At 39.6% G+C, this 115,343-nt stretch carries 106 protein-coding genes, 6 tRNA genes and 3 pseudogenes (2 of these 115 cut by a window edge); 43 read left to right on the forward strand and 72 right to left on the reverse strand.

The features are described from left to right. A protein-coding gene (gss, locus tag ACXVWB_RS04995; protein ID WP_289901550.1) for a bifunctional glutathionylspermidine amidase/synthase crosses the window boundary here: on the forward strand, positions 1–1,740 show its 3' portion. 150 nt of this gene lie to the left of the window's left edge; only the last 1,740 of its 1,890 coding nucleotides appear in the window; its start codon lies off the left edge, out of view; the stop codon is at positions 1,738–1,740. Between the two features lie 51 nt (positions 1,741–1,791). Here the strand turns inward: gss and ACXVWB_RS05000 are convergent, their stop codons facing one another. The 9 genes from ACXVWB_RS05000 to trmB all read right to left on the reverse strand — a co-directional run bounded on the left by ACXVWB_RS05000 (position 1,792) and on the right by trmB (position 9,508). Further along, complete coding sequence (locus ACXVWB_RS05000) at positions 1,792–2,430, reverse strand: NapC/NirT family cytochrome c (RefSeq protein ID WP_289901551.1); 639 nt, start codon at positions 2,428–2,430, stop codon at positions 1,792–1,794. A gap of 11 nt (positions 2,431–2,441) precedes the next feature. Further along, complete coding sequence (locus ACXVWB_RS05005) at positions 2,442–2,870, reverse strand: nitrate reductase cytochrome c-type subunit (RefSeq protein WP_049356295.1); 429 nt, start codon at positions 2,868–2,870, stop codon at positions 2,442–2,444. A gap of 21 nt (positions 2,871–2,891) precedes the next feature. Next, positions 2,892–3,782, reverse strand: a complete 891-nt coding sequence (napH, locus tag ACXVWB_RS05010) for a quinol dehydrogenase ferredoxin subunit NapH (protein ID WP_126470602.1) — start codon at positions 3,780–3,782, stop codon at positions 2,892–2,894. Continuing rightward, positions 3,782–4,687: a ferredoxin-type protein NapG gene (napG, locus tag ACXVWB_RS05015; protein ID WP_289901552.1), complete on the reverse strand. Its 906-nt coding sequence runs from the start codon at positions 4,685–4,687 to the stop codon at positions 3,782–3,784. The genes napH and napG overlap by 1 nt, the downstream gene beginning before the upstream one ends. Before the next feature lie 116 nt (positions 4,688–4,803). Next, positions 4,804–7,290 carry a nitrate reductase catalytic subunit NapA gene (gene napA, locus ACXVWB_RS05020; protein ID WP_289901553.1) on the reverse strand — a complete coding sequence of 829 codons (2,487 nt, stop codon included), beginning with the start codon at positions 7,288–7,290 and terminating at the stop codon, positions 4,804–4,806. Positions 7,291–7,353: 63 nt separating this feature from the next. After that, on the reverse strand, positions 7,354–7,617 hold the full coding sequence (locus ACXVWB_RS05025; protein WP_049367905.1) for a chaperone NapD: 264 nt from the start codon (positions 7,615–7,617) through the stop codon (positions 7,354–7,356). Continuing rightward, a complete protein-coding gene (gene napF, locus ACXVWB_RS05030; RefSeq protein WP_289901554.1) occupies positions 7,604–8,146 on the reverse strand; it encodes a ferredoxin-type protein NapF in 543 nt (180 codons plus the stop codon). The genes ACXVWB_RS05025 and napF overlap by 14 nt, the downstream gene beginning before the upstream one ends. Before the next feature lie 223 nt (positions 8,147–8,369). Further along, the gene (locus tag ACXVWB_RS05035) at positions 8,370–8,711 is read right to left on the reverse strand and encodes a YggL family protein (protein ID WP_049356286.1); all 342 of its coding nucleotides are present in this window, start codon (positions 8,709–8,711) and stop codon (positions 8,370–8,372) included. Positions 8,712–8,761: 50 nt separating this feature from the next. Further along, on the reverse strand, positions 8,762–9,508 hold the full coding sequence (gene trmB / locus ACXVWB_RS05040) for a tRNA (guanosine(46)-N7)-methyltransferase TrmB (RefSeq protein ID WP_289901555.1): 747 nt from the start codon (positions 9,506–9,508) through the stop codon (positions 8,762–8,764). 113 nt (positions 9,509–9,621) lie between these two features. Here trmB and priA point away from each other — a divergent pair, with 113 nt between their 5' ends. Together priA and ftsN are read left to right on the forward strand one after the other, a co-directional pair. Beyond that, a complete protein-coding gene (gene priA / locus ACXVWB_RS05045) occupies positions 9,622–11,811 on the forward strand; it encodes a primosomal protein N' (protein ID WP_289901556.1) in 2,190 nt (729 codons plus the stop codon). 92 nt (positions 11,812–11,903) lie between these two features. Further along, complete coding sequence (gene ftsN / locus ACXVWB_RS05050; protein WP_289901557.1) at positions 11,904–12,770, forward strand: cell division protein FtsN; 867 nt, start codon at positions 11,904–11,906, stop codon at positions 12,768–12,770. A 238-nt stretch (positions 12,771–13,008) separates the two neighbouring features. Here ftsN and proB read toward each other — a convergent pair whose 3' ends face one another. Continuing rightward, on the reverse strand, positions 13,009–14,118 hold the full coding sequence (proB, locus tag ACXVWB_RS05055) for a glutamate 5-kinase (RefSeq protein ID WP_289901558.1): 1,110 nt from the start codon (positions 14,116–14,118) through the stop codon (positions 13,009–13,011). A 141-nt stretch (positions 14,119–14,259) separates the two neighbouring features. On the opposite strand from proB, the gene folA reads away from it, so the two are divergent. Both folA and uhpC read left to right on the forward strand, forming a co-directional pair. Further along, positions 14,260–14,745: a type 3 dihydrofolate reductase gene (gene folA / locus ACXVWB_RS05060; RefSeq protein WP_289901559.1), complete on the forward strand. Its 486-nt coding sequence runs from the start codon at positions 14,260–14,262 to the stop codon at positions 14,743–14,745. Positions 14,746–14,947: 202 nt separating this feature from the next. Next, positions 14,948–16,273 (forward strand): MFS transporter family glucose-6-phosphate receptor UhpC, encoded by a 1,326-nt coding sequence (gene uhpC, locus ACXVWB_RS05065; protein ID WP_289901560.1) that lies wholly within the window; start codon positions 14,948–14,950, stop codon positions 16,271–16,273. Between the two features lie 77 nt (positions 16,274–16,350). Here the strand turns inward: uhpC and pfkA are convergent, their stop codons facing one another. From pfkA to dprA, 4 genes are all read right to left on the reverse strand, one after another. Continuing rightward, positions 16,351–17,316, reverse strand: coding sequence for a 6-phosphofructokinase (gene pfkA, locus ACXVWB_RS05070; protein ID WP_289901561.1), 966 nt, complete (start codon positions 17,314–17,316; stop codon positions 16,351–16,353). A 110-nt stretch (positions 17,317–17,426) separates the two neighbouring features. Then, complete coding sequence (locus ACXVWB_RS05075; RefSeq protein WP_289901562.1) at positions 17,427–18,017, reverse strand: hypothetical protein; 591 nt, start codon at positions 18,015–18,017, stop codon at positions 17,427–17,429. After that, positions 18,010–18,786 carry a peroxide stress protein YaaA gene (gene yaaA, locus ACXVWB_RS05080; protein WP_289901563.1) on the reverse strand — a complete coding sequence of 259 codons (777 nt, stop codon included), beginning with the start codon at positions 18,784–18,786 and terminating at the stop codon, positions 18,010–18,012. Before yaaA ends, ACXVWB_RS05075 begins: the two co-directional genes overlap by 8 nt. A 63-nt stretch (positions 18,787–18,849) precedes the next feature. Further along, complete coding sequence (dprA, locus tag ACXVWB_RS05085; protein WP_458485229.1) at positions 18,850–19,965, reverse strand: DNA-processing protein DprA; 1,116 nt, start codon at positions 19,963–19,965, stop codon at positions 18,850–18,852. Between the two features lie 521 nt (positions 19,966–20,486). Here dprA and leuA point away from each other — a divergent pair. The 5 genes from leuA (at position 20,487) to metH (ending at position 29,344) form a co-directional block, all read left to right on the forward strand. Then, on the forward strand, positions 20,487–22,034 hold the full coding sequence (gene leuA / locus ACXVWB_RS05090; protein ID WP_289901565.1) for a 2-isopropylmalate synthase: 1,548 nt from the start codon (positions 20,487–20,489) through the stop codon (positions 22,032–22,034). A 175-nt stretch (positions 22,035–22,209) separates the two neighbouring features. Then, a complete protein-coding gene (gene leuB, locus ACXVWB_RS05095) occupies positions 22,210–23,286 on the forward strand; it encodes a 3-isopropylmalate dehydrogenase (RefSeq protein ID WP_289901566.1) in 1,077 nt (358 codons plus the stop codon). Positions 23,287–23,453: 167 nt separating this feature from the next. Then, the gene (leuC, locus tag ACXVWB_RS05100) at positions 23,454–24,863 is read left to right on the forward strand and encodes a 3-isopropylmalate dehydratase large subunit (protein ID WP_289901567.1); all 1,410 of its coding nucleotides are present in this window, start codon (positions 23,454–23,456) and stop codon (positions 24,861–24,863) included. Positions 24,864–24,873: 10 nt separating this feature from the next. Next, complete coding sequence (gene leuD, locus ACXVWB_RS05105; RefSeq protein WP_289901568.1) at positions 24,874–25,476, forward strand: 3-isopropylmalate dehydratase small subunit; 603 nt, start codon at positions 24,874–24,876, stop codon at positions 25,474–25,476. 175 nt (positions 25,477–25,651) lie between these two features. After that, positions 25,652–29,344, forward strand: a complete 3,693-nt coding sequence (gene metH, locus ACXVWB_RS05110; protein ID WP_289901569.1) for a methionine synthase — start codon at positions 25,652–25,654, stop codon at positions 29,342–29,344. A gap of 65 nt (positions 29,345–29,409) precedes the next feature. On the opposite strand, the gene ACXVWB_RS05115 is transcribed toward metH, so the two are convergent. Further along, positions 29,410–31,080, reverse strand: a complete 1,671-nt coding sequence (locus ACXVWB_RS05115) for an ATP-dependent nuclease (protein WP_458485230.1) — start codon at positions 31,078–31,080, stop codon at positions 29,410–29,412. A 218-nt stretch (positions 31,081–31,298) separates the two neighbouring features. On the opposite strand from ACXVWB_RS05115, the gene ACXVWB_RS05120 reads away from it, so the two are divergent. Further along, entirely contained in the window at positions 31,299–31,766 is a 468-nt protein-coding gene (locus ACXVWB_RS05120) for a hypothetical protein (RefSeq protein ID WP_128787746.1), read from the forward strand. A gap of 89 nt (positions 31,767–31,855) precedes the next feature. Here ACXVWB_RS05120 and ACXVWB_RS05125 read toward each other — a convergent pair whose 3' ends face one another. The 6 genes from ACXVWB_RS05125 to ACXVWB_RS05150 all read right to left on the reverse strand — a co-directional run bounded on the left by ACXVWB_RS05125 (position 31,856) and on the right by ACXVWB_RS05150 (position 36,917). Continuing rightward, positions 31,856–33,277 (reverse strand): sucrose-specific PTS transporter subunit IIBC, encoded by a 1,422-nt coding sequence (locus ACXVWB_RS05125; protein ID WP_005698676.1) that lies wholly within the window; start codon positions 33,275–33,277, stop codon positions 31,856–31,858. 128 nt (positions 33,278–33,405) lie between these two features. Beyond that, positions 33,406–33,491: transfer RNA gene (locus ACXVWB_RS05130), tRNA-Leu, on the reverse strand. A 20-nt stretch (positions 33,492–33,511) separates the two neighbouring features. Next, positions 33,512–33,859: a preprotein translocase subunit SecG gene (secG, locus tag ACXVWB_RS05135; RefSeq protein ID WP_070582988.1), complete on the reverse strand. Its 348-nt coding sequence runs from the start codon at positions 33,857–33,859 to the stop codon at positions 33,512–33,514. Positions 33,860–33,972: 113 nt separating this feature from the next. Beyond that, complete coding sequence (locus ACXVWB_RS05140) at positions 33,973–35,919, reverse strand: DNA topoisomerase III (protein ID WP_289901571.1); 1,947 nt, start codon at positions 35,917–35,919, stop codon at positions 33,973–33,975. A gap of 4 nt (positions 35,920–35,923) precedes the next feature. Beyond that, positions 35,924–36,526, reverse strand: a complete 603-nt coding sequence (recR, locus tag ACXVWB_RS05145) for a recombination mediator RecR (RefSeq protein WP_005696838.1) — start codon at positions 36,524–36,526, stop codon at positions 35,924–35,926. A gap of 61 nt (positions 36,527–36,587) precedes the next feature. Further along, a complete protein-coding gene (locus ACXVWB_RS05150; protein ID WP_005696839.1) occupies positions 36,588–36,917 on the reverse strand; it encodes a YbaB/EbfC family nucleoid-associated protein in 330 nt (109 codons plus the stop codon). Positions 36,918–37,052: 135 nt separating this feature from the next. On the opposite strand from ACXVWB_RS05150, the gene ACXVWB_RS05155 reads away from it, so the two are divergent. Next, positions 37,053–38,144 (forward strand): metallophosphoesterase, encoded by a 1,092-nt coding sequence (locus tag ACXVWB_RS05155; protein ID WP_049356249.1) that lies wholly within the window; start codon positions 37,053–37,055, stop codon positions 38,142–38,144. 49 nt (positions 38,145–38,193) lie between these two features. On the opposite strand, the gene ACXVWB_RS05160 is transcribed toward ACXVWB_RS05155, so the two are convergent. From ACXVWB_RS05160 to mutY, 7 genes are all read right to left on the reverse strand, one after another. Further along, a complete protein-coding gene (locus ACXVWB_RS05160; RefSeq protein ID WP_458485232.1) occupies positions 38,194–39,564 on the reverse strand; it encodes an L-serine ammonia-lyase in 1,371 nt (456 codons plus the stop codon). A gap of 35 nt (positions 39,565–39,599) precedes the next feature. Further along, a complete protein-coding gene (locus tag ACXVWB_RS05165) occupies positions 39,600–40,838 on the reverse strand; it encodes an HAAAP family serine/threonine permease (RefSeq protein ID WP_289901574.1) in 1,239 nt (412 codons plus the stop codon). A 276-nt stretch (positions 40,839–41,114) separates the two neighbouring features. Further along, positions 41,115–41,190: transfer RNA gene (locus ACXVWB_RS05170), tRNA-Asn, on the reverse strand. Positions 41,191–41,192: 2 nt separating this feature from the next. Beyond that, positions 41,193–41,268, reverse strand: a tRNA-Phe gene (locus ACXVWB_RS05175). 227 nt (positions 41,269–41,495) lie between these two features. Then, on the reverse strand, positions 41,496–42,575 hold the full coding sequence (mltC, locus tag ACXVWB_RS05180; protein ID WP_289901575.1) for a membrane-bound lytic murein transglycosylase MltC: 1,080 nt from the start codon (positions 42,573–42,575) through the stop codon (positions 41,496–41,498). 9 nt (positions 42,576–42,584) lie between these two features. After that, entirely contained in the window at positions 42,585–42,857 is a 273-nt protein-coding gene (locus ACXVWB_RS05185; protein ID WP_014064755.1) for an oxidative damage protection protein, read from the reverse strand. After that, positions 42,850–43,968, reverse strand: coding sequence for an A/G-specific adenine glycosylase (mutY, locus tag ACXVWB_RS05190; RefSeq protein ID WP_289901576.1), 1,119 nt, complete (start codon positions 43,966–43,968; stop codon positions 42,850–42,852). Before mutY ends, ACXVWB_RS05185 begins: the two co-directional genes overlap by 8 nt. Before the next feature lie 192 nt (positions 43,969–44,160). Between mutY and rpmE the strand changes: the two genes are divergently transcribed. Next, positions 44,161–44,373, forward strand: coding sequence for a 50S ribosomal protein L31 (gene rpmE, locus ACXVWB_RS05195; RefSeq protein ID WP_005696847.1), 213 nt, complete (start codon positions 44,161–44,163; stop codon positions 44,371–44,373). Positions 44,374–44,617: 244 nt separating this feature from the next. Here rpmE and folD read toward each other — a convergent pair whose 3' ends face one another. Continuing rightward, the gene (gene folD / locus ACXVWB_RS05200; RefSeq protein ID WP_128787756.1) at positions 44,618–45,475 is read right to left on the reverse strand and encodes a bifunctional methylenetetrahydrofolate dehydrogenase/methenyltetrahydrofolate cyclohydrolase FolD; all 858 of its coding nucleotides are present in this window, start codon (positions 45,473–45,475) and stop codon (positions 44,618–44,620) included. A 179-nt stretch (positions 45,476–45,654) separates the two neighbouring features. Between folD and ACXVWB_RS05205 the strand changes: the two genes are divergently transcribed. Further along, a tRNA-Pro gene (locus ACXVWB_RS05205) sits at positions 45,655–45,731 on the forward strand. A 52-nt stretch (positions 45,732–45,783) separates the two neighbouring features. Next, a tRNA-Arg gene (locus ACXVWB_RS05210) sits at positions 45,784–45,860 on the forward strand. Between the two features lie 896 nt (positions 45,861–46,756). Here the strand turns inward: ACXVWB_RS05210 and ACXVWB_RS05215 are convergent. From ACXVWB_RS05215 to ACXVWB_RS05235, 5 genes and pseudogenes are all read right to left on the reverse strand, one after another. Next, positions 46,757–46,939, reverse strand: coding sequence for a hypothetical protein (locus ACXVWB_RS05215; protein WP_289901577.1), 183 nt, complete (start codon positions 46,937–46,939; stop codon positions 46,757–46,759). Between the two features lie 248 nt (positions 46,940–47,187). Further along, positions 47,188–47,415 carry a hypothetical protein gene (locus tag ACXVWB_RS05220; protein ID WP_289901578.1) on the reverse strand — a complete coding sequence of 76 codons (228 nt, stop codon included), beginning with the start codon at positions 47,413–47,415 and terminating at the stop codon, positions 47,188–47,190. After that, positions 47,415–47,642: a P2 family phage major capsid protein gene (locus ACXVWB_RS05225; RefSeq protein WP_354669541.1), complete on the reverse strand. Its 228-nt coding sequence runs from the start codon at positions 47,640–47,642 to the stop codon at positions 47,415–47,417. The genes ACXVWB_RS05220 and ACXVWB_RS05225 overlap by 1 nt, the downstream gene beginning before the upstream one ends. A 76-nt stretch (positions 47,643–47,718) precedes the next feature. Further along, positions 47,719–47,982, reverse strand: a pseudogene (locus ACXVWB_RS05230) (Arm DNA-binding domain-containing protein); the annotation flags it as partial. Between the two features lie 198 nt (positions 47,983–48,180). Then, positions 48,181–48,270, reverse strand: a tRNA-Ser gene (locus ACXVWB_RS05235). A gap of 125 nt (positions 48,271–48,395) precedes the next feature. On the opposite strand from ACXVWB_RS05235, the gene dauA reads away from it, so the two are divergent. The 5 genes from dauA (at position 48,396) to dusC (ending at position 53,478) form a co-directional block, all read left to right on the forward strand. Next, positions 48,396–50,138 carry a C4-dicarboxylic acid transporter DauA gene (gene dauA, locus ACXVWB_RS05240; RefSeq protein ID WP_289901580.1) on the forward strand — a complete coding sequence of 581 codons (1,743 nt, stop codon included), beginning with the start codon at positions 48,396–48,398 and terminating at the stop codon, positions 50,136–50,138. A 62-nt stretch (positions 50,139–50,200) separates the two neighbouring features. Then, the gene (gene rph, locus ACXVWB_RS05245; RefSeq protein ID WP_289901581.1) at positions 50,201–50,917 is read left to right on the forward strand and encodes a ribonuclease PH; all 717 of its coding nucleotides are present in this window, start codon (positions 50,201–50,203) and stop codon (positions 50,915–50,917) included. 9 nt (positions 50,918–50,926) lie between these two features. Next, a complete protein-coding gene (gene pyrE, locus ACXVWB_RS05250; RefSeq protein WP_289901582.1) occupies positions 50,927–51,568 on the forward strand; it encodes an orotate phosphoribosyltransferase in 642 nt (213 codons plus the stop codon). A 111-nt stretch (positions 51,569–51,679) separates the two neighbouring features. Next, complete coding sequence (gene djlA / locus ACXVWB_RS05255; protein ID WP_289901583.1) at positions 51,680–52,546, forward strand: co-chaperone DjlA; 867 nt, start codon at positions 51,680–51,682, stop codon at positions 52,544–52,546. Next, positions 52,546–53,478, forward strand: coding sequence for a tRNA dihydrouridine(16) synthase DusC (gene dusC / locus ACXVWB_RS05260; protein ID WP_289901584.1), 933 nt, complete (start codon positions 52,546–52,548; stop codon positions 53,476–53,478). The genes djlA and dusC overlap by 1 nt, the downstream gene beginning before the upstream one ends. Before the next feature lie 174 nt (positions 53,479–53,652). Here the strand turns inward: dusC and dapF are convergent, their stop codons facing one another. After that, positions 53,653–54,477, reverse strand: coding sequence for a diaminopimelate epimerase (gene dapF / locus ACXVWB_RS05265; RefSeq protein ID WP_289901585.1), 825 nt, complete (start codon positions 54,475–54,477; stop codon positions 53,653–53,655). Positions 54,478–54,598: 121 nt separating this feature from the next. After that, a complete protein-coding gene (lexA, locus tag ACXVWB_RS05270) occupies positions 54,599–55,225 on the reverse strand; it encodes a transcriptional repressor LexA (RefSeq protein WP_289901586.1) in 627 nt (208 codons plus the stop codon). 218 nt (positions 55,226–55,443) lie between these two features. Between lexA and plsB the strand changes: the two genes are divergently transcribed. Further along, complete coding sequence (gene plsB, locus ACXVWB_RS05275; protein ID WP_289901587.1) at positions 55,444–57,900, forward strand: glycerol-3-phosphate 1-O-acyltransferase PlsB; 2,457 nt, start codon at positions 55,444–55,446, stop codon at positions 57,898–57,900. Positions 57,901–57,960: 60 nt separating this feature from the next. Here plsB and ACXVWB_RS05280 read toward each other — a convergent pair whose 3' ends face one another. From ACXVWB_RS05280 to ACXVWB_RS05290, 3 genes are all read right to left on the reverse strand, one after another. Beyond that, positions 57,961–59,346 (reverse strand): DASS family sodium-coupled anion symporter, encoded by a 1,386-nt coding sequence (locus ACXVWB_RS05280; RefSeq protein WP_289901588.1) that lies wholly within the window; start codon positions 59,344–59,346, stop codon positions 57,961–57,963. Between the two features lie 163 nt (positions 59,347–59,509). After that, positions 59,510–60,007, reverse strand: coding sequence for a ribonuclease E activity regulator RraA (rraA, locus tag ACXVWB_RS05285; protein WP_049356040.1), 498 nt, complete (start codon positions 60,005–60,007; stop codon positions 59,510–59,512). A gap of 45 nt (positions 60,008–60,052) precedes the next feature. Next, complete coding sequence (locus ACXVWB_RS05290; protein WP_128787763.1) at positions 60,053–60,964, reverse strand: 1,4-dihydroxy-2-naphthoate polyprenyltransferase; 912 nt, start codon at positions 60,962–60,964, stop codon at positions 60,053–60,055. Between the two features lie 61 nt (positions 60,965–61,025). On the opposite strand from ACXVWB_RS05290, the gene tsaA reads away from it, so the two are divergent. Next, the gene (gene tsaA / locus ACXVWB_RS05295) at positions 61,026–61,763 is read left to right on the forward strand and encodes a tRNA (N6-threonylcarbamoyladenosine(37)-N6)-methyltransferase TrmO (protein ID WP_289901589.1); all 738 of its coding nucleotides are present in this window, start codon (positions 61,026–61,028) and stop codon (positions 61,761–61,763) included. A 36-nt stretch (positions 61,764–61,799) separates the two neighbouring features. Here the strand turns inward: tsaA and ACXVWB_RS05300 are convergent, their stop codons facing one another. Next, entirely contained in the window at positions 61,800–62,846 is a 1,047-nt protein-coding gene (locus tag ACXVWB_RS05300) for an AI-2E family transporter (RefSeq protein WP_289901590.1), read from the reverse strand. 94 nt (positions 62,847–62,940) lie between these two features. On the opposite strand from ACXVWB_RS05300, the gene arsC reads away from it, so the two are divergent. The 3 genes from arsC to ACXVWB_RS05315 all read left to right on the forward strand — a co-directional run bounded on the left by arsC (position 62,941) and on the right by ACXVWB_RS05315 (position 63,933). After that, positions 62,941–63,291, forward strand: a complete 351-nt coding sequence (gene arsC / locus ACXVWB_RS05305; protein WP_289901591.1) for an arsenate reductase (glutaredoxin) — start codon at positions 62,941–62,943, stop codon at positions 63,289–63,291. A 65-nt stretch (positions 63,292–63,356) separates the two neighbouring features. Continuing rightward, positions 63,357–63,611 carry an alternative ribosome-rescue factor A gene (locus ACXVWB_RS05310; RefSeq protein ID WP_289901592.1) on the forward strand — a complete coding sequence of 85 codons (255 nt, stop codon included), beginning with the start codon at positions 63,357–63,359 and terminating at the stop codon, positions 63,609–63,611. Between the two features lie 25 nt (positions 63,612–63,636). Then, positions 63,637–63,933 (forward strand): DUF5377 family protein, encoded by a 297-nt coding sequence (locus ACXVWB_RS05315; RefSeq protein WP_049371484.1) that lies wholly within the window; start codon positions 63,637–63,639, stop codon positions 63,931–63,933. A gap of 64 nt (positions 63,934–63,997) precedes the next feature. On the opposite strand, the gene bamC is transcribed toward ACXVWB_RS05315, so the two are convergent. Both bamC and dapA read right to left on the reverse strand, forming a co-directional pair. After that, positions 63,998–64,999, reverse strand: a complete 1,002-nt coding sequence (gene bamC, locus ACXVWB_RS05320; protein WP_289901593.1) for an outer membrane protein assembly factor BamC — start codon at positions 64,997–64,999, stop codon at positions 63,998–64,000. A gap of 102 nt (positions 65,000–65,101) precedes the next feature. After that, the gene (dapA, locus tag ACXVWB_RS05325; RefSeq protein ID WP_289901594.1) at positions 65,102–65,998 is read right to left on the reverse strand and encodes a 4-hydroxy-tetrahydrodipicolinate synthase; all 897 of its coding nucleotides are present in this window, start codon (positions 65,996–65,998) and stop codon (positions 65,102–65,104) included. A 116-nt stretch (positions 65,999–66,114) separates the two neighbouring features. Here dapA and bcp point away from each other — a divergent pair, with 116 nt between their 5' ends. The 4 genes from bcp to ACXVWB_RS05345 all read left to right on the forward strand — a co-directional run bounded on the left by bcp (position 66,115) and on the right by ACXVWB_RS05345 (position 68,449). Then, positions 66,115–66,582: a thioredoxin-dependent thiol peroxidase gene (bcp, locus tag ACXVWB_RS05330; RefSeq protein WP_289901595.1), complete on the forward strand. Its 468-nt coding sequence runs from the start codon at positions 66,115–66,117 to the stop codon at positions 66,580–66,582. A gap of 177 nt (positions 66,583–66,759) precedes the next feature. Beyond that, positions 66,760–67,212, forward strand: coding sequence for a TonB-system energizer ExbB (gene exbB, locus ACXVWB_RS05335; protein ID WP_289901596.1), 453 nt, complete (start codon positions 66,760–66,762; stop codon positions 67,210–67,212). A 2-nt stretch (positions 67,213–67,214) separates the two neighbouring features. Further along, positions 67,215–67,652 (forward strand): TonB system transport protein ExbD, encoded by a 438-nt coding sequence (gene exbD, locus ACXVWB_RS05340; RefSeq protein ID WP_289901597.1) that lies wholly within the window; start codon positions 67,215–67,217, stop codon positions 67,650–67,652. Further along, entirely contained in the window at positions 67,649–68,449 is an 801-nt protein-coding gene (locus ACXVWB_RS05345; protein ID WP_289901598.1) for an energy transducer TonB family protein, read from the forward strand. The genes exbD and ACXVWB_RS05345 overlap by 4 nt, the downstream gene beginning before the upstream one ends. 46 nt (positions 68,450–68,495) lie before the next feature. Here ACXVWB_RS05345 and fis read toward each other — a convergent pair whose 3' ends face one another. The 15 genes and pseudogenes from fis to menB all read right to left on the reverse strand — a co-directional run bounded on the left by fis (position 68,496) and on the right by menB (position 82,659). Beyond that, complete coding sequence (gene fis / locus ACXVWB_RS05350) at positions 68,496–68,795, reverse strand: DNA-binding transcriptional regulator Fis (RefSeq protein ID WP_005696908.1); 300 nt, start codon at positions 68,793–68,795, stop codon at positions 68,496–68,498. After that, positions 68,789–69,769 (reverse strand): tRNA dihydrouridine synthase DusB, encoded by a 981-nt coding sequence (gene dusB, locus ACXVWB_RS05355; protein WP_049368236.1) that lies wholly within the window; start codon positions 69,767–69,769, stop codon positions 68,789–68,791. Before dusB ends, fis begins: the two co-directional genes overlap by 7 nt. Positions 69,770–69,933: 164 nt before the next feature. Continuing rightward, positions 69,934–70,947 carry an acyltransferase family protein gene (locus tag ACXVWB_RS05360; protein WP_289901599.1) on the reverse strand — a complete coding sequence of 338 codons (1,014 nt, stop codon included), beginning with the start codon at positions 70,945–70,947 and terminating at the stop codon, positions 69,934–69,936. A gap of 20 nt (positions 70,948–70,967) precedes the next feature. Further along, on the reverse strand, positions 70,968–71,870 hold the full coding sequence (prmA, locus tag ACXVWB_RS05365) for a 50S ribosomal protein L11 methyltransferase (RefSeq protein ID WP_289901600.1): 903 nt from the start codon (positions 71,868–71,870) through the stop codon (positions 70,968–70,970). A 12-nt stretch (positions 71,871–71,882) separates the two neighbouring features. Continuing rightward, positions 71,883–72,758: a DMT family transporter gene (locus tag ACXVWB_RS05370; protein ID WP_289901601.1), complete on the reverse strand. Its 876-nt coding sequence runs from the start codon at positions 72,756–72,758 to the stop codon at positions 71,883–71,885. Continuing rightward, a complete protein-coding gene (gene panF / locus ACXVWB_RS05375) occupies positions 72,740–74,200 on the reverse strand; it encodes a sodium/pantothenate symporter (protein ID WP_289901602.1) in 1,461 nt (486 codons plus the stop codon). Before panF ends, ACXVWB_RS05370 begins: the two co-directional genes overlap by 19 nt. Next, entirely contained in the window at positions 74,200–74,454 is a 255-nt protein-coding gene (locus ACXVWB_RS05380) for a YhdT family protein (RefSeq protein ID WP_049356072.1), read from the reverse strand. Before ACXVWB_RS05380 ends, panF begins: the two co-directional genes overlap by 1 nt. A gap of 12 nt (positions 74,455–74,466) precedes the next feature. Continuing rightward, positions 74,467–75,915 (reverse strand): annotated as a pseudogene (locus ACXVWB_RS05385) (surface lipoprotein assembly modifier). Positions 75,916–75,979: 64 nt separating this feature from the next. Further along, on the reverse strand, positions 75,980–77,227 hold the full coding sequence (locus tag ACXVWB_RS05390) for a transferrin-binding protein-like solute binding protein (RefSeq protein ID WP_289901603.1): 1,248 nt from the start codon (positions 77,225–77,227) through the stop codon (positions 75,980–75,982). A gap of 123 nt (positions 77,228–77,350) precedes the next feature. Further along, on the reverse strand, positions 77,351–78,697 hold the full coding sequence (gene accC, locus ACXVWB_RS05395) for an acetyl-CoA carboxylase biotin carboxylase subunit (protein WP_289901604.1): 1,347 nt from the start codon (positions 78,695–78,697) through the stop codon (positions 77,351–77,353). A gap of 60 nt (positions 78,698–78,757) precedes the next feature. After that, the gene (gene accB, locus ACXVWB_RS05400) at positions 78,758–79,216 is read right to left on the reverse strand and encodes an acetyl-CoA carboxylase biotin carboxyl carrier protein (protein WP_289901605.1); all 459 of its coding nucleotides are present in this window, start codon (positions 79,214–79,216) and stop codon (positions 78,758–78,760) included. Between the two features lie 159 nt (positions 79,217–79,375). Then, the gene (aroQ, locus tag ACXVWB_RS05405) at positions 79,376–79,828 is read right to left on the reverse strand and encodes a type II 3-dehydroquinate dehydratase (RefSeq protein WP_049356080.1); all 453 of its coding nucleotides are present in this window, start codon (positions 79,826–79,828) and stop codon (positions 79,376–79,378) included. A gap of 60 nt (positions 79,829–79,888) precedes the next feature. Next, entirely contained in the window at positions 79,889–80,878 is a 990-nt protein-coding gene (gene menC / locus ACXVWB_RS05410; RefSeq protein WP_289901606.1) for an o-succinylbenzoate synthase, read from the reverse strand. A gap of 57 nt (positions 80,879–80,935) precedes the next feature. Next, positions 80,936–81,706 carry a glycosyltransferase family 25 protein gene (locus ACXVWB_RS05415; protein ID WP_080969746.1) on the reverse strand — a complete coding sequence of 257 codons (771 nt, stop codon included), beginning with the start codon at positions 81,704–81,706 and terminating at the stop codon, positions 80,936–80,938. Between the two features lie 95 nt (positions 81,707–81,801). Beyond that, positions 81,802–82,659, reverse strand: coding sequence for a 1,4-dihydroxy-2-naphthoyl-CoA synthase (gene menB, locus ACXVWB_RS05420; protein WP_005698319.1), 858 nt, complete (start codon positions 82,657–82,659; stop codon positions 81,802–81,804). A gap of 152 nt (positions 82,660–82,811) precedes the next feature. On the opposite strand from menB, the gene ACXVWB_RS05425 reads away from it, so the two are divergent. The 3 genes from ACXVWB_RS05425 (at position 82,812) to ACXVWB_RS05435 (ending at position 86,527) form a co-directional block, all read left to right on the forward strand. Beyond that, a complete protein-coding gene (locus ACXVWB_RS05425; protein WP_289901607.1) occupies positions 82,812–83,381 on the forward strand; it encodes a DUF5358 domain-containing protein in 570 nt (189 codons plus the stop codon). Positions 83,382–83,541: 160 nt separating this feature from the next. After that, positions 83,542–84,684: an FMN-dependent L-lactate dehydrogenase LldD gene (gene lldD, locus ACXVWB_RS05430; protein WP_049356086.1), complete on the forward strand. Its 1,143-nt coding sequence runs from the start codon at positions 83,542–83,544 to the stop codon at positions 84,682–84,684. A gap of 184 nt (positions 84,685–84,868) precedes the next feature. Continuing rightward, positions 84,869–86,527: a phospho-sugar mutase gene (locus ACXVWB_RS05435; RefSeq protein ID WP_289901608.1), complete on the forward strand. Its 1,659-nt coding sequence runs from the start codon at positions 84,869–84,871 to the stop codon at positions 86,525–86,527. 60 nt (positions 86,528–86,587) lie between these two features. Here ACXVWB_RS05435 and murQ read toward each other — a convergent pair whose 3' ends face one another. The 8 genes from murQ to ACXVWB_RS05475 all read right to left on the reverse strand — a co-directional run bounded on the left by murQ (position 86,588) and on the right by ACXVWB_RS05475 (position 95,264). Beyond that, positions 86,588–87,496: an N-acetylmuramic acid 6-phosphate etherase gene (murQ, locus tag ACXVWB_RS05440; protein WP_289901609.1), complete on the reverse strand. Its 909-nt coding sequence runs from the start codon at positions 87,494–87,496 to the stop codon at positions 86,588–86,590. 3 nt (positions 87,497–87,499) lie between these two features. Further along, on the reverse strand, positions 87,500–88,618 hold the full coding sequence (locus ACXVWB_RS05445; RefSeq protein ID WP_289901610.1) for an anhydro-N-acetylmuramic acid kinase: 1,119 nt from the start codon (positions 88,616–88,618) through the stop codon (positions 87,500–87,502). A 97-nt stretch (positions 88,619–88,715) separates the two neighbouring features. After that, a complete protein-coding gene (locus ACXVWB_RS05450; RefSeq protein WP_289901611.1) occupies positions 88,716–89,414 on the reverse strand; it encodes a LutC/YkgG family protein in 699 nt (232 codons plus the stop codon). A 5-nt stretch (positions 89,415–89,419) separates the two neighbouring features. After that, positions 89,420–90,832 (reverse strand): LutB/LldF family L-lactate oxidation iron-sulfur protein, encoded by a 1,413-nt coding sequence (locus tag ACXVWB_RS05455; protein WP_289901612.1) that lies wholly within the window; start codon positions 90,830–90,832, stop codon positions 89,420–89,422. A gap of 1 nt (position 90,833) precedes the next feature. Continuing rightward, on the reverse strand, positions 90,834–91,565 hold the full coding sequence (locus tag ACXVWB_RS05460; RefSeq protein WP_289901613.1) for a (Fe-S)-binding protein: 732 nt from the start codon (positions 91,563–91,565) through the stop codon (positions 90,834–90,836). 96 nt (positions 91,566–91,661) lie between these two features. After that, complete coding sequence (locus ACXVWB_RS05465; RefSeq protein WP_289901614.1) at positions 91,662–93,263, reverse strand: lactate permease LctP family transporter; 1,602 nt, start codon at positions 93,261–93,263, stop codon at positions 91,662–91,664. Between the two features lie 289 nt (positions 93,264–93,552). Next, positions 93,553–94,392, reverse strand: a complete 840-nt coding sequence (ygfZ, locus tag ACXVWB_RS05470) for a CAF17-like 4Fe-4S cluster assembly/insertion protein YgfZ (protein WP_458485234.1) — start codon at positions 94,390–94,392, stop codon at positions 93,553–93,555. Positions 94,393–94,400: 8 nt separating this feature from the next. Continuing rightward, the gene (locus tag ACXVWB_RS05475) at positions 94,401–95,264 is read right to left on the reverse strand and encodes a YicC/YloC family endoribonuclease (RefSeq protein WP_458485235.1); all 864 of its coding nucleotides are present in this window, start codon (positions 95,262–95,264) and stop codon (positions 94,401–94,403) included. Positions 95,265–95,439: 175 nt separating this feature from the next. Between ACXVWB_RS05475 and ACXVWB_RS05480 the strand changes: the two genes are divergently transcribed. From ACXVWB_RS05480 to glmS, 7 genes are all read left to right on the forward strand, one after another. Next, complete coding sequence (locus tag ACXVWB_RS05480) at positions 95,440–96,654, forward strand: aromatic amino acid transporter (protein ID WP_458485236.1); 1,215 nt, start codon at positions 95,440–95,442, stop codon at positions 96,652–96,654. Positions 96,655–96,761: 107 nt separating this feature from the next. Next, positions 96,762–97,556, forward strand: a complete 795-nt coding sequence (gene nudC / locus ACXVWB_RS05485; protein ID WP_289901617.1) for an NAD(+) diphosphatase — start codon at positions 96,762–96,764, stop codon at positions 97,554–97,556. Between the two features lie 10 nt (positions 97,557–97,566). Further along, positions 97,567–98,631 (forward strand): uroporphyrinogen decarboxylase, encoded by a 1,065-nt coding sequence (gene hemE / locus ACXVWB_RS05490; protein WP_458485238.1) that lies wholly within the window; start codon positions 97,567–97,569, stop codon positions 98,629–98,631. 11 nt (positions 98,632–98,642) lie between these two features. Next, positions 98,643–99,233 carry a YjaG family protein gene (locus ACXVWB_RS05495; RefSeq protein ID WP_297569089.1) on the forward strand — a complete coding sequence of 197 codons (591 nt, stop codon included), beginning with the start codon at positions 98,643–98,645 and terminating at the stop codon, positions 99,231–99,233. A 139-nt stretch (positions 99,234–99,372) separates the two neighbouring features. Beyond that, positions 99,373–99,645 carry an HU family DNA-binding protein gene (locus tag ACXVWB_RS05500; protein ID WP_297569091.1) on the forward strand — a complete coding sequence of 91 codons (273 nt, stop codon included), beginning with the start codon at positions 99,373–99,375 and terminating at the stop codon, positions 99,643–99,645. A 126-nt stretch (positions 99,646–99,771) separates the two neighbouring features. Further along, the gene (locus tag ACXVWB_RS05505) at positions 99,772–100,554 is read left to right on the forward strand and encodes a DeoR/GlpR family DNA-binding transcription regulator (protein WP_297569094.1); all 783 of its coding nucleotides are present in this window, start codon (positions 99,772–99,774) and stop codon (positions 100,552–100,554) included. Positions 100,555–100,604: 50 nt separating this feature from the next. After that, positions 100,605–102,437 carry a glutamine--fructose-6-phosphate transaminase (isomerizing) gene (gene glmS / locus ACXVWB_RS05510; RefSeq protein ID WP_054419027.1) on the forward strand — a complete coding sequence of 611 codons (1,833 nt, stop codon included), beginning with the start codon at positions 100,605–100,607 and terminating at the stop codon, positions 102,435–102,437. A 64-nt stretch (positions 102,438–102,501) separates the two neighbouring features. Here glmS and lpxH read toward each other — a convergent pair whose 3' ends face one another. Next, positions 102,502–103,206 (reverse strand): UDP-2,3-diacylglucosamine diphosphatase, encoded by a 705-nt coding sequence (gene lpxH / locus ACXVWB_RS05515; protein ID WP_297569100.1) that lies wholly within the window; start codon positions 103,204–103,206, stop codon positions 102,502–102,504. Between the two features lie 87 nt (positions 103,207–103,293). Here lpxH and ACXVWB_RS05520 point away from each other — a divergent pair, with 87 nt between their 5' ends. Then, the gene (locus ACXVWB_RS05520; RefSeq protein ID WP_289901622.1) at positions 103,294–104,016 is read left to right on the forward strand and encodes a 1-acylglycerol-3-phosphate O-acyltransferase; all 723 of its coding nucleotides are present in this window, start codon (positions 103,294–103,296) and stop codon (positions 104,014–104,016) included. A 1-nt stretch (position 104,017) separates the two neighbouring features. Further along, positions 104,018–105,427 (forward strand): multicopper oxidase domain-containing protein, encoded by a 1,410-nt coding sequence (locus ACXVWB_RS05525; RefSeq protein WP_289901623.1) that lies wholly within the window; start codon positions 104,018–104,020, stop codon positions 105,425–105,427. A 133-nt stretch (positions 105,428–105,560) separates the two neighbouring features. On the opposite strand, the gene ACXVWB_RS05530 is transcribed toward ACXVWB_RS05525, so the two are convergent. Next, positions 105,561–106,274 carry a 7-cyano-7-deazaguanine/7-aminomethyl-7-deazaguanine transporter gene (locus ACXVWB_RS05530; protein WP_289901624.1) on the reverse strand — a complete coding sequence of 238 codons (714 nt, stop codon included), beginning with the start codon at positions 106,272–106,274 and terminating at the stop codon, positions 105,561–105,563. A 253-nt stretch (positions 106,275–106,527) separates the two neighbouring features. Between ACXVWB_RS05530 and ACXVWB_RS05535 the strand changes: the two genes are divergently transcribed. Further along, positions 106,528–108,783: a FepA family TonB-dependent siderophore receptor gene (locus tag ACXVWB_RS05535; RefSeq protein WP_289901625.1), complete on the forward strand. Its 2,256-nt coding sequence runs from the start codon at positions 106,528–106,530 to the stop codon at positions 108,781–108,783. Positions 108,784–108,927: 144 nt separating this feature from the next. After that, a pseudogene (locus tag ACXVWB_RS05540) lies at positions 108,928–110,886 on the forward strand (TonB-dependent receptor domain-containing protein). Positions 110,887–110,985: 99 nt separating this feature from the next. On the opposite strand, the gene ACXVWB_RS05545 reads toward ACXVWB_RS05540, so the two are convergent. The 5 genes from ACXVWB_RS05545 to ACXVWB_RS05565 form a co-directional block, all read right to left on the reverse strand. After that, on the reverse strand, positions 110,986–112,320 hold the full coding sequence (locus ACXVWB_RS05545; RefSeq protein ID WP_289901627.1) for an NAD(P)/FAD-dependent oxidoreductase: 1,335 nt from the start codon (positions 112,318–112,320) through the stop codon (positions 110,986–110,988). Between the two features lie 99 nt (positions 112,321–112,419). Further along, positions 112,420–113,043 carry a glucose-6-phosphate 1-dehydrogenase family protein gene (locus tag ACXVWB_RS05550; RefSeq protein WP_289901628.1) on the reverse strand — a complete coding sequence of 208 codons (624 nt, stop codon included), beginning with the start codon at positions 113,041–113,043 and terminating at the stop codon, positions 112,420–112,422. Between the two features lie 9 nt (positions 113,044–113,052). Beyond that, a complete protein-coding gene (gene apaH, locus ACXVWB_RS05555) occupies positions 113,053–113,880 on the reverse strand; it encodes a bis(5'-nucleosyl)-tetraphosphatase (symmetrical) ApaH (RefSeq protein ID WP_289901629.1) in 828 nt (275 codons plus the stop codon). A 15-nt stretch (positions 113,881–113,895) separates the two neighbouring features. Further along, positions 113,896–114,759 (reverse strand): 16S rRNA (adenine(1518)-N(6)/adenine(1519)-N(6))-dimethyltransferase RsmA, encoded by an 864-nt coding sequence (gene rsmA / locus ACXVWB_RS05560; RefSeq protein ID WP_289901630.1) that lies wholly within the window; start codon positions 114,757–114,759, stop codon positions 113,896–113,898. Positions 114,760–114,800: 41 nt separating this feature from the next. Continuing rightward, a protein-coding gene (locus ACXVWB_RS05565) for a glycosyltransferase family 9 protein (protein ID WP_289901631.1) crosses the window boundary here: on the reverse strand, positions 114,801–115,343 show its 3' portion. 489 nt of this gene lie beyond the right edge of the window; the window shows 543 of its 1,032 coding nt (coding positions 490–1,032); its start codon lies beyond the right edge, outside the window; it ends in the stop codon at positions 114,801–114,803.

Consider the following 115,343-nt stretch of genomic DNA (forward strand, 5'->3'; position numbering starts at 1 on the left):
GGAAGAGAGTACATGGGCTACAAATGGCAGTGCGTGGAATTTGCGCGTCGTTATTTATATCTCAATCATGGCATGGTGTTTACAGATGTAGGAATGGCTTACGAGATCTTTTCTTTACGATTTTTACGTCAAGTGGTGAATGATGCCTTATTACCTTTACAAGCCTTTGCAAATGGTTGTAAACGTAAGCCTGAAGCAGGTGCATTGTTAATTTGGCAGGAGGGCGGTGAATTTCAACATACGGGGCATGTGGCGATCATTACCGAGGTATTAGAAGATAAAATTCGCATTGCCGAGCAAAACGTGATTCACTCTCGCTTACCAAGTGGGCAGCAATGGACTCGTGAATTACCGATGACGGTTTCCGAAAGTGGTTATTTTCTGCATGATACCTTTGATGATACAGAAATTTTAGGTTGGATGATCCAAACAGAAGATACCGAATACAGTCTGCCGCGGCCAACACCAGAAAAAGAGAAACTTGAGATTCATGCTGAACATATAGAAAACAATGGTCAGTTTGAGCATAAATGGCTGAATGAGCAAAATGAATTTGAAGCGGCATATGTGAAAGCAATGGGCGGGCATAAAGTCAGCCATTCGGATCAATATCGCTATTTTACGATATCTGAAACAGCGCAGCATGAGTTGATTCGTGCAACCAATGAATTGCATTTAATGTATTTGCATGCCACAGATAAAGTCTTAAAAGACGATAAGTTATTACAATATTTTAATATTCCTAAATTGCTTTGGCCTCGCTTACGGTTATCTTGGCAAAATCGCCGTTATCAAACCATTACGGGGCGTTTAGATTTCTGCATGGATAGTCGTGGATTGAAAGTGTATGAATACAATGCAGATTCAGCTTCTTGTCACGCTGAAGCGGGTGAATTTATGAATCGATGGGCAATTCAGGGTGGATTGAATATAGGCGATAATCCTGCCGATGGCTTACGTAATGCATTAGCGGATTGTTGGAAACATAGTGAAGCCACGCCACTTGTTCATATTATGCAAGATCACGATGATGAGGAAGATTATCACGCATTATTTATGCGCAATGCACTGGTTCAAGCAGGATTTCAAGCCAAAATTATTCATGGGACCGAGGGATTACATTGGGATAATCGTGGTCGTTTGATTGATGATGAAGATAACCAGGTAAAAACAGTATGGAAAACGTGGGCCTGGGAAACTATGTTAGAGCAACTTCGTGAAGATGCAACAGGCATGGAAGTGGCACCACCAATTCGTACAGGCTATCCGGAAGATAAAGTGCGGTTGATCGATGTGTTACTTCGTCCAGAAGTTCTAGTTTATGAACCACTTTGGACAGCGATTCCAAGTAATAAAGCGATTTTACCAGTGTTGTGGTCATTATTCCCAAATCATCGTTATCTACTCGAAGCGGGATTTGAATTGACGCCTGAGCTGATTAAAAATGGTTATGCACAAAAACCCATTGCCGGTCGTCGAGGTGATAATGTGAAATTGATTGGTGAGCGTAAATCAGTGCTTGATAGTAAAGATGGTCGTTTTGGTAAGCAGGAGAGTATTTATCAACAGCTTTGGTGTTTACCAAAAGTGGAAGACCAATATGTTCAGGTCTGTACTTTTACTGTCGGCGGGCATTATGGTGGTAGCTGTTTACGCTCAGACCCGAGTTTGGTTATTATGGGGAATAGCGATATGCAACCATTAAGGGTATTATCTGATAAAGATTTCCTTAAAAAATAAAAACAAAATCGGCACTCAAAATGAGTGCCGATTTATTATTTTACTATAAGATTATTTTGCCTCTTTGTTATCAGCAGGTTTTTCATTTGCTTTTAACATATCCGCTGGAATAAAGCTTTGTTGTACTTTTTCCATGTGTGGAAGGTTATGTGCAATACCTTTGTGACAATCGATACAGGTTTTGTTTTGTTCCTGGGCAAGTGCATGCATTTGTTGTGCCACAGTTTTTTGTTGAGTAAAGTCCATGTCATTGAAGTTATGGCAGTTACGGCACTCTTGTGAGTTATTCGCTTTCATACGCGCCCATTCGCGTTCAGCCATTTCTAAACGATGTTTTTCGAATTTTTCTTTAGTATCGACTTTACCTGTAAAGTGAGCATAAACTTCAGTCGATGCCTGCATTTTACGAACCATTTTTGGAATAAATTCATGTGGAACGTGACAGTCTGAACAAATTGCTTTCACACCTGAACGGTTACTAAAGTGGATTGACGCTTGGTACTCAGGTACAACGTCATTAGTATGACAGTCTGAACAGAATTGCTCTGTATTAGTTGTCGCCATTCCAGCATTAAACAGGTTAGTTCCAACGATAGTACCAATGATAGTTAATAAAATAACCCCACTAATTGCCATTTTGCTCGGAGAGCGTAACCAACGGCAAACTTTCTGAATGCTTGATTTAATCATGGTTTAGCTCCTTATTTACCTTGCATTTGACGAATAGTTTCAAATTTATTTTGGATAATTGGGTTCACGTTAGTTTGTTGAACGTGGCATTGTAAACAGAAATAACGACGTGGCGAAGTGCCTTCTGTTTTTTGTCCATCACGTGTTAAAAAGTGGCTTTCAGGTACGCGAGGTGCACCCGTTGTTGGAGCAACATCCGGAGAGTGACAGCCTAAACATTGGTTAGCATTCTTAGTCACTTGTAAACCACGAATGCTGTGTGGAACAAGTGGTGGTTGGTGAGGGAAGGTTACAGGAATATTACCAACATCTTTATAAGGATTCGTAAATGCTGGTGCAATACTTTCTGCTGTTTTATCAATGCTGTTTGCAACTTGCGGCGCATCGGCAAATGCCAATCCACTACATAAAGCCAGCATGAAAATAAATGATTTTTTCATGAAATCCACTCCATTCAATAATTAAATATTTTTAATTTTTATTTGTTTCTCAAAGCGAGAACCAAATGTAAATACATTTTCTGCACAAACGTCAATGCAACGTCCACAAGTAATACAATCTTTTGCCAATATGATTTGACTGTCTTCTGATCCACCGTGCAAAGGAAGTCTTAATACTTGCGGTTCTGGGCAAACATTATAACAGTCCATACAACGGTCACAGCGATCGCGATCGACTACATTAATTTTAATTAGGCTTTTAGCACCAATCACACCATACATCGCGCCAATTGGGCAAAGGTGACCACACCAACCATGTTCAGCAACAAGTAAGTCAAATAGGAAGATAACTGCTACCAACCAAAGCGTTGCACCTGTTCCAAAGACGAATATGCGTCCAAGTGCTGCAACAGGGTTTATCCATTCCCATAAGAGTGTACCCGTTATTGCACTACCAACTAATATCACGGCTAAAATCACATAGCGAAGTTGACGTGAAATTTTTAATGATTGTCGAATACCTAATTTTCTGCGTAACCAAGCTGCTGCATCAGTCACAATATTCATTGGACAAACCCAACTACAAAAGGCTTTGCTCGCAATGATGGCGTAGAATATGACAATAACCAAGGCACCAATAATCGTTGTGACTTCTGGTAGGTAACCTGTCACTAAACTTTCAGCGGTAATCAATGGATCTGTCAATGGCACAGTATCCAAAAGCATGCTTGAGCTGTAATTGCCTTTTAGAATCCAAACTTGCCAAATCGGGCCGCTTAAGAACATTAAAATAATACTTAATTGACTAATTCGACGTAGAATTAAAAAGCGATAAGCATGCCACCAACCAAGTTTTTGACGTGCTTCTAAGCCAGCATCTTTTGGCTTATTCGGGGTATATTTTTCAGCCATTATTTAACCCCCTTAATGTTTAAATCCAAATTCGGGAACTGTCCAGCTTCCGGCACTGTGGTTGGATTTGGAACATAATCCATTGTTGCACGATTCGGTGTTGCCACTTTTTGGTTTGGCTGAACCTGCATTGGTTGATAAACCGGCTCATGTAAGTCTTCTGGCGTACGAGCATCCATTGCTGGACGTAAGCCATCCGGATGTTGTTCCTCAATTAAGGATTTTCCCGCATTTTGTTTTTCTTTCCAACCTAAGCGATAGTGGCGACCGAGCAGTCCTTTGGCGATATCCATCGGTAAGACTTTGATTGCCGCTTCTTCTAACACACAAGCTTGTTCACATTTACCACATCCAGTGCAAGCATCAGAGTGAACGGTTGGAATAAGCTTTGCATGAATCCCCGTACGATCATTGTGGATGCGTTCAAGCGTAATCGCTTTATCCACTAATGGGCAAACTCGATAACAAACATCACAACGTAAACCTTGCCAGTTTAAGCAGGTTTCATGATCCAGCAAGACGGCTAAGCCCATTCTAGCATCATTGATATCTTTAAGCTCTTCACTTAATGCACCACTTGGACAAGCATTCATACATGGAATATCCGGACACATTTCGCAAGGTTTATCCCGAGCGATAAAATACGGTGTGCCCGCTTCCATTGGTGAAATTAGCGAAGCTAAATGCAACATATCATATGGACACGCTTGGACACATTGTCCGCAACGGGTACAAGCTGCCAAGAAATCCTTTTCCGGTAAAGCACCAGGTGGACGTAAGGCGATTCCTTCTTTAGCTTTAGCTTGTTGTTGCTGTAAGCCAAGAATAATACCAACCCCACACACTCCGGCAGCCGTTCTTGTCACATTTTTTAAAAACTGACGACGGTTAGGATCAAGTCTCATCTGCGTTTCCTTTTATAAGCGGCCCGATTTTGTGAAAATGTTGCAAAATTTGACCGCTCTTATTTTAAATTCCCTTCTCTTGAAAGAGAGGAGTGACTAAAAACAAAAGGAAAATCCTACGCTTTTTCTACTTTAACCGCACATTTTTTATAGTCGGTTTCACCTGAAATCGGATCGGTTGCGTCCAATGTTAATTTGTTCGCAAGTTGGCCGGCATCAAAGAAGGTTGTGTAAATTAAGCCCTGAGGACATTTGTTACGACCACGGGTATCTAAGTAAGAAACCATTTCACCACGTCGTGTAATTAATTTCACTTTATCCCCATGACGTAAGCCATATTTTTTCGCATCCGCTGGGTGCATCCAAACTAAGTTGTTCGGGAACGCACGGTGTAATTCAGGTACACGACGAGTCATGGTACCGGTATGCCAGTGTTCAAGTACACGACCAGTACATAACCATAATGGATATTCTTCATCTGGTGATTCTGCAGGGTCTTCATAAGGCACACCTAAGATAATTGCTTTTTTATCCGGATAACCGTAGAACGCAACATCTTCGCCTGCTTTAACATACGGGTCAAAGCCTTCACGGTAACGCCATAAGGTTTCTTTACCGTCAACAACCGGCCAACGTAAACCACGTACTTGGTGGTAAGTATCAAATGGTGCTAAGTCATGGCCATGACCACGACCAAAGCTTGCGTATTCTTCGAATAAGCCTTTTTGTAGGTAGTAACCAAAGTGATCTGCTTCATCATTGATGTATCCTGGAACATCCGTTGGTACTTTATATTTGTTTACTTCACCATTCTCGTAAAGTACTTCATATAAAGTCTTACCACGATATTCTGGCATTTGAGCTAATAATTCTTCGCCCCATACTTCATCTGTTTTGAAGTATTTAGAGAATTCCACAATTTGCCATAAGTCAGAACGAGACTCACCAGGACCTTTCACTTGTTGACGCCATAATTGGGTACGACGTTCTGCGTTACCATAGCCCCCTTCTTTTTCTACCCACATACAAGTAGGGAGAATTAGGTCTGCTGCAACTGCAGAAACGGATGGGTAAGGGTCTGAAACAACGATGAAGTTTTCAGGGTTACGCCAGCCTGGGAAAATTTCTTCATTAATGTTTGGACCGCCTTGCATGTTGTTGGTACAAAGTTGCCATAAGAAGTTTAATTTACCATCTTTTAATGCACGGCTTTGTTGTACAGCTGGGTATCCAGGTACAGTTGGAATGGTACCTTTTGGTAATTTCCATTTTTTCTCAGCGATTTCAACGTGTTTAGGATTGGTTACTACCATGTCCGCTGGTAAACGGTGAACGAAAGTACCCACTTCACGCGCTGTACCACAAGCTGAAGGTTGACCAGTTAATGAGAACGGACCACAACCTGGTTTAGAAATTTTACCGGTTAATAAGTGTACGTTATAGATCATGTGGTTAACCCATACACCACGAGTGTGTTGGTTAAAGCCCATTGTCCAGTAAGAAACTAAGTTCTGTTCTGGATCCGCGTACATTTTCGCGAGGGTTTCAAGCTGATCTTTTGGTACACCAGAAATACGGTGTGCTTCGTCTAATGTATAAGGTGCAACGATTTTCTTGAATTCTTCGAAGTCAGAGTCATACATTTTACCTGCAGTTTTACGGTTTTTCGCTGCAACTTCAAGCGGGTGTTCTGGACGTAGACCATAACCGATATCAGTTTCACCACGTTTGAATTTAGTATGTTTATTAACGAAGTCCCAGTTTACTTTATCGTTTTGGATAATGTAGTTTGCAATGTAGTTAAGGATTGCAAGGTCTGCATGTGGATTAAATACGATAGGCACATCAGCTAATTCAAACGAACGGTGTTCGAATGTTGACATAACTACAACTTTCACGTTATCAGAAGAAAGACGACGGTCAGAAATACGAGACCATAAAATTGGGTGCATTTCCGCCATGTTTGAACCCCAAAGCACAAATGCATCGGTTTTCTCGATATCGTTATAGCAACCCATTGGTTCATCCATACCGAATGTACGCATAAACGCAACCGCTGCAGACGCCATACAGTGACGAGCATTAGGATCGATAGTATTTGAACGAAGACCAGCTTTCCAAAGTTTTACTTTTGCGTAACCTTCGTAGATGGTTGTTTGACCTGAAGAGAACATACCAACTGAATTCGGTTCTTTTTTCTTCAAGATGTCTTTGATTTTTTCCGCCATGATAGTGAAAGCTTGATCCCAAGAAACTGGTGTAAAGTCACCTTCTTTATGGAATTTACCATCTTTCATACGTAATAATGGCGTTTTTACACGGTCTGCACCATACATGATTTTAGAAAGGAAGTAACCTTTGATACAGTTTAAACCACGGTTTACCTCTGCATCTGGGTCACCTTGAGTCGCAACAACTCGACCATCTTTGGTTCCTACCAATACGCTACATCCTGTACCACAGAAACGACATGGCGCTTTATCCCATTTGATGCCCATATCTTCTGCCGCATCAACCTGTTTAACAGGGATGGTCATACCGGCAGCCGCTGCTGCTGCAAGCGCAGCATTGGCTTTCATAAAATCTCTACGATTAAGTTCCATAGTTTTCCCCACTCGTTGTTGAATTTTTTAGAATATACAAAATGGCATGTATACCTAAATTATTTATTTTTCATCTAAGTAATTAGAAATTAAAGAAACGACAATCACTCCTGGGATATCTTTAATTTCATCCATAAGATCCGCTAATGCTAATTGACGGTTACTTTCAAGGGTGACCACCAATTTGCCTTCATCAGATTTTTCGCCATGAATTTCAGCAGTTGGAATCGCTAAAATGGCTTCTTTGACTTGGTTAAGTTTTTCTGGTCTGGCTTGCACAACAATGCTGCATACATACCAGTTCTCATTTTCGCTAAATTGACTCATCGATATTTGTTTCAATATTAAAAATTTTTATTGCTTTTGTTGGGCAAACGCTTAAACAAGCACCACAACCATTACAACTTTCTAAATCTAAAATGGGTTTTGCCACACCACCAAGCTGTAATCGAAAACGGATGGCATTCATCGGACAGCTATCTTGGCAACTTCGACATTCCACTCGATTTTCTGTGAGGCACTGCGTTGTAATCTCAACTTTATGTGCCCAAGGCTCTTCTTCTAATGAACGAAAAATCGGTTGTTCGCAGACTAAAACACATTTTTGGCAGAAAGTGCATTCGCCTTTGTCAAATTGTATTTCAGGAAAACCACCATCACCTTTTACGATAATTTGGGTTTCACATACCAGTATGCAATCACCGCATCGAGTACATTTATCTGTAAAGTCTGTTTCGTTTACCGACCAAGGTGGACGGATAGCATTTATACCTTGAATTTTAGCGTTTTCAGAATGTAACGATTGTAAAAATTGCCCACGTAATAATTGTCTGCGAGAAGGATTTTCAATCGCCATATTTTTCTTTAAAGTTCGGTATTTTCAAGGGGAGCATTATCCAGTTCTAATGACAAGATAGTAACTACCTAAAAGGAGTAATTTTCAAAAAATATACACTTTTATTGAGTTAGATCAAGGATATTTTTAAAATATGTTATTAATGTAAATAAATTGTTAAAAAATAAGTGAAAATGATTATTAAATAGGGCGAATGATCCGCCCTGAAGTGTGCTTAAAAATATTACGCGTTTTTTGTTGGGTAATCCCACCAAATATCGAATAATTCGCTGATTTCGATTTGTTGCAATTTATTCTCTTCTAACCATTTTTGTACTAATTGGCGATGGCTTTCATCACATTTGCCGATTTTCTCTAAGCAAACTAAGCCTTCCCAATGTAAATAGCCGCTACCTTCATAAGCTAAGCCGTTTGGTTGAATCACTTCAGCAATAAAACGATCAACGGTTTCATCGATAGTTTCGATGCTGGTTCCTTCAGCAAATTGCCAATTCACTAAAAAGCCTAATTCTTGGAATTCAGCTAAGTGAAGTTTTTTACGTTGACGTTGATTACGAGTTGTCATTTCAATGTTCTCCTATGTTAAGGTAATGGGTATAGTCATCATCTCGATGATTATTTTTTCTTAAAGTATAAATCCCACACACCGTGACCTAAACGATGACCGCGTGCCTCAAATTTTGTGAGAGGGCGGAAATCAGGACGTGGAATATAATCTTGTTCGGCAGTATTGACTAAATTTTCATTGGCTGAAAGCACTTCAAGCATTTGTTCTGCATAGTTCTCCCAGTCCGTTGCCATATGAATAAAGCCATTTCGTTGTAATTTTTGGACGACTTGCTCTACAAAGTGCGGTTGAACAATACGGCGTTTATGATGTTTTGCTTTATGCCAAGGGTCAGGGAAGAAAAGTTGTAAACCGCCCAATTCGCCATCTTTCACACAATCACGTAAAATTTCAGTGGCATCATGGCAAATCACGCGAAGGTTTTTCACGCCTTTTTCTACTGCATAAGCAATACAAGCACCTACACCAGGTGTGTGTACTTCAATACCGAGATAATTTTTATCAGGATTCGCTTTCGCCATATCCACTAAAGATTTCCCCATACCGAAGCCAATTTCTAATATAACGGGGTTTGTATTGCCATAAATCGCGGCAAAATCAAAAGGGGTGTTTTGATAATCTAATCCAAGATCAGCCCAGTGATCGTTCATCATGTTTTTTTGAAAATCACTTAAGCGACCCGTCCGCAACACAAAGCTACGAACTTTACGTTTATAACGACCATCTTCTGTAAATTCAGCCGTTTCAACGGTTTTACGTTTTTGATCAGCAAAGGTTTTTTGCTCTTCTGTCATGGTTTTTATTCGCTTAATTAAAATTGGCGGCGATTATACACTAAAAGGCAAGGTTGTGGGATTTTTCCACCTAATTCCCGTATAATAGCGAAAATTTTTAATTGTTTTTTGTTATGAATATTGTCCGAGTTGCATTAGCCGTACCGCTTCCCCGATTTTTTGATTATCTCTATTCGCCCGACTTGATGCCAGTCGTAGGTGGACGCGTGTTGGTGCCTTTTGGTTCGCAAAAACGAGTCGGGATCGTGGTAGATTTGCCCGCTTCTTCGGATGTAGCAAAAGAAAAGTTAAAACCGATTATTGATGTGCTTGATGCTGAATCACTTTTTAATTCCACAACTTGGGATTGGTTAGCTTGGTCGGCTAATTATTATCGTGCAGCATTAGGTGATGTGTTGTTTCAAGCCTTGCCAGTCAAACTTCGTAATGGAGAAAGTGCGGTAAAAAATGACCGCACTTTTTGGCGTATTACGGACCTTGGAAAACAAGCATTAGAATCGGGTGAATTAAAACGCGCTAAAAAACAAATTGAAGCCTTAAATTTGTTGCTCACGCAAGATCTAGAAAAAGGTAACAATGAAATTAGTTCCGCAATTTGGTCATCCCTTAAAGGCAAAGATTATGTGGAAGAGATTATTGTGCCTACAGAACAAAAAAGTTGGCAGCAGGCTTTAGGGGATAATCCTTTAGTTAATCTTGATAATCGATTGACCTTAAACAAGCAACAAGCCCTTGCATTTAGCCAGTTACTTTTCCAAGAAGGCTTTAATGTGTGGTTGTTAGAGGGCGTGACCGGTTCAGGTAAAACTGAAATTTACCTGCAATACATTGAAGAAGTTTTAAAGAAAGGCAAACAGGTTTTAGTGCTTGTTCCTGAAATTGGACTTACCCCTCAGACCGTGAGACGGTTCCAAGCTCGCTTTAATGTAGAAATTGATGTATTGCATTCCAACTTGAATGATACACAGCGCTTAAATGTTTGGGAGCGAGCAAAAACAGGACAGAGTGCGATCGTGATTGGTACGAGATCGGCGCTCTTCACCCAGTTTTCAGATCTCGGCTTAATCATTTTAGATGAGGAACATGACGGCTCGTTTAAACAGCAAGATGGTTGGCGTTATCATGCGAGAGATTTAGGCATTGTGTTAGCGCAAAAACTCAATATTCCTATTTTGTTAGGTTCTGCGACCCCAAGTTTGGAAAGTGTGAATAACGTACAAAATAGTAAATATCATCATTTGGTGCTATCAAAAAGGGCTGGAAATGCGACCGCACTTCGCCAGTTTGTGATTGATTTAAAACATCAACGAATTCAAAACGGCTTATCCGAACCGCTATTGCAACGTATGCAAGAACACTTAGAAAAAGGCAACCAAGTGTTGTTGTTCCTTAATCGACGTGGATTTGCGCCCGTGTTGTTATGTCATGAATGTGGCTGGATTGATGAATGTCATCATTGCGAAAAACCTTATACTTATCACCAACATCAGCGCGTTTTACGCTGCCATCATTGTGGTGCACAAAAAACAGTGCCGATGCAATGTGGCCATTGTGGTTCAACACATTTAGTCACAACGGGTTTAGGTACAGAACAACTGGAGGAAACCCTAAAAGCACGTTTTCCTCAATATAATATTGCACGTATCGATCGTGATAGCACAGCACGAAAAGGCAAGCTTGAAGGTTATTTAGAGGATATTCAGCAAGGTAAAAGCCAGATTTTAATTGGCACACAAATGTTAGCTAAAGGACACCATTTTCCGAATGTCACTTTGGTTGCTTTAGTGAATGTAGATAATGCCTTATTTTCCCTTGATTTCAGAGCCGAAGAACGTTTAGCGCAACTTTATGTACAAGTTGCAGGACGCTCAGGCAGAGCTGAAAAACAGGGCGAAGTGGTTTTGCAGACACATTATCCGGATCACCCGTTATTAACCACCTTGCTTGAAAAAGGCTACCAAGCCTTTGCAGAAGAAACGCTGAAGTTACGCCATAATATGGGCTTGCCTCCGTTTAGTTTCCAAGCGTTGTTTAAAGCACAATGTCGTCATTCTGAAGAGGCGGAAAATGCATTGTCACAATTAGCCTCTTTTTTCTATGAACAAAAAATTGAAGGCTTGCAAGTGTTGGGGCCGATTCCCGCACCGTTCAGCAAAAAAGCGGGGCAGTATCGCTGGCAGTTATTATTACAGCATGCTTCTCGGAAACAATTACACACGGCATTAAGTCGGTACTCGCCAGAGTTAATAAAGCCTTCTCAAGTGCGGTTGATTTTAGACGTGGATCCATTGGACTTGAGTTAGCAAAATCCCCTAGAAAAATGCACAGTTTTTCAGTAGAATTAAGTATTTTTTACACTTTAATTTTAATTAATCGAATATTTTAGGATTGTATCGTGGCTCATCGAGATTTTGCCGGTCGAAACGGCTCAAAAAATAATAAAAAGAAAGCACAGAAAAGTTTCAATCGCAATACCTTAATTGGTCTTGCATTAGTGGCGGTATTAGGTTTTGGTTTAGGGCTTTATTTCTTAAAAAGCAAAACGCCTGAACCTGTAGTGACAACAACGGTTCAACCAGAAAAACCGCAACCGAAAAGTGTGTTACCAAATCGTCCAGAAGAAGTATGGCACTATATTAAAGAATTAGAAACCCGTACTGTGCCGGTGGATAATAATCCTTCTTCTGTTGAAAAAAATATGCGTTTGACGGAAGAGCAGCGTCAAGTGCTGATTCAAATGGAAAAAGAGCAAAAGGCAGCAGAGGAAGCAAAAAAATTAGAAGCTCAACGTAAAGAGCAAGAAGCAGCGAATACAGAAAAAACCACAGCTCAAGCACAACAAGCTCAATCAGCACAAACAGCTCAAGCTCAGCCAGCTCAGCAAACAGAAAAAACAGAGGCGAAAAAGCCTGAGTCAGTTAAAAAGTCTGAACAGCCGAAAAAAGCGGATGTGGTAAAAGCAGAACCTGTAAAAACAGAACCAGCTAAAATAGAGCAACCGAAAAAAGCCGAACCGAAACCTGCTGAACAGCAAGTACAGGCTGGTGGTAAAAAATTTGGTTTGCAATGTGGCGCATTTAAAAATCGCGCACAAGCAGAAAGTTTACAAGGTCGTCTTGCGATGGCGGGTGTAAATGCACAAATTATGCGAAATGAAGAATGGAATCGTGTCCGCGTAGGACCATTTAGCAGTCGAGATGCCGCAACTGCTGTTCAAGATACAGCAAAACCTGTAGCAAGCTGTGTCGTCATAGGAATGTAATGAAAAAATAAAACATTAAAAGTGCGGTACAAATAAAAATAACCGCACTTTTTTTATTTCCTATCACCGTTGTTATTACTGCGATAGCTATAGATGAAAAAATGGTTATCATCATGCCAATATCCCGCCCCTCTTTAGTCAATAAGGAACTACACTTATACCTCCTATATATTTACCCACTAAAATTGGCTACGATATTTTCAAGAATAACCTTTGAGTAGATGATAAATCTTTAATGCTATAACACAATCATATCATCGCGATGTAACGCAACTGCACCGTATTCATAACCAAGAATTTGTTCAATTTCTTGAGATTTTTTCCCTTTGATTAATTCCAACGCATCGCTGTTATAACGCGGCATACCGAGTGCAATCACTTTACCAGAGATATTCTTAATTTTGACGACTTCACCACGTGAGAAACGCCCCTCCACAGCCGTAATCCCTGCAGGTAGCAACGATTTATTCTGTACTAACATGGCATTTTCAGCACCTTCATCAATCGTCAGCATTCCTGCTGATGGTGCAGCAAATAACCACTGTTTGCGGCTTTCGAGACGATCTGAATGATGCGCAATAAATTTAGTGCCAATTGGCTTATCGTAAGCCAAATCCACAATGACATCTGGTCGGCTGCCTGGCGCAATAATGGTTTCAATACCAGAACGCGTTGCCACATCTGCCGCAATAATTTTTGTACTCATCCCGCCAGTACCAAGATTTGTACCGCTACCGCCTGCAATCGAACGAATATGGTCGGTAATTTGCTCAACCACAGGGATTAATTTCGCATCTGGATTTTTACGAGGATCGCTTTCGTATAAGCCTTGTTGATCTGTTAATAAATAAAGTTGTTCCGCTTGCACTAAAATCGCGACTAGCGCAGATAAGTTATCGTTATCCCCTACTTTAATTTCAGCTGTCGCCACCGCATCATTCTCGTTGATCACTGGAATAATGTGATTGTCCAACAGCGCATGTAATGTATCGCGCGCATTTAAAAAACGCTCACGATCTTCAATATCGGCACGAGTTAATAAAATTTGCCCAATATGAATATCATAAATCGCAAATAATTTTTCCCAGGCTTGAATAAGCTGACTCTGCCCTACCGCAGCTAAAAGCTGTTTTGACGCTATGGTTGGAGGAAGTTGAGGATGATTTAAATAATGTCGTCCAGCGGCAATCGCACCTGATGTCACAATCACGACACGAAAACCTGCTTGATGAAGTTGTGCAATCTGGCGAACAATATCGACCATATGTGGTGCATTCAATTTTGGGGAACCATGCGTTAATGTACTGGTACCAAATTTTACGACGATTGTTTTGCGATTTACCGACATAGTTTATCCTCAGTGAAAAAATAGAAAAGTGCGGTTAAATTAGCACTAAAATTAATAAAAATCACGAAAAATCCAACCTCATATACAGATTTTGTGAATAGCTATGATATAGTGCAAAAAAAGAAAAATAGGATAGAAAATATGACATTAAGTTTGATCGTTGCGACAGCAAAAAATAACGTCATCGGAAAAGATAATCAAATGCCTTGGCACTTACCTGCCGATTTAGCCTGGTTTCGTAAAAACACTACAGGCAAACCGGTCATTATGGGCCGTAAAACCTTTGAAAGCATCGGTCGCCCATTGCCTAAACGTACCAATATTGTCCTTTCACGCACGCCTTACGAACATGAAGGTGTCATCTGGAAAGCGAATTTTGAAAGTGCGATTGATTTTGCCAAAGAATTTAATGAAATTATGTTGATTGGCGGCGGCGAGTTATTTAAACAATATTTACCTAAAGCAGATAAACTATATCTCACACAAATTCAAGCAGATATTGACGGCGATACCTTCTTCCCTGAAATTAATTGGGCTGAATGGAACATCGAGTTTGAAGAATATCGTCAAGCAGATGCAGATAATCCGTATGATTGTCGTTTTTTAATTTTGCAACGTAAAGCATAAAACACATCTAAACCATCCTAAAGCAAAGTGCGGTCAAAACCTTAAAAATTTTGACCGTACTTTGTTCTTACACCATCAAATCAACGATTCATCAAGCCATTTTTTCCTATAAATCCCCAGTTTTTTGATCTGAGTCCCCTTTTGAAAGTCGGCTTTGTAATATACTGGAATAATTTATTATTATCATTAGAGGAGAAATATTATGGGTATCTTCAGTGTACCACCGGATCTACCGGTTACGAAAAGCAAAGAGGAGATCGACAAAACTTATCGTTACTGGCGATTACATTTGATGATCACTAGCTATATCGGATATGCCGTTTTCTATTTTACTCGTAAAAGCTTTAACTTCGTTATGCCTGCCATGCTGACGGACTTAGGGCTACAAAAAGCCGATATCGGGATCATGGGTACTGCGTTTTATCTTACCTACGGTGTGTCAAAATTCTTATCGGGTGTACTTGGTGACCGTTCTAACCCTCGTTACTTCATGGGGATAGGCTTAATGATGACGGGTGTCGTCAATATTCTATTCGGTATGAGCTCATCTGTCTTTATGTTTATCACCCTTTGGATGATCAACGCCTTTTTCCAAGGTTGGGGCTGGCCTCCATGTTCAAAAATCCTGAATACTTGGTACTCACGTAATGAGCGCGGTTTATGGTGGGCTATTTGGAATACCTCACATAACTTAGGTGGTGCACTCATTCCAATTTTATCTGGTGCTGTAGCCCTTTATTGGGGATGGCGTTACGGTATGATCGTGCCGGGAATTATTGCCTGTGTCATCGGTTTTGCTCTTTGTTTCTTATTACGCGATCGCCCAACATCAATGGGACTTCCAACAGTAGGTGAATGGCGTAATGATATCGCTGAAAAGGAACATGAAAATGAAGGTTTAGGTTTATCTAACTGGGAAATTCTTAAAATTTATGTGTTCAAAAACAGCATTATCTGGGCATTAGCATTTTCTTGGTGTTTTATTTATATCATCCGCACCGGTATCAACGACTGGGGTAACTTATACTTAACAGAAACCCATGGTTATGACTTACTTAAAGCAAACTCAGCCGTTTCTTTCTTTGAAATCGGCGGTTTCTTAGGAGCTCTTTTTGCGGGTTGGGGTTCTGATAAATTCTTCAACGGAAACCGTACCCAAATGAACATCATTTATGTGTTAGGTATTATTTCAACCTCCTTAGCATTATGGTTCATCCCAAGCGATAACTATTTTGTGATGTGTGGACTATTCTTCCTAATGGGATTCTTTATCTTCGGTCCACAATTCCTTATCGCAATGGCAGCGGCAGAAAACTCCCACAAACATGCTTCAGGTTCTTCTACCGGTTTCGTTAGTCTCTTCGCCTATATTGGTGCGGCAGCAGCGGGTGCGCCATTAGCGTGGATTATTCAATCTCTCCATTGGAATGGATTCTTTGGTAGCTTGTTTATTGTATCTCTTGCCTGTGCATTATTACTTATTTTCGTGTACTTCTTGCAACGTAAGAAAAATAAACTAAAAGCCTAATCTAGGCATATAAAAATCGAGCTAAAACAACCACTGTTTTAGCTCGATCTCTTTTGTTTTAAGTAGCCTTTACAAAATTATTCTAAGCGTTTAGCCATTTCTAACCAATCTGCTTTAAATTCACGACGCATATTGTTGATTGCATCAATAATATCGTGGTGAACTAATTTTTCGTTTTGAATACCCACACAGTAGCCACCTTTGCCTTGTAGCAATATATCTACCGCATATACGCCCATACGTGAGCCCAAAATACGGTCAAAGGCACAAGGCGAACCACCACGTTGAATATGGCCTAATACGGTTGCACGAGTTTCATGACCTACGCGAGTTTCAATCTCACGAGCAAGAGAATGTACGTCTGTGATTAATTCAGTAATCGCAATGATGGCATGGCGTTTTCCGCGAATAATACTGCGTTCAATTTGGCGAATTAATTCTTCACGATTAAATTCCATTTCAGATGCCACGATATATTCACAACCACCTGCGATGCCTGCCGAAATAGTTAAGTCACTACAGTGGCGGCCCATGATTTCTACGATAGAAATACGTTGGTGAGAACTTGAGGTGTCACGCAAACGGTCAATCGCATCCACCGCTGTTTGTAACGCTGTTTCGTAACCTATTGTGTAATCAGTTCCTGCCACATCATTATCAATCGTGCCTGGAATACCTACGCAAGGGAAACCATGTTCTTCAGTAAGCAATTTTGCCCCCATGTAAGAACCGTCCCCCCCGATAACAACTAAAGCATCAATACCGTGAGAACGTAAAATTTCTGCACATTTTTCACGTACAGCAGGATCCTTAAATTCAGGGAAACGAGCAGAACCTAAGAATGTACCACCTCGGTTAATCACGTCTGAGACACTATAACGGTTTAACTGTTTGATTTTATTGTTATATAAGCCTTGATAACCATCATAAATGCCGAATACTTCAAGCCCTTCTGCAAGGGCTGCGCGAACAACACCACGAATGGCAGCATTCATACCTGGTGCATCACCACCACTGGTTAATACAGCAATTTTTTTAATCATATTTACCTACTTTGAACTCTAAGAATAATTGGCATCAAGATTACACCATCCATTATTTCCGCTCTAGAAAAATTTTTAAAATTTACGTGGAATTTGATCTAGTATAAGTTTTAATGATGGAAATAACTTTCACATTTCCAAGAAAGATCCGCTTTTTGTAATGCTTTGCTTTCTTTCGCTACCAGATACTTTTGTAAATTTTTCACAATTTTTACTTCGCTTAAACGCTGAAACTTTTTCATTTCCACTTTTTGGGAATATTGATATTGCACAAAGCCACAACGTGGAACATTTTTACCCTTAGCAATATCCACCTGCCAAGACGGATTTTGTTCTGTCGGAGCATAAATGACATAACCAGTTAACTCTGTGGCAGGATTTTTCGGATTCGTTGAATTAGCAAGGATTTTGAAATCTTTTACACCTAAATTACGGTATACCTTCTCACGCAATGCCACACGTTGTTCAATAGAACGAGTTACATCACGATCAAGCAACACTTCAATTTGAGACTGCCAATTTTCCAAGGTATCCGGCTCTGCAAGATAAACATAACGCGCAATCGTATCTAAATCTTGGCTTGCAGTAAGTTTATAGGTTTTGCCGTTGTATTCAATTTTTTCAGGTGCTTGAAGCTGACTCACTTTTGCCGCACAACTTGATAATAAAAGTGCGGTCAATATAACCAGGATTTTATTCATTGATATCTCGCTTAAATACAAATTCTTTTTCAGTTGAGGATGTCGCATCAAACCAATAACCACCAAGGTCAAACTCTTTCAGTTGTTCAACACGTTCCAAACGATTTTGAATGATAAAACGACACATTAAACCACGGGCTTTTTTCGCATAAAAGCTGACCACTTTGTATTTACCATTCTTATTATCTAAGAAAACAGGCTTAATAATTTGTGCCTCTAATTGGCTCTCTTTCACTGATTTATAATACTCGTCTGAAGCCAAATTGATCAAAACACGATCGCCTTGCTCATCAAGCGCTTGTTGTACTGATTGAGTGATGATATTTCCCCAAAAAGCATAAAGATCTTTTCCTTTTGGATTTGCTAACTTCGTGCCCATTTCCAAACGATAAGGTTGCATTAAATCAAGGGGTTTTAATAAGCCATATAGGCCGGAAAGCATACGTAAATGACGTTGCGCGAATTGCACATCTTCATCAGATAAACTATCGGCATCCAAACCAGTGTAAACATCACCTTTGAATGCCCAAATGGCTGCGCGTGAATTTTTTTCGTTGTGAGATTTTGTCCATTCTGTAAAACGAGCGGCATTTAATCCTGCAAGCTTGTCGCTGATAGACATTAAGGAAGAAAGATCTTGGGGAGATAATTGACGACAGATTTCGATCAGTTGCTCACTATAATCCGTCAAGTGAGGTTGAGAAATAGGAAGATTTCTGACCGCACTTTCAAAATCTAAGGTTTTTGCCGGGGAAATAATGGCTAACATAGGTTCTCCTTTCTAAAACTGAACCGTATCTTAGCACAGGATAGTCTCCTTACTCTACCCCGTTTATGCTATCCGCTTGTAGAGTCCATTCTCATTGACGATTAAGTCTTGCAATTCCAAATCCAATAACTGTACTAAAAGCGAATCCACCGGCAAATTCAGTGCTGCAGATAAATCATCGAGGCTTATCGGTGTATAAGTGATATGTTGATAAAGTTCAGGATGACTCGGCTCCACAGCTAGTGTTTTTGCTGTGATCGGTTTAGCTATCGACTGATTGATTGACGTATGTACTGGAGGCTGAAAAACAACACTATGGTTGAGGCTATCTAAAATATCTTTGACATTTTCCACCAACATCGCCCCTTGCTTAATCAATTTATGGCAGCCTTGACTGTATTCACTTTGAATATTCCCCGGCAGCGCAAAAATATCGCGATTTTGTTCTAAGGCATAACGTGCTGTAATGAGTGAACCGCTTTTCTCTGTGGCTTCAATGACTAATGTTCCTAATGAAAGCCCGCTGATAATGCGATTACGGCGAGGAAAGTTTTCGGCAATCGGTGCTTGCGTAGGGATAAATTCAGAAACTAATGCCCCGTTATTTCCGATAATTTGCTCGGCTAATCGGCGATGTTTCGCGGGGTAAATGTGCGCTAATCCACTGCCCAATACGGCAATGGTTTGTCCTTGAATATCCACCACCGCCTGGTGACTAAATCCATCGATACCTAATGCAAGTCCACTCGTGACCGTCAATCCCGCGAGAGAAAGTTCTGTCGCAAAATATTTTGCCCAATATTCACCATAAGCCGAACAATAGCGACTCCCCACCATGGCGATTTGTTGAGCAGAAAGTGCGGTTAAATTGCCTTTCACAAATAATAAAGGCGGAAAACCACTAATTTGTTTGAGTAAAAAAGGATACTCATCTGAAAAACAGTGAATCAAATGATGCCCTTCTTTTTCTGTCCAACTCAAAGCGGGCTCAATGAATTTCATTTCAGGCTGAAACCAACGACGAATCTGCAAAGCATTCCAACCCATTTGTTGAAATATCTCTTCATCATAATTTAATAAGTCTTCTATACTTACATGTGCCAAAATTTGTTGAATCCGCAAACTGCCCAATTTGGGTACTTGTGCCAATCTCAACAAAATCGATGAAAAATCTCTCATCTATCTCTCCTTTAAAAAGAGAATTATGGTGAGATTTTTCTCAAAAAATGAAAAACTTGTCTTAATTCTGCGATTCAGATCGCAAAAAGAGAAAAAATTTTAGAAAAAATCGGCACACCAGAAACAAGGAATAAAACAGGACAAAAATAGCTTCTTAAAAGCCATTTTTAGAGATTAATTTTGAATAATGGTTTATATTCAGAGAAATAAACTTTTAAGATTATGTTGAGATATTCATTTTAGATATAAATCACTGATAAATGATTTGACAGCAAAATTTTTATCCGTAATATGGACAGCGTTTTACAGAATTTTTACAGGATTATCTTTTTATGTACCAAGCTGTGTCTTTATCTCTCAACCTCCTGCTCTCACATTCTTTGTGCGGCTAAGTTGTGGATAAAAAACACCTTTATGTAAAAAATCTATTATCAACCCGCACTTTTAAGATTGCGGGTTTTTTCGTTTTAAAATCACGGTAAAAATGACCGCACTTTGAGTGATAAAAGAAGGAAAATACTATGACAGATCGCGTTATTATTTTTGATACCACCTTGCGTGATGGCGAACAAGCGTTAAAAGCAAGCTTAACCGTTAAAGAAAAATTACAGATTGCTTTAGCGCTTGAACGTCTAGGCGTGGATGTGATGGAAGTCGGTTTTCCGGTTTCCTCGCAAGGGGATTTTGAATCCGTGCAAACGATCGCACGCCATATCAAAAATAGTCGTGTCGCGGCACTTTCCCGTGCGGTAATTAAAGATATTGATGCGGCAGCTGAAGCCTTAAAAGTGGCAGAAGCGTTTCGTATCCATACATTTATTGCAGTTTCAGCATTACACGTTGAAGCCAAATTAAAACGTACCTTTGACGATGTGGTTGAAATGGCTGTAGCCGCAGTAAAACATGCACGTAATTATACTGACGATGTAGAATTTTCTTGCGAAGATGCAGGCCGTACAGGTATCGACAATATTTGTCGTATTGTTGAAGCGGCAATTAATGCAGGTGCAACCACCGTAAACATTCCAGATACCGTTGGTTTCTGCTTACCTAATCAATTCGGCAATATTATTGCTGAAGTACGTAACCGCGTACCAAATATCGATAAAGCTGTGATTTCCGTACATTGTCACAATGACTTGGGTATGGCAACGGCTAACTCCTTAACCGCTGTACAAAATGGTGCACGCCAAATTGAATGTACTATCAACGGCATTGGTGAACGTGCGGGTAATACCTCACTTGAAGAAGTGGTAATGGCAATGAAAGTGCGTCAAGAATTCATGGGCGTGGATACACGTATCAACACACAAGAAATTCATCGTGTCAGCCAAATGGTGAGCCAACTTTGTAATATGCCAATCCAACCGAATAAAGCGATTGTAGGTTCAAATGCTTTCGCACATTCATCCGGTATTCACCAAGATGGTATGTTAAAAAACCAAAATACCTACGAAATCATGTCACCAGAAACTATCGGCTTGAAGAAAGAGAAATTAAACTTAACCGCGCGTTCTGGTCGTGCAGCAGTAAAAGGCCACATGGCGGATATGGGTTACACCGAACAAGATTACGATTTAGACAAATTGTATGAAGCCTTCTTAAAATTGGCGGATAAAAAAGGTCAAGTGTTCGATTATGACTTGGAAGCCTTAGCCTTTATTGATATGCAACAAGGTGATGAAGATCGTTTAGTGTTAGATAAACTTTCTGCACACTCCACTAAAGAATATCCAGCAACTGCTTTTGTTCAAGTAGAATTGGATGGTAAAAAATTAAGTACCTCTTCTATCGGTGGTAATGGTCCGGTTGATGCTGTCTACAATGCGATCTTGAATTTAACCGGCTTAGATATCAAAATGTCCCACTATAACTTAACTGCAAAAGGCGAAGGTGCTGAAGCGTTAGGTCAGGTAGATATCGTGATTGAACACGAAGGCCGTAAATTCCATGGTGTTGGTTTAGCGACAGACATCGTTGAATCTTCCGCACTTGCTTTAGTGCACGCCATCAATGCAATTTATCGGGCGCATAAGGTGGCAGATATTAAAAATCACAAAAATCACTAACCCAATCCCCCTCTTTAGCAAAGAGGGGTTAGGGGAGATTTGGCAGAAGTAACATCAACCTCAGTGGTGAATTTTATATCGTTAAAATCTCCCCCCAGCCCCTCTTTACAAAAGAGGGGAGAAAATATGAAGAAAATTAACCGCACTTTAGTGTGAAAGAAATAGGAAAAATAATATGCAATCATACAACATCGCTGTTCTACCGGGAGACGGTATCGGTCCGGAAGTCATGGCTGAAGCCATCAAAGTATTAAACAAAGTCCAAGAAAAATTCGGTTTCAAACTTAACTTCAACGAGTTTTATGTCGGCGGTGCAGCAATCGATAATTGCGGTTGCCCACTACCAGCCGAAACCTTAAAAGGTTGTGATGATGCGGATGCAATTTTGTTTGGCTCTGTAGGCGGCCCTAAATGGACAAATTTACCACCAGATCAACAACCAGAACGCGGTGCATTGTTGCCATTGCGTAAACATTTCAAATTATTCTGCAATCTTCGTCCTGCTACCCTTTATAAAGGCTTAGAAAAATTCTGTCCATTACGTGCAGATATTGCAGCGAAAGGATTTGATATGGTGGTTGTTCGTGAATTAACCGGCGGGATTTATTTCGGTCAGCCTAAAGGCCGTGAAGGTGAAGGTGCTCAAACCAAAGCATTTGATACCGAAGTTTATTACAAGTATGAAATCGAACGTATTGCACGTGCGGCTTTTGATGCAGCAATGAAACGTCGTAAACATGTGACTTCAGTAGATAAGGCGAACGTATTACAAGCTTCAATCTTATGGCGTGAAACTGTGACAGAAGTGGCGAAAGACTACCCTGAAGTCACCTTAGATCATATTTATATCGACAACGCGACCATGCAGTTAATCAAAGCGCCTGAATCTTTCGATGTACTCCTCTGCTCTAACATTTTCGGCGATATTATTTCTGATGAAGCCGCGATGATCACAGGGTCTATGGGGATGTTGCCATCTGCTAGCTTAAACGAAGAAGGTTTCGGCTTATATGAGCCTGCTGGCGGTTCTGCACCAGATATCGCAGGCAAAGGCATTGCCAATCCAATCGCACAAATTCTTTCTGCGGCAATGATGTTGCGTTATAGCTTCAACTTAAATGATGCCGCTGATGCGATTGAAAATGCCGTGCAAAAAGTCTTAGCAAATGGTCACCGTACCGGTGATTTAGCCGATGACTCTGCCCCTGTTTCAACTGCGGAAATGGGTACGTTAATCGCTAATGCAATCTAATAAAAACAATTAAAGTGCGGTTTAAAAACACCCACAAAAAGCAACGCTTTTTGAACGTTGGCTCTGCCAACGGCTCCGAAGGAGCGAGTAAATCTTCAGGATTTACGAGTAATAATTTAACCGCACTTACTACTCTAACAAAAGCCTCTAACGAATTGAGAAAAATTATGGCAAAAACTCTTTACGAAAAATTATTCGATGCCCACGTGGTGTACGAAGCTGAAGGCGAAACGCCGATTTTGTATATTAACCGTCATTTAATCCATGAAGTGACCAGCCCACAAGCCTTTGACGGTTTGCGTGTTGCAGGCCGCCGAATACGTCAAGTCAGTAAAACTTTCGGTACCATGGATCACAGTATTTCTACCCAAATACGTGATGTGAACAAACTTGAAGGCCAAGCAAAAATTCAAGTACTGGAGCTTGCAAAAAACACGAAAGCGACCGGTATTCAATTATTCGACATGACCACCAAAGAACAAGGTATTGTGCATGTGATGGGACCGGAACAAGGCTTAACTTTGCCAGGTATGACGATCGTCTGCGGTGACTCCCATACCGCCACTCACGGTGCATTCGGTGCTTTGGCATTTGGTATTGGTACATCTGAAGTAGAACACGTATTAGCTACCCAAACCTTAAAACAAGCTCGTGCAAAAAATATGAAAATTGAAGTGCGCGGCAAAGTCGCGCCAGGCATTACCGCAAAAGACATTATTCTTGCCATTATCGGTAAAACAACCATGGCGGGCGGTACAGGCCATGTAGTGGAATTCTGCGGTGAAGCGATTCGTGAGCTTTCTATGGAAGGTCGTATGACCGTTTGTAATATGGCGATTGAAATGGGCGCGAAAGCGGGTTTAATCGCACCGGATGAAACCACTTTCGACTATTTAAAAGGCCGTCCACATACACCGAAAGGTAAAGATTGGGAGGATGCAGTCGCTTATTGGAAAACCTTAAAATCTGATGATGACGCGCAATTTGATTCCGTCATTACATTAGAAGCCAAAGATATCGCACCGCAAGTCACTTGGGGCACCAACCCAGGCCAAGTAATCGGTATCGATCAACGAGTGCCTAATCCAACGGAAATGACCGATCCCGTGACTCGTGCTTCAGCAGAAAAAGCATTGAATTATATTGGCTTAGACGCTAACACTGATTTAAAAGATATCCCTGTAGATCAAGTATTTATCGGTTCTTGTACTAATGCTCGTATCGAAGATTTACGTGCGGCAGCGGCTGTCATGAAAGGCCGCAAAAAAGCCGATAATGTAAAACGTATTTTAGTGGTACCAGGTTCCGGTTTAGTGAAAGAACAAGCGGAAAAAGAAGGCTTGGATAAAATCTTTATCGAAGCGGGTGCTGAATGGCGTAATCCGGGCTGCTCAATGTGCTTAGGGATGAACGATGACCGTTTAGGTGAATGGGAACGTTGTGCTTCCACTTCAAACCGTAACTTTGAAGGTCGCCAAGGTCGTAACGGTCGTACTCACTTGGTGAGTCCTGCCATGGCTGCCGCAGCGGGAATGTTCGGTAAATTCGTTGATATTCGTGACGTCACATTAAACTAAGGAGCAGAAAATGGCAGGATTTAAACAACTTTCAGGCTTAGTAGTGCCATTGAATGCAGCAAACGTGGATACGGATGCGATTATTCCAAAACAATTTTTACAAGCGATTACGCGCGTAGGTTTCGGCAAACACTTATTCCATGAATGGCGTTATTTGGATGTAGAAGGCACTAAACCAAATCCAGATTTCGTGCTGAATTATCCACAATATCAAGGCGCGACCATTTTATTAGCACGTAAAAACCTAGGTTGCGGTTCTTCTCGTGAACATGCACCTTGGGCATTAGCCGATTACGGTTTCAAAGTGATGATCGCACCAAGTTTTGCAGATATTTTCTACAACAACAGCTTAAATAACCACATGTTACCGATTCGTTTAAGCGAAGAAGAAGTGGAAGAAATCTTCCAATGGGTCTGGGCAAATGAAGGCAAACAAATCCATGTGGATTTGGAAGCGATGACCGTCACTGTAGGTGACAAAGTTTATCACTTTGAACTGGATGAATTCCGCCGTCATTGTTTATTAAATGGCTTGGATAACATCGGTTTGACATTACAACACGAAGATGCCATCAGTGAATACGAAAAAAATATTCCGGCATTTTTACGTTAATCTGTTTTTTTACTCGGACAGCAAATATTGCTAACCATTCGGCGGACAATTTGTCCGCCTTTCTTTTTGAAAACATTCTATTTTTTTACCGCGCTTTCTCCCCTTTTATTTGACAGTATCCACGCTTATCCCTATTATTTCGAGCAATATTGATTGATTTTAAAAAGAGCTGTCTATGTCACATAATCAAACCGAATTACTGAAAAAATCCCTCGCTGAACGCATCCTCATTTTAGATGGTGCAATGGGGACGATGATCCAAAAATATAAACTCACCGAGGCTGATTTTAGAGGCGAGCGTTTTAAAGAAAGTGCGGTTGATTTACGTGGTAATAATGACTTGCTCACTCTCACCCAGCCCCTGTTAATTTCTGCGATTCACGAGAAATATTTAGCCGCGGGTGCAGATATTATTGAAACCAATACCTTCAGTTCTACCACCATTGCACAAGCAGATTATGACTTACAAGCAGTCGCTTTTGAGTTGAATTTTGCAGGAGCAAAATTAGCACGTTTAGCTGCAGATAAATACAGCACACCAGAAAAACCTCGCTTTGTTGCTGGCGTGTTAGGGCCAACTAACCGCACTGCCTCGATTTCCCCTGATGTAAACGACCCAGGGTTCCGTAATGTCACTTTTATGGAATTGGTCGATGCCTATGCTGAAGCGACCAAAGGCTTAATTGAAGGCGGTGCTGATTTAATCATGATCGAAACTATTTTCGATACGCTTAACGCTAAAGCGGCCGTTTTCGCCATTGAAACCGTATTTGAAGAATTAGGTGTGGAATTGCCGATCATGATCTCCGGCACCATTACCGACGCTTCTGGCCGTACGCTTTCAGGGCAAACCACTGAAGCGTTCTACAACTCGCTTCGCCATGCCAAACCGCTAACGTTCGGTTTGAACTGTGCACTAGGCCCGAAAGAACTTCGCCAGTATGTTGAACAACTGTCTAAAATCAGCGAAACCTATGTTTCCGTCCACCCAAATGCAGGCTTACCAAATGCCTTTGGTGGCTACGATTTAGGTGCAGAAGAAATGGCCGCACACCTTAAGGAATGGGCTGAAAGTGGCTTTGTAAACATTGTCGGTGGTTGTTGTGGTACAACACCAGAGCATATCAAAGCCTTTGCGGATGCCATGCAAGGTATTGCGCCACGTAAATTACCGGAAATTAAAACCGCGATGCGTTTATCAGGTTTAGAGCCGCTCAACATTGATGATGAAAGCCTATTCGTGAACGTGGGTGAACGTAATAACGTGACGGGTTCGGCGAAATTTAAGCGTTTAATTAAAGAAGATAAATTTGCCGAAGCCATTGAAATTGCTATCGACCAAGTAGAAAACGGCGCGCAAGTGATTGACGTCAATATGGATGAAGCATTATTAGACGGCAAAAAATGCATGACCCGTTTCCTTAATATTATGGCGACCGAACCGGATGCAGCTAAAGTGCCAGTCATGATCGACTCGTCTAAATGGGAAGTGATTGAGGCAGGTTTACAGTCGGTGCAAGGTAAGCCGATTGTGAACTCTATCTCGTTGAAAGAGGGCGAGGAAAAATTTATTCATCAGGCTAAATTGGTGCGTAAATACGGTGCTGCCGTTGTGGTGATGGCATTTGATGAAGTGGGGCAGGCTGATACCGAAGAGCGTAAAGTTGAAATTTGTAGCCGTGCTTATGACATTTTGGTCAACCAAGTGGGTTTCCCACCAGAAGACATTATTTTCGACCCGAATATTTTTGCTATCGGTACAGGGATTGAAGAACACAACAACTACGGTGTCGATTTTATCAACGCTACAGGTCGTATCAAACGTGCCCTACCGCATTCGAAAATCTCAGGCGGGGTGTCGAATGTCTCTTTCTCATTCCGTGGTAACAACGTGATGCGTGAAGCCATTCACGCCGTCTTCCTCTATCACGCCATCAAACAAGGCATGGATATGGGGATTGTGAATGCAGGACAGCTTGCGATTTATGACGATCTCGATCCTGAATTGCGTGAAATCGTGGAAGATGCAGTATTAAACCGCAGCCCTGATGCCACCGAAAAACTACTCGATATTGCAGAAAAATATCGTAACCAAGGCAACGATGAAAGTGCGGTCGATTCTGTGGCAGAATGGCGCACTTGGCCAGTGGAAGAACGTTTAAAACACGCGCTGGTGAAAGGGATTACCACTTACATTGTGGAAGATACTGAAGAAGCTCGCCAAACATTACCAACTCCATTAGATGTGATTGAAGGCCCGTTGATGGCGGGCATGGACGTAGTCGGCGATTTATTCGGTGACGGTAAAATGTTCCTGCCACAAGTGGTGAAATCCGCACGCGTGATGAAACAATCCGTGGCGTATTTAGAGCCGTTTATCAATGCCACCAAACAAAAAGGTTCAAGCAACGGTAAAGTGGTGATTGCAACCGTAAAAGGCGATGTGCACGACATCGGTAAAAACATCGTAAGCGTAGTGATGCAATGTAATAACTTTGAAGTGATTGACTTAGGCGTAATGGTGCCTGCGGACAAGATCATTCAAACCGCCATTGATGAAAAAGCGGACATCATCGCGTTAAGTGGTTTGATTACCCCTTCTCTAGATGAGATGGAATACTTCTTAGGTGAAATGACTCGTTTAGGCTTAAATCTGCCAGTGATGATTGGCGGTGCGACCACCTCTAAAGAACATACGGCCATTAAACTTTATCCAAAATATAAAGAACACGGCGTATTTTATACTTCTAACGCCTCCCGTGCGGTAACTGTATGCGCGACCTTGATGAACCCAGAAAGCCGTGCGGCATTATGGGAACAATTCAAGAAAGATTACGAGAAAATTCAGCAATCTTTCTCTAACCGAAAACCACTGCGTAAGCAATTGAGCATTGAAGATGCACGTGCAAACCGCTTTGATGGCTTTGGTGGAGAATGGGCAGATTATGTGCCACCAAAACCAAATCAAACTGGCATTGTGGAATTTAAAAACGTGCCGATTGCTGAGCTGCGTAAATTTATCGACTGGTCGCCATTCTTCCGCATTTGGGGCTTGATGGGCGGCTATCCTGATGCCTTTGATTATCCAGAAGGCGGCGAAGAAGCACGCAAAGTTTGGAATGATGCGCAAGTGGTTTTAGATGAATTAGAGCAAAACCACAAACTCAACCCAAGCGGTATTTTAGGTATCTTCCCTGCAGAACGTGTAGGCGATGATGTGGTGCTTTTCGCTGATGAAGAACGCACGCAAACCATTGGCACGGCTTACGGCTTACGCCAACAAACCGAACGTGGCAAAAACAGCAAAAGCCCATTTAACTTCTGCTTAAGCGACTTTATCGCCGATCGCGAAAGCGGTAAAAAAGACTGGTTCGGCATGTTCGCCGTCTGTGCGGGTATTGAAGAAATGGAGCTAGTGGAAGGCTATAAAGCGGCAGGCGATGACTACAACGCCATCTTGCTACAAGCCGTAGGCGACCGCTTAGCCGAAGCTATGGCAGAATACCTGCACTTTGAGCTTCGCACCCGCATTTGGGGCTACACGCAAGAAGAATTCGACAATCAAGGTTTAATCAATGAAAACTATGTCGGCATCCGCCCTGCACCTGGTTACCCAAGCTGCCCAGAACACACGGAAAAAGCCTTGATTTGGGATTTATTAGAAGTTGAACAACGCATCGGCATGAAACTCACCGAAAGCTATGCCATGTGGCCGGCAGCTTCCGTCTGCGGTTGGTACTTCACCCACCCTGCAAGCAACTATTTTACTTTAGGTCGCATTGATGAAGACCAGGCTCAAGATTATGCCAAACGTAAAGGTTGGGATGAGAGAGAGATGATGAAGTGGTTGGGTGTGGCGATGAAGTAAATATGCCTTATTAAAGTAAGAAGACCACCTAAAATTAGGTGGTCTTTCATATGTATTGATAAAAACTATTTTGGAATCCCCTTTCTGTTTGGATTATTAATCCATTGTGATATTTTTCCTATAAAATCCCAAACATCATTATGAGTTGGTCTAATATAGTGATCAGAACTAGGATCATCTCCCATCTTTTCAAAAATATTTCTTAGCCAACCGTTTTTATTTCTATCAATATCAAGATCACTTAACCAATTCTCAACTTCTCCTATTGGAACAACAAAACTCCCATATTCCATTAAATTATCAAAGAAATTTGAACAGAATTCTTGATCTTCTTTTGTTAATAAATTAATTCCACCACTACGTTTAAAATCTTTTCCATCAAATGCGTTTACTAGATTTTCCCTATTTGTTCTGAAGGAGCTTTTATTTCGCTCAGGAATATATATACCATCTAAAACTTTATTCCAATTAACGCCCCCTTCTTTAATAACATCAATATCAACAATCCCAACCGCAGGAATACCTAAATCTCTTAATGGCTTAACAATATCCCAAACAGTCTGTTTATTTTGAGCATTTAGAAACAAACATCCTTCAATCCCTCTTGGATCTTTTTCCTTTAATAAACGTTCATTAATTTCTTGATAAAAAGCTCTATCAGCATCGGCTTCAGTAACTACAACCGCATTATAGAAGAGCGCATTAAAAACACCTATTGAACGTAATAATGGATTTTGCATCAAAGGTTTCAACTTATCTTGCGTTAAAATTCTCGCTGTTGCCCCCTGAGTCCCATAAGTAAGTCTCACGATATTAATACCAACATTACTTTGTACACACCCCATCAAGAAATCAGCACTATTGGTTGCAACAAATAGTCTTTTATCATTATTTAATATGGATGTGATCTCTTTACCTAATTTATAGGATAGTGTTGGATGTAAGAATGCCTCTGGTTCATCAACTAATATGAAATCAGACTCTCCGGCAATTAAAGCTATTATAATTCCTATAAATGCTTTAACACCATCACTAGCATTCTCCACTAAAATTGCATTCTTATGAAAAGCGATTGCCTCCTCAGTAAGACTTTTATCTAAACTATCTTTAGGTTCTTCTTCAGACAATCTCAATCTAAGATTGCCTAAACTAGTAGGATCAATTACTAAATACTTTCTAAAAGCACCATAAATAACATCTCTAACTTTAGACATTAATACCTGATCCTTAAATAATTTAGAAAAACTGTCTATAGGATCTCCTTGCAAATCACCCGCATTTTGTGAATTAACTAAAGATAATCTACTATATCCATCAAGCCTTGTTGTAAAATAAGATAAAACTTTTGCTAATTGTGAATTTTTGAAGTTCTCCTTATTTGGAGATAGCGCAGTATTGATTAAATCAGGCAAATAAATCTGATTATTCTTACCATACTTTCCAATCAAGAAATAATCGTTACTATAGGGAGTAAAACCCTTTGAAGGAGCAATTTTTATTCTATCTAACATTTTTTCATAAACTTGCTCGCGGGTTAAACGTTCAAACTCTAAGTTACTAATTACATTTAATAATTCTGTTTCTCCATTAGCTATCCATCCTTCTATTTCAATTAAGGCCTGAGATTTACCACTATTATTTGGTCCAATAAAAACAGTCACAGGGCTAAGTTCTATTTCCAAGTTTTCATCTGAGCTAGGATATGTCCCTGCCTGTAATTTAAGTTTTTTAAGCATTGAATACTCCATATAAATAATTTATTATCTAGTCACATAATAGAAATATTAAGAGTATAATTCTACTTATATTTTATAAATATAAAACAAATAAAATTTACTAAAAAACTAACTGTACTTTAATCAAAACCAATCATAGACATTCAATATCTTGCACAATCCCCAATTTCCGCTATCATATTCCCTTTCTCATTCACTCTACTCTCGGAACTTTATCGATGAATAAATTGAAAATAGCATTACTCACGGCTGCATTCGTAGGTTTGTTTGCTTGTACCACAACACAACAACCAAAGAAAACCGTTAAGACCCGATTCCTTAAAAATAACATTAGCCAAGCGGAATTAAACAATCCGAAAGATTACAAACGTTATTACTATTCTTGCCGTAATTCAGAAACGGGCTCGAATTCTTATTTAACGACTTACTTCCCGCTTTCAAGAGAAAGCCGCATGAAAGATAATTTTGGTATTTATTTCCAATTAGACGGTGGAAAAGCGGTGCCGTTTGATCATGTGGAAAATCGCACCTTAAATGCACGCGGAAATCGCTTTGAAGTGATTTATCGCTCTTATGAGCCAATTGATGGAAGCCATGTGGATCTGATTGCGCGTGAGCATAATTCGGTGTATTACAAAAACAATCAAGGCATGAGAACAGCTTGGTTAAATTGTCGAGAAGGCTAATTCTCACTGAAAGTGCGGTCGTTTTTAGACGCATTTTTCCAAACAAAAAAGCACGAGGTTAAACTCGTGCTTTTTCTTTTTTATTTCGATTATGCTTTTGCTTGTGCACGTTTCACGAAAATGACTGAAAGCGTGAATGCCACCACAAATGAAATCACCATACCAATGCTGTACATTGCAAGGCTATCCGGTTTGATCGATGGAATACCTAAGAAACCTGCTGCGCCTAATGCAATGGCTTTTACATTGAAGAATGCGATAAAGGCACTTGCTAAGCCTGAACCAATCATCGCTGCAAAGAAAGCCTGACGATAACGTAAGTTCACCCCGAACATTGCCGGTTCAGTAATCCCTAATAATGCAGAAATTCCTGATGGTACCGCTAAACCGCGTACTTTTGGATCTTTTAATGCGACTGCCACACCTAAACAGGCCGCACCTTGTGCGATATTTGACATCGCGGCGATTGGGAAAATAAAGGTACCTCCTGTATTTGCCATTTCAGCTAATAATTGTGTTTCAACCGCAATGAAGGTTTGGTGCATACCTGTGATAACGATTGGTGCATAGAATGCCCCGAAGATCGCGCCGCCCACGAAACCTAAGGTGTCATATAACCAAGTTAAGCCTGATGCAATTAATGAACCTGCTTCACGACCGATTGGACCAATTACGGTGAATGCTAAGAAGCCCGCAATAAAGAGCGAGAATAATGGGGTAATGAGGTTATCTAAATAAGAAGGTACAAACTTACGGAAGGTTTTTTCTAAGGTTGCTAACACCCAAGCAGAAACTAATGTTGGGATAACCGTGCCTTGATAGCCGACTTTTTCAATTTCAAGACCGAATACATTCCAGTATTGGATTTTGCCTTGAGCAAGGGTTAATGCGTAGTTCCAACCATCTGCTAATGCAGGGTGAACTAATAACATCCCAAGTGCTGCCCCTAAGAACGGGTTACCGCCGAATTTACGGGTTGCAGAGAAACCAAGTAATACAGGTAAGAACACAAACGGTGCGTTCGCGATGGTATTAATGAAGTCCACCAAATCCGCTAGACCTGGGTGCATATCAATCACGCTTAATTCATCAACGAAGAAACCTTTCGCTGTAAGCATGGAGTGAATACCCATTAACAAACCGCCTGCGACGATTGCTGGAATGATTGGCACGAAAATATCCGCTAAGCCTTTCACCAAACGTTGCAATAAGTTTTGGTTGCCTGATGCTGCTTCAGCCACTTCGGCTTTACTCACATCGCCGATACCAAGTAATTTAGTAAGTTCAGCATGGACTTTATTCACCGTACCTGAACCAAAGATTATTTGATATTGACCCGCGACAGCAAACTGCCCTTTCACGCCTTCAATATTATCAATGCCTTCTTTGTCCACTTTGCTTTCATCGTTTAACACAATACGTAAACGCGTTGCGCAATGTGCTGCTGTGGCGATGTTTTCTTTGCCGCCAAGTTTATCAATCACTTGTTGGGCGATTTGAGGGAAGTTCATAATGCTCTCCTAATGGGTTTCTAAAGAAAAAGAAATTGACCGATTGTAACTAAAACAGGGGATAATAACTAGCGGTCTAAACAAATTTTAGGCGAAAAAAAACCGACTTAATTAAGTCGGTTTATAGTTGGTGCTCTGAGCGAGACTTGAACTCGCACGGCCTGCGGCCACTACCCCCTCAAGATAGCGTGTCTACCAATTCCACCACCAGAGCGTTTATTCTGTTTTTATTCCTTATTGCGGAATATCATTATTTTTGTTTTCAACCGCTGGAGCAACTTGTTGTTGCTGTTGTTGAACTTGTTCAGCAGTTTGAGATAAATCGTCAAACGAACCTTTTTGTACGTTGCCACGGTGAGAGTTAATGTTACCTAACACTAAAGCAATCACAAAAAAGCCAGTTGCTAAGATTGCACTGGTACGGGTTAAGAAGTTACCTGCACCTGCAGAACCAAACATCGTACCTGATGCACCGCCGCCAAATGACGCACCTGCGTTCGCACCTTTACCTTGTTGAACAAGGATAAAGCCGATTAAGGCGATACAAATTAATACATAAACAAATAATAAAATATTGTACATTATTCTTTCTTCTTATAAATTGCAATTTCGCAGGAAAACTGGTGGTGAATGTTATATAAAATTCTTGCTTTTCGCAAGCGCTTTCCCATTTTTTTTGCTTAATTGTATTAAGTTTAATCACTTTTCAGCATGTAAATCTTCCGATTTTTGACCGCTCTTTTTCGTTTTGTTGCTGGTGTGCTTAAACCTTTTGAAATCTGACTTAAACGACGTAATGCGGTGAAATCAACAAAACGCACTAAATCCGGCAGCATTTGATTAAGCGTAAACATAAATTGCTGATAACTCGCCTGTTTTTGGCTGATATCGGTTAATTGCGCTTCCCAATGTGCCGTCATGTCAGGTTGCGTAGCAATATCCGGCAAAGCTGAAATGAGGATCCGCCCTGTTTCTGTGCTGTGAATATTGCGTCCTTTTTTCGTCAAAAAACCGCGTTTAAACAGCAATTCAATAATACCTGCACGGGTGGCTTCTGTGCCAAGCCCATCCGTTTCACGCAGAATTTTTTTCAATTCTTTATCTTGCACAAAACGTGCAATCCCTGTCATGGCGGAAAGCAATGTCGCATCGGTAAATGGTTTTGGCGGTTGCGTTTTTTTGCTCACCACTTCGCCTCGTTCACAATACAGGATCTGCCCCTTCTTCACGATCGGCAATAACGGCTCTTGATTTTCATCTTCGTCTTCTTTGCCAAGCAACGCTTTCCAACCTGCTGTTTGCAAGTTACGAGCTTGCGCCACAAAAGTACCACCCGCAATACTTAAGGTAATTTTGCTTTTACGATATTCCGCATCGGGACAGAACTGCAATAAATACTGGCGTGCAATCAATTCATAAATACGTTGTTCATCAATGCTTAAATTGCTCGAGCGTGTGTTAGCCGTCGGAATAATCGCATGGTGCGCTTCCACTTTTTTATCATTCCAGCAACGATTACGCTGCTCGCTATCCACCACCGATGGCAAGGTTTGATAAGTCTGACAATGCAGTGAAATGGCATTCATCACTTTATGTCGCTCAGCAAAATGCTCTTCCGGCAAATAGCGACAATCAGAACGAGGATAGGTAATCAAACGATGGGTTTCATATAAACGCTGACAGGTATCTAACACGCTTTGCGCTGACATACCAAAACGTTTTGCTGCATCAATCTGCAATGCTGACAATGAATAAGGCAAAGGGGCAGTTTCTTTCTCGCGCTTATCTACATATTCGGTCACTTCGGCAGGTTGATCGGTAATGCGTTTCATCACATTTTCGGCTAAGCCTAAAGACAGCACACGACCATCTTCATCTTGGTAGTCTTCGCAAGCTTTACTTGGTTGCCAAAGTGCAGAAAAAAGTGCGGTCGGATTTTCAGATGTTTTTTCGTCTTTTATCCATGCCAACACTTCATAGAAATCTTTTGGTTGGAAATGTTCAATTTCCAAATCGCGTCGAACAATCAAACCTAATACGGGGGTCTGCACTCGCCCAACAGAAAGCACACCATCATAACCCGCTTGGCGACCGCGAATGGTATAAGCGCGAGTCATATTAATACCATAAAGCCAATCCGCACGAGCACGCGCCAGTGCAGAGGTGGCTAATGGAATAAAATGACGATTCGGTTGGAGTTTTTGTACCGCTTTTTCGACCGCGCTTGGGTTAAGATCGCTAATCAGACAACGTAAAATGCCATCACGTTTTTCCGCTGATAAATTGGCATAACTAAACACTTCATCCACCAGCAACTGCCCTTCTCTATCCGGGTCACCTGCGTTAACTAAAACATCAGCTTGATGAATCAGTTTTTCCACCACAGAAAGTTGTTTTTTGACTTCTTTTCGCGGTAACAGAATCCATTTTTCAGGAATGATGGGTAAATGTTCTAAACGCCATTGTTTGAATTTCGGATCGTAGGCATCCGGCTCTGCCTGTTCGAGCAAATGCCCCACGCACCAAGTCACAACATCATCATTGCCGCATTTAATAAAACCATCACCACGTTGATGAGGTTTTGGCAATACATCGGCAATAGCTCGCCCAAGACTGGGTTTCTCGGCAATAAACAGGCGCATAAGATTAGTCGATCTGACGACGACCTAAGAAAGAGTGGGTTAAGGTTGTGCCGTCCACAGTTTCTAATTCCCCACCGACAGGGATCCCGTGAGCAATACGGCTTACTTTAATATTATGTTGATGGCAAATTTCAGCAATATAATTGGCTGTGGCATCGCCTTCTACCGTTGGATTGGTCGCTAAAATCACTTCATGGAAAGATTCTTCTACCAGACGTTTTTGCAATAAATCCAAACCAATCTCTTTTGGCCCAATACCATCTAAAGGCGATAAATGCCCCATTAAGACAAAATAACGTCCAGAAAACTGGCCTGTTTGCTCAATTGCTTGGATATCAGCCGGCATTTCCACCACGCAAAGCAAACCTGAATTTTGACGGCGAGGATTGTTACAAATATTGCATGTTTCCTCTTCGGTAAAATCACGACACTGTGAACAATGTCCAATTTTAGACATCGCTTCCGTTAATGCACGTGCCAAATTCATCCCACCGCTACGATTACGCTGTAAAAGATGATAAGCCATACGCTGCGCTGATTTAGGGCCAACACCCGGCAAGCAACGGAGATTTTCAATAAGATGTTCTAAAAGTGGACTGCTTTGCATAATATTTATGATGGGAGAAAATGGATGGTGTGTGAACCGATAAACTCACACACCCAATGAATTAAAATGGAAGTTTCATTCCTGGAGGTAATGGCATGCCTGCGGTCACAGACGCCATTTTTTCTTTTTGCAATTCTTCTGCACGACGGACTGCATCGTTGAATGCGGCAGCGATTAAATCTTCCAACATTTCTTTGTCGTCTTCCATTAAAGAAGGATCGATCTCAATACGACGGCAGTTGTGCGCACCATTAATCGTGATTTTTACTAAACCCGCACCGCTTTCGCCTGTTACTTCTAATTGGGCAATTTCTTCCTGCATTTTTTGCATTTTTTCTTGCATTTGTTGGGCTTGTTTCATTAAGCCGCCTAAACCGCCTTTTCCAAACATTGGATTTTCCTTCTTAAATTAACTAAAACGAGCCGCATTTTAGCGAAAAAATTTGCCTTTGGGAACAGAGAAATTTATTATTCCACACTCCAAAACTTGGTTAAAAATGACCGCACTTTTATTTAGGAATCGCTAATGGAAACTCGTTATTACTTTATATTTACGGCAGCTATTATTTTGTTACAACTGCTGATTTATATTTTTAATAAAACGCTGATTTGGTGGCTGAACAAACCACTCACCCAAAAGACAAGACGAGCGATTACCTTCACCTGTTTTTTGCTTCCTAATGCCTTGGTTATTTGCCATTTTTTAAAGCTTTTTACGGTATTTCGACTTATTGCTTTAATGCTCGCGCTACTCCTTTTTTCAGCCTTTGCGAGTATCGCCGTCGGATGTATTCATTTTCTTTTCCGAAAATCCAAATCCATTACCAAAATCGACCGCACTTTGCGTATTGCTTACCCAATTTTATTTATTGGTATCATTGTCTTAAGTGTGTATAACGCCTATGTAACCCGTGTTATTCATTATGAAATTACACTAGATAAACCGATTAAACCATTACGAATTGGCATGGCAAGCGACCTCCACTTAGGCAAATTATTTGGCGGAAAAGAATTGGATAAACTGGCTGATATTATGCAGCAGGAAAAGGTCGATATCATTTTACTGCCTGGCGATATTATGGACGATAACGTTAATGCCTATTTAGCGGAAAAAATGCAACCTCATCTGGCAAAACTCAAGGCCCCGATGGGCGTTTATGCCACATTAGGCAATCACGATTTATTTGGAGACCAAGATCGAATTGATCAGGAAATTCGCAAAGCAGGTATCACCATGTTAAAAGATGAAACATTAACGTTAAATAATGAATTGGTGCTTATTGGACGAAACGATAATCTGACTCGTAATAGACCGAGTACCGAAACATTATTAAAACAAGTGAACACTGACTTACCGACTATTCTCTTAGATCACCGCCCAACAGATATCGAAAAACATGCTTCACTTCCGCTTGATATTCAAGTTTCAGGACATGCACATAAAGGGCAAATATTCCCCGCCAGTATAATCACAAAAATGATGTATCGTTTGGATTATGGCTATGAAAAGATTGGTAATCCACATGTATTTGTCACTTCAGGTTACGGCTTCTGGGGCATTCCAATGCGCTTAGGATCTCAATCAGAAGTAGTGATTATTGATGTGAAAGGAAAATAAAAAAGAGCGGTCAAACTGATCTGACCGCTCTTTTATTATCAATGACATCTTAAGAACACACCACTTTCACCGCTAAGCCACCTTTCGATGTTTCGCGATATTTGGCATTCATGTCTTTACCTGTTTCATACATGGTTTCGATCACTTTATCCAAGGTTACACGAGGATTTGTGGTCCGGCGTAATGCCATACGACTAGCGTTAATCGCTTTCACTGAAGCAATCGCGTTACGTTCAATACAAGGTACTTGTACTTGTCCACCAACAGGGTCGCAAGTTAAGCCCAGATTATGTTCCATCGCAATTTCAGCTGCAATACACACTTGTACTGGCGTACCGCCTAGGATTTCAGTTAAACCCGCTGCAGCCATTGAACATGCTACACCCACTTCACCTTGGCAGCCAACTTCTGCACCAGAAATAGACGCATTCATCTTATAAAGTGAACCAATCATACCTGCAGCTAATAAGTAGCGCTCAATCACATCCTGTGTTAAAGGGCCTACAAATTTTTCATAATAAGAAAGTACAGCCGGCACAATACCACAGGCACCATTTGTTGGTGCGGTCACAACTCGTCCACCCGCAGCATTTTCTTCATTTACGGCAAGGGCAAACATATTTACCCAGTCGATGACATGCATTGGATCATTTGCAAGACGATTACTATTAGCTTGCAAGAGACGATAAAGTGACGGTGCACGACGTGCCACTTTTAATGGTCCTGGTAACACGCCTTCTGTATTGACACCATGCTCAATACAATCCTTCATGGTTTTCCAAACATTATGTAAATGCGCTTCAACCTCTTTTTTATCACGTAATGCTAACTCATTTCTCATCATCACTGTAGAAAGCATTAAGCCATTTTCCTGACAATGTTTCAAAATATCTTCAGCATATTGATAAGGATATGGCACGGCTACAGGATTCTCTTCCTCTTGACCAAAATGCGCTTCATCTACGATAAAACCACCACCGATAGAATAATAGGTTTGACGGTAAAGCACATTACGTTCAGCATCCAATGCGGTAATTGTCATGCCATTTTCATGCAATGATAAAAAGGAATTATGGAATACCATATTGGCATCCCAATCGAAATTAACCGTTTTTTTACCCTGTGCAATCGACAGTTTTTTGGTTTGTTTAACCTGTTCGATAAATGTTGGGATTAAATCAATGTCTACATCGTGTGGTAGATAATCAGCTAATCCCATAATGATCGCAATATCTGTATTATGACCAAGCCCCGTCATTGAAAGAGACCCATACACATCCACATGCAAGGTTGCGACTGCATCAAATTTACCTTGCTCGATTAAATCGTCAATAAACTGTTTACCCGCTTTCATCGGGCCTACAGTATGGGAGCTGGATGGCCCAACCCCCACTTTAAACATATCAAATACACTAATCATATTATTTTCAATCCTAAGCTAACCTAAAAAGTCGCTTATAATAATCCATATACGACCGCAGAGATAGCAATTAATCCCATTACTGTTACAAATACATTGCTAAAACGACCTTGATAGCGTTTCATCGCAGGTACATTGCGGATAGCATACATTGGCATAATGAAAAGGATCATCGCAATAATTGGGCCGCCAAGGGATTCAATCAAACCTAAAATACTTGGGTTAATGATTGCTACGCCCCATAATGTTAATAAGAAGAATACTGCAGTACCATAATTTAATTTTTTACGATTTACACTTTCACCTTTCATTTTGAGGTATAAACCTTCTAAACCTTCACGAGCCCCTAAATAATGGCCAAAGAATGAACTCGTAATCGCTAAGAAAGCCACTAATGGTGCAAAATAAGAAATGTATGGATTATCAAATTTATTCGCAAGATAAGACAAGATACTGATATTTTGTGCTTTTGCCTCTAATAACTCTACCGGTGTTAACGTTAATACACAGCTAAACACAAAGAACATCACGAAGAAAAGTAATATAGTTGAAGCCCCTTTCTCTGTATGACCAATGTGATATTCCGTTGTATCAAAATCTTTATATTCACGTTGTTGAGAAAGCGTGAAAGAAGAAATTGCCGGAGAATGGTTAAAAGAGAAGACTAATACTGGGATAGTTAACCACAATGTAGTGATAAAACCACCAGTAGTAGGAAGCTCATAAAGCATTGATGCATTCCATTGAGGAATGAGATAGATTGATAATGCAAAGAGAATCAATACCAATGGATAAACTAATAATTCAGTGATTTTCAACATTACTTTTTCACTGAACAGCATTACCGAAATTAATACCGCAATTAATACAAAAGAAAGAATTACACGGTTTGGTGAAGCCATACCTAATTGGTTTACGATAAAAGAATCAACCGTATTAGTAATACCGTTTCCATAAATTAATAAAATAGGAAAGATCGCAAAAAAATACAAGAGTGTAATTAATTTTCCTGCTGTTGGACCAAAATGTTCTTCAACTACTTCAGTAATATCACTGCCAGGTTTAGAAGAAGATAATACGAAATAAGCCAAGCCTCGATGAGCAAAATAAGTCATTGGCCCCACTAGAATCGCCATTATAATTAATGGCCAAAAACCACCCATCCCCGCATTAATAGGTAAAAATAACACACCGGCACCAACGGCAGTACCAAATAAATTTAATACCCATGCGACATCAAATTTATTCCACTTTTTATTAGTTATTGTATTCATATTGAATCCTTATAGAGTTAGTTATAAACTGTTCATTTAATAAGCACTTATTGAATGACGGCGATATTATGAAAGGGATTAAAAAGGAATGCAAAGTATAAAAGATAAAAATGTGATCTACATAACAAATTTATTTGAATTATTTTTATAAATATTTATCTAGATCAAAAAAATACTAAGAAAAAATTTATTTTTTTATTTGGAAAGAAATGAAGAAATTATATTTTGCAAAGAGAAAAGCAAAAGCCGCTAATTAAATAGCGGCTTCTTAAAATTTGGCTCCTCCTGCGGGACTCGAACCTGCGACATATGGATTAACAGTCCACCGTTCTACCTACTGAACTAAGGAGGAAATGGTGCCTCGAGGCGGAATCGAACCACCGACACGGGGATTTTCAATCCCCTGCTCTACCGACTGAGCTATCGAGGCGTTATCGTTATTGGCTACTGCCTGACAACGGAGCGTATTAAACTATTTTTTTGAGTATTGGTCAACAACTAAATTCAAAAAAAGTGAAAAAATTAGTTTGTTTGAATGGTTAATAACCAAAACGTCTATAAAAAGAACGTTTTTTGAAAACTCAATTAAAAATAACCGCTCTTTCTAAAAAAATAATGCCCGAAAATTCTTTCGAGCATTGTATTTAATCACCGAAATTATCGTCTTACACGGAATTTCTTTTGTGCTGAATCTACTTTCAACAAGTAATTTCTCGCTTGTGAAGATGGATGTGCCGTAGTGAGAATACGATATACCTGTTCAGGATACATTTGATTGATTTTATAAATAGCTTCATATTTATCACTGTCAAATACCCGCAACACTGCTCCAGCTCCACTATTATAAGCAGAAATCATTGCAAAACGTTTAGAAGTTGGATTCGTAATACCATCTAAATATTGATTTTGTAGAATCCATAAATAAGATACACCCGCATCAATATTATTTGCAGGATCATACAGATAACGAGCTGATGGTTGTCCACCTTTACCTTTCATGGCAAACACATCACGACCAGCCGTACTTGGCACCACTTGCATTAAGCCAATCGCATTCGCATAACTGATTGCGTAGGGGTTGAAGCTAGATTCTGTTTGCATAATACCTAAGATCAAGCTTTCATCAATACCATAGCGCTCTGCGGCTTTACGTACCAATGGAAGATATTTTTGTGCACGCACTTCAACGTGATTCGCAATCATTGAGATCACCACAAATTGCACGGTGTTACCATTTTGCAGGCGGCGAGTTTGTAATTTATTTTGGATTAAATAGGTGGCGAAGTTGCTTGCGATAACTTGGTTAGCAATTTGTTGGCCATTATTGTCCACTACCTGACCTAATAAGAAAGGACGCGTACTGATCGGTACATCACCAGAAGCGAATAAGTCGATACCTTTCGCATCCGAGCCCATCAATAAAGTATGGACAATCGCATTATGTAAGCGATTAAGATCTTTTTGTGTTTCAATGATGATTGAACCTTCATCAAAGCTTACGTGGCTACGTGTGTAGAAAGAGTCTGTATATTTCACATAGTCTTTACGGCTCGCCACTAAAAGTTCATTTACTCCCCAAATACGATCGATATTGTGAGAGAATTGACCCGTTAAAATATCTAAACCTTGCGTGTCTTTTGCAAACACTTCGTCATAATTAATGCCACGTCGATGGCTTGGCGAGTCGCTACAAGCATATAAAAGCGGAAGTAGCGCCAATAATAAATACTTTTTCATAATCTTTTGTTATTTAGATGGGGGAACGTAACCTTCAATATGCACTTCCTTGCCTTCAAATAAGAAATTCACCATTTCTTCTTCTAATAATTTTCGATGTTCGGCATTCATCATATTGAGCTTTTTCTCATTCACTAACATGGTTTGCTTTTTGATCCATTCGCCCCATGCTTGTTTACTAATTGAATTAAAAATACGTTTACCTAATTCACCGGGATACAGTTGAAAATCCAACCCTTCTGCATCTTGTTTCAAATATTCGCAAAAAACGGTTCTAGCCATAATAATTCCTTACAAATTGCGTTAATAAATTTTTCACAGGCTGAGCTAACCCGATCTGTTCTGGTGACGTTGGATCATACCAATATTTGACCGCACTTAATAGACCAGATCGAGATTCTTTTCCTTTTTCTGACAATTTTTTCCAATCTGAACGATCGCCATCTTCAGATTTTCGATCGACTTCAACATAAATAGGATGAATGTCTAGATGAAAATGACTAAACGTATGACGGAAAGTCACCCATTCTTGATATTCGGTAATTCCTTGTTCGTTCAGAAAATTCAGCAATGTTTGTTTATCATCAAACTGAGGGAAACAATACAATCCACCCCATAAGCCTTTGCTTTCACGCTGTTCTAACCAGACTTTTCCTTGATGAGATAAAATCAAAAAATAGCTCTGCTTTTCCGGCAACGATTTTTGGGGTTTCTTTCCAGGAAACGCTGTCCACTTTTCGAGTTTATTGGCTAAACAATCGTTACTTAGAGGACAAAGATCACATTTAGGTTTTGTTCGGGTGCAAATAGCCGAACCGATATCCATCATCGCTTGATTAAATTCAGCGACTCTCGTTGTTGGTGTAACCTGTTCGCTCAACTGCCATAATTGATTTTCGACTTTCTTCTCACCAGGCCAACCTTCTACAGCAAAATAACGAGAAAGGACGCGTTTTACATTACCGTCTAAAATCGGATAAGGTTGATTTTGTACAGAAGATAAAATTGCTCCTGCCGTCGATCGCCCCACGCCTGTTAATGCCCAAACTTGCTCAAATTGTGTAGGAAATTCACCTTGATATTCATCTCTAATGGTTTGAGCGGCTTTATGTAAATTTCTTGCACGGGCGTAATAACCGAGTCCCGTCCACAGATGTAACACTTCGTCTTGTGATGCATTAGCAAGTGCGGTCACATTAGGAAAGGTTTTGATAAATCGCTCAAAATAAGGAATAACAGTAGAAACTTGGGTTTGTTGTAACATTACTTCGGAAAGCCAAACACCATAAAGGGTTTTATTTTGTTGCCAAGGCAAATTTTTACGCCCAAACTTTTCATACCATTGTAAAACTGAGTGGGCAAAAGGGACATCAACAGAGGATTGGGCTAACATAACTTTCCTAAAATGCAGTCAAAATAAGTAAGAACTTGGCGATGATTCTATCACTAAAGCGCACCTCTTGATCAATTTGATTTTTTCAGTATAATTCGCAGTCTATTTGGTGCCGGATTATCGGCGATTATTAACTCACGCGGTGTAAGTGGAAAGCATTTATAGCGGCGTGGCTTCAGTTTGAGGTTTTCTATGAAACAAGGTATTCATCCAGAATATAAAGAGATCACTGCAACTTGTTCTTGCGGTAACGTGATCAAAACTCGTTCAACTTTAGGCAAAGATATCAACCTTGATGTGTGCGGTAGCTGCCACCCATTCTACACTGGTAAACAACGTGTTGTTGATACTGGTGGTCGTGTTGAACGCTTTAACAGCCGTTTCAAAATCCCAGGTACAAAATAATTTGAATCTGTGTGAAGAACCCTGCTTAGGCAGGGTTTTTTATTATCCAATAACTCACAATATTTCAAATACAACCTACTAAAAGAACAATTTGATAGTATCATATCATCTGGAATATGATTGTATACTCGAACAGAAATTAGCAATCCGCCGTTGCTTATCATGGTCTGTCTTAAGTAAATAAGTCTAGATTTTGGGAGCCAAATAACTTTGATTGTGCTATTTAACTATACTTTTTTATTTCTTACACAAGTTGATTATTATGTTCATAAGCATAAAGTGTATTAAACATCAGCATAGCAACCGTCATAGGTCCCACTCCTCCCGGTACTGGCGTAATATAAGACGCTTTTTGTATCGCTACATCATATTCCACATCACCGACCAATTTACCATCAATACGGTTAATGCCTACATCAATTACGGTTGCCCCTTCTTTAATCCAATCGCCAGGAATAAAACGAGGTTTCCCCACAGCGACGACTAACACATCCGCCTGACGAATATGATGCTCTAAATCTTTGGTGAAACGGTGCGTTACCGTAACAGTAGCGCCTGCTAATAATAATTCAAGCGACATCGGACGTCCCACAATATTTGATGCACCAACGATCACGGCATGTTTACCGTGTAAATCAATACCTGTGGTTTCCAATAATTTCATTACGCCATAAGGGGTACAAGCCCGTAAAGTTGGAATACGTTGGCATAAACGTCCAACATTATAAGGGTGAAAGCCATCTACATCTTTTTCAGGGCTAATTCGTTCAATAACGAATGCGCTATTAATCTGTTCGGGTAATGGAAGCTGAACCAAAATACCATCAATGGTTTCATCTGCATTTAATTGATCTATAAGTTGAAGTAGTTCTGCTTCTGTTGTTGTTTCAGGCAAGTCATAAGATTTCGAGACCATTCCAATCTCTTCGCAACTTTTACGTTTACTGCCCACATAGACTTGAGAAGCAGGATCTGCACCCACTAAAATTACTGCAAGTCCTGGTGCACGTTTACCTTGAGCATGATAATGTTCAATTTTACTGGCAACATCAGATTTGATTTTTTTTGATAGTTCAGTACCTGAAATAATTTGGGCGGTCATGCGTTTTTCCTCTAGGTGGAATTAAGTAAACGTTTGCTATTTTAACTGAGAACGCCTTATTTTACAAAGACAACAAAAGTGCGGTTGAAAAAACTGGAATAATTTTGAGCAGTTGAAAGATAAATCTAAAAAAATTAATTGACTGAAAAGAAAAGCTCACTATAATTATGCTCAATCGTCGGCGAGTAGCGCAGCTTGGTAGCGCAACTGGTTTGGGACCAGTGGGTCGTAGGTTCAAATCCTATCTCGCCGACCACTTCTTTTATATTTCCCTCGAAATGCCATACAAAAGATGTAACCCTTGAAATGCGCCCTTAGCTCAGCTGGATAGAGCAACGCCCTTCTAAGGCGTGGGTCAAAGGTTCGAATCCTTTAGGGCGTGCCATAACTCATCTCCATCTGTCATTATTTCTCTAATGTGCTTTTTATCGAAAGTAATCAATTCAACGCATATTTTGTGCAAGACAAAATAGCGTAAATTCCAGATCTCAACAATGATTAGTTAAAAAATGATTTTAAATTTAGAAAAGAAAATATTTGAATGGCGGTGAGAGGGAACAACGATTTTTTCTTCTTAAGCCTTGTGTAGTCTAAAACTTTGATATTCTGCATAGCCCGTTAGGGAGTTATACAGGGAGTTAAAAATAAATTTTCCTGTTATTTGTCCTTGTTCAAAGGGCGATTATGGGAAAAAGAGCTTTAACGGTCAATCTTTAAATTTCGTTTAATTTTGTTTTATGCGTTCATTTTTTTGACAATGCGTTTACATGAGATATAGCGGTGATCAGATTCAGATTTACTAGAAAATTAAGATTGAATATTTAGATGTCAAATTTTATTCTTGAGAAGATTAATAACCACTGTATAGAAATTTTGTTGTATTTTTCTTACTTGTATTTTTTTGGCGGCTCCCTATTTTTCGGGGGAAAGTGGGAAAAGTGGGAAAAAGTTTATAACTTGTTGATAACAATAATAAAAAAAACATGGAATTTTCCCCCATTTTCCCCTTTTTGAAAAAAATTCCCCTTTTTTCATCCCTTCCAATTTCAAGAAAGGGGGAAAAGTGGGAAACGGGGGGAAAAATTAAACACTATAAACAACAATATAATATATTGATTTAATTATAAAAATTATGAATTGATTATTGTATTTTCCCACTTTCCCACTTTTCCCCCGTTATTTTTGGTTTGCTTTAGAAAAAATTAAAAAGGTTAATAATCACTATGTATTATGTTAAATACACTACTGTATAAAAAGGCGATTCAATCGAACCGCCTTTATTTATTCCTCCAATGGTAGGGTGATTTTTAACCCTCTTTTTGTTGGTGTTGTAATATTTTTATCCTGCAAGGTTGGATAGGTTGATTCATTGCGCCATGTATCCTTATCTTTTCGTTCCGTTCTGATTAATCGCTTTTCTTTGAGCAAAGATTCAATGATTTTTTTCTCTGGAAAAGCTCCCATTTCTAAAAGTAGATTCCGCTTGTCTAATATTAGATAGGAATTTTCCCGCGTATCTTCTTCAAAATAAAACCCTACAAATTTTTTGCTTAATGCTTGCCGCTTGTTGTGTCAAAATTTGGTGAATTGCCATACTTCCCCCTATTTTTTTGAGTGGCTATTTCTTGTTATATTAGCACTCAAAAAAGACTTTTAAAAGCTCTCTTTGGGTAATAAAAAGCCCCGATTATACTACCGGGGCGTTATAAGGATTAGAAAGTGAATATTCGGCTTTCTCGTGGTTCGTTTGGTAAAGTGCGGTTGAATTCTTGTTTAAATTCTTGCGCTTCTTCTGCCATGAGTGCCATAAAAGCCAACATTAAATGTTCTTCATCGTCCTTTTGCACTTTGCCGCTTTCGATTAATCCTTTTACGCTGTGATTAATAAAAAATTGCGTGGCAGTCAGCAGTTGTTTAGCAGATTCTTCGATAGTTTGCATTATTCAGGAACCTCAAGCCCATCAATATAAACGGCGTGGCGGTGATTCTCTAACAAGAAATCAAGGCTTGTTGAAAAATACACTTCTTCTACATTTCGTTCCGGGCGGTTGATGAAAAATAGGCGTGAGGTGTTTTTCGTGAAATAAAGGGCTAAATTGGCAAGTGGCGTGATTAAAATGCCGTTGCGAGGGAAATGGCTTACATTGACCGCTTTCAGCCCGCCTATCTCGCCATTTCTCTGCCATTTCTGAAAAGGTGAGTTGCTTTTCTTCTACTGGGTTTTGTAATGTTTTACGATAAGCAAGCGGATCAATATTTCTATAAATAAGCCCTTTGTATTCTTTCACCATTTCTCGGGCAAAAGTTAAAGAAAGTGTTGGATATTCTCCTAAGCTCATTTTCTTATATTTACCAGTAAAAGAATAAACAAAGTAAAAGGTTTTCGTTTTATTTGGTTTTACCCTAATCATTAAGCCTGATTCTTTGCCATCGTGCTTTGTGTATTCTTTCGCTTTGGGTTTTAGGGACTGTAAAAAAGTGTCGGTGAATGGTTTATTTAATTTCATGATAAAAAGCCTTTGTTTGATTAAAACTTAGCCGTTTTAACTCCCTCGAAAAACGCCCAAAAAGTGAGGGAGTAAATTAGGGAGTTAAAAACGGAAACAAAGACAAACATAGACCAACGAAAGAAACAGATTAAAGAAAACTAAATCATTGTTTTTACGTTGTTTTTTGACAAGAAAGACATTATTTGACAAGGCTCGTGGCGGTGAGAGGGGGATTCGAACCCCCGATGCACTTTCGCACATACACGCTTTCCAGGCGTGCTCCTTCAACCACTCGGACATCTCACCGTTTTGAAGTGCGTGGAATATAAAGATTTATCTAAGATTAGTCAAGTTTTTTGAGCTAGAACATAAAAAATCCTATTCCTTTTAGCTAAAATATAAACTTATCTCTTTTCCATCGTCGTATTTTTATGCAAATCAAATCTCTCTTTTCTAAAAATGTGTTTCTGGCTGTAAAACCATTTAGCGCATTGAAAGAATCTTTCCGTGAAGGTTACGGAAAACAAAAATTGATTAAAGATATTATTGCGGGACTCACAGTAGGAGTCATTGCAATTCCCCTCTCCATGGCCTTAGCGATCGCTAGCGGTGTTCCACCACAACATGGTCTTTATACGGCTATCGTAGCGGGTATTGTGATTGCATTAACTGGTGGATCGCGTTTCAATATTTCTGGACCAACCGCGGCATTTGTTGTGATTTTATATCCCGTTACTCAACAATTTGGACTCAGTGGCTTGCTCATGGCAACGCTACTTTCGGGGATTATTTTAATCATCATGGCGTTGTCTCGATTGGGTCGGTTAATTGAGTATATACCTCTCCCCGTTACACTTGGCTTTACCTGCGGGATTGGCATTACTATCGGTACATTGCAAATCAAAGATTTCTTAGGTTTAGATATTGCCCAAATGCCATCTCACTATATTGAAAAAGTACAGGCTATTTTGACCGCACTTCCGACGATTAGCTGGGCTGATACCGCTGTTGGTGTGGTCACCTTATTTGTTCTCACACAATGGCACAAACTTCGTTTACCTGTGCCTGGTCATTTACCAGCTGTGATTATTGGTACACTGATGGCATTAGCTTTAGGACAATTTGGTTTCTCGGTTGAAACCATTGGCACAGCATTCCACTACACCTTAGCCGATGGTACAACGGGAAACGGTATTCCAAATGTCTTGCCTGAATTTACCTTACCTTGGAATATTCCAAATGCGCAGGGGGAAATCATTAATTGGAATTTTGATCGCATACAGACTCTCTTACCTGCAGCCTTTTCAATGGCAGTATTAGGTGCGATTGAGTCACTACTTTGTGCGGTCATTTTAGATAACATGACTGACACAAAACATCACTCCAATAATGAATTACTCGCTCAAGGTTTAGGTAATATTATTTCACCATTCTTAGGCGGAATTACGGCAACTGCAGCAATTGCACGTTCTGCAGCCAACGTTAAATCTGGGGCTGTATCACCAATAGCCAGTGTAATTCATGCACTCTTAGTTTTATTCTCGCTATTATTCTTTGCGAATGCCCTGTCTTATTTGCCACTCTCTTCTATGGCTGCATTGCTATTAATGGTAGCTTGGCATATGGCGAATGTACCTGAAATCATTCGTTTAGCACGTCGGTCAACAAAAAATGAAATTGCGGTGTTGTTCACTTGCTTAATTCTCACCGTATTATTCGATATGGTGATTGCCATCTCAGTTGGCGTATTATTGGCGAGCCTCTTATTTATCCGCACCATTGCAGAAATGACAAAAGCTATTGAACAACCTGCACCAGAAGATCTGAATGATGTGTTAGCTTATCGTATCAGTGGCCCATTGTTCTTTGCCGCGGCAGATAAACTCTTTGCGGATTTGCATGATAAAACCGTACATACGGATCACGAAATCAAACATATCGTATTACAATGCGATGCCGTGACCGTACTCGATACGGGGGGCATCCATGCACTCACTCACTTTGTACAACATATGTTGCCACATCAACAAATCTACTTGTGCAATATGCAATTTCAACCACTAAGAATGTTAGTGAAATCAAACTCTGTTCCTGAATTGCAAAAAATCAACTACGGCTCAGATTTACAAGATGTCTTTAATAAAATTCGTGAGTTTGAGCAAGCAAATCCATAAAACAGTGAAAAGCGTGCTAAAATAGACACGCTTTTTTATCAATAAAAATAAAGGAATTCAGAATGCGTCCAAATAATCGTGAAAATCATCAATCTCGTCCAATTAAAATCACCCGTAATTACACAAAACATGCTGAAGGCTCAGTATTAGTGGAATTTGGTGATACTAAAGTATTGTGTACGGCGAGTGTTGATGAAAGCGTACCGCGTTTCTTAAAAGGACAAAATCAAGGTTGGGTGACAGCAGAATATGGCATGTTGCCACGCTCGACACACAGCCGTATGCAACGTGAAGCAGCAAAAGGCAAACAAGGTGGACGCACCATGGAAATTCAACGCTTAATCGCACGTTCATTACGTGCAATGGTTGATTTAGAAGCCCTTGGCGAACGTTCTATTACCTTAGACTGCGATGTGATTCAAGCGGATGGCGGTACAAGAACAGCGTCTATCACGGGTGCAGCGGTGGCTTTATGTGATGCTATCAATGGTTTAATCGCTAACGGCACATTAAAAACCAATCCAATCAAAGGTCTGGTTGCGGCAATTTCGGTTGGGATTGTTGAAGGTGAAGCTGTGTGTGATTTAGAATATGTGGAAGATTCAGCCGCTGAAACAGACATGAACGTTGTGATGATGGAAGATGGCCGCATGATTGAAGTGCAAGGTACGGCAGAAGGCGAACCATTCAGCCACGAAGAATTACTCACCTTATTGGGCTTAGCAAAACAAGGCTGCGAACAAATCTTCGCAGCACAACGTCAAGCATTAGGTTTATAGGAACAAAAAATGGAAAGCTACAAAATCGAATTTATTAAATTTGCGTTGAGCCACCAAGTGCTCAAATTTGGTGAATTTACCCTAAAATCAGGTCGAAAAAGCCCTTATTTTTTCAATGCTGGATTATTTAGCACGGGCGCAGATCTTGCTCGCTTAGGTGAATACTATGCGAAGGCAATTCAATCAAGTGCGGTCGATTTTGATGTTATTTTTGGACCTGCCTATAAAGGTATTCCGATTGCGACGAGCGTTTCCATTGCACTATTCAATCAATTTAACCGAGATACACCTGTTTGTTTTAACCGCAAAGAAGCGAAAGATCACGGTGAAGGTGGTAATTTAATCGGCAGCCCATTAACTGGCAATGTGTTATTAGTCGATGATGTCATCACCGCCGGCACGGCTATTCGTGAATCCATGGCGCTTCTTGAAGCCAACAATGCCAAATTAGCCGCCGTATTTATTGCATTAAATCGCAAAGAAAAAGGCAAAGGCGAACTTTCCGCCATTCAAGAAGTGGAACGCGACTACCAGTGCCAAGTCCTTTCCATTATTGATTTTGATGATTTAATGCAATTCATTGAAAACGAAGTCGATTATCAGCAATATTTGCCGGCAATGCGGGCTTATCGTGAAAGTTATGGTGTGTAATTTGCTACTTGAAAAATAAGAAAAATGCCATATTAATGTAAGGGCAGACATTTACGTCTGCCCATTATTGTCAAAAAGACTTATTTTTTGACCGCACTTTAGGGGAAGAGAATGTATTTTTTTGGAAAGATTATCGGGGTTATTTTAGGTTTCAAATGGGGTGGTTTTTTCGGTGCCATCGCTGGACTCATTTTAGGCTCAATCGCAGATAAAAAACTTTATGAGATGGGTTCTGTTAACTCAAGCTTTTTTAAGAAAAAAACGACCCGACAAGCGCTTTTCATGCAAACTACTTTTGCGGTACTTGGGCATTTGAGTAAATCCAAAGGTCGTGTGACGGAAGAAGATATCCAACTGGCAAATCAGCTGATGAACCAGATGCAATTAGATGAGAGTCATCGCAAACTTGCTCAAGAGGCATTTAGTCGAGGTAAAGCAACCGATTTTCCACTACGTCAGGTGATTCGCGAATTCCGCATTGGATGTGGACAACGGGCTGATTTACTAAGAATGTTCTTGCACGTACAAGTGCAAGCCGCATTTGCTGATTCTCAATTACATGACTCAGAAAAAGAAGTCCTTTATGTGGTGGCTGAAGAGCTTGGTCTTTCCCGTATGCAGTTTGAGCAAATGCTGGCAATGGAAATTGCAGCTCGTCAATTTACTCAAGGTGGATTCTATCGCCAATACCAACAAGGTGGCAATCAACAGCAAGGTGGCTATCAGTACCAAAAACAAGGCGGATACCAACAATCTTCAGGTCCAACATTAAGTGATGCTTATAAAGTACTGGGTGTGAGTGAAAGCGATGACCGTAATGCTGTAAAACGTGCATATCGTCGTTTAATGAATGAACATCATCCGGATAAATTAGTGGCTAAAGGCTTACCGCCAGAAATGATGGAAATGGCTAAAGAAAAGGCACAACAAATCCAAGCTGCTTACGATTTAATTTGTAAAGTGAAAGGCTGGAAATAGTGCGTGTTATCCTCGCTCCCATGCAAGGGGTACTTGATCCTTTCGTTCGCCAGCTTTTAACCGAAGTGAATGAATACGATCTCTGCATCACCGAATTTGTCCGCGTAGTAGATCAACTCTTACCTGAAAAGCTCTTTTATCGTCTTTGCCCTGAACTCAAAAATCAGGGTTTTACACCTTCTAGAACACCTGTTCGCGTCCAACTTTTAGGTCAACATCCGAACTGTCTTGCTGAAAATGCCCATCGTGCCATTGAACTTGGCTCACATGGTATTGATTTAAATTGTGGCTGTCCTTCTAAGACCGTTAATGGCAGTAACGGAGGTGCAGCCCTACTCAAACAACCTGAATTAATTTATCAAGCGACTCTAGCCTTACGACAAACTGTACCTAGCCACTTGCCTGTTAGCGTTAAAGTACGATTAGGGTGGGATTGTACTTCACAAGCGTTTGAAATTGCCGATGCAGTACAACAAGGTGGCGCGACTGAAATTACCATTCACGGTCGAACCAAAGCCGATGGCTATCGTGCCGATCGCATTAATTGGGAAAAAATCGGTGAAGTGAGATCTCGCTTAGCGATCCCTGTAATTGCTAATGGTGAAATTTGGCGTTGGGAAGATGGTCAAGCATGTTTAAAAGCGACCGAGTGTAAAGATCTAATGGTCGGACGTGGTGCATTAAATATCCCAAACTTAAGCCTTGTACTCAAACAAAATTGCGAAAAAATGCCTTGGGCGGATATTCAAAAGATCTTGCAAAAATATGCGGAAATGGAAAATTTCCATGATTCCGGTTTTTATCATGTTGCCCGCATCAAACAATGGCTACGCTATCTCAATAAAGAATATCCTGAAGCGGGCATCGTTTTTGAGCGAATTAAAACCAGCAAAACAGCAGAAGATCTGAGAGAAAGACTCTGTCAAGGCTAAAAAAGTGCGGTCAGAATAGACGGCTTTTTTAGCATTATCCCCACTCGTACGATGAGTTCAACACTCAAACAAAACTTGACCAAAATCAAAAGTTATCATACAGAACCAGTAGAATCGATGAGGCATATACCACAAAAAAGGAGAGGTGCCTAATGAAGACTCGTCTAGGCGAGATTAAAGGTGAATGTTTCCATCATAGATATGAGTCGCATCACCCGTCATATAAAGTGGAGAGCCAACGCCTTCCCATTCAATAAGCAAGCTACCACCAGGTAGATCAACTTGCACTTTATTATCAAGCAAACCTTGCATAATCCCAACAGCCGCCGCCGCGCACGCCCCACTGCCACAAGCTTGTGTTTCACCTGCACCACGCTCATATACACGCAACTTAATATGGTTACGATTGACGACTTGCATAAATCCAGCATTTACCCTTTCAGGAAAACGTTCGTGGCTTTCTAAGAGTGGACCTAATTCTGCTATATTAACCGTTTCAATATCCTCCACTTGAACAACACAATGTGGATTGCCCATTGATACTGCACCACAAAGCACCGTTTGAACATCGGTACGTAGAATATAGTTTTTTTCAAATTTATTGGCAGCAAAAGGAATTTTATTCGGTTCCCAAATCGGCTCGCCCATATTGACGCAAATTTGCCCATCTTCTTTTACCGTTAAAACCATTTTTCCTTTTTGCGTGCTTACTGCAATATCCTTTTTATTAGTCAGCCCTTTTAAGGTGACAAAACGCGCAAAACATCTTGCCCCATTTCCACATTGCGACACTTCACTACCATCTGCATTAAAAATACGATAATGGAAATCTAAATCTGGATCATAAGGTGGCTCAACAATTAAAAGCTGATCAAAACCAATACCACGATGACGATCGGCTAAACGTTTAATGGTTTCAGGGGTAAAATAGGCATTTTGCGTCACAGCATCAACAACGACAAAGTCATTGCCAAGGCCATGCATTTTGGAAAACTGCATGTTTCCTTCCTTGATTTGAAAATTTTTTGGCATTATAGAGAGCAATAAGCCGAATGGCAAATAGCCAGAATAGACAAAGTGCGGTCAAAAAACACTTTATTTTCTCACCGCACTTTCATCATTACATCCAAGCGTTATTACGAATGATCCCTACTGCAATCCCTTCAATTTCAAAACGAGGTTGTTCTTCAAGATTAACGACAATCGGCTGAAACTCTTCATTTTCTGCATGCAGATAAATAACAGAACCTTTGCGTTCTAAGCGTTTTACTGTCACTTCATCTTCAATTCGTGCAACAACAATCTGTCCATTTCGCACATCTTTTGTGCTATGAACAGCAAGAAGATCGCCATCTAAAATGCCGATATCTTTCATGGATTGGCCATATACTTTTAATAAGAAATCAGCTTGAGGCTTAAACATATTAGCATCAACACGATAAGTACCTTCAATATGTTGCTCAGCCAGAATTGGCTCCCCTGCGGCCACACGACCGATGAGCGGTAAGCCTTCTTCTTCCTCATCATTTGCACTGTCATCAATAATGCGAATACCGCGAGAAGCCCCCGCAACAATTTCAATTGCACCTTTACGAGCAAGTGCTTTTAAATGTTCTTCCGCCGCATTAGGGGATTTAAAGCCTAATTCACGAGAAATTTCTGCACGAGTTGGCGGCATACCCGTAGTTTCTAAATGGCGCTTTAAGAGTTCCAGCACTTCTTGTTGTCTGGCAGTTAATGGTCTCATATACACTCCTGTTACTTTATACAGAATAACTGTTAGTATATACAGAAAGATGATGATTGCAACAACTATTTTCTAGCGATAAAAGTGCGGTCAATTTTTTTCATATTTTTGAGTGTTCATCACAAATCTCAAATGTAAATTTTTAGAATTTGACTGGTCGAATGTGTTAAAATGCCTGACAATACCTAGAAATGTCTAACAAAAAGAGAACGTTAATTATGTCTGGCATCGTAAGTACTTATCGTAAATTATTAGAATTACCGCTTTCGGTTTTAGTAAAAAATAATCCAATCCCCGCTCAACCAATTGAAGAGCTTCAACTCAATATCAATCAACCTATTCTTTATGTTTTGCCTTACACCTCTCAAACTGACTTCGTCATTTTCCGTCGTAACTGTCTGAGCGTAGGTTTGCCTGATCCGGCTGAAAAGAATGTAATTGATGGCGTAGCATTACCACGTTATGTCTATTTAGACGAAGGTCGTCGCTTTTTTAAATCAAAAGGCGCAAAAGATGAAACCACCAAAGTCTTCAATAAATACTTAGAACTGCACCTTGATACAGCTGATTTAGATGTACAACTCATTCCTGTTTCTGTACTTTGGGGACGTTCACCAGGTAAAGAAGATAAAGCAAGCTTACCGAATCTGCGTTTATTGAATGGCATTCAAAAAACCTTTGCAGCGATTTGGTTTGGACGTGACACTTTTGTGCGTTTTTCTCAAGCGCTTTCTTTGCGTTACATGGTAAATGAGCACGGTTCAGATGAAAAAATTGCGCAAAAACTGGCTCGCGTGGCTAAAATACACTTTGCTAAACAACGCATTTCCGCGACAGGGCCTCGTTTGCCAAACCGCGAAGCCATGTTTAATAAGCTATTAAATTCTCAAGCAATTCAAAATGCCATTGAAGATGAGGCAAAATCAAAAAATATCAGCTGCGAGAAAGCCTATGCTGAAGCCGAAAAAATGCTTCATGAAATCGCGGCTAATGTAAGCCATTCCAGCCTTCGTGCGGCGGATCGTTTCTTACGTTGGTTATGGAACAAACTTTATTCAGGGATTGATGTACAAAATGCGGACCGTGTGCGTAAATTAGCATTAGAAGGACATGAGATTGTTTATGTGCCTTGTCACCGTAGCCACATTGACTATTTATTGCTTTCTTATGTGCTCTATCATCAAGGTCTTGTACCACCACATATTGCAGCGGGGATCAACTTAAACTTCTGGCCAGCGGGTCCTTTATTCCGCAGCTGGGGCGCATTCTTTATTCGCCGTACGTTTAAAGGTAACCGCCTTTACTCTGCAATTTTCCGTGAGTATTTAGGGGAATTATTCCACCGCGGTTATTCCGTCGAATACTTCATTGAAGGTGGGCGTTCTCGTACAGGTCGCTTGCTTGCACCGAAAACAGGTATGATGTCAATGACGCTACAAGCACTACAACATAACCAGACTCGTCCTATTTCTGTGGTGCCTGTGTATATCGGTTATGAGCACGTATTAGAAGTAGATACTTACGCGAAAGAATTACGTGGTGCAGCGAAAGAAAAAGAAAATGCAGGCTTAGTTTTACGTGTGATTAAAAAATTACGTAATTTAGGTCAAGGTTTTGTGAATTTCGGTGAGCCAATCACGCTTTCCAATTACCTCAATCACCATTATCCAGAATGGAAAGAACAACATCATGAAGATAAACCTCACTGGTTTAACCATGCGGTTGGGTCTGTTTCTAATCAAGTGATGGTGAATATTAATAAAGCTGCAGCCGTCAATGCGATGAATTTAGTGGGGACCGCTCTACTCTCTTCTCGTCAGCGTGCGCTTTCTCATGAACAGTTATTAGAACAACTCTCTAGTTATCAAGAAATGTTAAAGAATGTACCGTATTCTACTGATGTGGTACTGCCAACTGATACACCAAAAGCGATGCTTGACCACGTATTAAGCTTAGATCGTGTTGGCGTGTTAGTTGAAAAAGATAACTTTGGGGAAATTATTCGTTTAGAACGTAATTCCGCTGTTCTCATGACGTATTACCGCAATAATATTCAACACTTATTTGTGTTGCCTTCACTTGTTGCGAGTATCGTTTTACATTATGAAGCAATCCAAAAAGATTTATTATTGGATGCGGTACGTAAAATTTATCCATTCTTAAAAGGCGAACTCTTCCTTCATTTCACTGAAGAAGAATTAGATACACAAATTAAAGCCATTATTGATGAATTTGCGCGTCAAGAGGTTATTCAAGCCAATGATAATTTCTTATCTATCCACCGCTCTAAAGTTCGTATTTTGCAACTTTGGTCTGCGGGTATACGTGAAATCCTACAACGCTACTATATTACAGTGAGTATTTTACGTAGAGACCCTGAAATTGCTCGTGGTTTACTAGAAAAAGAAAGCCAATTGGTGGCACAGCGTCTTTCCGTATTACATGGTATTAATGCACCGGAATTCTTCGATAAAGCCGTCTTTTCCACCTTTATTGCTAATTTGAAAGAAGAGGGTTATTTCGAGGATAATAAAGAAAAATTAGATGAGCTCGCAACAATCTTAGAGCATTTGATTTCTAGTGAGATTTGCTTAACGATCAACAGTGCTGCAAATAAAGCAGATGAAGTTGAGATTGAAGTAGAAGAAGAGGACAAATCAAATAAAGATGAATAATCTTTATTGACATAATAAAAGGGCGCGTTGGATATCCAACACGCCCTTTTCTTTATTTGATTAGTTCAACCAGAAATAATATCCAATTGTCGCGATAACAAATATACACACAATATTTAAGATAAATCCAGCTTTGATCATGTCACTTTGACGAACTTCACCAGTACCAAACACGATTGCATTTGGCGGTGTTGCCACTGGTAACATAAAGGCACAAGATGCACCTAAACCGATGATTAAAGCAAGACCAATTTCCGGCATACCGAGGGATTGCGCAATAGAAATAAAAATTGGTACTAATAATGCCGCACTCGCCGTATTTGACGTAAATTCGGTTAAGAAGATAATGAATGCTGCAACCAGCAGGCCTATCAGATAATAATGTTGCCCTTGAACTAAGAATACTATGCCATCAGCTAACACTTTACTTGCACCAGAATCTTTTAATACCGCACTCAAGGTTAAACCACCACCGAAAAGCATCAATACACCCCAGTCAGTGCTTTCTTGAATTTGTTTCCAATTTGCCACACCCGTTGAGCAAATAATGACAGCTGCAAGTAATGCGACCACACTATCAAAACTACCGATATTTTTAGCAAGGCCTAATACACCTGAAATCATTGGATTAATATAGCTACTGAATACCCAGCAAAGCGCAATCACAGCAAAAATCACAAGCGTTAAAACCCGTTGGCCATTCATTTCAATACGTTCAAAATTTTGCTCAAAACGTAAGTTAAGTTTTGGTTTAAATACAATGAAAAGCGTACCAACCATTAATGGCATCAAAATAATCATAATTGGCAAGCCATACCATAACCAATCAGAGAAGGTTAAATGTAAGTTACTTGCGACAATAGCATTTGGTGGACTACCCACTAATGTACCCATCCCACCAATACTCGCACTATATGCAATACCCAATAATACGAAGACATAAGTATTATGTTCTTTTTCTTTATCAAGCTTACTTAAGATCCCCATGGCTAAAGGTAGCATCATGGCTGCTGTTGCTGTATTACTCATCCACATAGAAAGGAACGCGGTAATTAAGAAAAGATACATGATAGCTACAAATAAATTACCACGCGCCATCGCCATGATTTTATTAGCAATCATCTTATCAAGCTTTTGCATATGCAAAGCCGTCGCTAACGCAAATCCACCAAAGAATAAGAAAATGGTTGGATCGGCAAAAGCCACTAAAGCTTGTTTAGTTGTCACCAAATCAAGTGCAATCGCAAGTAAAGGCACTAATAGCGCAGTAACCGTTACATGTAATGCTTCAGTTAACCAAAGGATCGCAACAAAGGCTAATAATGCTAAACCAGCATTTTCCTTAGGCGCAAAAGGTAAGGTTTTTAACAAAATAAAAAAACAGGCTATCGCCAGAAGAAAGATAATCCCACTTTTATAATTTTTTGTTGTGTTTGTTTCGTTCATGAGTCCCTCCAAACTGATTACAGATGAACTATTTACGATGTTAAATGAATGTTACAAACTTTCAACTAACAAATGTTTAGAATGTGATCTTGTTCAAAAAAATTTTAACAAAAAAAGTGCGGTTATTTCTAACCACACTATAAAACGATCATAAATTTTAAAATTATTCTTCGAAATCTTCTAAATCTAACGCTTCTTGTGAAAGAATAATGCCGGTTAAATCCGCGTAAATATAATCTTCAGGGAAGAATGTCACACCACCAAAATTCACTGGAAGATCACTTTCACCATGATTATTATCTTCTGCACCAACAGGAATTGGTGCGAGCGCATGAATTCCAACATCAATATTTTCAAGCTGTTGAATTTGACGTACTGCACCGTAAACAATAATACCCGCCCAGTCATTATCTGCGGCAAGTTGTGCAAGCTCAGCATCAATTAAAGCACGGCGTACTGCACCACCACCATCGACGACAAGCACTCTGCCATTACCATTTTCTTCGAGAATTTCGGCAATTAATCCATTATTTTCAAAACATTTTACTGTCGTCACTTTGCCGTAGAAATTGCTGACACCACCAAAGCTCGAAAAAATGGGCTCAACCACATCTACTTGATCAGCATAAATATCACAAAGTTCTGAAGTATCAATATACATAATGTTCCCCTTGTCGGTAAAATTTTTTCTCTAGTATAAGCCGATCTAGCCGATAAGCAAGCCTAAACTAAACAAGATATTGATCAATAAAGAAATCATTGACATCTGAGCCAACATCGGACGTAATACTGTAGGCTCTTTGCTGCGATAAACAAATAATGCGTGTTTTAATAACAATGGAAATGCCAATAAAAATAAGAAATGCCAAGGACTCAATGCTGTTGATGCCGCAAATAGCACATAACATAAAGCTGCAACGCTTAATAAAATACAATGATAAATACGTCCTTTCTTCGGGCCAATACGCACAACTAGGGTATTTTTTCCTACTTTCGCATCTTGCTCTATATCACGTAAATTATTGATATTTAAAACGGCTGTCGCTAATAAACCTGAGCCTAACGCAGGTAAAGTAATTAAGCTATCAATACTGTGAGTTTGTAGATAATAGGTTCCACCTACACCTAATAGTCCAAAAAAGAGCAACACTGACAGATCACCTAAACCTAAATAACCATAAGGTTTAGCCCCTACGGTATAAGTAATGGCAGCAATAATGGCAAGAATACCCAACCCAGCAAAGGCCAATAAATCAGTAAGACTTTTATATGCGATACCAATTAAAAATGCACCTGAGAAAAATGCTCCCACCGCCATTAAAATTAAGCCCCATTTAAGCTCATTCGCAGAAATTGCACCTTGCTGAATACCACGTAAAGGCCCAATACGTTCTTCGGTATCTGACCCTTTTTGATGATCGCCGTAATCGTTAGCAAAGTTGGAAAGGACTTGCAATAAAATGGTGGTAAGCAAGCAAAGTAACATCACGGTGAGATTAAAACTTTCTTTATCCGCCCAATATGCCAATGCTGAGCCAGTAAAAATAGAAGCTAATGCCAAAGGCAAGGTTTTTGGGCGAGCAGTTTCCCACCACATTTTCAATTTACGATTTGTCATTTTTTTTGACCGCACTTTTGATTACAATAAAGGGCGTATTCTACACGGAAATTGCCTTTTTATGAATGATTTAACACTGACGCTTCACCCAATTGCGGTGATTCACACGCCTTACAAAGAAAAATTCTCGGTGCCACGCCAGCCTGATTTAGTACAAGATGGCATTGGTATTGTGGAACTGCTCCCTCCGTATAATTCACCAGAGGCTGTGCGAGGATTAGAGCAATTTAGCCATCTTTGGCTTATTTTCCAATTCGACAAAATATCTCATGGGAAATGGCAATCCACTGTTCGCCCCCCTCGTTTAGGCGGCAATCAACGTGTCGGTGTATTTGCCTCACGCGCCACACACCGCCCTAATCCGCTAGGCTTATCCAAAGTTGAATTACGCCAAGTGGAATGTATTCATGGGCGTGTTTTTCTGCATTTGGGTTCCGTAGATCTTGTCGATGGCACACCTATTTTTGATATTAAGCCTTATATTGCCTATGCTGATAGTGAACCTGAGGCAAAGTCAAGTTTTGCGCAAGAAAAACCACCTGCCAAATTAAATATAGCATTTACAGAAATCGCCCAAAGTGCGGTTGAAAAATATCACAAAAACCGACCGCACTTAGTAAGATTCATTACAGAAGTGATCGCACAAGATCCCCGCCCTGCTTATCAACAAGGTAAAGAAACCGATCGTATTTACGGTATTAGTCTGTACGAATTTAATATTAAATGGCGTATTAAAGCAGGAACAACAGATTGTGTCGAAATTCTGGATATCCAAAAATTAAAAGAACAAAAAAGCTGACTTTCGTCAACTTTCTTTTTATCGCTTTAATTCTGTCTAATCCGGCAATGCATTCAGCACAGCTTTGACGAGCGTTGCCAATGGAATAGCGAAAAATACGCCCCAGAACCCCCATAATCCACCGAAAATCAGCACCGAAATAATGATTACTAAAGGATGTAAATTAACAACTTCAGAGAATAAATACGGTACTAACAGGTTTCCATCTAGAAGTTGACTTACCGCAAAGGCTACAATCAAATACCAAAACGTTGGGGAAATGCCAAACTGGAACATGGCGACTAAAGCAACAGGAATCGTCACTAATACCGCACCAATATAAGGAACTAACACAGAAAGACCAACGGCAACAGAAAGTAACAGCGGATAATTTAAACCAAAGCTTAAAAAGATAATATAAGTCACCACGCCAACAATCAAAATCTCCAACAACTTGCCATGAATATAATTCGCAATTTGTTGCTGCATTTCATTCCATACTTTAGAGGCCAAAAGACGGTTTTTAGGTAAAAAGCGACTCACTCCAGCAAGAAGCTCAGTTTTATCTTTCAGCATAAAGAACATCATTAATGGCACTAAAAATGCATAGATACCCAGTGATACAAGGTTCATTAATGAAGTAATCGACAATTTCACTGCGGATTCACCAAAGCCCAAAATCTTCGCACGAGCCGCACTAAAAAAGGTGTCAATCATGGTGTAATCAATGAGTTCAGGATAATGCTCAGGAAGGGCCAACAACCATTCATGTAACTTATTAAACATGGCCGGCAAATCGCTTAATAAGGAAATCGTTTGATTCCATAATGTTGGTACAAGCCCGAAGAAAATTAATAACGCTAAGGTTAGAAAGCCACCAAAAATAATTAACGTGGCAAGCATTCGAGGAAATTTTAATTTTTTCGTTAAAAAATTAATCGGCATTTCCAATAAATATGCTAATACAATGGCAATCAGCAACGGAGCGATTAAATCACTAAAGAAATAAATCGCAATAAAGCCAAATAACAAAATGGCAAGTAGTCCCATCGCATGCGGATCGCTTAAGCGACGACTATACCAATTTTTTAGCATTTCTAACATAAAGTTTTCCTAAACAAGTATTTTTTGTCATTATAAGTTAAAATTTAAATCAATCCTATATCCACTCATTCAACATAAAATAGAAGGAAACGTTATGTCTGTTAAGATTTACCATAATCCGCGCTGTTCAAAAAGCCGTGAAACCTTAGCTTTATTAGAAGAAAAAGGTATCCAACCAACTATCGAACTTTATTTGCAACAACACTACTCTGTTGAAACATTGCAGCAACTGGCTAATAAATTAGGATTAGATGATGTCAGAAAAATGATGCGTACCAAGGATGAACTTTATCAATCATTAGAGTTAGCGAATCCTGCATTAACGAATGATGATTTATTAAAAGCCATCAGTGAAAATTCAGCCTTATTAGAGCGCCCGATTGTGGTAAAAGGTGAAAAAGCCAAAATTGGACGACCACCTGAAAGCGTACTCGCCATTTTGTAATTTTATTCATTTTCGCTATAATGACTTGCCGTGAAACACTTCACGGCAATTTTTTAGAGGTAAATATGACAAAAAAAACAAAAAGTGCGGTTGAAAATCAGCCCATTTATCAACACGCCAAAGGAGTCGTGAAAGATAATGCTGTGATGGCACTATTACACGACAAATTATTCCGCCAACGCGTTGAGAAAAAACGTAAAGGCAAAGGCAGTTACCAACGAAAAGCAAAATATGTGAGCAATTGGTTTGAAAAGCCCGATGATAAAGTTTTTGATTTCAGAAATTTTATCATCGGGTTTTTCGTTTCAATTTCAGTATAAAAAATAACAAACAGAGGAAGTCTATATGTCAATCAAAACAGAAGTTTTATTTAACAATACTTGGAATGTCCGTATCAGTGACCCAGGTGAAGAAGGTGCTCAAAGCCACTTTTTTGAAACCATTTATCTCACGCTCACGGCTTATTTTGAAGGCGAAAATGTGCGTTATGAATTTGTGCGTAAAGTAGAAGATCAAGTAAAAATCAAACGCTCATTTACAGAATTAAGTGAGTTATTCAAATTCTTAGGGGATTATTTGGACCCAGTTTCACTCGGTAACCTCGGCGTAAAAATGGGTAACTTAGGCGTGAAAGCTGAATAAATCTGTTTCCAATAAAAAAGTGCGGTCAAATTAAACCGCACTTTTTATTTATCAACTTATTATATTATTGCGCAAGTAACACACCTAGCGCGGAATAGAGCGATTGCGCCGCTTCATTTGGTAATGCCTTGCCATCTTCATCAGTGATCACGACCGCACTTTGTTTACCCACTGCGGAGATTTGCATTTGGTAAACCCCTTTTTCTAGATTAGGCGGATTCACACCTAAACGTAACCACTCTTGTTTATCCAATGGTTTATATTTCAATTCACGATGACCACGGCCTGCAGATTCAGATGTTGCTTTAAAGCCTAATTTCGGTAGGGCCGAACCTAAACGTTGCCATGCTTGACCAAAGCTTGCATCCATACCCAATGCCATTCTGCCATTCGTATCAGTAATTAAACCAGATTGGAAAGGTCCTACAGAAGCACTACTTAAATCTTGTTGTTGCTTGTTATAAGCGCTAGTGAGCGCCGAAACAAAACGATTTAAACGATCAGATGCATAGCGCTGCTTATCAGCTTGATTTGGCGTATAAATCACACCATCACGACGCATTTGTTCGACAGAAACCGCTAACGCACTTGCATCTTGCGCCGTAACTTGTTCAATTTTATAACGGATCTCTGTATTGGCTTTATCATCTGCACGACCCGTTGGCGCCCAATCGCTAATTAATACCGCACCATTTAAAGTTGAATTCGTGCCTTCTTCTTTCAATAAACGCTCAATTTGTTTGAGGTTATAAAGCTCTGCTTGTGCATCCGTATAAACAATCAATGCACGTTCGCCATCAAATTGTGTTAAAGAATTTTTAATAATCGCTAATGGGGTTGAAGGCGGACGAATATCCACGCGTTCTTTTTTCGCATTAAGCTGAGGAAGTTCATAAGTCGGATCAGCTTGCGGCAATGTTACCCCACCACTTGCTAAAGGAGAAAAGCTCGGTATTTCACGATCAGAATTTTGATAAGTGTCATTAGCCGTCTGCATTTTTTCTACGCTGTTTGAACATGCCGATAACAATGCTGCTGCGACTAAACTCAGTACGATTTTTTTCATTCCTTCAATCCTTTCAATAAAAAATAATTAGAATAATGACCGCTCTTTGACAAATAAAAGAGCTGAAAGTTTAAAGGGCTGTAAAAACAACCCTTTAATTCATTAAATTAATCCTGCAACTTTTAATGCTTCTTCTACTTTGACTTGCGCGCCTTCGCTTAACACGGTAAGTGGTAAACGTAAGTATGGAGTCTTAATTAAGCCTAAACGATATGCTGCCCATTTGACAGGGATTGGATTTGATTCAATAAATAAATTCTTATGTAAAGGCATTAAACGGGCATTAATTTCTTCTGCTTTCGCAAAATCGCCCGCTAAAGCATAACGACACATTGCCGCCATATCTTTTGCTGCGAGGTTATTCGTCACCGAAATAACACCTTCACCGCCTAATTTCATGGCTTCTAAACCTGTTGCATCATCACCGCTTAACACGATGAAATCTTTACCTGCTAATTCTTTAATAGCAGTAACACGTGAAACATCACCCGTCGCTTCTTTAATGCCCACAATGTTATCAATTTGAGCCAAACGCGCCACGGTTTCAGGTTTCATATCACTACCGGTACGACCTGGTACGTTATAAAGAAGTTGTGGTAGGTCCGTGCATTCTGCAATCGCTTTAAAATGTTGGAACATGCCTTCTTGAGTTGGCTTATTGTAGTAAGGCACAACAGATAAGCAACCCGCTACTCCGCTATCTCGTAGCAATTTTGTCATGACGATGGCTTCACTGGTTGCATTTGCACCTGCGCCGGCAATAATTGGAATGCGCCCTTTTGCAAATTCAACCGTCTTCTCAATTACTCGAACATTTTCATCAATGCTTAAAGTGGCTGCTTCACCCGTTGTTCCCACAGAAACAATCGCATCGGTGCCAGAATTGATATGAAACTCAACAAGTTTTTCTAGCGTTTCAAAATCGATGTGTCCATGATTATCCATTGGTGTCACTAAGGCAACGATACTGCCCGAAAATAAAGGATTTTGCGTAGTCATAAGCACTCCATTTACATCTATTCTATTTTTTAATCATAACATTTGAAAATGCCTAGTTATAATGGCTAAAATAACCCAAATTTACAAATTATTTTTGATATTTTTAAGGATTTTTTATGAAAACATTACAAGTGGGTGACTTAGCACCGCAATTCACCCTTTTAAATCAAGACAATCAGCCAATTTCACTTAGCGACTTTAAAGGTAAAAAAGTACTCGTGTATTTTTATCCAAAAGCCTTAACACCAGGCTGTACAACTCAAGCCTGTGGTTTGCGTGATGCTAAACGTGAGTTAGAAAAATTAGGCGTAGTTATTTTAGGCATCAGTACAGATGCACCCAAAAAACTCGCTCAATTTGTAGAGAAAAAAGCACTCAATTTCACCTTACTTTCCGATGCAGATCACCAGGTTGCCGAGAAATTTGGTGTATGGGGCGAAAAGAAATTCATGGGCCGTGTTTATGATGGTATTCACCGCATTAGCTTTCTCATTGATGAACAAGGCAAAATCCAGCACGTTTTTGATAAATTCAAAACGGGCGAACATCATCAAGTTGTCTTAGATTACCTACAATCCCGTTAAAATACCTCTCAAAAACAACCGCACTTTTCTGATTTATCTCAAAGTGCGGTTAAAAAAACACTCATTTTTTTAATTTATATTTACGCTCTATTTTCCATTTGATAGAATTCACATCTAATTGAAATTCATTCTCAATTCAATTTGTGTTTTTTTTATTACCCATATAAGGACTATCAAATGCTACAACTTTTTGAGTTTTTAGAACAATATAGCGATTACGTGATTATTGGAATTCTACTTCTGATGAGTGTGATCATGCTCACTGCCGTAATTGAGCGTTTTCTCTTTTTAAAGAGTGTGAACGTAGCGAAATATTCCAATATTCACGCACTTGAAATTGATTTAAATCGTAATATGACCGTAATCTCCACTGTTGGTGCTAATGCGCCTTATGTTGGTTTACTCGGTACAGTAATTGGGATTTTATTAACTTTCTACCAAATTGGCCATGGCGATGGTGAAGTCGATGCCGGTGCTATTATGATGCACCTCTCTCTTGCATTAAAAGCAACCGCATTAGGTATTTTAGTCGCGATTCCTTCCATGATGCTCTATAACGGCTTAGGTCGTAAAGTAGAAGTTAACCTATTGAAATGGAAAGTATTAAACACTCAAAAAGATAAGGAATAATCGTGAAAAAATTTGATGAAATCAACATTATTCCTTTCATCGACATTATGTTGGTGTTATTAGCGATAGTGTTGGTCACCGCATCCTTTATTTCCCAAGGGAAAATTAAGGTAAATGTTCCAAAAGCCAGCTCTACGGTCGCATTCAAATCAGATGAATTAGCCAAATTATTAACCGTGACAGCAGATAAACAGCTTTATTTTAATGATAAACTGATCTCGCAAGAAGCGCTTGAAAAAGAGATCGCTGGTTGGAATAAAGATCAGAAAGTTACATTAAAAATTGATGCAGAAGCATCTTTCCAAGATTTCGTGACTATTACCGATATGTTATCGAAAAACGAAATAAAAAATGTCGCTATTGTTTCGATGAAAGATAAAGGCGTTTCAAGCAAAAATACGCCAGCAGTGGGAGGCATGGGAGTAGGGAATAAACAATGAACAGCCAACAAGCTAAACGATCACTATTAAGCTTGCTTATTTCTCTATTAATTCATGGTGCAATTATAGGCGGATTGCTTTGGAATTGGCATACGCCACATGAAGCGGCGAGTAATGTTCCAGGTGAAATATCCACGACAATTTCGATGGAAATGATTCAAGGAATGCGAGTGGAAGAACCCGCTCCTGAGCCGAAACCCGAACCTCAACAGGCAGAACCGGAACCTGAAAAACAGGAAGTCGTCGCGGATCCAACGAAGAAACCAGAGCCTGAGAAGAAAAAAGAACCTGAGAAAAAACCAGAAAAACCAATAGAAAAACCGAAACCAAAACCGAAAGAGAAGCCAAAAGAAAAACCTAAAAATGAGGTAAAAGCAGAGAAAGCAGTGGAAATGCCGAAGAATTTACCGATTAGCGATAAGAATATTAATTCAACGGCTACGGCAAATTCTAAAGCGACAACTACGGGTCAACCTGGCACAAATGGTATTCAAGGTGGTTCTGGTGCCAATACTGATGAACATAATGCCTATCGTGCGGCTATTCGACGTGAAATTGAACGGCATAAACGCTATCCTGCACGCGCAAAAATGATGCGTAAACAAGGTATTGTTAGCGTCAGTTTTAGTGTTGGAGCAGATGGTTCTCTGTCTGGAGAGCGTGTCACTAAATCTTCTGGCGATGAAAGCTTAGATAATGCAGCACTTGAGGCAGTAAGAAGCGCGAGACCTGTCGGTCCAAAACCTGCTGGATTTGCGTCTTCAGTAAACGTGCCAATTAGTTTCACCATTCAATAAATAAAAAGGCGAACATCATGTTCGCCTTTCTTTTTGCTAATTTTAATTAGCCCATACCGTATTTTTTCAATTTCTTACGCAATGTACCACGGTTGATACCGAGCATATTAGCTGCACGGGTTTGGTTACCGCGGGTGTATTGCATAATCATATCTAACATCGGGTGTTCAACTTCCGCTAATACTAATTCGTAAAGATCATTCACATCTTGACCATCTAATTGTGATAAGTAATTGCGTAAAGCTTGTTTTACTGAATCACGTAATGGTTTGTTTGTTACTTGTGATTGAGAGTTTAAAACTGAAACGGTTAACGCTTCAGACGGACTACGTTGTTGTTCTAACATTTTTCTTTATCCAAAATTGAATTTAAAAAATCTTCCAGCACAATTAACTGCTCTTTCGGTTCATTAATTGCGTTAAAAGTCTGTCTAAAAACGGAATCGGGTTGAATTCCCTGTAAATACCAAGCAACGTGTTTGCGGGCTATTCGATAGCCTTTTTGCTCGCCATAGAACTGATGGAGTTCCTGAATATGACGCAAAATATGACCGCACTTTTCACGCAAACTTGGTGTTTGAATTATCGAATCATGTTCCACTAAAGCCTCAACGGCTTGAAAAAGCCATGGATTGCCTAGTGCGGCACGACCGATCATTATTGCATCAGCACCTGTATACTCAAGTACCTTTTTCGCTTTCGAGGCAGAATCAATATCACCATTCGCAATGACTGGAATTGAAATTGATTGTTTCACTGCTCGAATATTGTCGTATTCCGCTTCACCTTCAAATAAGCATTCTTTCGTCCGCCCGTGAATGGTTAAAGCCTGAATACCAGATTGTTCTGCAATTTTGCCGATTTGCACACAGTTTCGATTTGCTTTATCCCAACCAGTGCGAATTTTTAACGTCACAGGCACATCAACGGCATTCACGACTTCTTTTAAAATTTTTTCCACTAAATCGGGAAATTGAAGAAGTGCAGAGCCCGCCAGCTTTCGATTCACTTTCTTTGCGGGACAGCCCATATTGATGTCGATAATTTCAGCGCCATAGGCTACATTAATTGCTGCAGCTTGGGCCATTTCTAAAGGATCAGAACCTGCGATTTGCACCGCATTTAATCCTAGCTCTTCACTATGTGCTAAACGAAGTTTCGATTTCTCTGTATGCCAAACTTGTGGATTAGTAGACATCATCTCTGAAAACGTTAATCCCGCGCCGTAATGGGCACATAAACGTCGAAAAGGTTGATCCGTAATACCTGCCATTGGCGCCAATAAAATACGATTTTTTAATTCGTAAGAACCAATTCGCATTTATATTATCCTCAATGACAAATTCTAATCTCTCGTAAATCTGGCAACAACAGTCACCGACAAGGGCGGCTATATTACGCAAATTTGCTTTTTTTTGCAAAGGGAAATTTGTTCAAAAAACGCACTTTTTTAATTGACAAAATTCGATCTGCATAGTATCACGCCTATAAAACCTTTTTTAATACGATATTTTTTATATTGAAAAAAGTTGTTGAAAGCATCCTTTCTATAAACTCAATTACTATTGCGCTTAAATATGAAACAATCAATAAATTAATTAAAATAAATATTGAATATTTAGGTGAATAAATAAACTCTCCAGCAAAATGATAGCAATAAAATGAATGAACAAGCCAAATTATTAAACATTTCCTACCTATATCAGCTATAATCTTACGAAAAATTAATGGCGTAATTCTGTAAAGCGTTTTTATTAAAAAAATCATTAATGGTATAAGAAACACCATACTTTCAAATCCAAAATTATTCATTCCATAGTTCATAATAAGATAGAACACTATAGATAACAGTAAGGAAAAAATAATGTTAGAGTTAAATTTACTTAAATTAGTGGATAATACACCAAAAATAAATCCAATAATATAGGCAATAGCCCACCAGAAGAAGTGGCCAATTATCCCATTACCAGACATATTGTGGATAATAATCGCCATTGCAAATAGTGAGACTAAATGATGACGAAGTTTATGTAATAGCGGTGTAATTAATACTAATAAGATATAAGGAAATAGAAACCACCACTCTTCATTATAATTGGAATGAAATCCTATTGCATTCATTAATATAGATTTTGAATTTAGATCCGATATTACATTTTCAACATGGAAATAAATATCAATAGGAATATAAATTAAAAAAACAATAAAAACTTTTCGATATATTGAAACTATTTTAGTTGTATAATATTGCATAGGTTTATCCTTTAAAAAAGAATAACCATAGCCGCTTATAAATAAAAATATAGCAACACAATATTTTCCCCACCAACCTAACGACACCTCAAATTGATTATCACCAAAGAGCCAGATAATTTCAGCCGATTTAGGGATACGATCAGCAAATGGGAAAAGATGATGAATTAACATCAGAATAACGGCGCAGCCTTTTATATACAAAGACTCATCTTTTGTTATAAATTCCCGTGTTATATTATTCAAAATATTCTCCCAATAAAGAACTAGTTCGAAGAATTTGACGTTATGGCTAACTTACCTGTAATACGACACCATTCTTCTTTTACGGCAACAGGATCTAAATCAAACGATTGCGCATAAGCATCGCATACCGATTGCGCTTGCGTTTCTAAAATGCCTGATAATCCAAGATCACCACCCTCTTTCACTAATTGAGATATAATCGGGTAAAGTTCTTTTAATGGTCCAGCCAGAATATTTGCCACAACAACATCTGCTTTTAAATCAGCAAGTTTATCATCGGATAAGAAAAGTTGCAGACGATCTACAACACCATTCTGTTCCGCATTATTACGACTGGCAAGAATCGCTTGTGGATCGATATCAATACCAATTGCATTTTTAGCCCCTAATTTAAGGGCTGCAATGGCAAGAATTCCTGAGCCACAGCCAAAATCGATGACGGTTTTGTCTGTTAAATCCAAGCCATCTAACCACTCTAAACAAAGTGCAGTTGTCGGGTGGGTCCCTGTCCCGAAAGCTAAACCAGGATCAAGCATCACATTAACCGCATTTTGATCCGGCACTTCACGCCAGCTTGGGCAAATCCATAAACGTTGACCAAATTGCATTGGGTGGAAGTTATCCATCCATTCACGTTCCCAGTCTTTATCCTCGATTTGCTCAATTTTGTAAGCAGTATGTTCATCTAAATGATGTGCTTGTTTAAGCAAACTCACAATTTCATTCATATCGGTTTCAGCATCAAACAATGCAATCACATCCGTATTTCCCCACAAACGTGTTTCGCCTGGAAGTGGTTCAAAAATCGGCGTATCTTGGCTATCCATAAATGTGACCGAAATTGAGCCAATTTCTTCTAAAAAGTCGCTAATTTTCTCGGCTTTTTCATTTGTACTATTTAAGCGAATTTGAATCCACGCCATCTTCTTTTCCTTTTAATTAATTTCTTTGTGTAACCATCTGGGTAATAAACTTACGCCCAGGGCTGAAACCACAATAATGATAATCCCAAGCGCTGAAACAAGTGAAACCTCTTCGTTGAGTAATAATACTGCCAAAAAGACACCAAAAATCGGCTCAAGTGCGGTCAAAATTCCCGAGATTTTTGCATCCACTGAATTTAAGCCTTTATTCCATAACCAAAAAGCAAACCAACTACATGCTACGCCGAGATAAATCAAACCGAAGAAACCAAGCCAGTTAAAATGGATATCCCAGTTTTCCGTCAGCAATAAAGTAAATGGCAGCATGGTGATGCTTGCTAACACAATCGAAATGGATGTATAGGCTTGTGCTGAAACCGTTACCACCACTTTTTTCGTCCAACGCAAGCAACAAGCAAACACAATACTTGCCGCCACCACTAAGGAGCAACCCAATAAGCTAATTTCACTTACGCCTTCATTGCCCTGCCCGCCTAGAATTAAAATGGCCACGCCTAAAAAAGCAAAAGCCCCACACACCCAATGATACCATTTGGCACGATCTTGAAAGAAAAAATGTCCTACAAAAATCACACATAATGGCTCTAATCCAATCATGGTCGTTGCGCTCGCCGCGCTCGTATATTTTAAACCAATAAATTGCAGCAAAAAGGTCGCGGTATAATTGAAAAAACCTAGCCACCAAAGCTGTTTTCGTATCGGTTTAGACACGCCTTTCCAACGACGAAAAAAAAGTGGCATCACAATAATCGCCGCCATTAATAAACGAGCTTGGATCATCAAAATGGTGTCCATCATTGTAAAGGTGTATTTAGCGGCAACAAAGGCACTACTCCAAATAAACAATGCTAGGATTTGATAAACCATAAAGTGCGGTCCATTTTTACTGTTTTTTTTGCGCCGAATTGGTTACCCAAGATGAAAGCAATCAAGCCAAATACAAGTGCAGGCACAATCGCATTAAACCCCAATAATTTGATGCCAAATTGAGTCAGCAGCACATAACTGCTTAATCCCACCACCATTGAGCTTATTGCCCCTGCTGCATTTGCTTTATCCCAATAAATGCCTAATACAATCACCCAAAGGAATGCCGCTTCTAATCCCCCGAAAGCAAATAAATTCAACCAAATAATCATATCAGGTGGATTGAGAGCAGCGAGAATTAACAACGCCGATAAAATCAGTGTAATGACCGATGAAATACGGCTAATTCGTTTTTCATTCTTCGCGGCTTCAGGTTTGCTTGCAAGATATAAGTCTTTCACAAAAATTGAGGAGGATTGAATGAGTTGCGCATCAACTGTGGACATAATCGCCGACATCGGCGCGGCTAAGAAAATCCCTGCAACAATAGGAGGAAGCACTTCCAACATTAAGGTTGGAATGACTTTATCTGACACCGTTAAATCTGGCACAACGGCACGCCCTAAAGCGCCCGCCAAATGCATCCCTAACATAATGACTGAAAGGACAATCGTACCAATGAGCATGCCTCGATGTAAGGCTTTACTATCTTTGAAAGCCATACAACGCACGGCTGTATGTGGTAAACCAACCACACCGAAACAGACTAGGATCCAAAACGATGCCATAAATTGAAAATCGAGCATCTCATTCGGGCCGTAAGGACTCACTAAACTCGGATCAATTTCAGTTAATTTATTGACCGCACTTTCTACGCCACCAAGATGGTAAATAACGCCCACTAATAGCACGATTGTGCCAAAAATCATTACCGTACCTTGAATCGTATCAGTTAATACGACGGCTCGGAAACCACCAATAAACGTATAAATGCCAACCGTTAAGGCAAAAATAAGTAAGGCGTGAGTATAAGGAATCCCTATCGTGGTTTCGAGCAATCTTGCTCCACCAATAAATTGCACAACCATAGCAGCAAAGAAGGCAAGCAACAATGCTAGACTGGAAATCCAAACGAGATATTTATTTTTATAACGATAGAGAAATAAATCATTGATAGTAAGCGCATTGGTTTCGCGAGAAAGTAATGCAAACTTTTTGCCCAATGCACCTAAGGCTAACCACACAGCCGGCACTTGGATCATGGCGAGTAATACCCAACCCAGCCCGTATTTATAGGCAGCCCCTGGTCCACCAACAAAAGAACTGGCACTGGCATAAGTGGAAGCCGTTGTCATCGCAAGGACAAAGCCCGTCATTGAGCGATTTCCCACATAATATTCAGTCAAAAAATCACCTTTTACGCGTTTGGTATAAGCAAATAATGCGGCGCCGAAAATAAAAGCTAAATAGATAATTAATGGAAGAATAATACCTAAATTCATTATTTATTCTCCTTTGGCTCAACATCTAGTGGAATATCTAAAAAGACAATTTTGACAATCCAATACCCAATGACGACAAACAAAATAGGTAAATAAATGCAGGATAATTCAAACCACAACGGAAAACCTATTGGCCCAGGCGAGTCCTTAGGTAAATAAGCACAAACACACCATCCTATGACATAAAGAATAGCTAAACCTAATGCCCAACGCGCCTCCTTAGCGGCTTGTTTATAACGTTGTGATAAATCCATAATTACCTCCAGTTAGAAAGTCTTACCCATTTCTAAGAAAATACGATTTTTATCATAGCGATAAAATAGGTGATTACTTGACACTTTTTGATAAGACCATGTAATTTTAGGCGTGATTCCTAAAAAGTAAAGATCACGATGCCATAATGTTACTGCTGATTGATATTCATTATTTTTCTGACGAATATTAAATAAATCAGCACCTTTATAAATTCTACGTGCATACGCAAGGGAAACTCGGGTTGAAATCCCCCATCCCCACTCTTGCCCCCAACCTAAACGGAGGTTTTTACGTTGATAAGCATTGTCTTCATCTCGTGTATTTTCACGATTATAATCAGTGCCTACGAACCAAAATTGACCACTCTTAGGAAAATAAGATAACGTATTCGACCAAAGATAATTATTGCCATTCAAATGCTTACGAGTGTTGTAACGCTGTTCACCATACTCAAGTGCGGTTGAAATTTGCCACTTTTCATTCAGCCAATAAGTTAAATCTAAACGAGCACCTGAATTCTTCGAATACTGCTTCATTGACTCACTCCCTGATGAGCCTCCTGCATACCATCTTCTTTCTGTAAATGGCATTAATGACATCTCGAAACGCGCTGTTTGGTAGCCTAATCCAGCGCCGATTCTAGCATTCAATTCATTATATTTTTTGTTATCCCAGTAATATTTTCCATAGCTCTCAATAGCAAATTTAACGAAATAACTGCGTGGTAGTGACCATTTTTTCTCTGCATCCGCAAAATAAGAAAAACCTGTGGCACTTTCGCGCGCCCAGGCATTCCAATTTCCAATGCGAGTGCCTGCTTTTGGTGCATTGTTAATATTACTTTCGTTTAAGAAACTCAGACCACCCTGAAACTTCCACTGATCTCGGCGATTAAGCGCCGAAAGATATTGGTCGATCATGACGATAGACTAAGGTGAAACTTGTTCAGCTCTCAGTTTTTGGAATTGATCTTTGGCCGCCTCATTATCATTGTTTAAAAAGAGTGCCTGTGCTAACTGATAACGCAATGGCAGAATGGTCGAATCTTGAGAAAATAGAGTACGATAACGAGTTACCGCCTCCGAAAAACGACCATTTTCACGAGCATTAATTGCATTTGCCCACTCAAGTAAAAATGGATCTTGTTTTGGCAAATTTTGATACAACGGCAGTAATAGTTGAACGACGTCACCGTTATTTTGCAACACTGCAGGAATCAATCCACGTACGATCAAATCAGGGTGTTTTGCTAATTCTTCTTTCGTCATAGAAAGTGTATGTTTATCATCACGTTTTTCTGGAATTTGTGGCTTTTGAGTGGATAAGTCAGGTTTCGCAAGCTGAAGCTGATCATCAAACCGCTCATCCCGAGGTTGAGGAGACTTCTCTAGTGCAAAAGAGAATGAACTAAGCAATAATGAAGAGCTTAAAAATAAAATAAGTTTAGATTGTGAAGTCATTTTTTATTCCTATAAAGAAAAATAAAGCAAGCCAAAGGCTTGCTTTAAAATTTACAAAAATTTTCTAATTTTTTCTAGCACCAAAAACACCAAATTTATCATTTCCTTGATAAGTTCCAGCCACTTCGTCTGCATCTTTTCCATAGAAGCCACCTTCAACCTGAACACCTTGGCTATTTATTCCACTAAATTGATTGCCTTGAATTTTGGCAGATAAGGAAACATCATCAAAATGTAGATGAGGAGGAAGAGCGCCTCCAGCAATATCATTTGATACGAGGACATCATTAAAACCTGTTTTCGCTAAAGAAATTGTTCCATTTAGTGTTTTATCTGCAAAATTTGCAGTAAGTCTGGCTGATGATAAGAAATATCCCTCTTTTTTAGCTGCCTCTAAATGACTACCATATCCAGTATAATTGACTATACCTGATTGAGGCATTTCTGTTGTTGGATTTACACCGAATGCAACATGATAATAAGAGTTCAGCGAAGGATCTGTAAATGTACCCCAACGAATGTTCTTATAGTTTTTACCGCTAACACTACGTTGCGATTTAGGAGAAAACTCCTCTAGCAGTTCTTTTGCATTAATTCCAATGAATCCGGGACGTTCATAATACCCTGATGGAATAATTTCAATTTCTTGACCTTCAACATTAACGAGATTCACATTATTGTCATCATGTATTTGTCTTTCAATTGTAGTAATTACTCCATTCTCTTTGTTAACTTCAAATCCTACTCGACTAAGCACAATTTGTTCTTCATTTTTTGGTTGTTCAGCTGGTTTTACTAGCTCACTTGGTTTTACTAGCTCAGCTGGCTTTACTGGCTCAGCTGGTTTTACTGGCTCAGCTGGTTTTACTGGCTCAGCTGGTTTTACTGTCTCAACTGGTTTCACTTGCTCAGCTGGTTTCACTGTCTCAGCTGGTTTCACTGTCTCAGCGGATTTCACTGTCTCAGCGGATTTCACTGTCTCAGCGGGTTTCACTGTCTCAGCTGGTTTTACTAGCTCAGCTGATTTTACTAGCTCAGCTGGTTTTACTGGCTCAGCTGTTTTTACTGGCTCAACTGGTTTTACTGACTCAGCCGGTTTTACTAGCTCAGCTGGTTTTACCGACTCAGCTGGTTTTACTTGCTCAGTTGGTTTTACTTGCTCAGTTGGTTTTACTAGCTCAGCTGGTTTTACTGGCTCAGGTGTTTTTGCTTGATCAGCTGGTTGAGTATTGCTACCACCACTACTTCCACAGGCAGCTAACGTTACAGTTGCAAGAATTATTAAACTTAATTTAGAGAGATTAAATTTCATTGTTTTTCCTTAGGTAAAAATAAATAGGTACACATTATAAAGAGATTTAAAATATCTTTTCAAAGAAAATATATTAATTATCAAAAGATATAAAAATGGCTAACTTACGTTAGCCGTTTCATGTTAATCATACATCCCTAATTTCTTCTCTAAATAGTGGATATTCGCACCACCTTTTTGGAAGTTTTCATCTTCAAGAATGAGTTCATGAAGTGGGATATTTGTTTTGATACCATCAATGATCGTCTCAGATAATGCATTTTGCATACGACGGATTGCGACATCACGCGTATCACCGTATGTGATTAATTTTGCGATCATAGAATCGTAGTGTGGTGGAACGGTATAACCAGCATATACATGAGAATCCCAACGAACCCCTAAACCACCTGGTGAGTGCAAGTGAGCAACTTTACCTGGAGATGGTAAGAATGTTTTTGGATCTTCTGCATTGATACGACATTCAATTGCATGACCTTTCACTTTGATATCTTCTTGTTTATAAGAAAGTGGTAAACCAGCTGCAATGCGCAATTGTTCTTTCACTAAATCTACACCGGTAATCATTTCTGTTACTGGGTGCTCTACTTGAATACGGGTATTCATTTCAATGAAATAGAATTCACCATTTTCATACAAGAATTCAAACGTACCTGCACCGCGATAGCCAATTTCAACACAAGCATTCGCACAACGAGTGCCGATGTCACGACGAACTTCTTCTGTAATACCCGGCGCAGGTGCTTCTTCCACGACTTTTTGGTGACGACGTTGCATAGAACAATCCCGTTCTGCAAGATAGATTGCATTACCGTGTGTATCCGCTAAAACTTGAATTTCAATATGGCGTGGATTTTCTAAATATTTTTCCATGTAAACCATATCATTGTTAAACGCGGCTTTTGCTTCAGCTTTTGTCATCGCAATAGATTCTTCAAGTGCATCTTCGCTACGAACGACACGCATACCACGACCACCGCCGCCGCCAGATGCTTTGATAATAATTGGATAACCAATACGTTTTGCAATTTCTTTATTTTTCGCGATATCGCTACCTACAGGCCCATCTGAACCCGGTACACAAGGCACGCCAGCTTTTTTCATTGCTTTAATTGCAGAAACTTTATCCCCCATCAAACGAATGACGTCTGCAGTTGGGCCAATAAAAATAAAACCAGAACGCTCAACTTGCTCTGCAAAATCTGCGTTTTCAGAAAGGAAACCATAACCAGGGTGAATCGCATCCGCACCGGTTACTTCTGCTGCGGCAATAATGGCAGGAATATTTAAATAACTTTTTACAGATGGCGCAGGTCCGATACAAACTGTTTCATCTGCAAGTAATACGTGTTTTAAATCACGATCGGCGGTAGAGTGAACCGCCACAGTTTTAATGCCTAATTCTTTACAGGCACGCAAAATACGCAGTGCAATTTCACCACGGTTAGCAATCACAACTTTTTCTAACATAACAATTTCCACTTGGGTGAAAAAATGGCGAGAAAGCTCGCCATTTCAGATTGATAGGGATTATTCGATAACGATTAATGGTTGGTCAAATTCAACCGCTTCGCCATCATTCACTAAGATTGCTTTAACCACACCAGCTTTGTCTGCTTCGATACGATTCATCATTTTCATTGCTTCAACGATACAAAGTGCATCGCCTACTTTGACTGTTTGTCCCACTTCAACGAAAGCTTTCGCTTCTGGGCTTGGGCTACGGTAGAATGTCCCTACCATTGGTGAACGCACTTGGTGGCCAGAAATTTCAGCCACTGGCGCTTCAGCAGGTGCAGCTGCCGCTGGAGCAGCTGCAGGAGCCGTAACTGGTGCGACAGGCGCCGCTGCATATTGAATTGCAGCAGGTACAACAGCTGGTGCCGCACGACTAATACGTACTGTACCTTCTTCTTCTTGCACTTCTAATTCAGTGATACCCGATTCTTCTACTAATTCAATCAGTTTTTTGATTTTACGAATGTCCATACGCTCTTCCTAAAAATAATAATGAATTGTTAACCGCACTTTCAGAATTGATTTCTAAAGTACGGTCATTTTGAAACCTGTTTTTGTATCGGCAAGATTACCGCAAAATCACGCACTTTGCGATAAATTTCTGCGAAAATCTGTAAATTTTGTGAAATTTTATGCTTTTTTATTTAAAAAATCTAACGCAAATTGAAGAGCAAACTCATAACCTTTCGCACCTAAGCCACAAACCACCCCTTCAGCCACATCACTAAAGTAAGAATGGTGACGGAATGGCTCGCGCTTATGTACATTAGACAAATGGATTTCAACAAATGGAATTGACACAGCAAGCAAGGCATCACGCAATGCAACACTGGTATGCGTATAAGCCGCAGGGTTAATTAAAATAAAATCCACTTTCTGAAAACTTTGATGAATCTTATCGATTAACTTTTCTTCGCTATTTGCTTGAAAGCACGCCAAATTCACATCATACTGCGCCGCAAGTTTTACCATATTTTCTTCAATGGCAGATAACGAAAGCGAACCATAATGTTTCGGTTCCCTTGCCCCCAACATATTTAAGTTTGGGCCATTTAACAGCAAAATATTAAATTTTTTTGACATTTTCACATCCTTTAACTTGTGCGAATTATAGCGATTTTTTGTGTAATGGTGGTCGTATCTCTAGACGATTTTGGTAATAAATTCTGAATTTAAATCAATTAGCGGTAAATCTGAGCCTGGCCACGCACGTAATACTTGATGTTGCATTAAATTTAACGTATCTAATCCTGGCGTCACATTGGGTGTATATTGTGCCGCGATACGAGCGAGTTGCGTTAATCCAAGGCTACTTTCAATGCTCGAGCTAATCACTGCTTTTATGCCTAAATAATGTGCTTGTGCGATCAGCTTTTGACAATCTTGTAGCGAACCAACCAGTGTTGGTTTAATCACAATGGCACTTAAGTGTGGTTCTTTTTCTAAAAGGAAGCCTGGCTCACGCACACTTTCATCCCAAGCAATATTAATGCCTGTTTGAGCTGCAAACTGACGGCTTTCTTCACGAGTTTTACAAGGTTCTTCCAGAAATTGAATACGAGAACGATGTTGCAGTTTTACTTTCTCCGCAAATTTTAAGGCTTTTTCTAAAGTCCATTGACGATTCGCATCTAGACGTAATTGCAAATCAGGAATGGCTTCCAAAAACATGTCGGCAATTAAACCATCACGATTCGTTTCATACATGCCGACTTTGATTTTAGCGACTTTGTCACCTGGCATTTGATTCAATTCTGAATATAACTCATCAGGATCACCATAGCACAAAGGTGCAGTGTGATAGTTACCTTCCTCATTTAAATAACGTTTCATCTCATCCATCGCCGTGCTAATACCGAAGGCAACAGAAGGATAACAACCGTCAAGGGGGACTCTTGGTGCTTCGCAGCTTGCATGACACCAATTCGTCAGCCATTCAATGGCTTGCTCTTGCGCTTGTTCGATGGTTTCTTCGCTAAACCCAGGCAAAGGTGCAATTTCGCCCCAGCCATCACGGCTGCAAGCAACACGTACAATCAAACCTTCTCGACGTTTCAAAAAGCGTCCACGTAAAATTAATTGGCTGTCGACGGGAATAGAATAACGATAAAGATTAAATGATTTGGTTTTCATCTTGTTCTCCTTGATAGCAAAAGTGCGGTTAAAAATAATTTTTTAACCGCACTTCCCTTATTTAAAAGGCACGTGTTTCATAAATAATTTACGCTTTAATCTTATAATTTCTTTTCTTATTCTTTCAACCACTGAAAATTTTGTCTGATTTTCATGAACTAAATCTCTACCTTTTTGCAAGCTGCTTTCAAAAGGTTTATCTGGATTCACAACAAAATCTTGTACACAAATACCGGGTGAAAGCTGTACCACGTTGTAATCCTTTAAATTTAAAAAATCCTCAAAGATAAGAGAATCAATTGCAATTTCAAGCGGTTTATTTTTTACCTGTTTGAGAAGGTATTTCGCACCTTTTGCCATGACTGTATAACCTGCAGTTCCTGACTGCTTAAATGTGATAGGGTAAATCTTTCTATGACACTTTACTACTTTAGGCCTACGAAATACCATTTTTCCATTAGCCTCAAGCTTTAGCACATCAACATCATCAGGCAAATAATCAATCTCTAATAACTTCTTCGCATTCTCACCTAAGTGAATATCATCTTCAAAAATATTGATATAATCTAAATTATTTTCTACTGCCAGATCCCATAACGCAATATGACTTAATGCACAACCAATTTCACCATCCGATAATTTGGCGTTTGGTGACCTATCTAAAGTAATATTAAATTTCTTTGCAACATCCTCAATACGATCTGGTGTGACCGCATCAAAAAATGAAAAAGGGATTTTTTGCTGACCAAATTCTTGTTCAATATGTTTGCGACGTTTAGTTTCTTTGATTAAACTAATCACATAATTATATTGTTTTTCGCAACCCATAAAAATATTTTCCAAATAGCAATAAAGATTTCAATATATTTTCAAAAGTGCAGTTAAAAACACACTGATTTTGAACCGCACTTTTTATGTTCAAATTAAGGATTACGTCTGAATTTGCTGAAGTCTGGTGCGCGTTTTTCGTTAAATGCGTTACGCCCTTCTTGACCTTCTTCAGTCATATAGAACAACATGGTTGCATTACCCGCGAGTTCTTGTAAACCTGATTGACCATCACAGTCCGCATTCAATGCAGCTTTCAAGCAACGTAACGCAATTGGGCTGTTACGTAACATTTCACGGCACCAACGCACGGTTTCTTTTTCTAAATCAGCATAAGGCACGACAGTATTCACTAAGCCCATATCTAATGCTTCTTGCGCATTATATTGACGGCATAAGAACCAAATTTCGCGTGCTTTTTTCTGACCCACTAAACGCGCCATATAGCTTGCACCCCAGCCACCGTCAAATGAACCTACTTTAGGACCAGTTTGACCAAAGATTGCATTGTCTGCTGCAATGGTTAGATCACATAACATATGAAGTACGTGGCCACCACCAATTGCGTAACCTGCCACCATTGCTACAACTGGTTTTGGACAAGTACGAATATCGCGTTGGAAATCCAATACATTTAAATGATGCACACCGCTTTCATCTTTATAGCCGCCGTAGTCACCACGAATTTTTTGGTCACCACCAGAACAGAATGCTTTTTCGCCTTCACCGGTTAATACAATCACGCCAATTTTTTCATCGAAACGAGCGTTAGAAAAAGCATGGATCATTTCTTTAACTGTTTGCGGTCGAAATGCGTTACGCACTTCTGGACGGTTAATAGTAATTTTTGCAATACCATCAGTCGATTTGTGGAAACGAATATCAGTGTAACCTTCGCTATGATCAACCCACTCAACTGGTGCATATAAAACATCATCTTTTGGATTTTGCATTGTTCTTTCCTTTATAAGTGTAAAAAGTGCGGTCATTATAACGGAAGTTTTTTACTTCGGGAAAGAAAATCACGTCGCTATTAGATAATCACTTTACAATCAGATTGTTGTTGCTAAAATTTTGGCAATCTAGATATTATAAGGAAATTTAAGTGAGAAAATTTATTATTTTCGGCGCAACTGTACTCTTAAGTGCTTGTGGTTTATTTGGCCCATCACAATCGCCGATCCCCGCAGAATTTGCACAAGCGGATTACCTCCTTTCAGATGTGAATGCGAAAACATGGGCAACGTCAAGTAAACAAGCTGAACAATGTATCTATCCGAATTTGACCCGAATTCAACAACAACACTTCGCTAAAGAAGATAGCTACATTCATTCCCAATATGTCTTTTTCTATCCGTTAGAAAAAATCATCGGGGAAAACTATGTGAAAATGATTCAAAAAGATGAAAAATCAATGAATTACGCAACTTATCAATTTAAGAAATTCCGTACAGAAGTCGGGGATGTTGACTCGTTAGATCCTAAAGCATGTCAAATCTTACGAACTCAAGCCAAAGAAGATTTAGATGTCGTAAAAGGTCAATATATAAATGGCATGGTAGATGAAACCAAAAATGACGATGGTACATTGAAGAAAACGGGTGATGGTATTGCCACCAATCAAAACAAATTCTTCTTTGATATTATTAAATGGGGTTCAGCTCTCCTCCTTTAGTAATTTCACTCTTCACGATCAAAATCAATTAAATGCACGATTCGGATGGAAAATCGTGCATTTTTTATTGCCCAATTACAAATCTTCAAAAACTAATACCTTTATTAATGAATTTAACTTACAATGGAAGATAATAATTATCATTAATAATGAGGTAAATATGATTATTTCATCCGCAAACGATTATCGTCAAGTTGCTAAACGTAAGGTTCCTCCATTTATGTTTCATTATGCTGATGGTGGCTCTTATTCCGAACATACACTTACACGTAATGTAAGTGATCTATCTAACATAGCATTACGGCAACGTGTGCTCAATGATATGTCTCAATTAAATACTGAAATTGAATTATTCGGTGAAAAGCTTTCTATGCCGTTAGTATTGGCTCCTGTAGGTGCATGTGGTATGTACGCAAGTCGTGGTGAAGTTCAAGCTGCAAAAGCTGCCGATAATAAAGGTATTCCATTTACGCTTTCAACTGTGTCAATTTGTCCAATTGAAGAAGTAGCTCCAACACTCAAACGTTCCATGTGGTTCCAACTTTATGTTCTAAAAGATCGAGGCTTTATGAAAAATGCGCTCGAACGAGCAAAAGCAGCAGGTTGTAAGACATTGGTCTTTACTGTAGATATGCCAACCCCTGGTGCACGTTATCGTGATATGCATTCAGGCATGAGTGGCGAATATAAATGGCTTCGTCGAACATTACAAGGTTTCACTCATCCATTATGGTCTTACGATATGCTCATGAAGGGGCGTCCATTTACATTAGGTAATGTTTCTCAATATATGGGTAAACCGGTAGGGTTAGATGATTACATTGGTTGGTTAACTGACAACTTCGACCCTTCTATTTCGTGGAAAGATTTAGAATGGATACGTGATTATTGGGATGGTGCTATGGTTATCAAAGGTATTTTAGATGCTGAAGATGCTAAAGATGCTGTTCGCTTTGGTGCTGATGGGATCGTGGTATCCAACCATGGAGGTAGACAACTAGATGGTACGCCATCAACAGCTCAAGCTTTACCTTATGTCGCTGATGCAGTCAAAGGTAATATAAAAATTCTTGCAGATAGTGGTATTCGTAATGGATTAGATGTAGTACGTATGATCGCATTAGGTGCTGATGCTACTATGATTGGTCGTTCTTTTGTATATGCTCTTGGAGCAGATGGTCAACGTGGCGTAGAGAATATGCTCGATATATTTCATAAAGAAATGCGTGTAGCAATGACACTAACAAGCAATAAGAATATCACAGATATTACTCGTGATGCTTTGGTGGATTTCAGCAAATAAATTTTAAATTTCATAATCTAAAATCATTTAACAGCGTGAATATTTTACGCTGTTTTTATTTTATTAGAAAACGATTGCGATCAAAAAAAGCTTATCTTTTCAGGAAAAAAGAAAAATAGTCGTTTTAATCCGATCCATTTTCCGTTAGTCTATCCAGAATTACTTTTTACAAGGAGAAAACATCATGACAACGCTTTTTGATATTGCACAAAACTGGTTAAACCAAGATCCTGATGCAGAAACTCATGCAGAATTAACCGCACTTTTAACCGCTGCGAAAAATGGTGATAAAAAAGCACAATCTGAATTACAAGCTCGCTTTAGTAGCCGTTTACAATTTGGTACTGCAGGGCTTCGTGGACCATTACAAGCAGGCCCTATGGGGATGAACCGTGTTTTAGTAGCACAAGCAGCAGGTGGTTTAGCGGATTATTTAAAAGATTACGACAAACAACCTTCTATCGTGATTGGTTACGACGGTCGTAAAAACTCTGATGTTTTCGCACGTGATACCGCTGAAATCATGGCGGGGGCAGGCGTTAAAGCTTATTTACTTCCACGTAAATTACCCACTCCAGTATTAGCTTACGCAATTCAATATTTTGATACCACAGCAGGTGTTATGGTGACAGCAAGTCACAACCCACCAGAAGATAACGGTTATAAAGTGTATTTAGGCAAAGCGAACGGCGGTGGCCAAATCGTTTCGCCTGCAGATAAAGATATCGCTGCATTAATCGACAAAGTCGCAGTGGGTAATGTAAAAGATTTACCTCGTAGCCAAGATTATGTGGTGTTAGATGATGAAGTAGTTAACGCTTATATTGAAAAAACGGCTTCTCTTGCTAAAGAACCTAAAGCAGACATTAACTACGTTTATACCGCAATGCACGGTGTAGGCTATGAAGTATTAAGCAAAACCTTAACCAAAGCAGGTCTTCCACAACCTCATATTGTGGCAGAACAAGTATGGCCAGATGGCACATTCCCAACAGTAAACTTCCCTAACCCAGAAGAAAAAGGTGCATTAGATTTAGCCATTAAAGTGGCAAAAGAACACAATGCGGAATTCATTATTGCCAATGACCCTGATGCAGACCGTTTAGCAGTAGCTGTTCCAGATGCACAAGGTAACTGGAAACCTTTACACGGCAACGTAGTAGGTTGTTTCTTAGGTTGGTATTTAGCAAAACAATATCATGCAAAAGGTGAGAAAGGCGTATTAGCGTGTTCTTTAGTGTCCTCTCCAGCGCTTGCTGAAATTGCGAAAAAATACGGCTTCCAATCAGAAGAAACCTTAACCGGTTTCAAATACATCGGTAAAGTTCAAGGCTTATTATTCGGTTTCGAAGAAGCGCTTGGTTACTTAGTTGACCCAGATAAAGTACGCGATAAAGACGGTATTTCAGCGGCGATCGTATTCTTAGATTTAGTGCGTCACTTAAAAGCACAAGGTAAAACCTTAGCGGATTATGCCAATGACTTCACACAAGAATTCGGTGCTTATGTAAGTGGTCAAATTTCTATCCGTGTAAGCGATTTATCTGAAATCGGTAAATTAATGACCGCACTTCGTAACACGCCTCCAGCTGAAGTAGGTGGTGTTAAAGTGGCACAATTCATCGACCACACTAAAACTGATCGCCAAAGCGACATCCTTGTATTCGTATTAGAAAACGGTAGCCGCTTAATCGCTCGTCCATCTGGTACTGAGCCGAAAATCAAGTTCTACCTTGATGCTCGCGGTAAAGATCCAAAAGACGCGGATCAAGTTTTAGCACAATTTGATGAAGGCGTTCGTCAAATCCTTCGTCAAGATGCTTACGGCAAACAGGATTGCTAATTGAGCAAACTATTAAATAATAAAAAACGCTAGGTTTGATGCCTAGCGTTTTATTTTTGCTTATTTCAATGCAAGTTGTAGCTTGCCCTGATGTTTTTCTAATAAAGCCTCTGCTTGAGCACGATCTAATCCACTCAGAATCATCATAATCGCTAATTTCGCATTTTGATCAGCCTGCTTTAATGTCTCTTCTGCGAGAGCCTTATCGCAATCCGTGGCTTGCATGACGATACGAATGGCACGAGCTTTCAGTTTTTTATTACTTGCCTGCACATCCACCATTAAGTTTTGATAGCATTTACCCATTAAAATCATAGAAGCCGTAGTCAGCATATTCAGTACTAATTTTTGTGCTGTGCCTGATTTCAAGCGGCTCGAGCCAGTTAGCACTTCTGGTCCCACGACAGTATCAATGGCAATATCCACAATATTCGCCATCGCTGAATTCGTATTACTTGCAATCGAAACCGTCACTGAACCTAAACGTTTCGCATATTCCAATGCACCGATCACATAAGGGGTTCGTCCACTTGCAGCAATACCCACCAACACATCTTTTGAGGAAAAGTGAATTGTTTGTAAGTCCACCACGGCTTGTGCTTTACTATCTTCCGCCCCTTCAATTGGATGACGTAATGCGCGCTCGCCGCCTGCAATAATACCTTTCACCATTTCAGGTGACACACCAAATGTTGGCGGGCATTCAGACGCATCGAGTACGCCTAATCGACCACTGGTTCCTGCGCCAATATAGACTAATCGACCGCCTTGTTGAAATGCAGCAACGATACGTTCAACCGCTTGGGCAATTTGAGGTAAACATTTTTCAATTGCCAAAGGCACTTGCTTATCTTCCTGATTCATTAACTGCGCAATTTCCAATGCAGATAAGCTATCTATATGCATGGAATTGGGATTTCGTTGTTCAGTAATTAGAGTTGAAAGGGTTTGTAATAAATTCTCTGCCATGGTTTATTCCTTTGGAAAAATCGCCCCTAAACTGACCGCACTTGTGGCGCCCGTCACACTCGGCAAATTAGCGGGTAAATTATGCATACGACGATAAGCCAACCAAGCAAAAGCTGCCGCTTCTACATAATCGATATCAAGCTCTAATTCCGTCGTCAGTTGAATACGCCAAGTTGGCAACGCCTGTTTTAAACCATTCATGATCGCCTGATTTTTAGCCCCCCCGCCACAAACAAGTAATCGACATGGTAATGTCGTCTGAATATTATTAAGGGCTAAAACAATGCTTTGCACGGTAAATTCAGCCAAAGTAGCTTGCACATCTTGTGGTAAAAGTGCGGTCGTTTTGCCTGCTATTTTTTGAATTTTCCTCTCTAGCCAAGCCAAATTAAATAATTCACGCCCCGTGCTTTTCGGTGGTGGAAGCTGAAAGAAATCTTCATCTAATAATGCCGCTAACAAATCTGGATTCACTTGACCTGAAACCGCCCATTCACCATTTTGGTCGTAAGCTTTGCTTTGATGTTTTTCGATCCATTGGTCAAGCAAGGTATTACCTGTTCCCGTATCAAAGCCAATGACAGGCTGTTCGGGTATCAATAACGATACATTACTTATACCACCAATATTCAGCACCACCGTTGTCCAATGAGGATCAAAAAATACCGCTTGATGAAAAGCGGGTACTAAAGGCGCCCCTTGTCCACCAAACGCCATATCTTTACGGCGCAAATCGCCAACGACCGTAATGCCTGTTTTTGCAGCTAATAAGTTCATATCGCCAATTTGCATGGTAAACGGAAATTGACCTTTTGGGGAATGCCACACTGTTTGGCCATGGCAGCCAATGGCTTCAATCTGTTCTGGCTTTAACTGGTGTTTACGTAAAAAATCATTTACGCAATCGGCATAAAGCAAACCAAATTGATGATCGAGTTCACCCAATGCTTGTAACGACGTTTCGCCCGATTGAATAAGTGCGGTCACTTTTTCGCGTAAATTTGCCGGCATCGGCGTAAAACCTGCCGCAATTAATTTGGTTTGATTAGATTGGATGTCAGTAAGGGCAATATCCACCCCATCAAGGCTGGTGCCAGACATAATGCCAAGATAATAAGTCATAGTGTTCAATTCATGAGTTTTTCAGAATTATAGCGGATTTCAAAAAAATAAAAAAAGAGAGAACATTATAGTTCTCTCTTTTCATCATGGATGATTCTTATAAGTCATCAATGACTAAATAGATTTTTGCTACTGGACCATGTACGCCAATCACTTTAATCAATTCAATATCTGCGGTTGAACTTGGACCTGAGATAATATTGATACAAGATGGCATACGCTCGCCTTGTTGTGCTTTATCATGTAATACTTTCGCCACTTGTGCAACACGTGGTAGTACTTGGCTTTTACGTACAACAACAATCGATTTTTCAGGTAATAAACTCACTGAACGTCCATGATCTGCGTCAGAGAATAAGACGATTCCGCCCGTTTCCGCCAAACCATATTCTGCATAAACCACACCAAGATTAGCTTTTTCAGAAAAACTAATATTATCTTGTGCCGTTTCTGGTGACCATGTATGGCAAGTATATTTCGCTTCAAGCGCTGCAGGAATACCAAGTGCAGTCAATCTTTCATCGGAATTAAGCACAACATCACCGCCACCATATTTTTCACAGAGAGCAAGTAAGGTTTGTACTGCATCAGACTCTTTACACACATTTACGTCCACCATCATGGTTTTAGCAGAATTGGTAAATTCATTCGCTAAATCAACCGCACTTAAATGGGTTAAACGCTCAGTTGGGTATGTATTGACTGGTGCTTCCATCGGTTCAGGTACGATAGCACGGGCTTTACCCATTTTCGCCGCTAATTTATTAAGAAAATTTTCGCGATTTTGTAAATCCATGCTTATTACCCTCTCTCTCTATTATTAAACCATTGACGGAAACTTTCGCCATCTGCTTGTGGTAAATCTCGTGCTTTTGTCCATTCACCCAATGCACCAAATGTAATTGGTGCTTTCCCATTTTTGATCAGCTTACCCGCTAATTTCGCACCAATATTCACACCTGTTTTCCATAGTATTGGGTTGGCATTGGCTGTGGTGAAACCAAAAATAGATAAACGTTCCATCGCAGGCGTTTTACCTAACTCTACCATTTTCTCACGGTGTTTTAAGATTAACTGTGCTAATGGAATACGCACCGGGCAGACAGAGTTACATGCGTTACATAATGAACAAGCATACGGCAATTCTTTAAACTCATCGTAGCCGCCTAGTAACGGAGAAATCACGGCACCAATTGGCCCTGGGTAAATAGAACCATATCCATGACCACCGATTTGACGATATGCCGGACAGGTATTCAAACAAGCACCGCAACGGATGCAACGTAAAACTTCTTGGAATTCAGACGCTAAAATATCTGAACGGCCATTATCCACAATAACCAAATGGAATTCTTCAGGTCCATCCGTTTCACCTGCAACACGAGGACCCGTTAACCAAGTGTTATAACCGGTTAATTTCGCTCCTACAGCGCTACGAGCAAGCATCGTGATTAACACATCTACCTCTTGGAAGGTTGGTGCTAGACGCTCCATTCCCATCACGGCAATATGTGTTTTTGGTAAAGTAGTGGCTAAACGTAAGTTACCTTCATTCGTTACTAAACAAACTGAGCCAGTTTCTGCTACGGCAAAATTACAACCACTAATACCAATATCCGCTTCTAAAAAATCTTGACGAATTTTTTTGCGTACGAAACTCGTCATATCTTCTGGTGTTTCCTCACCTTCATAGCCGAGTCGCTCAGCTAAATCTTTACGGATTTGATGACGATCTTTATGAATTGCTGGTACAACGATATGGGATGGTTTATCACCTGAAATTTGTAAGAGATATTCCCCTAAATCGGTTTCGATCACTTGCATACCTTCTTTTTCAAGCACGTCGTTTAAACCGATTTCTTCTGTCACCATGGATTTGGATTTTACGATTTTCTTCGCATTTTTCTCTAATGCTACTTTGCGAATATAAGCACTCGCTTCTTCGGCAGTTTCAGCAAAATACACTTTACCGCCATTTTCAATCACTTTTTCGCTTAATTGATACAAATAAGCATCTAAATTAGCTAAAACATGGTTACGAATCTGTTTAGATAAATCACGCCATTCTTCCCAATGACCTAATTCGTCCACCATTTTTTGACGGTTAGCACCAATAGTTTCTTGGGCTTTCACTACCGCTTTACGCATGATAGTATTATGTACTTCGTGATCAACACGCGCTTTAAAAGGAAGATGACTGGTTTTTAGTGACATATTATTTCTCCCCTTGCATTAATACTTCCGCAATGTGCATCACTTTGATCTTGCTGCCTTCGCGTTGTAAACGACCACCAATGTTTAATAAACAGCTGACATCGGCACCAATTAAATATTGTGGTTCAACCTCTTCAATATGCTCAACTTTTTCTTTTACCATTTCGCCAGAAATCTCTGCCATTTTCACAGAGAAAGTTCCACCAAAACCACAACAAGTTTGCTGATTATGAATAGGAAGCAACTCTAAACCTTTCACTCCTTTTAAAAGCGCAATGGGCTCATCAACAATACCTAATTTTCGAGATAAGCTACAAGAAGGGTGATAAACTGCTTTACCTGGCAGATATGCGCCGACATCCGTTACACCAAGTTTATTGACAATAAAATCGGTTAAATCACAGAAACGAGCCACCACTTTTTTTGCGCGCTCTGCCCAATCTAACTCACCCACTTTGGTGAAATAGTCAGGATAGTTTTTAATCGCATAAACACAGGAACCTGCAGGGGCAACGATGGGATAATCGTTCACTTCAAAGGTTTTGACTAAGTTTTTCATGCCAGGGATGGCTTGTTTGGTGTAACCGCTGTTTAATGCAGGTTGCCCGCAACAGCCTTGTTTTTCAAGAAAGATAACATTACAACCGAGTTTTTCCAGTAGTAATACGGTGTTTTTCGCCACACCGCTTTTTACGACATCAGCAATACAGGTAACGTAGAAATTTACGTTCATAAAGAATTACTCCAACAGTAATAGAAAATAAAAAGTAAAATATTCGATAAAAGTTAAGCAACCGCCGACAAAGTGCGGTTGCTTTTTGCCTCTATTTTAGAGCGCATAGAATAGCGGAATTAAGAAACTTGCGCAAAGGGCAGCAATGATACCGTAAACGACCATTGGCACAATCGTAGTCTTAATGATTGTTCCTTCTTTGTTTTGAATATTCAATACAGAAGAAACGGCTACGATATTATTAATACATACCATGTTACCCATCGCACCACCTACTGACTGTAACGCAAGAATTAAGGTCACAGATAAACCGGTGGTTTCTGCGGTCGATAATTGTACGCTACCGAATGTTAAGTTAGATACCGTATTTGACCCCGAGAAGAATGCACCTACCGCACCTAAGAAGGATGAGAACATTGTCCAGTCACTACCAGTCACTTCTGCAAAGGTACGACCGATGATTTTCACCATAGAATGCTCGCCACCTACTAACATTAAGTTTACCATCACTAAGGCTCCCATTAAGGCAATAAATGGATTTTTTACTTGGCTTAAGCTTGCACTAAAAATACCTTTTGCTCTGCTGAAGTTCACGCCGAAAAGTGGTAATGAAATTAATACGGTAATGACAAATGGAATTAACGCAGGCACATAAAGTAGTTTATAGCTTTCACTCACTTCTGAACCAAAGATATTTTTCAAACTAAAAATTAAACCTTTACTGACTTCAAATGTGCCTAATGAACCTAACGCTGTGGAGAACCACACATCTTTGTTATTCATTAAGCCTTTTAAGCCTAATTCTGGAATACGTGTAATGATTAAGAATAAAATCAATAAACCTGTTGGTAATAACGCTTTAGCAACTTGGCCTGCGCTAACCGCATTATTATCTAAATTATTTTCTACTTTCGCTAAACCAATACCTTTATTTGCCACAAATACAGAAATAAAGAGACCAATTGCGCCACCGACTAATGATGGGAACTCATAGTTAAACTGTGCAATTAAGAAGCAAGGAATCACGCAAGAGAATACGCTGATATAAATGAAAACAATATTTTGACGGATTTCTTTCCAGGTTACCATGATGCGTAATGCCATCAATGGAATTACTAATGCGGCAATTGAGTGGATAAACGCTGTCATCGAACCAATTTCAAGAATCGATTTTGAATCTAATTTTAACGGGCCAAAACCGAACCAAGTTGGTGTACCTACCGCCCCAAAAGAAACCGGAACTGAGTTCATCACCAAAGCTAACATGGCGACTTTTAATGGATTAAAACCTAATCCCATTAAAATTGGTGCGGCAATCGCAGCAGGTGTACCAAAGCCACTCGCGCCTTCAATCATAAAAGCAAATGCCCAACCGATAATCATTAATTGTGCAACTGGGTTGGGGTTAATATTGCCTAACCATTTACGCATCGTATCGGTTGCGCCAGATACTTCTGAAAATTTATTGAAAAGAATTGCCCCAAAAATCACCGTAATTGGTGTTTGAACAGCCACAATAGCAGCGGTCACATTCGCACTAATCGTTACGATGTCGGTATTAAAATGAAGAAGGTGAACGCCCATCACTAAAGTTGCAATCCAAGGTAATGCAACATAAGAAGGTAATGCATTACGCTTTACCATTAAATAAATTAATAAAATGATGGGAAAAACACTAAGAATAAAAGATAGAGTCATACTTAATCCTCTTATGTAACTAAAAATTGCGCGTATTCTATAGTTTTTGAAGAAAAAGCCTATACCCTATTTAGTGAAATTTGTTAAAAATGTGACAAAAATCTTATAATTTTTAACATTTTCACCTTTCATTGTAACATTTTTTTAACCATTCAAAAAATCTGATAAAAATACAGAAATTGTGATAGAAAATAAATTTTCATGATAAAATCACATAACGAAAAAATCCTTGCAAAGGTTGACTTTACCAAGGATTTTTAAGTATAAAATGAATTAAAAGAAACTATTTTTAGCTATTGATGGAATAAGGTAACGGTTCAATTTTCAGAACAGTTCCATCTTCAGGTAAACGGAAATGCGTCCCTTCTTCTAAATCGTTATTCATCACCACGTGTAACCATAAAACGCCGTCAAAATTGACCGCACTTACGATCGTGCCGGTTTTACGCCAAGCTGTTTCTAACTGCATTTCAATTTCGCTGCCAATTTTCGGTGTAACCGTGGTTTCCCCTGAAAGCACATACATCGCACGTTTATTGGCACCACGATATTTAGCTCGCGCGACAGTTTCTTGCCCGATATAACAGCCTTTAGTAAAAGAAATCGCTTGTTCGATAGCTTGTAGATTCAATGCCTGTGGGATAAATTCATTTTGCGTTTCCGCACTCAAACTTGGTAAGCCCGCTTGAATATCCGCACAAAGCCATTGTTTTTCATCGCCATTAAGGGTGACATCTAACGGTGTCGGATTGATCAAAATTGCGCGATTATCATCAATATCCAAAGTAATTTGCGCTTGAATTCGACCGCACTTTTCACCAATTAAGCCGACAATTTGCCAATCTAACACTTGAAAAGTCACTTTTGAAAACACGGCGTATTTTTTTAAATGCTCGAGTGGCGTAAATAAATTTTTCGGCATTAAAATCAAAAACTGCTCAGATGAAAGCTTAATTAAGCGAAACAACGAGTTCATTTTGCCTTTAGGATCGCAATGCGCTGTAAGCGTTGAAGCGCCAGCTGCTAAATGCACCACATCACACGTTAATTGGCCTTGCAGATATTTCTCCGCATCGACGCCAGCCACTTCCACCAAATCATAGTGGTTTAATGAAATAAATGTTGCCATGATTTTTCCTATTCAAGGTTTTGAATTTGCTCACGCATTTGTTCGATTAATACTTTTAATTCCACAGCGGAAGCGGTGATATCGGCATTAATGGATTTAGATGCCAACGTGTTCGATTCACGATTAAGTTCTTGCATCATAAAATCCAGTTTACGGCCCACTGCCCCACCTTTTTTCAAGATATTATTGGTTTCTTTCACGTGCATTTGCAGACGATCTAATTCTTCCGCCACATCCACACGTTGCGCCAATAAAATCATTTCTTGTTCGACACGTTGTGGATCGAGTTGAATCTTCGCTTCTTCAAAACGTTGCAATAAACGCTCACGCTGCCATTGTAAAACCGCCGGCATTTGTGACCGCACTTTTTCAGCTTCTACCGTAATGCCATCAAGACGTTGTTGAATAATGGCTTGCAATTTTTCGCCTTCACGTCCACGCATTGCAATAAATTCCACCAACAACTCATCAAAAGCTGTCAACAAATCTTGACTGATCACATCTAAATCTTGCTCAGCCGCTTCCACCACGCCGGGATAACGCAATACGTCCGTTAAATTGATTGCGCCCTCGCCAGCTTGTGCCTTAATCCATTGTAAAGATTGAATCACTTGATTCGCTAATTCTTTATTTAAATTGAGCTCAGCCGCCGCTTGTTTTTTGCTATCAATACGCAATGAACATTCAATTTTACCGCGAGTGAGATTTTGACGAAGTTTCTCACGCAAAGCATTTTCCAAGCCTCGGAATTGCTCCGGCAAGCGGAAAAAGTTTTCCAAATAACGTTGGTTAACCGAACGAATTTCCCAAACTGCATCGCCCCAACCTTTCTTAATTTCAAGGCGTGCAAAGGCTGTCATACTATAAATCATAAGCGTTCTCCTACTATTGTCTCTTGTCTTAATTGATTTGAGGCTATTTTATCGGGAAAGTGCGGTCATTTCTACCGTACATTTTGTAGAAGAATTTTGTTTCTCCTACTTTACACACTGTAAAGATTAAAATACAATCATCGTAAATTTATTATTACAACCTAAGGAAGATAAAATGAACAAGACCGTGGGAAGTACCTTACTTGTTGCAGGAACCATGATTGGTGCAGGGATGTTGGCAATGCCACTCACCTCTGCAGGGATTGGCTTGACTGCGACTGTTTTCTTATTACTTGGCTTGTGGGCGGTACTTACTTTCACCGCACTTTTATTCGTGGAACTGTATCAAACTGCTGACAGCGATGCGGGGATCGGCACTCTTGCTGCACAATATTTTGGTCAAGCAGGGCGAATTATTTCCACTGCGGTTTTAATTGTCTTTTTATATGCCTTGATTGCTGCTTATGTGAGTGGTGGCGGTTCCTTATTAATGGATTTACTCCCAGCCATGGGCGATAAAGACACCATGAATAAAATCGCGGTGCTTGTATTCACCATTTTCTTCGGCAGTTTTATCGTCATCGGTACACACAGTGTGGATAAGATTAATCGCGTGTTATTCTTTGTGATGATTATTGCTTTTATTTTAGTGCTTGCGTTAATGCTACCTAACATCAAATTTGATAACTTAATGGCGATGCCAATTGATAACGCTTTAATTATTTCTGCAAGCCCCGTATTTTTCACCGCATTTGGTTTCCACGGTTCGATTCCAAGCTTAAATAAATACTTAGACGGTAACGTAAAAGCCTTACGCATTGCGATTTTAGTGGGTTCTGGCATCACATTATTTGCTTACTTTTTATGGCAGCTTTCGACGCACGGCTTACTCAGCCAAAATGAGTTTTTACAAATTTTACGTGAAGACGCCACGTTAAATGGATTGGTGAAAGCAACCTTAGAAATCACCCAAAGCCCAATTATTGCGAATGCGGTAAAAATCTTCTCCACTTTAGCATTGGTCACTTCATTCTTAGGGGTGGCATTAGGTTTATTAGAATGTATCGAAGACTTACTCAAACAATCTTTTGATATTCATGCAGGGCGTATTTCATTAGGTTTAATGACCTTTATTCCCCCAGTGCTTTTTTCCCTTTTCTATCCGGAAGGTTTTATTCTCGCGCTGGGTTATGCTGGTCAAATGTTCGCGTTCTACGCAGTGGTTTTACCGGTAGCATTAGTTTGGAAAGCACGTGCGATTCATCCTAACTTGCCATACCGAGTATGGGGCGGTAACGCATTGTTAGTACTTGTATTGGTACTCGGTGTGATGATTACTTCGATTCCTTTTGCTATCCGAGCGGGTTACTTACCTTTTGTCGTGGGTTAAAATGAGCGAAAAAAAGACTGCACTTTTAAGGTGCGGTCTTTTTTTATTCGTTTTATTAAAAATCCCTTTTATAATGACCGCACTTTTGAAATAAAAAAGAGAAAAATATGAAAGCAATTCAGCCCGAAGATCAGGGATATTGGCTATTCACCAAAGGATCGACTATTTATTGGCAGGAAAATGATCTGCCTTTTGGAACAGCAAAGGAACTCGGCCTCATAACGCAAAAAGCAATGTTGCTCAGGAAATGGAAATCACAACCTTTATGGCTTGTGGCAGAAAATGATCAAGATGAACGAGAATACCTTTCCTTACGAAGTTTGTTATCTTTACCAACTGAAGATTTTCATTTATTAAGCCGAGGTGTGGAAATCAATCATTTTCTGAAAACCCATCAATTTTGCGGAAAGTGCGGTCAAAAAGCGGAACAAACTCACGATGAGCTAGCGGTTCAATGCACAAGTTGCGGCTATCGTACTTACCCCGTTATTTGCCCTTCGATTATTGTCGCCGTTCGCCGTGGCACAGAGATTTTGTTAGCCAATCATCAACGCCATTACACGCCAGGTAAAGCGCGTATATACACCACGTTAGCGGGCTTTGTGGAAGTGGGCGAAACCTTTGAAGATGCGGTTCGCCGCGAAGTCTTTGAAGAAACGGGTATTCGCATTAAAAATATTCGCTATTTCGGTAGCCAACCTTGGGCATTCCCTAATTCACAAATGGTGGGATTTTTAGCTGATTACGACAGCGGAGAAATTCAACTGCAAGAAACAGAACTGCATGATGCACAATGGTTTTCTAGCGCTGCCCCCTTGCCAGAATTACCGCCAACAGGTACTATCGCACTCAAATTAATTAATGCTACGCTTGAACTTTGCAAAGCGGAACAAAATAAATAAAGGAAAGTCCATGTCTGAATTAAAAAATGATCGTTATTTAAAAGCCTTATTACGTGAACCAGTGGATATGACACCCGTATGGATGATGCGCCAAGCTGGACGCTATTTGCCTGAATATAAAGCAACACGTGCAGAAGCGGGCGATTTTATGTCTCTTTGCTGCAATGCGGATTTAGCTTGTGAAGTTACCTTACAGCCACTTCGTCGTTATGCTTTAGACGCGGCTATTTTATTCTCAGATATTTTAACTATTCCTGATGCAATGGGCTTAGGCTTAAGTTTTGGTGCAGGTGAAGGCCCGAAATTTGCTCGTCCAATTGAAAACAAAAGTGCGGTCGAAAATTTACCGATTCCTGACCCTGAAGGCGAACTTCAATATGTGATGAATGCTGTGCGTACAATTCGTCGCGAACTAAAAGGCGAAGTGCCACTGATTGGTTTCTCTGGTAGCCCGTGGACACTGGCTACTTATATGGTTGAAGGTGGTAGTAGCAAAACCTTTAATAAAATCAAAAAAATGATGTATGCCGAACCGCAAACCTTACACCTTTTATTAGATAAAGTAGCGGATTCCGTGATTTTATACCTAAACGCACAAATCAAAGCAGGTTCACAAGCGGTCATGGTGTTTGATACTTGGGGCGGTGTATTAGGTCATCGTGAATATTTAGACTTCTCTCTGCAATATATGCATAAAATCGTTGATGGTTTAATTCGTGAACACGATGGTCGTAAAGTACCGGTAACCTTATTTACTAAAGGCGGCGGGTTATGGTTAGAAGCCATGGCTAATACAGGCTGCGATGCGCTAGGATTAGACTGGACAGTTAATTTGGCTGATGCAAAAGCGCGTGTAGGTCATAAAGTGGCGCTACAAGGCAATATGGATCCAAGTGTGTTATATGCACCTGCAGAGCGTATCGAGCAAGAAGTGCGGTCAATTTTATCCAATTTTGGTCAAGGCAGCGGACATGTATTTAACTTAGGTCATGGAATCCACCAAGACGTGCCGGAAAGTGCACCAAAAATCTTCGTGGATGCCATTCACGAATTTTCTAAAGCCTATCATAAATAAGCGAGAAAAAAATGCGAAACCCAATTCACAAGCGTCTCGAAAATGTTGAAAGCTGGCAACATCTGACCTTTATGGCCTGCTTATGCGAACGTATGGCGCCGAATTTTACCTTGTTTTGTCAAATGACCGAACAGGAACAAGCAGAAAAGACCTATCACAACATTTTAAATTTAGTGTGGGAATTTCTAACCGTTAAAGGGGCGAAAATCAATTTCGAAAACCAATTGGAGAAGCTCGAAGAGATTATTCCTGATGTGAATAATTATGACTTCTTTGGTGTGGTACCCGCTCTCGATGCTTGTGAAGCGTTAGGTGAATTATTGCATGCCATTATCGCAGGCGAGACGCTCGAAAAAGCGATTCAAATCAGCCAAATTTCGTTAGGCACAATTTGTTCCTTGTTAGAAACCCAAGAAAACCGTAATCTTTCTGAAATCGAACTGAAAAGCCATGAAGAAATTGAAGAAGAACTTGATCTACAATGGCAAATCTATAGATTACTCAAAGACTGCGAAAAACGAGATATCGATCTAATTTTATCTCTCCGAAACGAGATTAAGCAGGACGGAATCTCCAACATTGGTATAAAAATCGAGCAATGACGTGAGATTTGTCACAATTTTTACAAATCATGCTTTTATTTCCTAAAAAGTTCGATTATCCTTTACCGAGCCGTTAGCGAATAACGGCTAGACTTAGCTAAATAAAATCAAATTTTAATTTAACAGAAGGTACAAATTTATGAACAAAACAGATTTAATTGATGCGATTGCAAGTGCAGCTGAATTAAACAAAAAACAAGCTAAAGCTGCATTAGAAGCAACTTTAGACGCTATCACCAACAGCCTTAAAGAAGGTGAACCGGTACAATTAATTGGTTTCGGTACATTCAAAGTTAACCAACGTGCAGCACGTACTGGTCGTAATCCACAAACAGGTGCAGAAATCCAAATCGCCGCATCGAAAGTACCTGCTTTCGTATCTGGTAAAGCATTAAAAGACGCAATTAAATAATTTGTTTTAAAACGAATTAAAATTAAACCCTGCTTTGTCAGGGTTTTTTATTGTCTAAATTTTAGCTTTACAATCATAATTTTGTCGATATAATTCCGAACCGAAACTTATTACGGAACATAAATAATGAAACGAAATATTCAACACCGAAATACCCAACAACGCAGACATGCCATTATGCAACTGCTACAAGAACAAGGTGAAGTCAGTGTAGAACAGCTAGTACAGTTATTTGACACCTCTGAAGTGACAATTCGAAAAGATCTCACCGCATTGGAAAGTAATGGTTTTCTTCTTCGTAAATACGGTGGTGCTATTTTAATGCCACAAGAAATCATCGAAGAAGAACAAGATAATGAACTTTCGCAACGAAAGTTAGTCTTAGCAAAGGCAGCTGCAGAACGTATTCGTGATCACAATCGCATTATTGTGGATAGTGGCAGTACAACCGCCGCATTGATTAAACAACTTAATCGCAAGCAAGGATTAGTTGTGATGACAAATTCGCTTTCGGTGGCAACCGAATTACGCTCACTCGAAAATGAACCGACGCTCTTAATGACGGGAGGTACTTGGGATATGCGTTCTGAATCCTTCCAAGGCAAGATTGCCGAACAAGTGCTACGTTCTTATGATTTTGACCAATTATTTATTGGAGCCGATGGCATTGATTTAGAACGTGGGACAACAACATTCAATGAGTTAGTTCGCTTAAGCCAAGTGATGGCTGAAGTATCTCGTGAAGTGATTGTGATGGTGGAATCACAAAAAATTGGCAGAAAAATGCCAAATGTGGAATTAACCTGGCAGCAAATTGATGTACTGATTACCGATAACAAATTATCTCAGGCCGACAAAGACGCCATAATGGCACAAGGCGTAGAAGTAATTTGTGTAGATGTGGCATAAAGTGCGGTCAGAAAAACAAGACTTTTAATTTGAGTAAATAAGGAAAAACTATGTGTGGTATTGTTGGTGCGGTAGCACAACGTGATGTAGCAGAAATTTTAATTAATGGTTTACACCGCTTAGAGTATCGTGGTTATGACTCTGCGGGTGTTGCTGTCGTGGATCCAAACCATGAATTACACCGTGTGCGCTGCTTGGGTAAAGTAAAAGCCCTTGATGAAGCAGTTGCAGTAAAACCATTAATCGGTGGTACAGGGATTGCGCACACACGTTGGGCAACTCATGGTGAACCATCTGAAGCCAATGCTCACCCACATACTTCGGGTAACTTTGCTGTCGTCCATAATGGCATCATCGAAAATCATGAAGAATTACGTGAATTGCTTAAATCTCGTGGTTATGTGTTCAATTCTCAAACCGATACAGAAGTGATCGCTCACCTAGTTGAATGGGAAATGCGTTCAGCCTCTACTCTACTTGAAGCCGTACAAAAAACCGTAAAACAACTTACCGGTGCATACGGTATGGTGGTATTAGATCGCGAACATCCAGAACATTTAGTTGCAGCACGTTCAGGCAGTCCATTAGTAATTGGTTTAGGGATTGGTGAAAATTTCCTGGCATCTGACCAACTCGCGTTATTAAGCGTAACTCGTCGTTTCATTTATTTAGAAGAAGGCGACATTGCCGAAATTACACGTCGTACCGTAGATATTTACGATGCAAATGGTCAAAAAGTAGAACGTGAAGTACACGAATCTAACCTTGAAAATGATGCCGCAGAAAAAGGCAAATTCCGCCATTTCATGCAAAAAGAAATCTATGAGCAACCAAATGCATTAATCAATACCATGGAAGGTCGTATCCTTCACAATAACGTGATTGTGGATGCTATCGGTAATGGCGCATCAGAAATTTTAGAAAAAGTTGAACACATTCAAATTGTGGCTTGCGGTACCTCTTATAATGCGGGTATGACGGCTCGTTACTGGTTTGAAGCACTAGCGGGTGTGAGCTGTGATGTCGAAATCGCGTCTGAATTCCGCTATCGCAAATTTGTCACACGTCCAAATAGCTTGTTAGTGACTATCTCTCAATCAGGTGAAACGGCGGATACTCTTGCCGCACTTCGTCTTGCAAAAGAAAAAGGTTACATGGCGGCCTTAACGATCTGTAACGTATCAAGTTCATCTTTAGTACGCGAATCTGATCTTGCCTTCATGACACGTGCAGGCGTTGAAGTCGGTGTGGCATCAACCAAAGCGTTTACCACTCAGTTGGCTGCATTATTAATGTTAGTCACTGCAATTGGTAAAGTAAAAGGCAATATCTCAAACGAAAAAGAAGTGGAAATTGTGAAAGCATTACAATCACTTCCAGCTGAAATTGAAAAAGCCCTTGCGTTTGATAAAGACATTGAAGCATTAGCAGAAGACTTCGCAGAGAAAAACCATGCACTTTTCTTAGGTCGTGGCGAGTTCTACCCTATCGCGGTGGAAGCTTCATTGAAGTTAAAAGAAATTTCTTATATCCATGCTGAAGCTTATGCAGCAGGTGAATTAAAACACGGTCCATTAGCGTTAATCGATGCGGATATGCCGGTTATCGTGGTGGCACCAAACAATGAATTGCTTGAAAAAGTGAAATCAAACATTGAAGAGGTACGTGCGCGTGGTGGTCAGCTTTATGTGTTCGCAGATAAAGAAGCAGGCTTCACACCAAGTGAAGGCATGAAAATAATCACTATGCCAAAAGTGAATGAAATTATTGCACCAATTTTCTACACCGTTCCAATGCAATTATTGTCATACCATGTGGCATTAATTAAAGGAACCGACGTGGATCAACCTCGTAACTTAGCGAAATCGGTAACCGTAGAATAAAGTGCGGTTGAAAATCAGCACGTTTTAATACAAAAAAGCACAGATTTAATCCTGTGCTTTTTGTTTAAATAAACCGATAACCGTTTTCTGTTACTTCCAAAATGGAGGCATAATCCTTTCGCCAATCGCCTAACACAATTCGCGTGTATGTTTCTTCCTGATGAATGGCTTCTCGATGTGTATGGCCGTGAATTAACCGTTCAACACCAAATTCTTTCAGTGTTTGTGCCGTAAACGCTAAATTCACATCCATGATATCCAGCGACTTATATTGCTTATCCTGTTTACTCTTCGCGCGAATTTTCTCTGCAATTTTTAACCGCACTTTTAGTGGCAAACATAAAAACAGCCTTTGTCGCCAATTTTGATGCACTTTTCGACGAAATTGCTGATATTTCACATCATCAATACATAAGGTATCGCCATGACAAATTAAGGTTTTCACACCATAAAGATCAACACAATGATAGTCAGGCAATAACGTTAAACCACAATCTTGTGCAAATTTTTTCCCGACGAGAAAATCTCGATTGCCATGAATGAAATAACAAACAATGCCCTTTCCTGTCAGGTTTTTAATCAACTGTTTTACTTGTGAGATTAAAGGTGAAGTTTCATCGTCACCAATCCAAAAATCAAAAAGATCCCCCAAAATATAAATCGCTTGGGCTTCTTGTGCCTTGGTTTTCATAAAATCATTAAAAAGTGCGGTTAATTCCGGATGCGTTTCGCTCAAATGAAGATCTGCAATAAAATAAATGGGTTTCATAACTATTCCGTCATTTTTTTCATTAGATTAGCACACATTTTTGTGTAATTTGCTATACTTTCCAAAAATTTTAATTAGGTATTTTCTATGTTAAAAATCGCCAGAATTCTCATCGTTGCACTTTGTTGTATTTTAATTTGTGTGCTCGGTACGATCTATTCCTTTATTCGTTTCAAAAATCCAAGCAATGTGGGCATTGTGGCTCGCTGGTTTGGTCGCTTATACCCTTTATTTGGCTTAGAAGTAGAACACCGTTTTCCACAAAATAAAGAGAATATGCCGCGTTGTATTTATATCGGTAACCACCAAAATAATTTCGATATGGTGACCATCTCTTACATGGTATTACCTCGCACGGTGAGTGTAGGTAAAAAAAGCCTGATTTGGATTCCTTTTTTCGGTATTTTATATTGGGTGACGGGCAATATTTTCTTAGATCGTGAAAATCGTTCTAAAGCACACAGCACGATGACGGAACTTGCTCGTCGTATCAATAAAGACAACCTGTCAATTTGGATGTTCCCTGAAGGCACTCGTAGCCGTGGTCGCGGCTTATTGCCATTCAAAACAGGGGCATTCCATGCAGCAATTGCAGCTGGCGTACCAATTGTCCCCGTTGTGTGTTCAACGACGCATAACAAAATTGATTTAAATCGTTGGGATAACGGTAAAGTGATTTGTGAAATGATGGATCCGATTGATGTATCATCCTACACAAAAGACAATGTTCGCGAACTTGCTACTTACTGCCACGATTTAATGGAAAAACGTATCGCTGAACTCGATGCTGAAGTTGCACAAGGAAAATAATATGTTGCGTCTTTCTCGTCGCCAATTATTAAAAACTACCGCAATTTCAACCGCACTTGTTGCCACTCCTCAATCAGTATTAGCGGCATCCCGCGAAAAATTAACTATTCCCCCGTTGATGGAAGCGAAACGTGGTCGCCCCATTATTCTTAATATGGAAGAAACCGGCTATAAGCTGGATGGCTCCCATAGTGTCAGTGTATGGGGCTTTAACGGCAATTATCTTGGGCCCACAATTCGCATCAAATCGGGTTCCTTTGCAAAACTCAATTATCACAACAATTTGCCACAAAGTATTGCTCTCTCTATTCAGGGATTACAAGCCAGTGGCGAATTATTTGGTGGCGCGGCAAAAGTCCTCAAAAAAGGGGAATCTTGGGCACCAATTATTCCAATAGAGCAACCTGCCGCGACTTGCTGGTATCGCTCTGCCACCCTGGCAAACTCGGCCTATCAAACCTATCGCGGCATTGTGGGAATGTGGTTAATTGAAGATGATCAAAGCCTAAAATCACAACTTCCTCATAAATATGGCGTGGACGATATTCCATTAATCTTACAAGACATGGAATTTAACGGCGACGGATTACAATTATTTAAGCAAAATCAACCGCACTTTGTCGGTAATCGTCTATTCGTTAATGGACAAGAAGCGCCTTATCTTGACGTCCCTCGCGGCTGGGTGCGTTTGCGTTTGCTCAATGCGTCATTAGCAAGAGCCTATGATCTCCGTTTAGATAATGAACAAGACATGTTGCTCATTGCGAGGGATTTAGGTTTTTTACCTCAAGGTAAAACGATTAATTCTCTCATTCTTGCACCGGGTGAACGAGCTGAAGTGTTAGTCAATTTAGATAAAGGTGAAAACATATCTCTCATTTCTGGAGCGAAACGTGGTATTTTCGACAAAATCAAAAATGTCTTCAGTTCGGGAAATGATTTTGCAGATAACACCGTTTTAGAACTTCGCCCACAAGGTCAAATCTCAGCTTTCAGTAAAAAAATGAATGAGCAATTTAATACTGATGCCACGGTTATGCTCGAAAGTAAAATCGCCCAAGAACGCACCTTTGAATTGGATGTCACGAATGGCTTAATCAACAAACAACGCTTTGACCCGCGCCGTGTTGATGTTTCGGCTAAAGTCGGTACTGTCGAACGTTGGATCATCAACAGCTCTCTGCCTGTCGGCTTTACCATTCAAGGCGCTAAATTTGTTATTAAAAGCCAAGATGACGTCAACGTCGATGTGTCGGAGCTTGCCTGGAAAGACACAGTTTGGGTGAAAAAGAAAGTACAAATTTTAGTAAAATTTGAACAAACCTCCTCAAATAGCCATCCTTTCTTATTTGGCGCATCAAATTTGATGTTAGCAGATATGGGTTGCCTTGGTATCATACTTGTTCAATGAGAGAATCAATGGCGTTATTATAATTATTCAAATAGTTATCGTAATACTTGATAATCTGTAATTCAATATTCCGAAGAAATATCTGTGCATAAACAGAAATAAAAAGACGTGTTTAACACGCCTTTTATTCTTGTCATATTTTCAATTCATGTTGAGAATTTGTCAGTGATTGAAGCTTACGCAAAATCATACCAAGCACCACGCCATAAGCGGGTACAAATAAGATAATGCCAACAAATAATTTAAATAAATAATCGACAAATCCAAGGCTAAACCAATGCTCTGCCATGAAAGGATCGCTGCTTTGATAGAACGCTACAGCAAAGAACATAAAAGTATCAGCAAGAGAGCCAAATGTCATTGAGCTACCCGGGGCAATCCACCACGTTTTTAATTGGCGCAAGCGATTGAAAACCAACACATCTAATAATTGTCCGAATACATAAGCACAGAAACTAGCAAGGGCAATACGAAAAACAAACATATTGAATTCACTTAGCGCCTCTAATCCTTGATAGTGCCCATCAGAAAAAATCACAGAAACGATATAACTCACAATAAGAGCAGGGAGCATCACCACAAAAATAATCCAACGAGCTTCTTTCGCCCCAAACACGCGAACAGTTAAATCGGTGGCTAAGAAAATGAATGGGAAGGTAAGAGTGCCCCATGTACTGTGGAATGAAAAATCATCAGCAAAGCCAAGTGCGGTCAATTTTAAATTGATTTCAAAGGGAATTTGAACGAAATAGTTACTGGCAGTGATGATGAAGATGTGAAATAAGCTTAATAAAATTAAAGCAAAACGTTTTTGTTGATCATTGAAGATCAGAGTATTAATTTTCATTTTAAGACCTTTTTAGTTAGTTAATCGGGGGTAGGGAACCCGACACGAGAAATAAACTCGCCAAATTGGCGAGCCGTGAATGATACTAGAATCTGTTTGGATTGCAAGAAAGAGCGGTCAAAAATTTTGGTATTTTTACCTATTCTAGTTAATGCACTTATTATAATGATAAGAATTATTATTTACATGAAAATAATGTTGTACTAAAATCCTCGGGCATTATTTATTCCACATATGCCAGGAGAGCATTTCAATGTATAAATCCAATCATTTAAAAACAACATCATTTTTCGCATTAAGCACATTAACCATCGCCCTTTTTTCAAGTTATTCTTACGCGGAAGAGCAACTTGAGGAAATTAAAGTGACAGCGGAAGATCAGGTAAAACAATCACTTGGTTCTTCTCTTGTGACAGCAAAAGATTTAGAGAAACGCCCTGCGACAAATGATGTTTCTGAAGTATTACGTACTATGCCTGGTGTGAATTTAACGGGGAACTCATCTACAGGACAACGCGGAAATAAACGTCAAATTGATATTCGTGGTATGGGACCAGAAAATACATTGATTTTAGTGGATGGTAAACTAGTCACCTCTCGTAATGCAGAACGTTATGGTGTGCGTGGTGAACGTAACTCTCGTGGCGACAGCAACTGGGTACCAGTTGAAGCCATTGAAAAAATTGAAGTATTACGTGGCCCTTCAGCTGCACGTTATGGCTCAGGTGCAATGGGTGGAGTGGTGAATATTATCACTAAACCTGTTACCAATGATTTACACGGTAGCTTAAGTTATTACACCAACCAACCAGAAGACAGCAAAGAAGGCGCAACGAACCGTGTCGGTTTTAATCTAAGCGGAGCGTTAATTAAAGACATATTGCAATTCCGTTTGTATGGTAACTGGAATAAAACACAAGCAGATGAAGTCGGTATTAATGGCGATCCGGCGATTGCTGGTCGTGAAGGGGTTCGTAATAAAGATATTAATGGCCGTTTAGTGTGGAATATCAATGAGAAAAATAAACTAACCCTAGATTCAGGTTTCAGTCGTCAAGGCAATATTTATAACGGTGATACACAAAATAGCTCAGCAGGGCTTTACAATAATAAAAACTATCCTGAAACCAAAACATTGGCAGGAAGCAAAGCTGAAACCGCTCGCTTATATCGTCAGAACTATGCTTTAACCTATGAAGGTAAATTCGATCATTTCGATAATAAAACCTATATTACTTTTGATAAAACTAAAAATAGCCGTTTACCAGAATATTTAGCGGGAGGTCCAGAGGGCAGTTATTCTAGTACATCTGCTTTTAGTGATTCTATCCTTAAAAATACGCGTTTTAGTTCTGAATTCTATCTCCCATTTACCTTGGGCGTAGATCATATGCTGACAGTTGGTTTTGAAGGTACACATAGCAGTTTAGATGATGACGCTTCTATGACACAGTTACTTGGTGGACGACGAGACAAAAAAACAGGGAAGGTGCTTTATGATTTGAAAGAACGCCTACCAAGCGGTATCTCAAATGTACGAGGAGGTCATAGTAGTCAAACTGAATGGGCTGTATTTATTGAAGATAATATTTCAGCAACCCAATCTACTATCCTAACGCCCTCTTTACGTTATGATTACAACAGTTATTCTGGTTCTAATGTAAGCGGTGGATTAAACTTCTTACAAAGCCTCAACGATGATTGGAGAATTAAAGGTGGGATTGCAAGAGCTTATAAAGCACCGAACCTTTATCAAACTAATCCAAATTACTTGCTATTTACCTTAGGTCAAGGTTGTCCAACGAATGTACCAAATAATAAAACTTGTTATTTCCAAGGTAATAGCGACATTAAACCGGAAACCAGCTGGAATAAAGAAATCGGAATTGAATATGATAAAAACGGACTTCTTGCTTCTGTGGCTTACTTCCGTAATGATTATCGTAATAAAATCGTATCTGATGGTGAATTTATCGGTTTAACCAACTTAGGTAACTATGTGTATAAATGGGGTAATGCAAACCGCGCAGTGATTGAAGGTTTTGAAGGTAATCTGACATTACCATTAATCCAAGATAAATTAAACTGGGTGAATAACTTCACTTATATGCATAAAACCAAAAATAAAGATACAGGTAACCCGCTTTCTATCGTACCGAAATATACCTTGAATTCAAGCTTAAGTTATCAAATTACAGATAGTTTGAATGCAATGTTAACTTATACGCAATACGGTAAACAAAAATCCCGTAAAAATCCGGAAAACCGTATGGAAAATGGTAACGACAAGCATGTTAATCAGCTTGTTGGCTCAGAAGATATTGGTGGCTATTCAGTTTGGGGATTAAGTGCGGGTTATAATTGGAAAGATACAATCAGCATTCGTGTAGGTGTAAGTAACTTATTTGATAAACGCATTTATCGTTCATCAAGCAGTACAAATTACAATGCTCATACTTATAATGAACCTGGTCGTGCCTATTACGCAACGGTAAAATATACTTTCTAATTCAGAATAGATGACTGAAGCCCTGTTTATACAGGGCTTTTTCGTGTAATTAATTTAGACAACAAAAACGAAAAGAAATCTTGACTTAATATAAGTAAATAAATAATAATTATTATCGTTTTTAATCTATAAAAGGTATACATAATGAAAAAAGCAAATTTTGCCTTATTGCCACTTGCTGTGTTTATTGCAGCGAATGTCTAAGCTGCAGAACAACTAGATGTGATTAATGTTGTTTCCGAAAATAGCGGGGCAAAAAGTAAAACCAATGTGATTACGACAAAAACAATGGAACGTAGCACTGAGACCGAATTAAAAGGTTTATTAAAAGATGAACCAGCAATTAATTTTGGTGGTGGTCGTGGTACATCACAATGGTTTACGATTCGTGGTATGGGACAAGATCAAGTTGATGTGAAAATTGATGGTGCTTATACCGATGCACAATTGTTCCATCACCAAGGTCGTTTTATGTTTGATCCGTCTTTATTAAAACGTGTTGACGTGCAAAAAGGGACGGGATCTGCAAGCGCTGGTATTGGGGCAACAAGCGGTGCAATTGTTGCAGAAACAGTGAGTGCAAAAGATTTGCTCAAAGAAGGGCAAGATATTGGTTTCAAAGTCAATGCTGGTGTGAGTTCAAATAGTGGTTGGTCTAAAGGCGCAACCGTTTATTCTAAAGCTGGCCCATTAGATGCATTAATTTCTGCTAATTTTGTGACTGAACGTGATTATAAAGACGGTAATGGGTATAAAGTAAAAAATAGTGCATTAGGACAGCGTGGCTTATTAGCTAAACTTGGTTTTGATGTCAATGAAAACCACAGAATCGAAGTCAGTCATCGTCAAGAACGTCATTATGGTGTTCGTGCACTTCGTGAAGAATTTGATTTTGCCCAAGACAATAATGAGGCAAATAATTCTCCTCGCTATCGTATTACACAAAACGATACAACAAACATAGAGTGGAATGGTCAGGACATGGGCTTTGTAACAAATGCTAAAGCTAATGTATATCATTCTGTGATTAATCGTAAAGAACCAAGTGAGAATTCGAAAACACGCTTAATTGCGAATGGGGCAAATTTAAATTTAGAAAGCGCAGTGGGTCAGTCTCATCTTATTAAATACGGTGTGAATTATCGTGATCAAGAGGGTAAACCTAATTCGCTAACCGTACAAAACGGTGTTCAAATGAAAACTCAAAAGAAACGTGATGTCGGTGTTTATACAGAAGGTATTTGGGGTTTAGGTGCTTTTACTTTAACAACCGGATTACGTTACGATCACTTTGATTTCCGAGCAATGAATGGCAAAAAATCTCATAAGGGAAGCGTAAACCCAAGCGTTGGTTTAATTTATGAAGTAAATAATGATCTAAGCTTTAATGCGAGCTTAAACTATGCAACACGTAGTCCACGTTTCCATGAAGTGATGCTATCTTCAGGTGAAACGCGAGGTCGCTCAGCGGTTTACTCCATAGCATCAAATATTAAACCGGAGAAATCCCGTAATACAGAAGTGGGCTTCAATTACAAACTTGCCGATAATTTCTCCTTAAATGGAAGCTATTTTTGGCAAACGGTAAAAGATACACATGCATTTACACAAGTAAGCCCGGGTTTTTATGAAATCCAAAATGCAGGCAAGCTAAGAAACCACGGATATGAAGTCGGTGCAGCCTACAAATATGAAGGTTTAACATTACGTGCAGGCGTGGCTTATAGTAAACCTGAGTTAGATGGCAGAACAGTAGATAGTACCGTGACAGCTATTCCAATTGGACGTACTTGGACAACAGGTGTATCTTATCGCTTCACTCAGCCTGATATTGAAATTGGCTGGAAGGGTCGTTTCGTACAGCATACCAGTTATGACTCAACAACGAATAACCGTGGCGGTGGTGCAACAACCACTAAACGCCCAGGATATGGGGTAAGTGATTTCTATATAACATGGAAACCAGCTGAAAATATTAATGTGAACCTTGCTTTAGATAATGCGTTTAACAAATATTATCGAAGCCATAGCCAACGTGCAGGCGTATCAACATTGCCTGAACCAGGTCGAGATATTCGTCTAAATGTCAATTATACGTTTTAACTAAAATTAAAAGGCCTGACAACGATATAATATTGTTGTCAGGCCTTAACTCAATATCTCAGTTTCTAGAAACTGGTCATATGTAAAGTTAGTGTTCTCTTAATGTAATTTCAATCTTGGTTTTAAATAGTGATTAAGTTTATCCACTAAAATAATCAAGCCAATCTTAATACATCCATGCAAAGCATGTTGGTGCATACGATATAAAGACACATACGCAAACTGTGCAAATTTACCTTGAACAGTTAGTGGGTTTTTCCCAAATTTATTTGAAATGCTACCCAATGCGGTAAAGCTTGAAAGAGAAACCAAGGTGCCTTTATCGTTGTATTTGAATGCTTTTAATGGTTTTTGCTCAAAAAGTGCAAAGATATTTTTTGCACAAGCTTTTGCCATTTGGTGTGCAGCCTGTGCTCTTGGCGGGACTAATTTACCGTTTGATTGCATTAATGCCGCACAGTCACCAATGGCAAAAATACTGTCATCCACCGTAGTTTGAAGGGTATCTTTTACCACTAACTGATTGATGCGGTTAAGCTCTAATCCATCAAATTGCTGTGTCACCGTTGAGGTGCGAACACCCGCTGCCCACACAATCAGATCAGCTTTGATTTTTTCGCCATCTTTGGTAATAAGTGTATTTGGTTGGGCTTCTGTGATCATCGTATTTAATTTCACATTTGCACCCATTTCTTGCAATTCATCTAATACCGCAGCAGATAAATTTTCAGGTAATGCTGGAAGTAAGCGCGGGCCCGCTTCAACTAAGGTGACTTGCAAGCAAGAATTATCGATTTTGCCGTAACCATAAGAAGATAAGTCTTCAGTCGCATGATAAAGCTCTGCGGTTAATTCCACGCCAGTTGCACCACCGCCAACAATCGCAATATTGACTTTGCTCTCATCGACTAATTTCTGTTTAAATTCTTCTTCACCAATATCGTCTAATGCACGGTTTTCAGAGAATTTAAGGAATAATTCTAACATTCTTTGTTGAAAGCGAAGTGCTTGATCAGAGCTGTCTAAGAAAATACAGTTATCAGCCACGCCTTTTGTATTGAAATCGTTCGATTTACTACCGATCGCAATTACTAAGTAATCATAAGGAATACGACGTGCAACCACGAGCATGTCACCTTCTTGCCCATAAACAGGAGCAAGTTCAACATATTTTTGCTCACGATTAATACGTGTGATTGAACCTTGCTCAAAGCTAAAATGGTGGTTTTTACCGTGTGCACGATAACTCAGAGAATCGGTGCCATCATCCATCACACCTGTAGCAATTTCATGTAATAAGGGTTTCCACAAGTGGGTCGCATTGCGATCCACAAGCGTCACTTTAGCCTGTTTTTTGCGACCTAATTTATCGCCTAAAAATGTCGCTAACTCTATGCCGCCGGCGCCACCGCCAACGATCACGACGTTTTTCATAAAGTACTCCTAAAAGTAAAATTGTTAAAAATGTTAAACTAATGTAATGATAGCATAACAAATAAAAAGACGAAAAAATTTAATGGAAATGACCGCACTTTATTGATGGCAGCGATCGTAAAGTGGTTGTAATTGTTGAATGGTTTTTGTGATAAATGAAACGGGATCAATTTGATAAAGCTCAGCTTTTTCAATGCTTTTCCCAATGCACCAAAAATCCTCATCTGAACGCAAGAGAAGATCTTTTTCAGAAATGCGCTTCACTTGGCGAAAATCATCATATTCGCTTTCATCTTCTCGCCAAATATCAAAATCAGCAAATTGTTTGAAATCAAATTGATCAAGCCACTGGTTATATTGTTGCAGATTAATTTGTGAGCGATCTGCACGATAGCAATGCCAATCTAAACATACTCTTAGTCGGCGACGATTTAATAACACTGAAAAAATGGCTGCAGAATTTTGATTAAACTCGTATTTAAAATAAGCAAAGAAATGCGCGCGTACCTGCCAGCCATTAGTCCAACTTTCAATATGCGGTTTCGCAAAAGGTGTGCCAAGCTGCTTTGCGACTTCTTGAATAATCGCTTTCCAGTTATCCCAATGTAATTTGTAATCCGCTTTAATCGCCGGAATATCTTCCGGACAGAATTTTTTCATTTGGGCAAATTGATAGAAAGGAATATTGAACAATTCACAAGATTCAGCCGTAAGCGAGAGCATAGTGTTTCCTTAAAAATTACTGTAATTTTTGACCGCACTTTGTGTGAAGAACTGTTTGTCTTCCCAACGCAACATAGTCATTCGATTATTCCATACACAACCGGTATCCAAGGCATAGATACCTTCCGGAGTCGGTTCATCGACTAAACTTGCCCAATGCCCAAAGACAATGGGAATTTGTTTATAAAGTGGGTTATCTAAATTAAACCAAGGTGTGAGTTCCGCAGGCGCATCTTTTAGAGGGGATTTGCAGGCAAAATCAAATCGATGATCGAAATAGCAAAAACGCATGCGAGTAAAAGCATTAATAATGTAACGATGACGCGCTAAGCCTTGTAAATCAGGCGACCAGCGATCAGGCTGTTCAGAATACATATTTTCAATGAGATAATGAAAATCGCCGTGCTGTAAAATCTGTTCAACTTCATCTGCACAAGATTTTGCCGTTTTCAAATCCCAATCAGGCGAAATACCGGCATGTGCCATCAGGAAGTTTAATTCTTCATTATACACAAGTAATGGCTGATGGCGTAACCAATGAATCAGCTCATCAAAATCGGGTGCATTAAAAATAGCATCAACACGATCACGCAGTTTCACTTTTTTAATACCCAGTGCAGTCGCAATTAAATGTAAATCGTGATTCCCCAGTACGGTTTGCGCTGCATTACCAAGTGATTTTACGAAGCGAAGACATTCAAGTGATTTATCCCCACGCGCGACAAGATCCCCCACAAGATAAAGTTTATCTTGCGTAGGATTGAAGCTCACACGTTCTAATAAAAGCTGTAATTCATCATAACAGCCTTGCAAATCACCAACGAAATAGGTTGCCATTTTTGACCGCCCTTTTTACTCTTCTGAATCTAAGATTTCGTCTTTATTAATATCAGCTGGTGGATTATCTGCCAACCAGTTCGCTAAGCGCGCATAATCTGCGATAGCCAAATTTTCTGCGCGTGCATTTAAATCAATACCAAGTGCGGTCAGATTTTCAAGTGAAAATAGTGTTGAAAGTGCATTGCGTAATGTTTTTCGACGTTGATTAAACGCTTGGGAGCAAACACGGTTCAGCCAATATAAATCTTTTACAGGGTGCGGCAATTCTTTATGTGGAATTAAACGCACAACAGCTGAATCTACTTTCGGTGCAGGTTTGAAGGCCGAAGGTGGCACTTCAAGTACAGGCATCACTTGGCAGAAATATTGCGCCATGATGGTTAAACGCCCGTAAGCTTTGCTATTTGGGCCTGCGCATAAGCGTTTTACCACTTCTTTTTGTAGCATGAAGTGCATGTCTTGAATCACATCGTGATACTTAAATAAGTGGAACATCAATGGGGTAGAAATGTTGTAAGGCAAGTTACCAAATACGCGTAACTTCTGACCTTTTTCTGCTAAATTCTCTTTTGTATAAAGCTCACCAAAATCAAATTGCATCGCATCCGTTTCAATGACGGTGAGCTTTTGATGTAAAAATGGATGATGACGTAAACGTTCGGCAAGATCTCGGTCAAGCTCGATCACCGTAAGATGATCGACAAGCTCTCCAACAGGCTCCGTTAATGCACCAAGCCCTGGGCCAATTTCTACTAAGAATTGATTGGGTTGTGGGTGAATTGCCGACACGATCCCTTGAATGACGGAGGTATCATGTAAAAAGTTTTGTCCGAAGCGTTTACGGGCTGTATGACCTAAGTGTTTTTTTGAATTCATAAAAATAATCTAATAAATGATAAAGTTTGTGGCAGGCATCTTTAAATATCTAGCCATTCTGGTTTTATTTCTCTCGGGGAGATCTCATTAACATTATCGTAGTAATGAATAATATGGCATACATTCTTAGAATTGGGATGCCAGTGCGTAAAATTTTCTTTGTCTTGCGAGTAAAAACAAATCATAGGTTTATTTAACCCCGAAGCGATATGAACCGTTGATGTATCAACCGAAATAAGTAGAGCACAGTTTCTAATCAACTCAATTGTATGATAGATCGTTGTGTGAGGATTTGGATAAACAAATACATCATTAAATTGATTAGCGATTCTACTTAAATGCTCATAAGTATCAGGTGTTGCAAGTAAGATTAGCTGATGTTTATTCGAGTCTCTAATATATGTTAAATAATCTACAATGTGAGAGTCATCAAACTTTCTATTTTTGCCATTTCCATAGAAGTTAATGGCAATAAAGTTATTTAACTTGTTGTCCGTAATAAACTTAAGAATTTCTTCTTTAATTAAGTCATCTTGCGGAATGTCATAGCGATCATCACTTAGACTGATATTTGACTGAGCTAA

It is taken from the genome of Haemophilus sp. SZY H53 (assembly GCF_054332375.1).

Coding starts and splice junctions, on each gene's coding strand:
- menC (WP_289901606.1), bottom strand. CDS start 80,878: ATGAAAACCAAATCATTTAATCTTTATCGTTATTCTATTCCCGTCGAC.
- folD (WP_128787756.1), bottom strand. CDS start 45,475: ATGACCGCCCAAATTATTTCAGGTACTGAACTATCAAAAAAAATCAAA.
- trmB (WP_289901555.1), bottom strand. CDS start 9,508: ATGACAGAAGAGCAAAAAACCTTTGCTGATCAAAAACGTAAAACCGTT.
- ACXVWB_RS05215 (WP_289901577.1), bottom strand. CDS start 46,939: ATGGGAGCTTTTCCAGAGAAAAAAATCATTGAATCTTTGCTCAAAGAA.
- mltC (WP_289901575.1), bottom strand. CDS start 42,575: ATGAAAAAGTATTTATTATTGGCGCTACTTCCGCTTTTATATGCTTGT.
- ACXVWB_RS05495 (WP_297569089.1), top strand. CDS start 98,643: ATGCGAAACCCAATTCACAAGCGTCTCGAAAATGTTGAAAGCTGGCAA.
- ACXVWB_RS05000 (WP_289901551.1), bottom strand. CDS start 2,430: ATGATTAAATCAAGCATTCAGAAAGTTTGCCGTTGGTTACGCTCTCCG.
- ACXVWB_RS05505 (WP_297569094.1), top strand. CDS start 99,772: ATGAAACGAAATATTCAACACCGAAATACCCAACAACGCAGACATGCC.
- djlA (WP_289901583.1), top strand. CDS start 51,680: ATGTATTTTTTTGGAAAGATTATCGGGGTTATTTTAGGTTTCAAATGG.
- ACXVWB_RS05460 (WP_289901613.1), bottom strand. CDS start 91,565: ATGAACGTAAATTTCTACGTTACCTGTATTGCTGATGTCGTAAAAAGC.
- plsB (WP_289901587.1), top strand. CDS start 55,444: ATGTCTGGCATCGTAAGTACTTATCGTAAATTATTAGAATTACCGCTT.
- proB (WP_289901558.1), bottom strand. CDS start 14,118: ATGTCGGTAAATCGCAAAACAATCGTCGTAAAATTTGGTACCAGTACA.
- dapA (WP_289901594.1), bottom strand. CDS start 65,998: ATGACTACGCAAAATCCTTTATTTTCGGGCAGTATCGTTGCCTTAGTG.
- pfkA (WP_289901561.1), bottom strand. CDS start 17,316: ATGATTAAAAAAATTGCTGTATTAACCAGTGGTGGTGATGCACCAGGT.
- ACXVWB_RS05220 (WP_289901578.1), bottom strand. CDS start 47,415: ATGCAAACTATCGAAGAATCTGCTAAACAACTGCTGACTGCCACGCAA.
- rsmA (WP_289901630.1), bottom strand. CDS start 114,759: ATGAATTCAAAAAAACACTTAGGTCATACAGCCCGTAAACGCTTCGGA.
- pyrE (WP_289901582.1), top strand. CDS start 50,927: ATGGAAAGCTACAAAATCGAATTTATTAAATTTGCGTTGAGCCACCAA.
- rpmE (WP_005696847.1), top strand. CDS start 44,161: ATGAAACAAGGTATTCATCCAGAATATAAAGAGATCACTGCAACTTGT.
- lpxH (WP_297569100.1), bottom strand. CDS start 103,206: ATGAAACCCATTTATTTTATTGCAGATCTTCATTTGAGCGAAACGCAT.
- arsC (WP_289901591.1), top strand. CDS start 62,941: ATGTCTGTTAAGATTTACCATAATCCGCGCTGTTCAAAAAGCCGTGAA.
- ACXVWB_RS05455 (WP_289901612.1), bottom strand. CDS start 90,832: ATGTCACTAAAAACCAGTCATCTTCCTTTTAAAGCGCGTGTTGATCAC.
- ACXVWB_RS05520 (WP_289901622.1), top strand. CDS start 103,294: ATGTTAAAAATCGCCAGAATTCTCATCGTTGCACTTTGTTGTATTTTA.
- uhpC (WP_289901560.1), top strand. CDS start 14,948: ATGGGTATCTTCAGTGTACCACCGGATCTACCGGTTACGAAAAGCAAA.
- ACXVWB_RS05115 (WP_458485230.1), bottom strand. CDS start 31,080: ATGCTTAAAAAACTTAAATTACAGGCAGGGACATATCCTAGCTCAGAT.
- ACXVWB_RS05445 (WP_289901610.1), bottom strand. CDS start 88,618: ATGACTTATTATCTTGGCATTATGTCTGGCACCAGCCTTGATGGGGTG.
- ygfZ (WP_458485234.1), bottom strand. CDS start 94,392: ATGGCAACATTTATTTCATTAAACCACTATGATTTGGTGGAAGTGGCT.
- ACXVWB_RS05475 (WP_458485235.1), bottom strand. CDS start 95,264: ATGATTTATAGTATGACAGCCTTTGCACGCCTTGAAATTAAGAAAGGT.
- mutY (WP_289901576.1), bottom strand. CDS start 43,968: ATGTTAGCCCAATCCTCTGTTGATGTCCCTTTTGCCCACTCAGTTTTA.
- ACXVWB_RS05140 (WP_289901571.1), bottom strand. CDS start 35,919: ATGCGCCTGTTTATTGCCGAGAAACCCAGTCTTGGGCGAGCTATTGCC.
- bcp (WP_289901595.1), top strand. CDS start 66,115: ATGAAAACATTACAAGTGGGTGACTTAGCACCGCAATTCACCCTTTTA.
- secG (WP_070582988.1), bottom strand. CDS start 33,859: ATGTACAATATTTTATTATTTGTTTATGTATTAATTTGTATCGCCTTA.
- hemE (WP_458485238.1), top strand. CDS start 97,567: ATGTCTGAATTAAAAAATGATCGTTATTTAAAAGCCTTATTACGTGAA.
- leuB (WP_289901566.1), top strand. CDS start 22,210: ATGCAATCATACAACATCGCTGTTCTACCGGGAGACGGTATCGGTCCG.
- ACXVWB_RS05310 (WP_289901592.1), top strand. CDS start 63,357: ATGACAAAAAAAACAAAAAGTGCGGTTGAAAATCAGCCCATTTATCAA.
- rraA (WP_049356040.1), bottom strand. CDS start 60,007: ATGTATATTGATACTTCAGAACTTTGTGATATTTATGCTGATCAAGTA.
- bamC (WP_289901593.1), bottom strand. CDS start 64,999: ATGAAAAAAATCGTACTGAGTTTAGTCGCAGCAGCATTGTTATCGGCA.
- dusB (WP_049368236.1), bottom strand. CDS start 69,769: ATGCGAATTGGTTCTTACGAATTAAAAAATCGTATTTTATTGGCGCCA.
- exbB (WP_289901596.1), top strand. CDS start 66,760: ATGCTACAACTTTTTGAGTTTTTAGAACAATATAGCGATTACGTGATT.
- ACXVWB_RS05185 (WP_014064755.1), bottom strand. CDS start 42,857: ATGGCTAGAACCGTTTTTTGCGAATATTTGAAACAAGATGCAGAAGGG.
- ACXVWB_RS05370 (WP_289901601.1), bottom strand. CDS start 72,758: ATGGTTTATCAAATCCTAGCATTGTTTATTTGGAGTAGTGCCTTTGTT.
- recR (WP_005696838.1), bottom strand. CDS start 36,526: ATGCAAAGCAGTCCACTTTTAGAACATCTTATTGAAAATCTCCGTTGC.
- murQ (WP_289901609.1), bottom strand. CDS start 87,496: ATGGCAGAGAATTTATTACAAACCCTTTCAACTCTAATTACTGAACAA.
- aroQ (WP_049356080.1), bottom strand. CDS start 79,828: ATGTCAAAAAAATTTAATATTTTGCTGTTAAATGGCCCAAACTTAAAT.
- ACXVWB_RS05435 (WP_289901608.1), top strand. CDS start 84,869: ATGACAACGCTTTTTGATATTGCACAAAACTGGTTAAACCAAGATCCT.
- lldD (WP_049356086.1), top strand. CDS start 83,542: ATGATTATTTCATCCGCAAACGATTATCGTCAAGTTGCTAAACGTAAG.
- ACXVWB_RS05390 (WP_289901603.1), bottom strand. CDS start 77,227: ATGAAATTTAATCTCTCTAAATTAAGTTTAATAATTCTTGCAACTGTA.
- prmA (WP_289901600.1), bottom strand. CDS start 71,870: ATGGCGTGGATTCAAATTCGCTTAAATAGTACAAATGAAAAAGCCGAG.
- rph (WP_289901581.1), top strand. CDS start 50,201: ATGCGTCCAAATAATCGTGAAAATCATCAATCTCGTCCAATTAAAATC.
- folA (WP_289901559.1), top strand. CDS start 14,260: ATGACATTAAGTTTGATCGTTGCGACAGCAAAAAATAACGTCATCGGA.
- ACXVWB_RS05075 (WP_289901562.1), bottom strand. CDS start 18,017: ATGAATAAAATCCTGGTTATATTGACCGCACTTTTATTATCAAGTTGT.
- ACXVWB_RS05450 (WP_289901611.1), bottom strand. CDS start 89,414: ATGGATTTACAAAATCGCGAAAATTTTCTTAATAAATTAGCGGCGAAA.
- ACXVWB_RS05150 (WP_005696839.1), bottom strand. CDS start 36,917: ATGTTTGGAAAAGGCGGTTTAGGCGGCTTAATGAAACAAGCCCAACAA.
- ACXVWB_RS05345 (WP_289901598.1), top strand. CDS start 67,649: ATGAACAGCCAACAAGCTAAACGATCACTATTAAGCTTGCTTATTTCT.
- dprA (WP_458485229.1), bottom strand. CDS start 19,965: ATGAGAGATTTTTCATCGATTTTGTTGAGATTGGCACAAGTACCCAAA.
- dauA (WP_289901580.1), top strand. CDS start 48,396: ATGCAAATCAAATCTCTCTTTTCTAAAAATGTGTTTCTGGCTGTAAAA.
- lexA (WP_289901586.1), bottom strand. CDS start 55,225: ATGAGACCATTAACTGCCAGACAACAAGAAGTGCTGGAACTCTTAAAG.
- ACXVWB_RS05545 (WP_289901627.1), bottom strand. CDS start 112,320: ATGAAAAACGTCGTGATCGTTGGCGGTGGCGCCGGCGGCATAGAGTTA.
- leuA (WP_289901565.1), top strand. CDS start 20,487: ATGACAGATCGCGTTATTATTTTTGATACCACCTTGCGTGATGGCGAA.
- ACXVWB_RS05380 (WP_049356072.1), bottom strand. CDS start 74,454: ATGGATTTATCACAACGTTATAAACAAGCCGCTAAGGAGGCGCGTTGG.
- ACXVWB_RS05120 (WP_128787746.1), top strand. CDS start 31,299: ATGAATAAATTGAAAATAGCATTACTCACGGCTGCATTCGTAGGTTTG.
- ACXVWB_RS05035 (WP_049356286.1), bottom strand. CDS start 8,711: ATGACAACTCGTAATCAACGTCAACGTAAAAAACTTCACTTAGCTGAA.
- napG (WP_289901552.1), bottom strand. CDS start 4,687: ATGAGACTTGATCCTAACCGTCGTCAGTTTTTAAAAAATGTGACAAGA.
- ACXVWB_RS05535 (WP_289901625.1), top strand. CDS start 106,528: ATGTATAAATCCAATCATTTAAAAACAACATCATTTTTCGCATTAAGC.
- yaaA (WP_289901563.1), bottom strand. CDS start 18,786: ATGTTAGCCATTATTTCCCCGGCAAAAACCTTAGATTTTGAAAGTGCG.
- leuC (WP_289901567.1), top strand. CDS start 23,454: ATGGCAAAAACTCTTTACGAAAAATTATTCGATGCCCACGTGGTGTAC.
- tsaA (WP_289901589.1), top strand. CDS start 61,026: ATGAATGATTTAACACTGACGCTTCACCCAATTGCGGTGATTCACACG.
- panF (WP_289901602.1), bottom strand. CDS start 74,200: ATGAATTTAGGTATTATTCTTCCATTAATTATCTATTTAGCTTTTATT.
- leuD (WP_289901568.1), top strand. CDS start 24,874: ATGGCAGGATTTAAACAACTTTCAGGCTTAGTAGTGCCATTGAATGCA.
- apaH (WP_289901629.1), bottom strand. CDS start 113,880: ATGGCAACCTATTTCGTTGGTGATTTGCAAGGCTGTTATGATGAATTA.
- priA (WP_289901556.1), top strand. CDS start 9,622: ATGAATATTGTCCGAGTTGCATTAGCCGTACCGCTTCCCCGATTTTTT.
- ACXVWB_RS05155 (WP_049356249.1), top strand. CDS start 37,053: ATGGAAACTCGTTATTACTTTATATTTACGGCAGCTATTATTTTGTTA.
- napA (WP_289901553.1), bottom strand. CDS start 7,290: ATGGAACTTAATCGTAGAGATTTTATGAAAGCCAATGCTGCGCTTGCA.
- dapF (WP_289901585.1), bottom strand. CDS start 54,477: ATGCAGTTTTCCAAAATGCATGGCCTTGGCAATGACTTTGTCGTTGTT.
- ACXVWB_RS05550 (WP_289901628.1), bottom strand. CDS start 113,043: ATGCTCTCGCTTACGGCTGAATCTTGTGAATTGTTCAATATTCCTTTC.
- nudC (WP_289901617.1), top strand. CDS start 96,762: ATGAAAGCAATTCAGCCCGAAGATCAGGGATATTGGCTATTCACCAAA.
- accC (WP_289901604.1), bottom strand. CDS start 78,697: ATGTTAGAAAAAGTTGTGATTGCTAACCGTGGTGAAATTGCACTGCGT.
- ACXVWB_RS05525 (WP_289901623.1), top strand. CDS start 104,018: ATGTTGCGTCTTTCTCGTCGCCAATTATTAAAAACTACCGCAATTTCA.
- metH (WP_289901569.1), top strand. CDS start 25,652: ATGTCACATAATCAAACCGAATTACTGAAAAAATCCCTCGCTGAACGC.
- ACXVWB_RS05025 (WP_049367905.1), bottom strand. CDS start 7,617: ATGAGTCAATTTAGCGAAAATGAGAACTGGTATGTATGCAGCATTGTT.
- ACXVWB_RS05480 (WP_458485236.1), top strand. CDS start 95,440: ATGAACAAGACCGTGGGAAGTACCTTACTTGTTGCAGGAACCATGATT.
- glmS (WP_054419027.1), top strand. CDS start 100,605: ATGTGTGGTATTGTTGGTGCGGTAGCACAACGTGATGTAGCAGAAATT.
- ACXVWB_RS05500 (WP_297569091.1), top strand. CDS start 99,373: ATGAACAAAACAGATTTAATTGATGCGATTGCAAGTGCAGCTGAATTA.
- ACXVWB_RS05280 (WP_289901588.1), bottom strand. CDS start 59,346: ATGAACGAAACAAACACAACAAAAAATTATAAAAGTGGGATTATCTTT.
- fis (WP_005696908.1), bottom strand. CDS start 68,795: ATGTTAGAACAACAACGTAGTCCGTCTGAAGCGTTAACCGTTTCAGTT.
- ACXVWB_RS05465 (WP_289901614.1), bottom strand. CDS start 93,263: ATGACTCTATCTTTTATTCTTAGTGTTTTTCCCATCATTTTATTAATT.
- ACXVWB_RS05415 (WP_080969746.1), bottom strand. CDS start 81,706: ATGGGTTGCGAAAAACAATATAATTATGTGATTAGTTTAATCAAAGAA.
- ACXVWB_RS05160 (WP_458485232.1), bottom strand. CDS start 39,564: ATGATTAGTGTATTTGATATGTTTAAAGTGGGGGTTGGGCCATCCAGC.
- accB (WP_289901605.1), bottom strand. CDS start 79,216: ATGGACATTCGTAAAATCAAAAAACTGATTGAATTAGTAGAAGAATCG.
- ACXVWB_RS05530 (WP_289901624.1), bottom strand. CDS start 106,274: ATGAAAATTAATACTCTGATCTTCAATGATCAACAAAAACGTTTTGCT.
- ACXVWB_RS05005 (WP_049356295.1), bottom strand. CDS start 2,870: ATGAAAAAATCATTTATTTTCATGCTGGCTTTATGTAGTGGATTGGCA.
- ACXVWB_RS05300 (WP_289901590.1), bottom strand. CDS start 62,846: ATGTTAGAAATGCTAAAAAATTGGTATAGTCGTCGCTTAAGCGATCCG.
- ACXVWB_RS05290 (WP_128787763.1), bottom strand. CDS start 60,964: ATGACAAATCGTAAATTGAAAATGTGGTGGGAAACTGCTCGCCCAAAA.
- ACXVWB_RS05165 (WP_289901574.1), bottom strand. CDS start 40,838: ATGAATACAATAACTAATAAAAAGTGGAATAAATTTGATGTCGCATGG.
- napH (WP_126470602.1), bottom strand. CDS start 3,782: ATGGCTGAAAAATATACCCCGAATAAGCCAAAAGATGCTGGCTTAGAA.
- menB (WP_005698319.1), bottom strand. CDS start 82,659: ATGCAAAATCCAAAAGATGATGTTTTATATGCACCAGTTGAGTGGGTT.
- ACXVWB_RS05125 (WP_005698676.1), bottom strand. CDS start 33,277: ATGAACTTCCCTCAAATCGCCCAACAAGTGATTGATAAACTTGGCGGC.
- napF (WP_289901554.1), bottom strand. CDS start 8,146: ATGGCGATTGAAAATCCTTCTCGCAGACAATTATTACGTGGGCAATTT.
- ACXVWB_RS05315 (WP_049371484.1), top strand. CDS start 63,637: ATGTCAATCAAAACAGAAGTTTTATTTAACAATACTTGGAATGTCCGT.